This window comes from Zunongwangia atlantica 22II14-10F7 (assembly GCF_002094855.1).
GTDB classification, from domain to species: domain Bacteria; phylum Bacteroidota; class Bacteroidia; order Flavobacteriales; family Flavobacteriaceae; genus Zunongwangia; species Zunongwangia atlantica.
On sequence record NZ_ARYN01000016.1, the window covers coordinates 57,672 to 141,174 of the forward strand.

80 protein-coding genes, 2 other RNA genes and 1 pseudogene (1 of these 83 running past the window's edge) are annotated in these 83,503 nt (G+C 34.6%); 42 read left to right on the top strand and 41 right to left on the bottom strand.

Annotated elements, in window-relative coordinates; genetic code table 11:
• Positions 1–1,039, bottom strand: partial view of a DUF4249 domain-containing protein gene (locus IIF7_RS16330; protein ID WP_245801662.1) — the 5' portion only. Its footprint begins 50 nt before the window's first position; only the first 1,039 of its 1,089 coding nucleotides appear in the window; its start codon is at positions 1,037–1,039; its stop codon lies beyond the left edge, outside the window.
• Between the two features lie 107 nt (positions 1,040–1,146).
• A complete protein-coding gene (locus IIF7_RS16335) occupies positions 1,147–3,888 on the bottom strand; it encodes a TonB-dependent receptor (RefSeq protein ID WP_245801663.1) in 2,742 nt (913 codons plus the stop codon).
• A 282-nt stretch (positions 3,889–4,170) separates the two neighbouring features.
• Between IIF7_RS16335 and IIF7_RS16340 the strand changes: the two genes are divergently transcribed.
• Genes IIF7_RS16340 through IIF7_RS16350 form a run of 3 tightly spaced genes read left to right on the top strand, consistent with a single transcriptional unit; the run spans position 4,171 to position 6,691 of the window.
• Positions 4,171–4,677 (top strand): SRPBCC family protein, encoded by a 507-nt coding sequence (locus IIF7_RS16340; RefSeq protein WP_084842774.1) that lies wholly within the window; start codon positions 4,171–4,173, stop codon positions 4,675–4,677.
• A 2-nt stretch (positions 4,678–4,679) separates the two neighbouring features.
• Positions 4,680–5,378: an SDR family NAD(P)-dependent oxidoreductase gene (locus IIF7_RS16345; protein ID WP_084842775.1), complete on the top strand. Its 699-nt coding sequence runs from the start codon at positions 4,680–4,682 to the stop codon at positions 5,376–5,378.
• Positions 5,378–6,691: a cryptochrome/photolyase family protein gene (locus tag IIF7_RS16350; RefSeq protein ID WP_084842776.1), complete on the top strand. Its 1,314-nt coding sequence runs from the start codon at positions 5,378–5,380 to the stop codon at positions 6,689–6,691. The genes IIF7_RS16345 and IIF7_RS16350 overlap by 1 nt, the downstream gene beginning before the upstream one ends.
• A 102-nt stretch (positions 6,692–6,793) precedes the next feature.
• On the opposite strand, the gene kdsB is transcribed toward IIF7_RS16350, so the two are convergent.
• Both kdsB and IIF7_RS16360 read right to left on the bottom strand, forming a co-directional pair.
• A complete protein-coding gene (kdsB, locus tag IIF7_RS16355; RefSeq protein WP_084842777.1) occupies positions 6,794–7,546 on the bottom strand; it encodes a 3-deoxy-manno-octulosonate cytidylyltransferase in 753 nt (250 codons plus the stop codon).
• 65 nt (positions 7,547–7,611) lie between these two features.
• Positions 7,612–9,051, bottom strand: a complete 1,440-nt coding sequence (locus IIF7_RS16360; protein WP_084842778.1) for an ATP-dependent DNA helicase — start codon at positions 9,049–9,051, stop codon at positions 7,612–7,614.
• 120 nt (positions 9,052–9,171) lie between these two features.
• Between IIF7_RS16360 and IIF7_RS16365 the strand changes: the two genes are divergently transcribed.
• The 4 genes and pseudogenes from IIF7_RS16365 to IIF7_RS16380 all read left to right on the top strand — a co-directional run.
• Positions 9,172–9,822, top strand: a complete 651-nt coding sequence (locus IIF7_RS16365) for a hypothetical protein (protein ID WP_084842779.1) — start codon at positions 9,172–9,174, stop codon at positions 9,820–9,822.
• A gap of 16 nt (positions 9,823–9,838) precedes the next feature.
• Complete coding sequence (locus tag IIF7_RS16370) at positions 9,839–10,621, top strand: DUF3822 family protein (protein WP_245801664.1); 783 nt, start codon at positions 9,839–9,841, stop codon at positions 10,619–10,621.
• The gene (locus tag IIF7_RS16375; RefSeq protein WP_084842780.1) at positions 10,622–11,173 is read left to right on the top strand and encodes an RsmD family RNA methyltransferase; all 552 of its coding nucleotides are present in this window, start codon (positions 10,622–10,624) and stop codon (positions 11,171–11,173) included.
• Positions 11,174–11,228: 55 nt separating this feature from the next.
• A pseudogene (locus tag IIF7_RS16380) lies at positions 11,229–11,933 on the top strand (glycoside hydrolase family 16 protein); the annotation flags it as partial.
• Positions 11,934–11,992: 59 nt separating this feature from the next.
• Here IIF7_RS16380 and rnpB read toward each other — a convergent pair.
• Positions 11,993–12,314, bottom strand: an RNA gene (rnpB, locus tag IIF7_RS16385) — RNase P RNA component class A.
• Positions 12,315–12,934: 620 nt separating this feature from the next.
• On the opposite strand from rnpB, the gene IIF7_RS16390 reads away from it, so the two are divergent.
• Entirely contained in the window at positions 12,935–14,791 is a 1,857-nt protein-coding gene (locus IIF7_RS16390; RefSeq protein ID WP_084842781.1) for a DNA polymerase III subunit gamma/tau, read from the top strand.
• Positions 14,792–14,793: 2 nt separating this feature from the next.
• The gene (gene miaE / locus IIF7_RS16395) at positions 14,794–15,375 is read left to right on the top strand and encodes a tRNA-(ms[2]io[6]A)-hydroxylase (protein ID WP_084842782.1); all 582 of its coding nucleotides are present in this window, start codon (positions 14,794–14,796) and stop codon (positions 15,373–15,375) included.
• Positions 15,376–15,455: 80 nt separating this feature from the next.
• On the opposite strand, the gene IIF7_RS16400 is transcribed toward miaE, so the two are convergent.
• The 8 genes from IIF7_RS16400 to pyrR all read right to left on the bottom strand — a co-directional run bounded on the left by IIF7_RS16400 (position 15,456) and on the right by pyrR (position 22,715).
• Entirely contained in the window at positions 15,456–16,343 is an 888-nt protein-coding gene (locus tag IIF7_RS16400; RefSeq protein ID WP_084842783.1) for a Ppx/GppA phosphatase family protein, read from the bottom strand.
• The gene (ppk1, locus tag IIF7_RS16405; RefSeq protein ID WP_084842784.1) at positions 16,340–18,448 is read right to left on the bottom strand and encodes a polyphosphate kinase 1; all 2,109 of its coding nucleotides are present in this window, start codon (positions 18,446–18,448) and stop codon (positions 16,340–16,342) included. The genes IIF7_RS16400 and ppk1 overlap by 4 nt, the downstream gene beginning before the upstream one ends.
• 2 nt (positions 18,449–18,450) lie before the next feature.
• Positions 18,451–18,945 (bottom strand): SixA phosphatase family protein, encoded by a 495-nt coding sequence (locus tag IIF7_RS16410; protein ID WP_084842785.1) that lies wholly within the window; start codon positions 18,943–18,945, stop codon positions 18,451–18,453.
• Positions 18,946–18,947: 2 nt separating this feature from the next.
• Positions 18,948–19,592, bottom strand: coding sequence for a pyridoxamine 5'-phosphate oxidase (pdxH, locus tag IIF7_RS16415; RefSeq protein WP_084842786.1), 645 nt, complete (start codon positions 19,590–19,592; stop codon positions 18,948–18,950).
• A gap of 317 nt (positions 19,593–19,909) precedes the next feature.
• Entirely contained in the window at positions 19,910–20,815 is a 906-nt protein-coding gene (locus IIF7_RS16420) for a ribonuclease Z (protein WP_084842787.1), read from the bottom strand.
• A gap of 44 nt (positions 20,816–20,859) precedes the next feature.
• The gene (locus IIF7_RS16425) at positions 20,860–21,192 is read right to left on the bottom strand and encodes a ribonuclease Z (RefSeq protein ID WP_084842788.1); all 333 of its coding nucleotides are present in this window, start codon (positions 21,190–21,192) and stop codon (positions 20,860–20,862) included.
• A 45-nt stretch (positions 21,193–21,237) separates the two neighbouring features.
• Positions 21,238–22,167 (bottom strand): aspartate carbamoyltransferase catalytic subunit, encoded by a 930-nt coding sequence (locus IIF7_RS16430; protein WP_084842789.1) that lies wholly within the window; start codon positions 22,165–22,167, stop codon positions 21,238–21,240.
• Positions 22,168–22,175: 8 nt separating this feature from the next.
• Positions 22,176–22,715: a bifunctional pyr operon transcriptional regulator/uracil phosphoribosyltransferase PyrR gene (gene pyrR, locus IIF7_RS16435; RefSeq protein WP_084842790.1), complete on the bottom strand. Its 540-nt coding sequence runs from the start codon at positions 22,713–22,715 to the stop codon at positions 22,176–22,178.
• A 321-nt stretch (positions 22,716–23,036) separates the two neighbouring features.
• Here pyrR and IIF7_RS16440 point away from each other — a divergent pair, with 321 nt between their 5' ends.
• The 3 genes from IIF7_RS16440 (at position 23,037) to IIF7_RS16450 (ending at position 25,053) form a co-directional block, all read left to right on the top strand.
• Positions 23,037–23,447: a hypothetical protein gene (locus IIF7_RS16440; protein ID WP_084842791.1), complete on the top strand. Its 411-nt coding sequence runs from the start codon at positions 23,037–23,039 to the stop codon at positions 23,445–23,447.
• An 89-nt stretch (positions 23,448–23,536) separates the two neighbouring features.
• Positions 23,537–24,493, top strand: coding sequence for a bestrophin family protein (locus tag IIF7_RS16445; protein WP_084842792.1), 957 nt, complete (start codon positions 23,537–23,539; stop codon positions 24,491–24,493).
• Between the two features lie 83 nt (positions 24,494–24,576).
• Positions 24,577–25,053, top strand: coding sequence for a nucleoside deaminase (locus IIF7_RS16450; protein ID WP_084842793.1), 477 nt, complete (start codon positions 24,577–24,579; stop codon positions 25,051–25,053).
• Between the two features lie 24 nt (positions 25,054–25,077).
• Here IIF7_RS16450 and IIF7_RS16455 read toward each other — a convergent pair whose 3' ends face one another.
• Complete coding sequence (locus tag IIF7_RS16455; RefSeq protein ID WP_084842794.1) at positions 25,078–25,902, bottom strand: sugar phosphate isomerase/epimerase family protein; 825 nt, start codon at positions 25,900–25,902, stop codon at positions 25,078–25,080.
• A 419-nt stretch (positions 25,903–26,321) separates the two neighbouring features.
• Here IIF7_RS16455 and IIF7_RS16460 point away from each other — a divergent pair, with 419 nt between their 5' ends.
• The gene (locus IIF7_RS16460) at positions 26,322–27,140 is read left to right on the top strand and encodes an AraC family transcriptional regulator (RefSeq protein ID WP_084842795.1); all 819 of its coding nucleotides are present in this window, start codon (positions 26,322–26,324) and stop codon (positions 27,138–27,140) included.
• Between the two features lie 78 nt (positions 27,141–27,218).
• On the top strand, positions 27,219–28,889 hold the full coding sequence (locus tag IIF7_RS16465; protein ID WP_084842796.1) for a mechanosensitive ion channel family protein: 1,671 nt from the start codon (positions 27,219–27,221) through the stop codon (positions 28,887–28,889).
• Between the two features lie 175 nt (positions 28,890–29,064).
• On the opposite strand, the gene IIF7_RS16470 is transcribed toward IIF7_RS16465, so the two are convergent.
• The 6 genes from IIF7_RS16470 to IIF7_RS16495 form a co-directional block, all read right to left on the bottom strand.
• Positions 29,065–29,505, bottom strand: a complete 441-nt coding sequence (locus IIF7_RS16470) for a MarR family winged helix-turn-helix transcriptional regulator (protein WP_084842797.1) — start codon at positions 29,503–29,505, stop codon at positions 29,065–29,067.
• 110 nt (positions 29,506–29,615) lie between these two features.
• A complete protein-coding gene (locus tag IIF7_RS16475; RefSeq protein WP_084842798.1) occupies positions 29,616–30,032 on the bottom strand; it encodes an organic hydroperoxide resistance protein in 417 nt (138 codons plus the stop codon).
• Positions 30,033–30,130: 98 nt separating this feature from the next.
• Positions 30,131–31,234 (bottom strand): L-dopachrome tautomerase-related protein, encoded by a 1,104-nt coding sequence (locus IIF7_RS16480; RefSeq protein ID WP_084842799.1) that lies wholly within the window; start codon positions 31,232–31,234, stop codon positions 30,131–30,133.
• Positions 31,235–31,318: 84 nt separating this feature from the next.
• On the bottom strand, positions 31,319–32,266 hold the full coding sequence (locus IIF7_RS16485; protein ID WP_084842800.1) for an aldo/keto reductase: 948 nt from the start codon (positions 32,264–32,266) through the stop codon (positions 31,319–31,321).
• Positions 32,267–32,286: 20 nt separating this feature from the next.
• Positions 32,287–33,414: an aldo/keto reductase gene (locus IIF7_RS16490; protein WP_084842801.1), complete on the bottom strand. Its 1,128-nt coding sequence runs from the start codon at positions 33,412–33,414 to the stop codon at positions 32,287–32,289.
• Between the two features lie 107 nt (positions 33,415–33,521).
• Positions 33,522–35,033 carry an MltF family protein gene (locus IIF7_RS16495; protein WP_084842802.1) on the bottom strand — a complete coding sequence of 504 codons (1,512 nt, stop codon included), beginning with the start codon at positions 35,031–35,033 and terminating at the stop codon, positions 33,522–33,524.
• 209 nt (positions 35,034–35,242) lie between these two features.
• Here IIF7_RS16495 and IIF7_RS16500 point away from each other — a divergent pair, with 209 nt between their 5' ends.
• The 8 genes from IIF7_RS16500 (at position 35,243) to IIF7_RS16535 (ending at position 44,440) form a co-directional block, all read left to right on the top strand.
• Positions 35,243–36,613: an ethanolamine ammonia-lyase subunit EutB gene (locus tag IIF7_RS16500; protein ID WP_084842803.1), complete on the top strand. Its 1,371-nt coding sequence runs from the start codon at positions 35,243–35,245 to the stop codon at positions 36,611–36,613.
• Positions 36,606–37,361, top strand: a complete 756-nt coding sequence (gene eutC / locus IIF7_RS16505; protein WP_084842804.1) for an ethanolamine ammonia-lyase subunit EutC — start codon at positions 36,606–36,608, stop codon at positions 37,359–37,361. Before IIF7_RS16500 ends, eutC begins: the two co-directional genes overlap by 8 nt.
• A complete protein-coding gene (gene gloA2, locus IIF7_RS16510; RefSeq protein WP_084842805.1) occupies positions 37,354–37,737 on the top strand; it encodes an SMU1112c/YaeR family gloxylase I-like metalloprotein in 384 nt (127 codons plus the stop codon). The genes eutC and gloA2 overlap by 8 nt, the downstream gene beginning before the upstream one ends.
• A 143-nt stretch (positions 37,738–37,880) precedes the next feature.
• Positions 37,881–38,915 carry a leucine-rich repeat domain-containing protein gene (locus tag IIF7_RS16515; RefSeq protein ID WP_084842806.1) on the top strand — a complete coding sequence of 345 codons (1,035 nt, stop codon included), beginning with the start codon at positions 37,881–37,883 and terminating at the stop codon, positions 38,913–38,915.
• Between the two features lie 487 nt (positions 38,916–39,402).
• Positions 39,403–40,155 (top strand): NUDIX hydrolase, encoded by a 753-nt coding sequence (locus IIF7_RS16520; protein WP_084842807.1) that lies wholly within the window; start codon positions 39,403–39,405, stop codon positions 40,153–40,155.
• A 246-nt stretch (positions 40,156–40,401) separates the two neighbouring features.
• Positions 40,402–43,524, top strand: coding sequence for a PAS domain-containing protein (locus tag IIF7_RS16525; RefSeq protein ID WP_084842808.1), 3,123 nt, complete (start codon positions 40,402–40,404; stop codon positions 43,522–43,524).
• A complete protein-coding gene (locus IIF7_RS16530; protein ID WP_084842809.1) occupies positions 43,511–43,909 on the top strand; it encodes a response regulator in 399 nt (132 codons plus the stop codon). The genes IIF7_RS16525 and IIF7_RS16530 overlap by 14 nt, the downstream gene beginning before the upstream one ends.
• Before the next feature lie 90 nt (positions 43,910–43,999).
• On the top strand, positions 44,000–44,440 hold the full coding sequence (locus tag IIF7_RS16535; RefSeq protein ID WP_084842810.1) for a hypothetical protein: 441 nt from the start codon (positions 44,000–44,002) through the stop codon (positions 44,438–44,440).
• An 83-nt stretch (positions 44,441–44,523) separates the two neighbouring features.
• On the opposite strand, the gene rpsA is transcribed toward IIF7_RS16535, so the two are convergent.
• The 4 genes from rpsA to lon all read right to left on the bottom strand — a co-directional run bounded on the left by rpsA (position 44,524) and on the right by lon (position 50,957).
• The gene (gene rpsA / locus IIF7_RS16540) at positions 44,524–46,353 is read right to left on the bottom strand and encodes a 30S ribosomal protein S1 (protein WP_084842811.1); all 1,830 of its coding nucleotides are present in this window, start codon (positions 46,351–46,353) and stop codon (positions 44,524–44,526) included.
• A 172-nt stretch (positions 46,354–46,525) separates the two neighbouring features.
• Positions 46,526–47,719, bottom strand: coding sequence for an MFS transporter (locus IIF7_RS16545; RefSeq protein WP_084842812.1), 1,194 nt, complete (start codon positions 47,717–47,719; stop codon positions 46,526–46,528).
• A 1-nt stretch (position 47,720) separates the two neighbouring features.
• Complete coding sequence (gene cmk / locus IIF7_RS16550; protein WP_084842813.1) at positions 47,721–48,413, bottom strand: (d)CMP kinase; 693 nt, start codon at positions 48,411–48,413, stop codon at positions 47,721–47,723.
• Positions 48,414–48,506: 93 nt separating this feature from the next.
• The gene (gene lon, locus IIF7_RS16555) at positions 48,507–50,957 is read right to left on the bottom strand and encodes an endopeptidase La (protein ID WP_084842814.1); all 2,451 of its coding nucleotides are present in this window, start codon (positions 50,955–50,957) and stop codon (positions 48,507–48,509) included.
• Positions 50,958–51,171: 214 nt separating this feature from the next.
• Between lon and IIF7_RS16560 the strand changes: the two genes are divergently transcribed.
• From IIF7_RS16560 to IIF7_RS16575, 4 genes are read left to right on the top strand one after another with little or no spacing between them, the layout of a single operon-like run.
• Positions 51,172–51,729 carry an RNA polymerase sigma factor gene (locus tag IIF7_RS16560; protein WP_176218982.1) on the top strand — a complete coding sequence of 186 codons (558 nt, stop codon included), beginning with the start codon at positions 51,172–51,174 and terminating at the stop codon, positions 51,727–51,729.
• Positions 51,719–52,279, top strand: coding sequence for a coiled-coil domain-containing protein (locus IIF7_RS16565; protein WP_084842815.1), 561 nt, complete (start codon positions 51,719–51,721; stop codon positions 52,277–52,279). Before IIF7_RS16560 ends, IIF7_RS16565 begins: the two co-directional genes overlap by 11 nt.
• The gene (locus tag IIF7_RS16570; RefSeq protein ID WP_245801665.1) at positions 52,263–53,351 is read left to right on the top strand and encodes a DUF4097 family beta strand repeat-containing protein; all 1,089 of its coding nucleotides are present in this window, start codon (positions 52,263–52,265) and stop codon (positions 53,349–53,351) included. The genes IIF7_RS16565 and IIF7_RS16570 overlap by 17 nt, the downstream gene beginning before the upstream one ends.
• Before the next feature lie 60 nt (positions 53,352–53,411).
• A complete protein-coding gene (locus IIF7_RS16575) occupies positions 53,412–54,146 on the top strand; it encodes a head GIN domain-containing protein (RefSeq protein ID WP_084842816.1) in 735 nt (244 codons plus the stop codon).
• Positions 54,147–54,609: 463 nt separating this feature from the next.
• Here the strand turns inward: IIF7_RS16575 and IIF7_RS16580 are convergent, their stop codons facing one another.
• Positions 54,610–55,929, bottom strand: coding sequence for an MFS transporter (locus IIF7_RS16580; RefSeq protein ID WP_084842817.1), 1,320 nt, complete (start codon positions 55,927–55,929; stop codon positions 54,610–54,612).
• A 63-nt stretch (positions 55,930–55,992) separates the two neighbouring features.
• Positions 55,993–56,817: a M48 family metallopeptidase gene (locus IIF7_RS16585; RefSeq protein ID WP_084842818.1), complete on the bottom strand. Its 825-nt coding sequence runs from the start codon at positions 56,815–56,817 to the stop codon at positions 55,993–55,995.
• 146 nt (positions 56,818–56,963) lie between these two features.
• On the opposite strand from IIF7_RS16585, the gene IIF7_RS16590 reads away from it, so the two are divergent.
• The 5 genes from IIF7_RS16590 (at position 56,964) to lpdA (ending at position 61,004) form a co-directional block, all read left to right on the top strand.
• Positions 56,964–57,833: an alpha/beta hydrolase gene (locus tag IIF7_RS16590; protein WP_084842819.1), complete on the top strand. Its 870-nt coding sequence runs from the start codon at positions 56,964–56,966 to the stop codon at positions 57,831–57,833.
• Positions 57,834–57,860: 27 nt separating this feature from the next.
• A complete protein-coding gene (gene msrB / locus IIF7_RS16595) occupies positions 57,861–58,349 on the top strand; it encodes a peptide-methionine (R)-S-oxide reductase MsrB (RefSeq protein ID WP_084842820.1) in 489 nt (162 codons plus the stop codon).
• A 10-nt stretch (positions 58,350–58,359) separates the two neighbouring features.
• On the top strand, positions 58,360–58,755 hold the full coding sequence (gene msrB / locus IIF7_RS16600) for a peptide-methionine (R)-S-oxide reductase MsrB (RefSeq protein ID WP_084842821.1): 396 nt from the start codon (positions 58,360–58,362) through the stop codon (positions 58,753–58,755).
• Positions 58,756–58,777: 22 nt separating this feature from the next.
• Positions 58,778–59,329 carry a hypothetical protein gene (locus tag IIF7_RS16605; protein ID WP_084842822.1) on the top strand — a complete coding sequence of 184 codons (552 nt, stop codon included), beginning with the start codon at positions 58,778–58,780 and terminating at the stop codon, positions 59,327–59,329.
• A gap of 283 nt (positions 59,330–59,612) precedes the next feature.
• The gene (lpdA, locus tag IIF7_RS16610) at positions 59,613–61,004 is read left to right on the top strand and encodes a dihydrolipoyl dehydrogenase (RefSeq protein ID WP_084842823.1); all 1,392 of its coding nucleotides are present in this window, start codon (positions 59,613–59,615) and stop codon (positions 61,002–61,004) included.
• Between the two features lie 92 nt (positions 61,005–61,096).
• Here the strand turns inward: lpdA and IIF7_RS16615 are convergent, their stop codons facing one another.
• The 6 genes from IIF7_RS16615 to IIF7_RS16640 form a co-directional block, all read right to left on the bottom strand.
• Positions 61,097–62,035 (bottom strand): alpha/beta hydrolase family protein, encoded by a 939-nt coding sequence (locus IIF7_RS16615; protein WP_084842824.1) that lies wholly within the window; start codon positions 62,033–62,035, stop codon positions 61,097–61,099.
• Positions 62,036–62,270: 235 nt separating this feature from the next.
• Positions 62,271–63,029, bottom strand: a complete 759-nt coding sequence (locus IIF7_RS16620) for a hypothetical protein (RefSeq protein WP_084842825.1) — start codon at positions 63,027–63,029, stop codon at positions 62,271–62,273.
• Positions 63,030–63,127: 98 nt separating this feature from the next.
• The gene (locus tag IIF7_RS16625; protein WP_084842826.1) at positions 63,128–63,853 is read right to left on the bottom strand and encodes a Dph6-related ATP pyrophosphatase; all 726 of its coding nucleotides are present in this window, start codon (positions 63,851–63,853) and stop codon (positions 63,128–63,130) included.
• A gap of 85 nt (positions 63,854–63,938) precedes the next feature.
• A complete protein-coding gene (aroQ, locus tag IIF7_RS16630; protein ID WP_084842827.1) occupies positions 63,939–64,352 on the bottom strand; it encodes a type II 3-dehydroquinate dehydratase in 414 nt (137 codons plus the stop codon).
• A 136-nt stretch (positions 64,353–64,488) separates the two neighbouring features.
• A complete protein-coding gene (locus IIF7_RS16635; RefSeq protein ID WP_386274714.1) occupies positions 64,489–65,067 on the bottom strand; it encodes an outer membrane beta-barrel protein in 579 nt (192 codons plus the stop codon).
• 113 nt (positions 65,068–65,180) lie between these two features.
• Complete coding sequence (locus IIF7_RS16640) at positions 65,181–65,786, bottom strand: porin family protein (protein ID WP_084842829.1); 606 nt, start codon at positions 65,784–65,786, stop codon at positions 65,181–65,183.
• A gap of 116 nt (positions 65,787–65,902) precedes the next feature.
• Between IIF7_RS16640 and xerD the strand changes: the two genes are divergently transcribed.
• Positions 65,903–66,802, top strand: coding sequence for a site-specific tyrosine recombinase XerD (gene xerD / locus IIF7_RS16645; protein WP_084842830.1), 900 nt, complete (start codon positions 65,903–65,905; stop codon positions 66,800–66,802).
• Positions 66,803–66,947: 145 nt separating this feature from the next.
• Here the strand turns inward: xerD and rny are convergent, their stop codons facing one another.
• The 4 genes from rny to IIF7_RS16665 form a co-directional block, all read right to left on the bottom strand.
• On the bottom strand, positions 66,948–68,531 hold the full coding sequence (gene rny / locus IIF7_RS16650; protein ID WP_084842831.1) for a ribonuclease Y: 1,584 nt from the start codon (positions 68,529–68,531) through the stop codon (positions 66,948–66,950).
• 49 nt (positions 68,532–68,580) lie between these two features.
• A non-coding RNA gene (gene ssrS, locus IIF7_RS16655) (6S RNA) lies at positions 68,581–68,697 on the bottom strand.
• Positions 68,698–68,749: 52 nt separating this feature from the next.
• Positions 68,750–69,043, bottom strand: coding sequence for a cell division protein ZapA (locus IIF7_RS16660; protein WP_084842852.1), 294 nt, complete (start codon positions 69,041–69,043; stop codon positions 68,750–68,752).
• Between the two features lie 6 nt (positions 69,044–69,049).
• On the bottom strand, positions 69,050–69,340 hold the full coding sequence (locus IIF7_RS16665) for a hypothetical protein (protein WP_084842853.1): 291 nt from the start codon (positions 69,338–69,340) through the stop codon (positions 69,050–69,052).
• Between the two features lie 183 nt (positions 69,341–69,523).
• On the opposite strand from IIF7_RS16665, the gene IIF7_RS16670 reads away from it, so the two are divergent.
• The gene (locus IIF7_RS16670; RefSeq protein WP_084842832.1) at positions 69,524–71,218 is read left to right on the top strand and encodes a M23 family metallopeptidase; all 1,695 of its coding nucleotides are present in this window, start codon (positions 69,524–69,526) and stop codon (positions 71,216–71,218) included.
• Positions 71,219–71,283: 65 nt separating this feature from the next.
• On the opposite strand, the gene IIF7_RS16675 is transcribed toward IIF7_RS16670, so the two are convergent.
• Positions 71,284–72,432 carry a cysteine desulfurase family protein gene (locus tag IIF7_RS16675; protein WP_084842833.1) on the bottom strand — a complete coding sequence of 383 codons (1,149 nt, stop codon included), beginning with the start codon at positions 72,430–72,432 and terminating at the stop codon, positions 71,284–71,286.
• An 89-nt stretch (positions 72,433–72,521) separates the two neighbouring features.
• Here IIF7_RS16675 and IIF7_RS16680 point away from each other — a divergent pair, with 89 nt between their 5' ends.
• Complete coding sequence (locus IIF7_RS16680; RefSeq protein WP_084842834.1) at positions 72,522–73,538, top strand: hypothetical protein; 1,017 nt, start codon at positions 72,522–72,524, stop codon at positions 73,536–73,538.
• A gap of 19 nt (positions 73,539–73,557) precedes the next feature.
• Here the strand turns inward: IIF7_RS16680 and IIF7_RS16685 are convergent, their stop codons facing one another.
• On the bottom strand, positions 73,558–74,112 hold the full coding sequence (locus IIF7_RS16685; protein WP_084842835.1) for a Smr/MutS family protein: 555 nt from the start codon (positions 74,110–74,112) through the stop codon (positions 73,558–73,560).
• The gene (locus tag IIF7_RS16690) at positions 74,112–74,321 is read right to left on the bottom strand and encodes a hypothetical protein (RefSeq protein ID WP_084842836.1); all 210 of its coding nucleotides are present in this window, start codon (positions 74,319–74,321) and stop codon (positions 74,112–74,114) included. Before IIF7_RS16690 ends, IIF7_RS16685 begins: the two co-directional genes overlap by 1 nt.
• Positions 74,322–74,412: 91 nt before the next feature.
• Here IIF7_RS16690 and IIF7_RS16695 point away from each other — a divergent pair, with 91 nt between their 5' ends.
• From IIF7_RS16695 to IIF7_RS16705, 3 genes are read left to right on the top strand one after another with little or no spacing between them, the layout of a single operon-like run.
• The gene (locus IIF7_RS16695; protein ID WP_084842837.1) at positions 74,413–76,203 is read left to right on the top strand and encodes a T9SS type A sorting domain-containing protein; all 1,791 of its coding nucleotides are present in this window, start codon (positions 74,413–74,415) and stop codon (positions 76,201–76,203) included.
• A gap of 19 nt (positions 76,204–76,222) precedes the next feature.
• On the top strand, positions 76,223–76,504 hold the full coding sequence (locus tag IIF7_RS16700) for a DUF2752 domain-containing protein (protein WP_176218983.1): 282 nt from the start codon (positions 76,223–76,225) through the stop codon (positions 76,502–76,504).
• Positions 76,505–76,509: 5 nt separating this feature from the next.
• Positions 76,510–76,833 carry a CCC motif membrane protein gene (locus IIF7_RS16705; RefSeq protein WP_084842838.1) on the top strand — a complete coding sequence of 108 codons (324 nt, stop codon included), beginning with the start codon at positions 76,510–76,512 and terminating at the stop codon, positions 76,831–76,833.
• A 67-nt stretch (positions 76,834–76,900) separates the two neighbouring features.
• Here IIF7_RS16705 and rocD read toward each other — a convergent pair whose 3' ends face one another.
• Positions 76,901–78,145 carry an ornithine--oxo-acid transaminase gene (gene rocD, locus IIF7_RS16710; RefSeq protein WP_084842839.1) on the bottom strand — a complete coding sequence of 415 codons (1,245 nt, stop codon included), beginning with the start codon at positions 78,143–78,145 and terminating at the stop codon, positions 76,901–76,903.
• Positions 78,146–78,311: 166 nt separating this feature from the next.
• On the opposite strand from rocD, the gene rlmD reads away from it, so the two are divergent.
• Genes rlmD through IIF7_RS16725 form a run of 3 tightly spaced genes read left to right on the top strand, consistent with a single transcriptional unit; the run spans position 78,312 to position 81,054 of the window.
• On the top strand, positions 78,312–79,721 hold the full coding sequence (gene rlmD / locus IIF7_RS16715; RefSeq protein WP_084842840.1) for a 23S rRNA (uracil(1939)-C(5))-methyltransferase RlmD: 1,410 nt from the start codon (positions 78,312–78,314) through the stop codon (positions 79,719–79,721).
• Complete coding sequence (locus IIF7_RS16720; RefSeq protein WP_084842841.1) at positions 79,721–80,305, top strand: DUF6452 family protein; 585 nt, start codon at positions 79,721–79,723, stop codon at positions 80,303–80,305. The genes rlmD and IIF7_RS16720 overlap by 1 nt, the downstream gene beginning before the upstream one ends.
• On the top strand, positions 80,305–81,054 hold the full coding sequence (locus IIF7_RS16725; protein WP_084842842.1) for a DUF6048 family protein: 750 nt from the start codon (positions 80,305–80,307) through the stop codon (positions 81,052–81,054). The genes IIF7_RS16720 and IIF7_RS16725 overlap by 1 nt, the downstream gene beginning before the upstream one ends.
• On the opposite strand, the gene IIF7_RS16730 is transcribed toward IIF7_RS16725, so the two are convergent.
• Complete coding sequence (locus IIF7_RS16730) at positions 81,051–82,208, bottom strand: THUMP domain-containing class I SAM-dependent RNA methyltransferase (RefSeq protein ID WP_084842843.1); 1,158 nt, start codon at positions 82,206–82,208, stop codon at positions 81,051–81,053. The genes IIF7_RS16725 and IIF7_RS16730 overlap by 4 nt on opposite strands.
• Before the next feature lie 146 nt (positions 82,209–82,354).
• On the opposite strand from IIF7_RS16730, the gene IIF7_RS16735 reads away from it, so the two are divergent.
• Together IIF7_RS16735 and IIF7_RS16740 are read left to right on the top strand one after the other, a co-directional pair.
• On the top strand, positions 82,355–83,023 hold the full coding sequence (locus tag IIF7_RS16735) for a ZIP family metal transporter (RefSeq protein WP_084842844.1): 669 nt from the start codon (positions 82,355–82,357) through the stop codon (positions 83,021–83,023).
• Positions 83,024–83,026: 3 nt separating this feature from the next.
• Positions 83,027–83,458, top strand: a complete 432-nt coding sequence (locus tag IIF7_RS16740) for a DUF4268 domain-containing protein (RefSeq protein ID WP_084842845.1) — start codon at positions 83,027–83,029, stop codon at positions 83,456–83,458.
• Positions 83,459–83,503 lie beyond the last annotated feature (45 nt).

Consider the following 83,503-nt stretch of genomic DNA (forward strand, 5'->3'; position numbering starts at 1 on the left):
CTACACATTCTATAGGCACTACACGATAAGGACCGTCTCCTTCATCTGGATTACCGTCTTCTGTAGGCGTTGATAGAAACTGTATTTGCCCATTTTCGTAATCACTAACTACTTCTGTAAAAGGTGGTCTAGTGACTTCACAGCCTTCAAAAACCGAAGGTCGCTCTGAAGCATCAAAAAGATCTGTGTAATTAAAGAATATACGTTGTGACGAATGCGATGCTACTTCAAAAAATCCTACCACATTTTCATCTGGCTCATTAACAGAAGCTATATTTCCTTCTATAAATCCTAATTGTCTCTGAGAAAAAATATTCTCTGCTATCGATGATTCTCTTAAGATCCTAAAAAAGCGATAAGCATCTGGAGAAATTGATAATCGATCTACATAAATACTATAGCGTTCAAATAGACGGCGATCATTATTAGGTATAAACTGTATTAAAAATTGATTGGTACTATCATTTTCTAAATATTCGAAATTATTTAGAAGTATTTCCTGTGATCTATTTGAAGCATAACATATACGTTGCTCTTCTTCTACAGGAACGAGATCTAAAAGAGAATTACCAAATTTAAGGCTGGCAACATAAGTAGCCTCGATTTTGTAGGTTTCTTCGAATGTATATTTATAATACCTATTCTCACTACCTGAATTATTGATCGTATAAATTGCTGCTCCCACCTGTTCTTCATTTTCCTGCCGCTGTGCTACAATTTGAATCGGAGCGCTAGTCTCTACCATTTGTCTATCTGTAGATCTATAAGTTCTACCATCATTTGTTTGTACTTCCAGATAATATGATTGATTTGCTTCTGCTCTAAACTGATCTATAGAACTATAATACCCTACGCTATCTTCTTGGAATGTATATATTTCTCCGGTGCTAGAAAAAACATTAACAGAAGCATTAGTCTCGAACATTGGCTCTTCACTATTTAGAGGACCTGCTAACGAAAGTTTCACCTGTTGATGTTTTAACTCGTCTGTAATAACAGATTCTATTACCATTGTTGCCTCAGAAGTTTCTGAAGACAATTCGAATGATTCAACACAACTTGTGAGCAAAGCGCTAGAAAATATGAGTAGAACGCCGAATCTCAGAAAACAATTAATTGTTTTAATATGTAACATATAATTCAGCATTAAAATTTTACATTATAACTAATCGTAGGAACAGGAATGCCAAATATGGCGCTTTGTCTTCCTTCTACCTGCCCATCTTCGGTCACAAAATAAACCGAATAAGGATTATTTCTTCCCAACACATTATAAACCGAAAAGTTCCAAAAATAATGAGCCTTCTTTTTTAGACTGTGGTTCCCTTCCATATTAAAACTTAGATCTAATCTGTAAAAATCTGGAATACGAAATTCATTACGATCGCTATACAAAACATAATCAGCATCATCGTAAGTAAACTTGCCAGTAGGATACGTTATTGGTCTACCGGTTTGATAAATAAAGTTTGCAGAAAAGCTAAAACGTTCTGTAAGCTTATAATTAGCGACCAGGCTAAAATCATGGGGCTTATCATAGTTGGAAGGAAAAAATTCACCATCATTTACTTGTTCATCAGTAAATTCACTATCAAATTTCAAAAAAGATCTTGAATATGTATAACCAATAAATCCATTTAATTTGCCACTCTTCTTTTTTAGTAGAAATTCAACACCATAAGCTTTTCCTTCACCTTGTAATGTTTCAGTTTCTATATATTCATTAAGATTTAGATTTGCTCCGGTTTTAAAGTCTAATACATTATCTGAGGTTTTGTAATATCCTTCTATACTGGTTTCAATACTATTAGCATCAAAGTTTTTAAAGATTCCAAAACTATATTGCTGTGCCTGTTGTGGTTTTAGGTGATATCCCGATAATCTATAAGTATCTGTTGGAGACACCGTAGTATTATTTGATAGTGTGTGAATATATTGATACGTATTGTTATAACTAGCTTTAAAAGATAGACCTTCAGTTAATATATATCGTGCTGAAAATCTAAATTCTGGACCCGAATAATTTGCCACAGACTCCAAATCATCATAAACCTGTGTATCAATAACGGTATCATCATTTTTAGGCATCCCATCTTCATAAATTCGAACCTCACTATCCCCAAGGGCATTAAAGAAAGAATATCTAATTCCTGCACTTAGTAGAAACGCCTCTGACACACTAAAATCATCAGCTAACCAAATTGCAGATTCTAGAGCACGCTCTCTATTGACTTCAAAATTTATAATATTCGAATCTCCTATTGGTTTAATATAGCCGGGCTCTACATTATAGAATTTACTACTAATCCCGTAATTCAATTTATGCTTAGCCGAAATATTAGAATTTAGGTTAAATTTAATTTCAGTTTCATTGATATGATATCCCAGTTCGAATCGATCTTCAAGATCGCTATCATAGTTTATATCGAATCTATAATCACTATTGGCGAGGATCACTTCTCCTCTTGTCTTTTCACTTAAGGCCGTATTATATTTTATACTGAATAATCTATTCTGAAAACCATATAAAGAATCTGAAGTTATACTGAAGGCGTCATCACTAAAATAAGCTGTAGCAGATAATTTGCTATCCGGATTAAATTGATGATTATATTTTACAATCCCATCGTAAAATGAAGCTTCACTATCACTCAAAGACTCCTCATCTAAACTTCTAAGAATCCAGTTAGAATATGTGGCTCTTCCACCTAATATTAAACCAGATTTACCCTTTTCGATAGGTATTTCTACGGTAGCATTACTGGTTACCAATCCAAAGGATGCTTCTCCTCTAAACTCTGAGGTATCACTATCTTTTGTTGTAATATCAAATACCGAAGATAATCTTCCCCCATATTCTGCAGGAATGTTTCCTTTAAATATTGTAACATTACCGGTTGTAAATGGATTGATCGCAGCAAACAGTCCAAAAAAATGAGCCGGATTATACATAACAGCATCATCTAATAACATAAGGTTTTGATCTGCTTTCCCTCCCCGAACATTGAACCCAGCAGATCCTTCTCCTGGTGTCGAAATTCCTGGTAAAAGGGTAGCTACTTTAAGGACATCTCTTTCTCCCAATACTAGCGGAATATTTTTAATATTTTCAACATCGATGGTTTCTTCTCCAGTATTTGCATCATCTATATTGGAATCCATATTAGAAGAAAGCATAACTTCATCTAATTGTTCTAAATTTTCGCTTAGATAAAAACTATAATGCCCATCATTGTACATTACAAACCTTTTAGAAATATTCTCATTTGTTAAAGATCTAATGCTCAAAATGTTTATTCCTGGGCTTAAATTTATATTGTAGAATCCTTCCTTGTCGGTACTAATACCTTTACCATTTTCTGTAACAATCGCGATATCAGAAATCGGCTGATTTGTTTCTTTGTCGTAAACATAACCTGATAGTCTAAAATTTCTTTTGGATTGTCCTATTTCCTCTTTTCCAATAAATATAGTTTCAATCTCTTGATCAAGTTTATCGTTATTTCGAAGAAAGATTGGCGAATTGTTTACCTCTGTTTTTTCGACTGCATTCCCTGTAAAATGAGTTTCTTCAGAATCTAAAGATCTTGAAAATCCCTCTGGAAGCTTATCATAGATAATAGTATTTCTGGTTAGAATGATAGTTTTATCAAGTATATAGTAGTTGGTGGTAGTAGATTTAAAAAGATCCTCTAAAACCTCAACCAAAGATACATTTATGTAATTTTTGGTTACTTTTTCTTCTGGCAGCCAATCTTCTGCAAAGTAAAAGTGCTTATCTGTTAATTTTTCTAGCTTAAGTATAGCCTGAAAGTAATCGTCGTTCTCGAAAGAAACGCTAAAATTTTCAGTCTGAGAAAAACAAATAGTACTAACGCAAAAAGACATTAAAACTAAAAATCTTTTGAGCATAATTTTAAAAGTGAGTCCGATGAGATGATTCGTGCTATAAATATAAATTAAAAAGAGTATTTTAAGTGTTTTTAACTAATTATTTTTAGTAAAAATCCAAAATTATACTGAAAAATTAAATATTAAACGCTTGTCACAAAATAAGTCTAGATTCCTTAAAAAATTTTACACATTCAGAATTACAATTTGTTTAACTATTATTATTTTTCATTAAACATTTCTAGTTGTACTTTTATTTCAATTTAAAATACATAAGAAATGTACCAGATTCATACCTTTCAAAAGCTTCCTATATCCAAAAAACAGGCTTGGGATTTTCTGTCTGATCCAAAAAATCTAAAAACTATTACTCCAGATTATATGGGATTCGACATTACTTCTGGTGGAGATCGCCCTATGTTCGAAGGTCAAATTATTCAGTATATAGTTACTCCAATTGCTGGTATTAAAACTAAATGGGTTACAGAAATTACTCATGTAAAGGATGGAGAATATTTTGTAGACGAACAACGATTTGGCCCTTATGCTCTATGGCATCACAAACATTTTATCAAAGAAATCGAAGGCGGCGTAGAGATGGAAGACATTGTAGATTACAAACTACCTATGGGGAAATTGGGAAGTCTGGCACATCCTTTTATGGTAAAACCTAAACTTGAAGAAATTTTTGAGTATCGTAAAAAGAAACTTATCGAGCTCTTTGGAGAATATAAAGCACCACAGCAAAGTAAAGAAGCTACACTTAAACAAGATATATTAAACTAACTATGGGAAAAAATATTCTACTTATTGGAGGCTCTACCGGAATTGGATTTGAAATTGCTAAGAAACTTCACAAAGATCATCATATCTATATTGCTTCGCGAAAAAAAGCTGATCTTGAAAATCTAGAAGTTACACATTTTGAATTCGATGTTCTTAAAGATAATATTTCTTCTCTTGATCTTCCTGAAAAATTAGACGGACTAGTTTACTGCCCGGGAAGTATAAATCTAAAACCTTTTAAAATGCTAAAACCAAAAGATTTTGAAGAGGAAATGCAACTCAATTTCTTTGGTTTAATTAAAGTTGTAAACGCTTTAATGCCGAAACTAAAATCGGCAAACCAGGCTAGTCTTGTATTTTTTAGCAGTGTTGCGGTGAAAGTTGGTATGCCTTTTCACACCAGTGTTGCGGCCGCGAAAGGAGCTATTGAAGGCTTCGCTAAATCGCTGGCCGCCGAGTATGCGCCAAGTATAAGAGTAAACGTAGTTTCTCCTTCTTTAACCGATACTCCGCTTGCCGAAAAGCTTCTGAATAACGAAAAGAAAAAAGAAAAGATGGATCAACGACATCCACTAAAACGTGTAGGGACCACGGCTGATATTGCAAATATTTCCGCATTCATATTAAGTGAAGAAAGTAGCTGGATTACAGGCCAGGTTCTTGGTGTAGATGGCGGACTTTCAACACTAAACATTCAATAATGAGTAAAGACAAAATAAATATATTTTGGTTTCGTAGAGATTTAAGATTAGACGACAATGTAGGTTTTTTGGCTGCCTTAAAAGAAAAGCATCCGGTTTTACCAATTTTTATATTTGATCCTGAAATTTTAGATAGCTTACCTGAAGATGATGCAAGAGTGACCTTTATTTTTGAAACGCTACAGGATATGAGAAGTGAGCTTCAGGATAATCATAGTTCATCTCTTGCTATGTATCATGGTAAACCTGAAGAAGTCTTCAAAAAACTACTGAAAGATTATAATGTCGGTAAAGTCTTTACTAATCGCGATTACGAGCCTTACGCCAAAGATCGTGATGAAAAAATTCAGAAATTATTAGAAGAAAATGATGCTGATTTTGAGACTTTTAAAGATCAGGTTATTTTTGAAAAAGATGAAATTGTAAAAGGTGATGGTGATCCTTATGTAGTTTACACACCATACATGAAAACCTGGATGCAACATTATAAAGATTTAGATCTAAAAATACATTATACCAGTCAGTACTTAGATAATCTTATCAAGAATACTAGACTTCCAAACTTAAGTTTAAGCGATATAGGCTTTAAAAAATCTTCATTGAAAGTGCCCAATTTCGATACTACGCCAACGCTTATTCAGGAATATGAAGCTACCAGAAATATTCCTTCAAAATCAGGCACCAGCCGATTAGGTCCGCATCTTCGATTTGGTACTGTAAGCGTAAGAAAAATGGTAAAAAAAGCCGATAACGAAAAAAATAAAACCTTCTTGCAGGAACTGGTATGGCGAGAGTTTTTTATGCAGGTTTTATATCACAATCCTTCTACCGTTACCAAAGCCTTTAAAAGTAAATACGACACTATAAAATGGCGCAATAATAAAGATGAATTTGAAAAATGGAAAGCAGGTAAAACAGGCTTTCCATTGGTTGATGCCGGTATGCGTGAACTTAATCAATCTGGTTTTATGCACAATAGGGTAAGAATGTTAGTGGGTAGCTTTTTGTGTAAACATCTACTAATCGATTGGCGTTGGGGCGAAGCTTATTTTGCTGAAAAGCTTCTGGATTACGAAATGTCTTCAAACATTGGGAATTGGCAATGGGTTGCCGGTAGCGGTGTAGATGCCGTACCGTATTTCAGAATTTTTAATCCTACCACACAAATCGATAAATTCGACAAAGACAAAAAATATATAAAAAAGTGGGTTGAAGAATTTGGCACCGATGATTATCCTGAAAAAATGGTAGACCATAAAGAAGCTAGAGAGCGAGCACTTTCAACCTACAAAGATGCAGTTAGCAATAATTAATTGTTAGTTAGTAATTTTCTGTATTGCCAAAGAAAAACGGCCAGTATTAAAAAATACTGGCCGTTTTTATCGAATATTAGCTTCTATTTTTTCAGTTGTAATTTAAGATTCTAAAGAATCGAGGTATTTTTTTGCGCGTTCTAAATCTTCAGGAGTATCAATTCCAATAGTTTGCCTATCGGTTTCTACCATTTTAATGTTTTTACCGTATTCTAAATACCGAATACACTCAATTTTTTCAGCATTTTCTAATTGAAGCATCGGTAAATTATAGAAATCCAAAAGCGCTTGTTTTCTAAAGGCATAAATACCAATATGCTTATAATAAATCACTTTAATTTCTGTATTTCTGGGATAAGGCAATGGAAATCTGGAAAAATAAAGCGCATAATCATTATGATCTGTAATTACTTTTACATTATTAGGGTTTGTAATTTCGTCGCTATCTCCTAGAGCTACTTTTAGTGAAGCCAGATCTATACTTGCGGCATCATCGTCCTGAAAAACATTTAGTAATCGCTCTAAACTTGTTTTATCAATAAACGGCTCGTCGCCCTGCACATTCACAACAATATCTACATCCATATCGTGAACAGCTTCAGCAAGACGGTCGCTTCCGCAGTCGTGTTCTTTTTTACTTCTAATTACTTTTCCACCAAATTTAGTGGCCGCAAGGAAAATTTTATCACTATCGGTCACAATATACACCTGATCGAAAAGTCCCGTATTTTTAGCAGCTTCATAGGTTCTTTGAATTACCGGTTTTCCATTTAAATCCTGCATTAATTTCCCCGGAAATCGAGAAGCTTCATATCTTGCCGGAATCATCGCGACGATCTTAAGTTTTTCTTTCATCAAAAAATATTGATTAATTTTTTCTAAAATAAGCTTTTAAAAAGAGTCTGCCTGTTTAAATTAAGTTAATCCTGTGCAACAAAGAAATCGTCTTTAAATCCTATAAGATATAATTTATCTGTTGCCCTCGTTACTGCAGTATATAACCAGCGAAGATATTCTTTTCCCACACCATTTGGCAAATAAGGCTGCTCTATAAAAACGGTATTCCACTGCCCACCCTGACTTTTATGACAGGTAATCGCATAAGAGAATTTAACCTGTAGCGCATTAAAATATTTATTGTTTTTTACCTTTAAAAATTTCTTGTATTTGGCTGTTTCATCTTCATAATCTTTCATCACTTCCTGGTACAACATATTCGACTCTTCAAAAGTGAGTGAAGGAGTATTACTGGTTAGCGTATCTAACATTACCACCGTTTCAAAAGGGCGCATTTTTGGATAATCTACCATTTGCACAGAAACTTCAGCAAAACGAAACCCGTATAGCTCTCGAATCGCAAAAATTTCTAAAATCTTTACAATATCTCCGTTTGCAATAAATCCAGCTTCTGAAGTTGGTTTCACCCAGAAGTAATTATTCTTAACCACCATTAGATAATCTCCGGCAGAAATTTCTTCTTCCTGAAATAAAATTCGGGATCTAATTTGCTGGTTATATTGATTGGCTCTTTTATTAGACCGAACAATAATACTGGTTTCTTCATTTCCTAAAGTGTGATAAGCATCCTGAATGGCTTCCATAATTTCGTAACCATCTACCAGCCTTACAACATCTGCTTTTGGGCCAAGCTCGAATTTGAAACTTTCAAAAAACTCTTCTCGTATAGCTTCTCTAATTAAAGTTGCATTATGCAAAATATCACTCTCTTCACTTTGCCGCACCACTTCATCTAACTGAATATGCCCAACTTCCTTAAAAAAGCCAGTACGCAATTTATCCTGATCCAAGGCGGGACTCATATCCATTTTTACAGGTGGAAGCTGCGCTGTATCTCCAATAAAAATTAACTGACATTTATGGCCGCTATAAACATATTCCATTAGATCATCTAGCAAAGAACCATTATCGAAGTTCTTGGAGTCTCCAGGATGATCTGCGATCATAGAAGCTTCGTCTACAATAAAAATGGTATTCTTATGCTTGTTGGGCTGCAATACAAATTGAATTCCGCTTGCCCCAGATTTCTTCGGAAAATAGATTTTCTTATGGATCGTAAAAGCTTCCCTTTTAGAATAATTAGCGATTACCTTTGCGGCACGCCCGGTTGGCGCCATTAAAACCCCAGATTTCCTAATTTTCCATAGGTTTTTAACAAAAGAGCTAATAATTGTGGTTTTTCCAGTTCCTGCAAAGCCTTTTAACAAAAAAAGATCGTCGTTAGTACCCTCTACAGCAAATTTGGCTAATTGCTGCAAGGCAATATCCTGTTTTGCACGGGGTTGGAATCCCAAATCGTTAATCAAAATTTTATAGAATGCTGAAACATTCGGTTTTTCCATAGCTGAATCCTTAAAAAACCAAAGATAATCATGGATTTTTAGGCAAGAAACTTTTACGAATAAAAAAAAATTGTAGATTTGTCGTATAACTCTAATAACTTAAATTAATTTCTTAGAAGCATGAGACTTGTAATTCAATTACTATTGTGGGCGGTTATAGCTTTCCTGGCTTGGTTAACTTTTGATGCTGTATACCGACCAATTCAATTTAACAAGGTTAAAGAACAACGTTACCCAAAAGTAATTGAAAACCTTAAAGACATTAGAGCGGCAGAGCTTGCTCATAAGGAGATCATCGGTACTTTTCAAGGTGATTTTGACAAACTTGTACAATTTATCGATACTGCTGAATTTGCTATTACTCAACGTAGAGATACTACAGTATTAGATGAAGAATACAAAAAGAACTATGGTGTAGATGAGTATATCGAGAAAATACTTATCGATACATTAGATTTCGTTTCTGTAAAAGACTCTTTATACAAAGGAAATCGTGATCGTTACACTAGTATGATTAATATTCCTATTAAAGGTGTAGACGCTAAAATTGAACTTGAAGCTGGTTCAATCCAAAAGGGTGATAACAAAATACCTGTATTCGAAGCTAAGGTTGCTAAAAGTGTAATTCTTTACGATCAGGACAAACAAATGATCAGTCAAGAAAACGAAGTACAATCTGTAGAAGAAGTTAACGGTCGTTACATAAGTGTTGGTTCTATGGAAGAAGTAAGCACTTCAGGAAACTGGCCACAAACGTATGGTGACCAATAATCCAGAAAATATATTTTTGAAACTGTCCATTCAGGTTAGCCTGAATGGACTTTCTTTTTGTACCCTAAATACAAAAAGCAATACGATTGTTTACTACCACAAAAAATCTTTTGATAAAGAATTAGATCCAGTAAATCTTCTTCAAAAAATCGAAGAAGAATATAATACCCAGCCACAACTTAAAAACCCAGTTAACGAAGTTAAATTATGCTTCTGTAATAACCTGTTTACATTAGTTCCAAAAAAATGGTTTAAAGAAGAAGCTGCGGCCTCATACTTAAAATTCAACACAAAAATCCTTAAGACAGATTTTGTTGCTGTAGATGAAATTGAGAATAAGGAGATGATGAATATTTATATCCCGTATACCAACATCATCAACTATTTTTTCGAAAAATATGGTGAATTTGAATATTCCCATCATTTATCTGTTCTCTTACATAAATTTTTATCGTTTGAAGATCATAGAGGAATTAAAGTCTATGCTCATAACAGCAATAAACGCTTGGATTTATTTATCATCGAAGAAGGCCAGCTTTTATTATGCAACAGCTTTAATTTTTTTAGCAAAGAAGATTATTTATACTACCTTCTTTTCGCAGCAGAGCAGTTGGATTTAGATCCTAAAAAGTTTAATCTTTATTTGGGTGGCGAAATTCATAAAGAAGATGAAATTTATAAATTGCTTCAGGATTACATTCAGCATATTCATTTTTTATCTTCAGAAACAACTTACGAAATCGAAGAAGGCTGGAACATCAATAAGTCTGAAGAATACATACTTTTAAACACGCTTTAAATGCGAATAATTTCAGGAAGTAATAAAGGCAAAAGAATTATTGCCCCAAAAAAATTACCCGTAAGGCCAACTACAGATATGGCGAAAGAAGGATTGTTTAATATTTTAAATAATCATTACCATTTTAGCGCCCTAAGTATTTTGGATTTATTCTCTGGAACCGGTAATATTTCTTACGAATTTGCATCTCGCGGAACTGAAAAAATTACCGCCGTAGATGGTAATTTTGAATGTGTAAAATTTATAAAAAAGACTGCTGCAGAATTAGATTATCCCATTATAGCCATAAAAAGCGATGTTTTTAAATACCTAGAAAAAGCTCCCATTGTGGCAGATGTAATTTTTGCCGATCCTCCTTATGATTTTTCTACGGAAGACTTCTTAAAAATAGCCGAGCTTGTTTTTGAGAATAACCTGCTTAGTGAAGACGGAATGCTAATTATAGAATCTGGTAAACATACCGATCTTTCTAGTGGCCCAAATTTTGTAGAAAAGCGAGGTTATGGAGGTTCTGTATTTTCATTTTTTTACGAGACCGGTGAAGAAGATTAGATCTACTAAAGCTAATATTCTATATTATTTCCTTACAATTTTGGCTTTTACAACGATGAGTACAAATGCTCAGGAATACGAATTAATTTGGAATGACGAGTTTGATTATCGTGGCAAACCAGATAAAGATAAGTGGACGCACGAAACAGGATTTATTCGGAATCTTGAAGAACAATATTATACCAAGCGTAAAAAAAATGCAATCGTTAAAGACGATGTTCTAAAAATTATCGCCCGAAAAGAAGAATATCGAAATAAGAAATACGATCCAGATATTCAGAACTATCGTTATAATACAGAAAAGGCCTTTTACACTTCATCCAGTTTACATACGCATAGAAAATTCGATTTAAATTTTGGTAAAATTGAGGTGCGCGCTAAACTTCCGCAGGGAAAAGGTGTATGGCCAGCCATTTGGATGTTAGGATCTAACTTTCATGATATTGAATGGCCCTATAGCGGCGAAATCGACATTTTAGAATTTGTTGGAAAAGATCCATATACCATTCATGCTACGGTACATTATCCAAAAGGTAAAGGTTCTACTATAAAAAGCGAAGGCGGGCAATTAAGTTTAGACCCCTCGCCTACTGAAGATTTTCATGTTTACGGAATGAACTGGGATTCAGAAAAAATTGAGTTTTCGTTCGACGATCATGTATACTACAGCTTTAAAATCGATGAAGCAGATACTGAAAATAATCCGTTTAAAAAGCCATTTTTCTTAATTATCAATCTGGCGCTTGGTGGTAAATGGGCGGGAGACATCGATGATGATATTTTTCCGCAGGAATATTTAATCGATTATGTAAGAGTGTATAAAAAAGCAGGTCTGTAAGCCGGATTCTGTTCACCCTGAAATACATCAGGATGCCCTTGTCATTTATCTGAGAACTTTGTTACCAAAGCCCTTTAGCTGCCTACCCTCCAACGACAAACGAGCAATTTGATAATATTGGTTTACATGGCATTGCACCGCATAGAGTTTACCTGGTTTCACTACAGCATTACCTGTACATTCTTTCTGTTGCACTTGTCCTGGCCTCACGACCGGTGGGCGTTACCCACTATGCTGCTCTATGGTGTCCGGACTTTCCTCTAAACCACAAATATGAGCTTAGCGATAGGGCCGACCTGCTTGGCTGCAAATGTATCTAATTTTAATGGAAAGTTTAGAGTAAATATTCACAGTTTATGGATCCAAGTTTACAGTTCTCAGTTGACGGTTTACAGTTGACAGAAAAGATTTTAAGCTTGTAGCGATCAGCAGTCAGCTTAAAAAAACACCCTAAAAACCAACAATCTTAGCTTTAAGTTTAGAAGATAATCTTCAAATCAACGCAGCAACAAATTAATTATTCAGTAATCAGTTTACAGTTGACGGTTTACAGTTGACAGAAAAGATTTTAAGCTTGTAGCTACTAGCAGTCAGCTTAAAAAAACACCCTAAAAACCAACAATCTTAGCTTTAAGTTTAGAAGATAATCCTCAAATAAACGCAGCAACAAATTAATTATTCAGTAATCAGTTTACAGTTGACAGAAAAGATTTTAAGCTTGTAGCAATCAGCAGTCAGCTTTAAAAAAATATCCTGAAAACCAACAATCTTAGCTTTTAGTTTAGAAGATCATCTTCAAATCAACAAATTGACGCATTTTCAAATTATGATTCAGCATAAAGTTGATGATATGTTTATAAATTATATCTCATATTTTCGAAGTTAAGCAGGCTATTTTTATATTTGTCGTTCAAACTTGTTAGATGGAGCACTTTGTAGTTTCGGCACGTAAATATAGGCCACAAACCTTTAAAGATGTAGTTGGGCAGCAGGCCATTACCAATACTTTGGCTAATGCTATTGCTCACAATCATCTTGCGCAGGCGCTTTTATTTACTGGTCCCCGTGGAGTGGGAAAAACTACCTGTGCCCGTATTTTGGCAAAAATGATCAACCAGGACGGTACTCAAAGTCCAGATGAAGATTTTGCTTTCAATATTTTTGAACTCGATGCCGCCTCTAACAACTCGGTTGATGATATACGAAATCTTATCGATCAGGTAAGAATCCCTCCACAAGTTGGAACTTATAAAGTGTATATTATTGACGAGGTTCACATGTTATCAACTTCGGCTTTTAATGCGTTTTTAAAAACCTTAGAAGAGCCACCAAAACATGCGATTTTTATCCTTGCTACAACCGAGAAGCATAAGATTATCCCAACGATTCTCTCACGTTGCCAGATCTTTGATTTTAAAAGGATCACAGTAACAGACGCTAAAGAATATTTAAAATATATAGCCGAGCAAGAAGGCGTTGTTGCTGAAGAAGATGCTTTACAAATTATCGCGCAAAAAGCCGACGGCGCCATGCGTGATGCACTTTCTATTTATGATCGTGTGGTAAGTTTTAGCGGAAATAATCTTACAAGACAAGCTGTTACTGAAAACCTGAATGTTTTAGATTACGATACCTATATGCAGGTAACAGATCTATTATTGGATAATAATATCCCACAATTGCTGGTTTTATTTAATGATATTTTGTCTAATGGATTTGACGGGCATCATTTTATCGCCGGTTTAGCTTCACATTTTAGAGATCTACTGGTTTGTAAAGATCAGAGAACCATTCAGCTATTAGAAGTTGGAGAGCAAACAAAAGCAAAATATTTTGAGCAATCTCAGAAGACATCGCAACAATTTTTGCTTCAGGCAATCGATCTGGCAAACGAATGTGATTTAAAATATAAAAGCAGTCGAAATCAACGGCTTTTAGTTGAACTCTGCTTAATGCAAATTGCCTCTGTCACTTTCGACGGAGAAAAAAAAAACAGCAGTCCTAAAATAGTTCCTGCTTCTCATTTCGAACAACCTGCAAAGTCGATCTCTCAGGAAGAAAAATCGATCATTAGAAATAACGAATATGGGCAAAATGAAACTGCTCCAAAGGAAGCGCAGCAACCTTCAGTAGAAAATCGTACAGAAAATGACAGTTGCGCACCTGAAGCTACACCCGCAAATCAGCAATATTTCAGTAAAGAAGTTCCAAATACTTCCGAAGAAAAAACTGATGATGTAGCGCAATCAAATGAGGTTAAACCTCAGCAAAAAACAGCTCCCAATCCCAATCATACTCCCAGTACTGAAGTAAAACAGGAACGAGTATCTGGATTATCACTGGCCAGTATTAGAAAGAAAAAAGAGTTGGAAGCCCAGGTTAAAGATAAAGCCCCAGAGCGCGAAACGGTAATGACCGAAAAGTTTACCGAAACACAATTACAGGCCGCATGGGACGATTATGTACATAAATTAAAGAAAAGGGGAGAAAAAATCCTTGCCTCGATTTTAGAAACCGATCTTCCTACTTTAAAAAATGATAACGAAATTCATCTAGAATTACCTGCAGAATCCATGAAAATCGACCTAGAAAGAGGTCAACATAAATTAATGGGCTTCTTAAAAACAAGGTTAAAAAACACCACAATTAACCTGGTAATCGATGTAAACGAAAGTACAGCAAAGAAATTTGTATTTACCCCGATAGAAAAATACAATAAGCTGAAAGAGAAAAACCCGCTTTTAGATAAATTACGAACAACTTTTGATTTAGACGTTTAATTATGCTTGGTTTAAAACTTCCTACAGATCCCAGATGGGCAGATATTGCTAATAAGAATATTGAAGAAATATTGATCGATCACGCATGGTGCGAGCAAAAAGCAGCTTCTACGGCAATTTCTTTAATTGTTAATTATCCTGAATATCCAGAGCTTGTTACTGCAATGATAGCTTTATCCAGAGAAGAAATGGGGCATTTTAAGATGGTTCATGATAAAATTTTAGCACGTGATATAGAAATGGGATGGGATCGTAAAGATGAATATGTTGTTCAGCTTCTAAAATTTTTCCCAAAAGGCGGTAGCCGAAAAACTCAGCTTATCCATAGATTATTAATCGCTGGGCTAATAGAAGCGAGAAGTTGCGAGCGTTTTCGATTGCTTAGCGAAAAACTTGAAGATAAAGAACTGGCAGAATTTTATAAAAACTTAATGATAAGTGAAGCTAATCATTATACCATGTTTTTAAAATTTGCCAGAAAATATGGTGACCGTGAAGTAGTCGATAAAAAATGGAATGATCTGTTAGAGTTTGAAGGCAAAATGATTCAGGGATTAGGAACTAAAGAAACCATTCACGGTTAACCTAGGAAATCATAAAAAATAAAAGCTAGCAAAATTGCCAGCTTTTATTTTTTATACATCTACTGTACTATAGATTTACTTTAGTTTGAATGATACAGAGATTTTATAATCCCATCTGCCAAACCAATTTTTGGCACATAAATTTGATTTGCCTTTGCCCATCGCATTGAATTTAAATAAATTCTTGATGCAGGAATAATAACATCTGCACGGTCGTTCTTTAAATCCAATTCTGTTATCCTTTCTTCATAAGTATAGCTATTAAGCAATTCATCATACTTTTTAAGGTAAGCAAGGCTAAGCGGTTTTCCCTCTTTTTTACCACTGGTTTTAAAAATATTGTTGATGTTTCCACCAGATCCTATAAGGCTAATATCGTGATAACCTTTTGTGGTTTCCCGCACCCAGGCTTCCATTTCCCGCCAGGTTTTATTCTCTACCAGATCGTTTAATAATCTTACAGTCCCTACTTTAAAAGATCTTGAAGCTATAGATTTTCCATTGCTGTAAAGCGTATACTCTGTACTACCACCACCAACATCTACATACAAATAATTATGATGATCCTGGATTAGTGCATGCAAATCTGTAGCCGCAATAATTGCCGCTTCATGTGAGCCATCTATAATTTCTATCTCGATTCCCGTTTTATTCTTTATAACATCGGTAACAGCTTCTCCATTTTTAGCTTCTCTCATCGCAGAAGTCGCACAGGCTTTGTATTTCTCTACACCATGAGCTTTCATTAATAAGCTAAAAGCATGCATGGCATCTACCATACGATCCTGATTATTTTCAGAGATATTTTGCTTTAAAAAAACATCTGCTCCTAATCTTATAGGCACCCGTACTAAAGATGTTTTTCTAAAATTGGCTTCCATTCCTTCCTTTTCAGTAATTGTAGATACCAATAACCTTATGGCATTAGACCCGATATCTATTGCTGCATATTTCTTTTGTACTATCACTGCTTATAATTTTCGTTTTTATTTAAATAGTAATCATAAAGTGCTTCTTGAGAACGAACTCTTGGCTTTGCTTTTTTGCGATATGCATTATTTTGTTTTTCTGAAAAAACACGCGCTTTTACATTATCGCTCCAGCTAATTTCAAAACCATCGATTACTTCTTGCTTTATATCTTTATCGTAAATTGGGCAGGCAATTTCTACACGATTATCTAAATTTCTAGACATTAAATCTGCCGAAGAAATATAAACTTTAGGGCTTCCAGCATTCTCAAAAATAAATACCCTTGGATGCTCTAAAAATTTATCGACAACACTAATGGCTTCAATATTTTCACTCATTCCTGGTACTCCCGGGATTAAACAGTTAATTCCTCTTACGATCAATTTTATCTTTACTCCTGCCCTACTGGCCTGATACAACTTATCGATCATAGGATAATCTGAAAGACTATTCAATTTAAGTTTGATTCCGGCTGTTTTCCCTTCTAATTGATTATCGATCTCCTTTTGAATAAGTTTGGTTAAAGCTGTCCTTGTATAATGCGGAGAAACAATTAAATGCCTGTATTTACTTACCTTATAATTGGTTTCAAAGAAATCGAACACCTTATTCACTTCTTTTAAAATCTCCTGATTAGCTGTAAAAAGAGTATAATCTGTATAAATTTTTGAAGTCGACTCATTAAAATTCCCAGTACTTATAAAGCCGTATTTCTTTAATTTACCATTGCTTTCTTCACGCTCGATAACGCAGGTTTTACAATGCACTTTTAATCCCGGCACTCCAAAGATTAAATTTACACCTTCGCGCTGCATTTGTTCAGCATACTTAATATTTGCTGCTTCATCAAAACGTGCTCTTAATTCTATCTGTACCAGAACTTTCTTTCCATTTTTCACTGCATTTATCAAAGAACTGGCGATATGCGAAATTTTTGCCAGACGATAAATTGTAATTTTAATGGTTTTCACCTTTGGATCTAAAGCGGCTTCGCGCAAAAATTTAACTACATAAGAGAAACTTTGGTAAGGCGCATAAAGCATATGATCCTTTTTACCTGTTCCCTGAATTAAACTGGTTTGCAAAGCAAGACCGGGAATTGGTAAAGCTTCTTTAGTATCGTAAAGTAATTCTTTGCTTCCTAATCGTGGAAATCCCATATAATCACGACGGTTATGATAACGACCACCCGGGATAATACTATCGGCATGATCTATTCCCATCTTATTCATTAAATACGTAAGCGTTTCTTTATCGATATTCTTATCGTAAACAAAGCGTACGGGATCACCTTTAATTCGGTCTTTTACACTTTCAGAAATCTTCTCTATAAAACTTTTACTCAGGTCACTGTCAATATCCAATTCGGCATCCCTGGTAATTTTAATCATGTGTGCCGAAATAGTTTCATATTCAAATATATTGAAGATACTGTTTAGATTATACCTAATAAGATCATCCAGAATTATGATATACTGCTTCTCATTATCTGATGGTAGCACCACAAAACGCTCTATACTTCGCGGAATTTCGATTAATACATATTTGCGCTCTTTCTTAGCGCTTTTAACAAGTTTAGAAATCTTACCTACCGGTTTTGGTGGTTTCATCTCCATAGTTACTGCAAGATATGCAGCGCTATCTTTTAAACTTGGTAATTCTTCCAAATCGTTAAGAACGATAGTTACCAGAGCCGGACTTACCTGTGAAAGGAAATAATCTTTTACAAATTTTTGTTGAGATTCAGATACCTCTTTTTCGTTAATCACACAAATACCGTGTTCATCTCGAAGACGTTGCTGAATTTTATCTAAAATCTTTAAACTCTCAGATTGCTGTTTAATTACCACCTTGGTAATATCTTCTAAAAGTTTACTGGCTTTTACACCTCCCAAAGCACTTTTCCCAGCTTTACCAGCAAGATCGATACGCTTAACCGTTGCATACCTCACTTTAAAAAATTCATCTAAATTATTACTGAAAATCCCTAAAAATCGAAGTCTTTCTATTAAGGGTACGGTTTCATCTTCAGCCTCCTGCAACACACGGGTATTAAATTGAAGCCAGCTTAATTCTCTATTTATATATTTATTTTCCTGCATGCTTAACGTAAATTCTTTGGAAAAAGGCTTAATAATGTTTTACCTGAAGTTATCGAATCCCAATAATCTTCTTCAAACTCTATAACACATAAACCCGTTGTTGGAATATTATCAAATTTTTGATCTCCCAAATGATTTACCAAACTGGTAATACCGGGATTATGCGAAAAAATTACAAGTGTTTTTATCGAATCTGGGGCAGATCTAACAATACTTTTAAGCTCTGCACTACTAAAAGTATATAATGATTCTTTTACCTGAAAATCCTTGTCCTGAATCCCTAATTTTTTCTTGAATATTTTTGCTGTTTCATGCGCTCTTACGGCATGGCTACTCCAAAAAGTTGCAGTATCGATATTCTGAAGATAAAAGGCTTTAAAAACGCCCAAAACCGCCTTAGCATCCCTTTTAGCTCTTTTCTTTAAAGGCCTTTCGTGATCTGGAACATTATGTTTCCAGGAAGATTTACCATGTCTTACAAGGATTAATCGCTTCATAATTACGGGGCTAAACGTTTAGAAGTCCATTTAGCATCCTCTTTTTCATAAGCAATACGATCGTGTAATCTATTTTCTCTACCCTGCCAAAATTCCATACTTACAGGCTGTACAATATAACCGCCCCAATGCTCTGGTTTTGGGACTTCCTGGCCTTCATATTTTTGTTCTACTTCAGCTAAATTATTTTCTAAAACTTCTCTGGAAGAAATTTCATCACTTTGCGGGGATGCCCAAGCACCTAACTGACTTCCGCGAGGGCGAGAATGATAATATTTTGTTGCAGTTTTTGTATCTACTTTTTGTACCAAACCTTTTATGATTACCTGCCGCTCTGTAGATGGCCAGAAAAAAGACAAGCAAACAAGAGGGTTTGCATCGATAGCTTTTCCTTTTTCAGAATTAAAATTGGTGTAAAAAATAAAACCATCAGCATTATACGATTTTAAAAGTACCACTCTGGATTTTGGAAAACCATCTAATCCAATTGTAGCCATCGTCATAGCATTTACTTCTCCTGAACCGCCTTCGGCTTCAGTTTCATTGAACCATTGTTCAAATAATTCGAATGGATTATCAGAAATCGTACTTTCTAACAATTCACTTTTTTCATAAGATTGTCTATAATCCTGAAGATTTCTACTCATCGCTTTATAATTTCAAGATACTCTAAAAAAGGATTCATTTTTTATCCAAAATAGCCCCTTAAACAAGTTTATTTTTTACTTGATATGCTGTTGAAGCATTAAGCCTTGCTTGTTTACTGCAATTTACAAGTTTTAAAAATAAGGCCGAAAAAAATTGTCCCTGTTTATGCCGATTTTAGCAAAATTTAATGTGTCTTTTATTTTTCCTGAAATTAAATTTAGCAGATAAAATCGTATTCAATTTTATACAATTTAAGATAAGAAAAGATTTTCTAAGAAGCTGTTTTAATTATAGTTGCTACTGAAGTTTAAGCACACTAAAATTGAAAACTTTTACCATCTTCAGCCAATAAAACATTAGGAAATACCAGCTCTGCTTCCTCCTTAAAAAGTTGGATATTTGGATATCTTGTAGAATAATGACCTAAGATTAGCTGTTTTACGTTTGCTTTTTTAGCAATTGTGGCTGCCTGCATTGCAGTGCTGTGCTTTGTAGGGTCTGTTAATTTAAGTTGCTCTTGTAGAAAAGTAGCTTCGTGATACAGTACATCGATATTCGATAATTGTGGGATAATTTCTGCAGAAAAAGCGGTATCACTGCAAAAAGCATAAGATTTTGGGGTATCACCACTTGTGGTAACTAATTCGTTTTTTATAAGTTTTCCGTCTTCAGAAGTTACATCTTTTCCTTTTTTGAGACTCTTAAAAAGCGCCACATCTATTTTATATTCTCGGGCTTTATCGATTAGCAATTTACGATCACCTTCTTTTTCCCTAAATAAAAATCCATTTGTATACACTCTATGTTGCAAGGGAATTGTTTCTACGGAAAGCTTCTCGTTTTCGTAAATTTTCTCTGGTTTGGTTGAAGTTAACTCGTGAAAATATAGCGGATATGGCGTCCAGGCATTAGATAATCTTAACTGGAGTAAAATCACTTCTTTAATCCCCTTAGGCCCATAAACATGAAGCTCTTTTTCCCTGTTTAAAAGCATAAAAGTAGAAATAAGCCCAATTAATCCATAAAAATGATCGCCATGCAGATGCGATATAAAAATATGCTCTATTTTACCGAATTTGATCTTATTTTTTCGAAGCTGAACCTGTGTACCTTCACCGCAATCTATCAAAAACATTTGATTTTGCATGGTTAATACCTGCGAAGTTGGATTGGTTAAAGAACGTGGTGTAGCTGCATAACAGCCCAAGATATCAAGCTTCATTAAAATCGATTTTAGAAAGAAAAAGCTACTGTTTTAAAACAGGATTAAAATCCCAGCTCTCGTTCCAGTTCTTCCATTTGTATAATATCTTCTGCTTCTCTTAAGGTAGGTACTACAACTAATTCTTCAGGAATCTTATCGATATTAATGGCATCATTTGCGATTACAAATGATTTTTTATTTGCTCTATGAATCGTAGACAATTCTAAAAAACCCAGTAATTCTTCTAACTCTAAAGCTCCGTATTTTAAGATATCTACCACTACATTTTCATTTTCAAACTCTTGATGATTTGTAGTTAACCTAGAAGTAAAATCGGTTACAGATTCTTTATCATCAGTAATTAAAAGGTAGTTCTCTTTCTTTTCAATATTCATTAGCCTCTTTTTGAAATAGGAAGTACTAATTTAAAAAATAAATAGCTATTGCTTAATTTTTGAAGCCAATAAATAAATGGCTGCCATTCTAATTGCTACCCCATTTTGCACCTGGTCTAAAATTATGGCCTGGTCACTATCTGCCACATCACTAGTAATTTCTACACCACGATTAATTGGCCCAGGGTGCATCACAATAATCTCTTTATTTAGACTATTAAGAATCTTCTTATTTAAACCAAATTGTTGTGTGTACTCTCTAGTAGATGGGAAGTAACTAATATCCATTCTTTCATTCTGGACACGTAGCATATTTGCCACATCACACCATTCTAATGCTTTAATAAGATTGGTTTCAACTTCTACGCCCAAAGAATCTATGTATTTTGGAATAAGAGTTTTTGGCCCACAAACTTTCACATTTGCTCCCTGAAGCTTCAGTGCAAAGATGTTAGAAAGTGCTACACGGCTATGCAGAATATCTCCAACAATTACTACATTTTTACCAGCTACTTCGCCTAAACGCTCGCGTATAGAATAAGAGTCTAAAAGCGCTTGTGTTGGATGTTCATGAGCTCCATCACCAGCATTAACAATACTCGCCTTTACGTGTTTAGAAAGAAATATCCCGGCACCAGGATTTGGATGCCGCATTACCACCATGTCTACCTTCATCGATAAGATATTATTTACCGTATCGATTAGAGTTTCCCCTTTTTTTACTGAAGATGATGCTGCTGAAAAGTTTATCGTATCTGCGCTTAGACGCTTTTCGGCAAGTTCAAAGGAAAGACGGGTTCTGGTGCTATTTTCAAAAAATAAATTAGCAATGGTAATGTCACGTAACGAAGGTACTTTTTTAATAGGTCTATTAATAACTTCTTTAAAATGATCGGCGGTATTAAAAATTAAGTCAATATCCGATTTTTGCAGGTACTTAATACCAAGTAAGTGGTTAACACTTAATTCGCTCATTACGCTAATTATTTTGAAATAAGGTAAACAATATCTTCGCCTTCGTTCTCCATCCAGTTCACTTTCACTTTTTCTTCGTTTATGGCATCTACCTGCCTTCCGTTATAATCTGGCTGAATAGGTAAATGTCTACTAAAACGACGATCGATAAAACTTAGTAATTCAATTTCTTTAGGTCTTCCAAAAGATTGAATGGCAGTAAGAGCTGCACGGATGCTTCTACCCGTATATAAAACATCATCTACAAATACCACACGCTTATCCTCTACCACAAAATCGATCTTGGTTTTATTAGCCTCTAAAGGTTTATCACTTCTACGGAAATCGTCTCTATAAAAAGTAATGTCTAACTGGCCAGTTTTAAGATCTTTTATTTGATATTCTTTTTCCAGGATTTCCTGAAGTCTATTTAATAAAAATATACCTCTTGGTTGTATCCCAATAAGAACAGTATTAGAAAAGTCAGAATGATTTTCTACAAGCTGGCAAGCCAGTCGTTGCAAAATTATTTGTACTTCTTTAGCGGTAAGTAGCACTTTTTGACTCATATACTGGGTTGAAATGAAGGTTCGGAAAGCAAAAATAAGGTATTTTTTGATTCTTATAATCAAATAGGATCATAGATTTTATCAAAAAGTGAAATATTAAGTTCGGTTTAAATTTCTTTATTCAAATTTTGGAGGCCAAAAAATGTATAAACAACAATTTTTATGTAAAAATGAATATTTTATTGATTTTCAATTAAATAAAGATTAATTTTAAAAAAAATGCCCTCTACAAATTACTTAACATACAACGCATTTTATTTCATTTATTAAAACAAGAATTCGACCAAAAACCAAACATAGTCCTAACAAAAAAAATCAAAAATGAAATTAATTTACAATGGTGGAAACCGAAAGCTTTCCCGAGTTGTTAAACGTGCCAATGAAATATTATTAAGTAGTTTTTATTTTATTGAAATAGAGAAATACCTTCAACAAAATTACGATGAAGATAAATCTTCTATTTTTCTTAAAGAACTTCGCTCTTTAGATAAAACAGTTGATATTAAAGGGTTTTGGAATCCTGTTGGTAGTAAATCTTTAAAAGCAAAAAACGATTACATTTTAATTAACACGGCACATCTTAGCAAATCGCATAGAACGCTTTTAGCGCAATTGATAGGAGAATATCTTCAAATTCTCGATCAAAAGGAACAGTTATCGCGTATAATTCCTTTAAATGATGGTGTAGACCTTCCAGCAAATTTTGGGTCTATCGCCAAGAATTTTATGTGATGTGATCTTAAGTTTTCTTAAAGAAAAATTAAATTTTATTAAAGTATTAAGGGGAGGGTTCATTTTAATTACTTTCAACAAAAAAATATATGATTGTAGCCCGTAACCTTAAATGGAAGCATGTTTTCTTCTATACCTGGAAACCTATGCTCTATTTTTTATTCCTTTCGCTTGCCGTTTATATTCTACATGTAGAATTTGAGATGCGCAGCTTAAGCATTCCTTTTAATGCCGTGGCAACCTTAAGTACTGCCCTGGCAATTTATTTGGGATTTAAAAACAATAGTGCTTATGATAGATGGTGGGAAGCTCGAAAAATCTGGGGATTACTGGTAAATTACAGTCGAGCCTGGGCTCGCGAAATTCTAAGTCTAAGTTTCCCTGCTGAAAATAGCGAAGCTCCAGAAGTAAAAGCTTGGCAAAAACGGGTGATCTATAGGCACATTGCTTTTGTACATGCATTGCGTGTATTTCTTCGGAAAAAACATGCCTACAATAAAAATAAGTACGAAATTTTTGAAGACTCTAATCAATACGATGATATTCAGGATTTTGTTAGCAAAGAAGAATTCAACTCTTTTTTAGATAAAAATAACCCTCCTAATTATCTTTTAAAATTGCAGAGTGATGAGTTGCAATATGCTTATAAAAGAGGATGGATTTCAGACTATAGATTTGTGAGATTAGATGAAACTTTAACCCAGTTTAATAATCATCAGGGAATGAGCGAGCGTATTAAAAATACGCCAATGCCAAGACCTTATAGTTTTTTCTCGAGGGTATTTGTGTACCTTCATGGTACTTTAGTCCCTTTTGCTTTTATTGAAGATTTGGGATGGATCAATATTCCTCTTTCAATTATTATTAATTTCATTTTCCTTGCTTTAGATACCATTGGTGAAAGAACTGAAGATCCTTTTGAAAACCGGATGGATGATACGCCTCTTACTGCAATTAGTTTAACTATAGAAACTAATCTTAAAGAAATGATGGGCGATAAAAATTTCCCTAAAAAGGCAACAGAAGTTGAAGGAGTTGTATTTTAAGTTATAAAAATCATAAGATCGAAATTGGACAGTTTTTACTGTCCTTTTTTATTTAGTTTTGATCTGAAAGAAAATTTATGATTATGACAGAGAATGATAAAAAATTTATGCGCCGGGCTATAGCGCTTGCTGAAGAAGGAATGAATACCGGTGCTGGCGGTCCCTTTGGTGCGGTTGTGGTAAAAGATGGTGAAATAATTGCCGAAGGATGGAATATCGTAACCTCTAGTAATGATCCTACAGGACATGCCGAGATAACAGCGATTAGAAGAGCCTGTGAAAATTTAAATACTTTTCAATTAGAAGATTGTGTTCTTTATACCAGTTGTGAACCTTGCCCAATGTGCCTGGGAGCAATTTACTGGGCAAGACCTAAAAAGGTTTACTATGCTTTAAATCATAGTGATGCCGCAAAAATTGGTTTCGACGATCAATTTATTTACGAAGAATTAGATAAAGATATTGAAAATAGAAAAGTTCCCTTCGAAAATATTTTAAGAAATGAAGGCCTTCCGGTGTTTGAAAAATGGGATCAAAAAGAAAACCGAATCGATTACTAAGATTCGGTTTTCTTAATGCTATTTTCATATATGTTTCTTTTCCTTCAAATTTCGCCAAACTCTTACGCTACGTCTAATTTCTTCATCTAAACGCTCTCTTTGCAAAGCGGTTTTAGGAATATTGGTAGGTACCAATTCAGGTAAAACTACTTCAACCATTACGGGACCATCAAATCCTATTTCCTCCAAAACGGCGTGATGCTTAACAAAATCTACCTGCCCCCTTCCAATCCCAGATCGATTAGAATCTGATATATGATAGCTAAACAGTAATCCCTGCGACTTTTTTAATGCTTCTACAGGATCTGGTTCTTCAATATGCATATGAAAACTATCCAGTATTAATCCGAAGTTTTTATGCCCAACCGCTTTAATTAATTCTCTAGCTTTTTCAGCAGTATGAATCATAGAAGATTCATATCTATTTACACATTCGTAAGCTATTTTCACCTTTTTTAGCTGGGCATAGGCATCTAAGGTTTTGCAACAATGCACCAGCATTTCCCAACAATCATTGCTATTACCGCAATTAACAGTCCATTTAGGCAGTCCCTGTAAAGTTACCCAGGGCGCTTTTACTTCAACCGCAAAATCTATTATATTTTTATAAAATTCGATAGCAGCTTCAGTATTTGCCTGCTCTGGTTCTGGAGGTTCACAATTAAAAGGATCAATAGCAAAAATCTCTAGATTAAATAGCGCAGCAGCATCTCTTATCTCTTGTGCTTTATAATTTCGCCAGTCGCCGCTAAATTGAACCCCATCCAGCCCAAGAGATTTTACTTTCTCCATTAAGGCATTGATATCTGTTATTCCCAACGTCCAGGAACAAACTCCTAGCTTACTCATTTTAAATAATTTTATTTCTACTAAAGGTAATCGCAAATGCTTAAAATTGCTGTTAGATTCTAGTTAATTCTAACATTTTCTTTAACAGACTTTTAACCCACACTAACTTACTTTTACCAATTTATATCCGCTTTTTACAATCTAAAATCCTCTAAAAAGTTAGACTTTTGATTAAAATTGCTATGAAGGGGATTTATTAGGATTTAAAAATTTAAGTCTTTCCTTCGAATTTGAATTATGTTGTTTATTTATAATCATAACCAACCTATCCAAAACTGGTTAATTAGATTATTTAGTTTTAAAAACCACTTCTTTACAGAGGTGGTTTTTATTTCTACCTCTTAAATACTTGTTAAGAGCGCATCATTACTTCATTTAGAATCATTATTATCCTATTTTTCTGAATAGATTCAACTTTCATGAAACGTTTTAAACAATTTACTTCCTTTATTATTAGTGATTTTACAACTAATGTTTGGACGCATCCCAGGCATAACCATAATCATTACGAACTTATTTTTATCGAAAAAGGAGCTGGAAAGCACAAAATCAATAAAAATGAGATTGCATACGAAAAAGGCGCACTTTTTCTTTTAGGACCAGATGATTCTCACGAATTTGAAATAGAAAAAGAAACTAGATTTATTTATTGCAAATTCACACTAGATTCGTTTAAAGAAGAAAATCAACTTCTGGCAAAAACAAAACTTCCGATCTATAAAACGATTTTGGATAACAGGGAAATTAGGAACTCCAAAATTAACTTAGCCAAAAACGATCGCAATTTACTTTCCAGACAGTTTGCGGTGATTTCAGATTTAAAAAATGCCGGACATAAATATGAGCGTATTCTCTTCTTTCAACTAATTAGTATTCTGGAAGTCTTAGAAAATTACACTTCGATTTCAGCAAAAGAAACAGATTTTCAAAGCTTAAAAAAAGGAATGGAGCCTGTTTTAAATTATATTCACAATAATATTTATTACCCAAAAAATCTTCGATTATCACATTTGGCGAAAGAATTTAACACCACCAAAAACTATTTTGGAAAATTTTTTAAGCGTAACATGAAGGTGCCTTTGCGCGAATATTTGCTACAATATAAACTGCAGCTTATAGAAAATCGTTTGTCTAACGGAAACTATACCAAACGGGAAATTGCAAACGAGTTTGGCTTTACAGACGAAAGTCATCTTTTAAAAACCCTCAAAAAACATCCAAAATCGGCAAAATGCTAAATAATTGGTCTTAAAGATATTTTACTATTTTTACCACAGTATGATCGGCAATTCATAAAAATCGATCTTTCAAAATTTATGCGTTTTTTATTTTTAAGATTAGTTATTTTAAGCCTTCTTTTTTTTTGCTTTCAGCATGAAATTTTAAATGCTCAAGCTTTAGAAAGAGATTCTATAAATAATTCTACTCCCCTTTCTCCGCAAGGTTTCCCGGTGATCGGGAAAGCGAATGAGGAATTATTTTCGATCTATCAAAAGTCGGGCGATCTATCTGCGGCAGAACGTGCGAATATTATTTCTGAAAGAATTCAGCGTATCGATGCCAATACATTTTCTAAAGATTCACTTCAAATTTTAAAAGATCAGGAGCGATTAGAATTGATCTACGGAAGTCAAATTCTGCTCAACATCACTAATCTTGATACAATTGGCACTAAAAAATCAAAGCAGGAATTAGCAAATTTTTATGCTGAAGTGATTTCTGCAAATCTTGATATTGCTGAAAGTAAATACATCCCGAAAAACATATTTTTAAAAATTGGTTTTGTTGCGCTTATCCTTTTGGGACTTTGGCTGGCCTTAAAATTGATCGCATTTCTAAACAAAAGAAGCATCCGTTTTATTGAAAGCAAAAAAGACAAATGGCTAAAAAGCCTTACATATAATAACTACACGTTTATCACTCCAGAGCAGGAACTCAATGTGATTTTATTCATTTTAAAGATCCTAAAGTGGTTTTTGATTCTGCTGGTGGTTTACATTTTCTTCCCGCTCATTTTTAGCGTTTTCGAATTTACTCAAGGATGGTCTAATTACCTTTTCGACCTGATTTTCTCTTCTTTCGGGCAAATTTTCACTGGTATTTGGCACTATTTCCCCAATATTATCAAAATCGCCGCCATCATTATCGTGATGCGCTATTTCGTAAAAGCTGTACGTTATATTTTTGCTGAAATTGAAGCCGAAAAACTTCAAATCTCAGGTTTTCACCCAGATTGGGCTATGCCGACATTTACCATTGTTCGGTTTTTGCTTTATGCCTTTATGTTCGTGTTGATTTTCCCGCTTTTACCAGGTTCAGATTCTACGATTTTTAAAGGTGTTTCTGTATTTCTTGGCGTCCTACTTTCGCTGGGATCGTCTTCTGCCATCGCCAATATGGTGGCCGGATTGGTGATCACCTATATGCGACCTTTTAAAATTGGAGACCGAATTAATATCGGGAACACCACCGGAAATGTGATTGAAAAAACGCTTTTGGTTACCCGACTAAAAACCATCAAAAACGAAGAAATTACCATCCCAAATTCGGCAGTTTTAAGCGGAAATACCGTGAATTATTCCACCTTCACTAAAGAAAAAGGCGAAGGTTTAATTATCAATACCACGGTGACTTTAGGTTATGATATCCCGTATAAAACCGTTTATGCTGCTTTGATCGAAGCGGCCTTGCGCACCAATCTTATAGAAAAACAACCAAAACCTTTCGTGTTGCAAACCAGCTTAGACGATTTTTATGTGTCTTATCAACTAAACGCGTACACGAAACACGCCAATAAACAGGCCTTGATCTATTCAGATTTGCATCAAAACATTCAGGATTGTTGCAATGAAATGGATATCGAAATTTTATCGCCGCATTATCGTGCTCAACGTGATGGCAATATGACAACCATACCAAAAGATTATCTACCAAAAGATTACGAAGCGCCGAGTTTCAATATTAAAACTCGAAAATCTGAAGACTAGATAAGTTTCTGCGGAAGAAAAAATTGAATTTTATTGGCACCGCCCAAGGGAATAATACCCCGAGATAGTTTACTCTCAGGGTGAGATCCGTTTCAGGAAAGGAATGACTTCACCTAAACATTGAATTTGATCGTTAAATTTCATTTTGAAGCGGAATGAATAATTTCTACTGAAATTACTTTTCGCTCATTTTTCCGATCATTTTATATAATAATCGGTACAATTCTTTGGCTTCCTCTTCTTCTAACGGAAGTTGTTCTGCCAACATTGCCGGTACATCGCAAGCTTGGTCTTTCAATGATTTTCCTTTTTCAGTAAGTGTAATTACGATATTTCGCTCGTCGGTTTCAGAACGTTTACGCTCTAAAAGCTCGCGTTGTTGTAGTCGTTTTAGAAGCGGCGTGAGCGTGTTAGATTGTAGCTGAAGTTTTTCAGCAATCGTACTTAAATTTACCTCATCCTTTTCCCAAAGTACCATTAAAACCAAATATTGCGGATAAGTAATATCCAACTCTTTCAGCATTGGCTGGTAACGCTGAATAACCAATCGTGAAGCCGTATACAACGGAAAACAAAGTTGATGATCCAGTTTTAAAGCTTCATATTTTTCATTCATTTTTCAGCGATTTTCGAGGTTTTCAGTAGTAATTTTCAATCTTTAAAGTAATAAAAAAAATCCCTTTTCGCCGTAAGCCAAAAGGGATTTTTAAAATTTACATAGCCAAATTAGATCACTTCTAATTCTACATCGATATTTCCGCGAGTTGCATTAGAATAAGGGCAAACCTGGTGCGCCTGTTCTACCAATTCCTGCGCTTTATCCTTCTCTACTCCGGGAATTTCTACAGAAAGTTTGACGGCTAACTGAAAACCGCCAGCATCATTAGGCCCAATTCCTACAGTTGCTTTTACGGTGGTTTCGCCTTCTGGTTTCACTTTGGCTTTCCCTATTACCAAATTCAAAGCGCTATCAAAACAAGCGGCATAACCTGCTGCTAATAATTGCTCTGGATTGGTCGCGCCGCCTTTTCCGCCTAATTCTTTCGGCATTAAAACGTCAAAATCTACAAATCCGTCTTCACTTTTTACGTGTCCGTTTCTACCTCCTGTGGCAGAAACAGTTGTTTGATATTGTGTTTTCATAATTAAATTACTTTAAAATCTTTAACGATTAAATCGTTTACGATACAAATATATAAAAAAGAAGCTTAACGATCGTGTTAAGCTTCTCTGAAAGTTTTCTACGGAAGTTTTACCCGAAAAACCTGATAAGGAAAATCTACTTTCGATTTACCATCATTCCAAACCGGTTGGCGCTGTAATTGTGAGCAGGAAAAATACAAATAGCCATCGCTGCCAATACCCAAAGAATCTGGCCAAAGCAAACGAGAATCCTGAACCAACGTATGTACTTTCCCATCTTCAGGATCAAAATATTTCACCGAATAATCGGTAGAATTGGTTAAATAAACACGTCCTTTTTTATCGGCTATAAGTCCGTGCGTAATCCCAACTTCGCCTAGATCTTCAACTTTTGCTGCGAGACTTTCTTCAGAAAGGGAAGCATCAGCCAAATATTTGGTTTCAATTCTGTATAAATTCAGCTTATTAATCGGTTTAAAATAGAAGTATTTGTTATCTGAAGTTAATGCAATTCCGTTCACATTCGAGCTAAAGGCTTTTCCTTCTTTATTACGCATCTCTTTACCGTGATAGCTTAACACGACATTTGTATTCGCTTTCGTGGCTTCAATATTTTTAAGAACGCTGCGAGTTTTTCCGGTTTTTAGGTCGAGAATACCAACAGCCGCCTGACCGGGATCTGAAAGATAACCTAAACTTTTATCGGTATCGATTCTAATATCGTTTAAACCTGAAATTGTTTTATCTAAATCTTCGAAATGATAGACTTTTTCAACTTTATCAGTTTTTAAATTGATTTTCAGTAATTTGAATTTTCCTTCTTCCGCTTTTCCGCTATCACCAAAAATTGATCCACCAGGTGAAGGCTTCGAGTCCAATACCCAAAGCATATCATTCGCATCAACATACAAATCCTGAACTTTTACAAACCGCTTTTTCTCGCTTCCCGAATGTTTGTTCCATTTCTTGTTAGAATAGGCTTTGGTTTCACCATCGATCACTTCAGTTAAACCGTATTTATAGGGACGATCTTCAGCATAAGGAAAAGAAACAAACAAACGATTTTCAGAAGAAACACTCAAACCAATCGCCATATATTCGCCTAAATTGGCAACAGTTTCTAGTTGATCGCTATGATATTCCTGAGCTATTATAGGCTGAAGAAAAAGCATCATTAAAAATGGAAATATAATCTTATTCATTATTCGATTTTATTAAATACTATAAAAAAATGAAAAAACCTTCCGCCGTTACGACAGGAAGGTTTTTTCATTTCTACTTTTCAATTACTTGCTGGCTTTGTCTAAAAGCTGCAAATCTTCTTGATCTAATTTAAGCTTTGGAGCTTCAAATAAGGTTCCTAAATGGCGCTCGCTGGTCGCACTTGCAATTGGCGCACCAATATGTGTTTGTGCCATTAACCAGGCCAAAGAAACGGTAGCCTGAGTGGTATTGTGCTTTTCTGAAACCTGATCTAAAGCTTTTAAAACACCAAGACCTTTTTCATTCAAATATTTTTTTACACTATCGCCTCGAACGCTTTTACCAAGATCATCTTCAGAGCGATATTTACCGGTTAAAAAACCTGAGGCTAATGACCAATATGGGAAAACCGTTAGATTATATTTATCAGCCAATGGTGCATATTTAGCTTCGTAATCTGCACGCTCCAGTAAATTATAATGCGGTTGTAATGCCTGGTATTTTGGTAAGCCATTTTTTTCTGAAGCGGCGAAAGAAGCTTCCAGACGATCTGGCGAAATATTAGAAGCTGCGATGTATCTTACTTTTCCGGCTTTGATAATTTCATCATAAGCTTCTAAAGTTTCTTCAACTGGAGTTTTTTCATCATCAAAATGCGTGTAATATAAATCGATATGATCGGTCTGTAATCGTTGAAGTGATTTATCTACCGCTTCTAAAATATGCTTTTTACTGGTATCTACGGGATGAACTCCGGTTTCGCCACCTACTTTGGTAGCCAAAACAATATCATTTCGCTTACCAGATTTCTTTAGCCAATTACCAATAATTGTTTCAGATTGGCCGCCTTCACCGCCATCTACCCAGTAAGAATACATATCTGCTGTATCAATAAAATTGAAACCTTTATCGGTAAAAGCATCTAGTATTTCAAAAGATTTCTTTTCATCTAAAGTCCATCCAAAAACATTACCACCAAGATTTATGGGTGCAACGTTTAAATCTGTCTCTCCTATTTTTATCTTTTTCATTGTAATTAAATTTCCTTGTTTTATTTAGGTTCTGGAGCGTTTTCAGCAATTAATCCTTTCGATTTTAGCTCTTTCCAAAATACCTTCGGAATTTTCACATCCATAGATTTTGCATTTGCTGCAGATTGTTCGCCATTACTCGCTCCCGGAATCACACTTGCCACCACATCTGGCGCTGCAGAAAACTGAAGTGCCGCCGTTCTTAGATCGACATTATGTTTATCGGCTACTTTTTGCAATTTTGCACGCTTGTCTTTCATCCCTTCAGGATTAGTTCCGCCGTAATTATAACGCTCTTTTCCGGCTAAAAAACCAGCATTTAAAGCAGCACCGATCACTAAACTTATCCCTTCTTTTTCACAAACCGGGAAGACATTGTTTAGATCGTCTTCGTGAACCAACAACGAATATTGTTTTGCTGAAAGGAAAATATCTGGATCGGCAACTTCGATGGTTTCTAAAATTGGTCTAGTGGTATTTACGCCTAATCCCCAGCCTTTAATTAAACCTTCTTCGCGCATTTTGGTAAGCTCTGGCATCGCTCCATTTTTAGCCTGCTCAAAGTATTTTTCATAATCTCCTTCCTTAAAATCTGGATTATCTGGCGATAGATCGTGAATAAAAACGATGTCGATATAGGCTAAACCTAAACGATGCAGACTTTGTTCTACCGATTTTCTGGTACCTTCAGCCGAATAATCGTATTCGTAATTCATATTCAGTTTCCCTTTCCATAAACCATCAGGCATACTGAAATCTGGATCTGGTGTTAAGACTCTTCCCACTTTGGTAGACAACACAAAATCTTCACGCTCTTTATTGAAAAGGTAACTTCCCATTCTACGTTCGCTAATTCCTAAACCATACCAAGGCGAAGTATCAAAATAACGAACGCCGTTATTCCACGCGGCATCCATTGCTCCACGAATTTCTTCGTCACTATTTACGTGAAAACCATTACCTGCGGCAACACCACCCATCCCAAATTTCCATTCAGGTTTAAATTTATCGCGTAAAAAATTGTCTTTAATTTTTGCTGAAGGAATCGAAACACTGCTCGAATTTGCTGCGTTTATAATTGAAGGAGCCGCAACCATCCCCGCGGTTCCTAAAATAGATTTGTATAAAAAGTCTCTTCTGTTAGCCATTTTTTTAGTTTTTGTTCAGGTTCAAATTTCACAAAAAACAGACTGAACCTTCCTGTAAAAAAAGGCTATTAAGTAGTAAAAAACGGACTTGTCGCGTTAAACTCTAGTTAATTTGAAGCGACCTGCGATTCCGTTTCGGGAGTTTCAAACGGAATTAATTTTTTGTAATGTTCGTAGCGCAAAAAGATTTCTTTTACATATAAATAAGGCTCACGACCACGAACAAAACCATATTTCACTTCCGGGCGATTAAAGAATTCGCGCGAGCTTAATTTCAGTAAATAATCTTCTACATTATCGTCCCAAACATTGGGATCTTCACCAAAGGCTTTGGTAAGTCGTTGCGCATCACGAACGTGACCTAAACCACAATTGTACGCTGCCAGGGTGAATTTTATACGCTGAATACTATCTTCAACATTGCTAAAATTCTCGCGTAATTGCGCTAGATATTGGGTGCCGCCACGAATATTTTCTGATGGATTGGTAATATCGTTTACACCTAAATCTTTTGCGGTTGCCGGCATTATTTGCATTAATCCGCCAGCGCCAGCCCAGGAATTCTCGTTCGGTTGAAAGCGGGATTCTTGGAAGATCTGTGAACTCAGCAATCGCCAATCCCAACCTAGCCGTTCTACATTCTTTTTTATGATTGCATCGTACTGACTAATTTTTCCTTGATTTTTACTGTAAAATTCACTTTTAATTCGGCGACGATAAGATTTTTTATTTTTGAAATACTTGTTGTACACCACATAATAAAAATCTTTTTTCTTGATGTTTTTTAGCCACGAATTGATTTCAGCTAAAAGTTCAGGAGAATTTTTACGCACTGCCCAGGCGATACGTTGCGAGAAACTGATCTCGGTATCAATATCCAGAATCGGATTGTAGGTTTGGTTGATCGCAGCAATGTTATAATCTGAAATGGTATAATCGATCTCACCATCGACCACCATTTTAATGATATCTTCAGTGGTTTTATCCCCAGAAACCAGTTGAATATCGATCTGCCCACCAATCTCGTCTTCCAAATTTTCTAAACGTTCAAAATACGATGAGTTCTTACGCACGTGAACGGTCTTCCCTATCATTTCAATGGGATCGTTTAGCGTTTGCTTTTTGATCTTGTACATTGGCAACTTTCTCCAGTTTTCCGGGCGACGTTGCACTAACACCTGATGTGTTAAATAGTGATATTCGGTAAAATTGACGAGCTTTTTTCGGTCTTCGGTAACCGAAAGTCCAAAGGCAATAAGATCGCCCACACCGGCATTCAGCATATCGAATAAATGATCAATGTCTTTTGCGACTTTAATATCGAGTTCGAGTTCTAAATGATCGGCAAGCTTTTTCACCAATTCATATTCAAAACCCATCGGTTTCCCGCGATATAAAAAGTAACTGGTAGAATTATAAATGGTAATAACGGTAAGTTTCCCGTCTTTTTTAATTTCTGAAAGGTCTTTAGTATATGTAGTCGCTGTAATATCTTCAGAAACCTTAGAGCTGATGTTCTTTTTTTCAGAGCAGGCAATAGAAAAACTCAGTATAAAAAATACAAAGAACAATCGCTTTAAAATTGAATGTGAGAGAAAAGTGAGTAAAAGTCTAATCATTAAATAATTGATTTTCTGTAATATAACCAATTATTTTAACATTATAAAATTACCGCTTTATGAAAAACACCTTCGTCGGATTTCTGATTTATTAATTGTAGATCTTTAAACTTCAGAAATATCAATATTCAACCTCTCCGGTTTAAATTAATATTCTTTAAACATTTCGTGGATGTAGTTTTTGGTAACTTACTTCAAAAGTTGCAGTTATGGAATATAAATTCAGCATCAATAACATCACCTACTCTTTTAAAGATTTAAAGGAATTACTGGCAAAAGCTAGTCCGCATCGATCTGGTGATGTTCTCGCAGGCCTTGCTGCAAAAGACAACAAAGAAAGAGTTGCCGCACAATATGTTTTGAGCGAAGTACCACTAAAAGAATTTTTTGAAAATCCGATTATTCCTTATGCTGAAGATGAAGTTACCCGCTTAATTATGGACGATCATAATACTGAAGCTTTTTATCCAATTTCGGCTTTTAGCGTGGGAGAATTTAGAGATTGGTTGCTGAGCTACAATGCGACTCCGGAAATTTTAAAAGAGATAGCTCCAAGCTTAACTCCTGAAATGGTTGCGGCTGTCTCCAAATTAATGCGAAACCAGGATCTTATTAAAGTTGCGCAGAAATGTGAAGTCATCACAAAATTTAGAAACACACTTGGCTTAAAAGATCGATTTTCGGTTCGATTACAACCCAACAATCCAGTAGACGATCCAAAAGCGATCGCGGCGAGTACGATCGACGGATTGCTTTACGGCTGTGGTGACGCGGTAATAGGCATTAACCCGGCTACCGATAGCCCAAACGCAGTTTCAGAATTACTAAAATTACTGGACAATTTTAGGCAGCAATACGAAATTCCCACGCAAACCTGCATTTTAAGTCATATTACCACAACGATGGAAATTATCGAAAAAGCACCCGTGGATTTAATATTTCAGTCAATTGGTGGTACTCAAAAAGCCAACGAATCTTTCGGGATCAATTTAAATATACTTCAGGAAGCCTACGATGCCGGGCTTCAATTAAACAGAGGCGATATTGGAAATAATATGATGTATTTTGAAACCGGGCAAGGATCTGAACTTTCAGCAAATGCGCATCACGGCATCGACCAGCAAACCTGTGAAGTTCGATGTTATGCTGTGGCCAGAAAATACAATCCGCTTTTAGTAAATACAGTGGTTGGCTTTATTGGACCAGAATATCTTTACGATGGAAAACAGATCACTCGTGCCGCTTTAGAAGATCATTTCTGCGGAAAAATTATGGGACTCCCCATGGGTTGCGATGTTTGTTATACCAATCACGCTGAAGCCGACCAGGATGATATGGATTCTTTGTTAACGCTTTTGGGCGTTGCTGGCTGCAATTATATTATGGGCGTTCCCGGTGCCGATGATGTGATGCTGAATTATCAAAGTACATCTTTTCACGATGCCATGTATCTACGGAAAGTCTTGAATAAAAAACCAGCCCCGGAATTTGAAAAATGGCTTTTAAAAATGGGGATTTTTGATGAAAATGGAAATCGCCAAAATTTACCCGAATCTCATAAATTAATAAGCAATGGATAAACCTGAAATCTATAAAAACGAGATCCAAAAAGATCCCTATACGCAATTACGTGAGCTTTCTAAAGCCCGAATTGCACTTGGAAATACCGGTGGAAGCCAATCTATAAAGGATGTTTTGCAATTTCAGTTAGATCACGCTAAAGCAAGAGATGCGATTTATACCGAATTCAATATTGAAAAAATCAAGTCAGATTTATCGAATTTCGGCTTAGACATTTTTAAATTTAAAAGTAAGGCAAAAGACCGTGAGCATTATTTAAAACGTCCGGATCTGGGGAAACTTTTAGCCGAAAGTGAATTTAAAAATGTTTCAGGATTTGATATCATTTTTAATATTGTAGATGGTTTATCGCCAGAAGCTACTTTACAAAGCGCTAAAATCATTGAAATATTGCTTCCGAAGTTAAAAGAGAAATATTCCGCAGCAATTAGTATTGTTGAAAATGGACGAGTTGCTATTGGAGACGAAATTGCAGAAAAATTGAATGGAAAATTTACAGCTACTTTTATTGGGGAACGCCCCGGCTTGTCCAGCCCAAAAAGTTTAGGTATTTATACCACCTACGATCCAAAAAGTGGAACTACAGACGAAAAAAGAAATTGTATTTCGAATATTCATAGCGATGGAATGAGTACCGCAGCGGCAGCAGAGCTTTTGGAGTTTTTAATTAATGAATCTTTTGCGAAAAAAATTAGTGGTGTATCTTTAAAATCTGATCTAAAAAACCACAAAATCGACAATGCTTAAAGCCGTTCATCATATCGCGATTATTTGTTCAGACTATCCAGCTTCAAAAAGATTTTATACTGAAATTTTAGAATTAGAGATTTTACAGGAAGTTTATCGAGAAGAAAGAGACTCCTACAAATTAGATCTCGCACTAAACGGAAAATACATTATCGAACTTTTTTCTTTCCCAAATCGACCAAAAAGGTCAAGCTTCCCAGAAGCTCAAGGTTTAAGGCATCTGGCATTTCAGGTTGATGACATCGAAAAAGCTATCTCAAAACTTAACAAGAGAGGAGTTGAGACAGAAGATATTCGCATTGATCCTCACACCGGTAAAAAATTTACCTTCTTTAGTGATCCAGACGATCTTCCTTTAGAACTTTATGAGAATTAAATAATTTAAACCACTTATTTACAGATGTTTAAATTATTTTGTTATCTTTAAGATAATTCAACTTATTATATTTTTTCAATCCAAACAATGACACCCAAATCTGCTTGAATTAATCCAATTTATTAATTTAAAAGATCGTCATTATGAAAAAATACTACTTTTTTGCGCTGCTTTGCGTGTGGAGTCTTTCAGCTACACTTGCTAAAGAAATCCCAACTTGTTCGGTAGATTTGATTTTAGATCATGCGAACGAAGTAAAAACGCTAGATCTATCTAATCGCCAATTATCTGAAGTTCCTGAGGAAATTAAGAATTTCAAAAATCTGAAAGAGCTTGATCTCTCTTTTAATAATATTAAAACTTTACCAGATTTTATTGCTGATTTTAAAAATCTGGAGAAGCTTAATCTTAGTGATAACCTTTTAGAAAGTTTACCAGAATCTATGGCTAAACTTCCTAAATTAAAGGAGCTTTCTATTAGTTTTAATCCTTTAAAATCACTTCCTAAAGAATTAAATGCACTGGAAGTTTTAAGAACCGATGCAGCTCTAAAACAAAGTACTGCCCAGTTATTGTTGCAAATTTCAAATTATAAAAATTTGCAAGTTGTTTCTCTAGAGAAAAACAACTTAGAAAATTTTCCTGTAGCTTTTGTAAAACTTGAAAGGCTTATACAGCTTAATCTAAAGCAAAACATTATTAGAGTTTTACCCTCGGAGATGTCAGGCTTTAAAAGTTTAAAAAAATTGAATCTGGAATTCAACAATATTAGCTTGCTGCCAGACGAATTTTATGAGTTGGGACATTTAGAATTACTGAATATTAGCAGAAATCATTTTGAAGAATTCCCGGTAGTGATCACTAAACTATTTAAATTGAAAACCTTAAATGTTAGCCAGAATCCTATTGCAAAGCTTCCCACTTCCATAGAAAAATTGCAGAACTTGGAAGATTTAAATCTTTTTGATCTTGAAATTGTTGCTTTACCTGCTGAATTTAAAAATTTAAAGAAGCTAAAAATTATTGAACTAGGTAGTAATCCCCTAGCGAACACAAAATTACTTTCTGAAATGAAGAATCTTAAGAAAATTGGTTTAGGTGGAATTTATGGTATTGAAAAAAAGAACCAAAAAAATCTATTTGCATCTTTACCTGATTGCCAGATTGTAATGAATTAAAGAAAACTACCTCGGGGCAAGCCCTTGAGGCATTTGTTGGAAACAAATTTTAAATTTCGAGGCAAGCCTCGGGGGGATTATAGCCTTTGGCGTTGCCACTAAAAAAGGGATGCAATGCATCCCTTTTCGCAACTAACCAGTTTTCTAATATCATACCAACCTAACCAAAAATGAATGATATTATAAGATAAATCATGTAATCAATGCTTCATCTCGAGACAATATTAAAATATAAGTTTCAATAAATAAAACTTTTCTTATAAAAAAAATCAAATTATCGACAAATAACACAAAAAAAAGGATAAAATGATTTTTTATGAACGTTTGAAAATGAATAATTTAGAATTATTTAATGTTTATTAAACACTTAAAAAATGAAATTTTATAGGTTTTGCAAACATTATTTTTACTAATTATCATATTTTATCAAAATTAAAGTTTGATTAATTAAAATCTAAATGTAATTTTGATAATCAAATCAGTTTCAATGAAATCGGAATTAGCTGCGATCTTAGACAAAGATTCAAAATCAAACAAAGAAAAAAGTTTACCAAGCATCTCTATCGATTGCGTAGTATTTGGTTTTGACACTTCTTCTTTAAAAGTCTTATTGGTAAAATTAAAAGATAAAGACGAATGGTCACTGCCCGGTGGCTATTTAGGAAAGAATGAAAGCCTGGATGAAAGTGCTAACCGAATTTTAAATGAAAGAACCGGGGCTAAAGAAATTTATTTAAATCAATTTAAGACTTTTGGTAAGCCAAACCGGAATGAAGATTTTTTTGCTGAATTCCCTGATGATCTTTGGCATAAACAACGATTTATTTCTGTTGGATATTATGCACTAATAAACTTTGCTAAGGTAGAGCCAAGGGTAGACGATTTATCTGATGGATGTGAATGGAAAAACGTACATGAGTTGCCTAGCCTAATGATGGATCACGAAGAGATTTTTAATACAGCCTTACTAGAGCTTAGAAAAGGACTTAACTATCGTCCTGTTGGTTTAAACCTATTACCAGAAAAGTTTACAATGCCAGAGTTACAAAGGCTTTATGAAATTATACTTGACAAACCTCTAAACCGTGGAAATTTTTATCGAAAAATGACCAAATACGGTATTCTTAATAAACTAAAAGAAACGCGAAAAGGCGGTGCTCATAAGGCGCCAAATCTTTATACTTTTAGTCTTGAAACGTATAAAGAAGCCTTGGAAAATGGCTTTAAAGAAGCATGGTAATCAACTTTACGGTAAATTCAATTGGTTTTTAAGTGACAGTTTTAAGGTAGAAATCTCGTTATACCTATATATATAAAAAGAGCTTATCAAATTTGATCTCTCATGATCTTATAATATTAAAGAATCCTAGAAGGAATTGAATTAAGTTTTTGAATTATTAAACCACAGGTTAATTGATTAAATTATTCTAAAAAAAAGCACCCCCTAATTATATTTTATGTATTTTTAAGCCCCTATTAATACGTAATGTGCCCTAAATACACAGAAAAATCCCCAAGGAAAGGTAATTCTAGTTACCTGAATGATGAATTATATGAAGCTATTGTTGAGGATAAAGCTTATTTTAAGTTTTTACAGGAATATGCGCTAGATGGATTCTTCATTTTAGATTGCCAAAGTGGTCAATCCTTTTATTGTTCAACTAAACTTCTTGAACTACTTGGCTATACTTCTAAAAATGACAGTGAGCTTCGTTTTGAAGATTGGACTGAATTGATCTTTACAGAAGATCTCTCTCAATTTAAAGAACTTATAATTTCAAAAGATATTTGTGAACAACAGCCTAAAAATTTCACTTTTAGGTTTGTTCACAGCCACAAATATGTTTTATGGCTAGAATGTGAGTTTATAAATTTCAGCACAAAAAATTCAAAACAAAGAATTCTTGCCGGTGTAAAAGATGTTACAAAATTCAAAAAACCAGATCTTAATTTACATGAACAGGTTAAGCGTTACGAACATGTTTTAGAAGGAACGGCGATAGGCGCATGGGAATGGAATGTACAAACCGGGGAAACTATTTTTAACGAGCAATGGGCTAAGATTTTAGGTTATGATCTGGAAGAGTTAAGACCTACTTCTGTTAGTACCTGGTATAAACTTGCAAATCCCGAAGATTCTGATAGATGCCAGCAAATACTTAACGAACATTTTGAAGGAAAGACCAAAGTATATAAAACCGAAGCCAGAATGCGCCACAAAAAAGGACATTGGGTTTGGGTTGCAGATCGTGGAAAAGTAGTTAGCTGGACAGAAGATGGTAAACCTGAATGGATGACGGGATATCATGAAGAAATTACTCAGCAAAAAAAAGAAACAGAACGAAGCCAAAAATTTATTGAGGAAGCACCAACTGCTATCGCCATGTTCGATACAAAGATGCGGTATATAGTAACTTCTAAAAAGTGGAAAGAAGACTATCAGGTTGAAGATTTAAATATTATCAACAAATATCATTACGATCTTTTTCCTGATGTTAAGGAAGAATGGAGAGCTATTCATGCTCGAGGATTGAAAGGAGAATCTGCGCAAAGAGAAGAAGAACAATTTGTAGATCGTTTTGGTAAAAATCGATATATAAAATGGTCTATGCGGCCTTGGTATACCAATGATCAAAAAATTGGTGGAATTATAATCCATACCACAGATATTACCCATATTAAAGAACTTGAAAAGATTAGCGAAAATCGCAAGCAATTTTTAGAAACGGTTTTAGAATCTTTAGAAGTAGGGATTGTTTCCTGTAATGCTGATGGAGAACTTACGCTTTTTAATAGAACAACTAGAGAATGGCATGGTTTACCTGTAACCAACATCGATCCTAATAAATTTCCAGATTATTATGGGCTTTACCACCTAGATGGTAAAACTCAACTTAATACAGATGAGATTCCTTTAATACAGGTACTTAAAACAGGTAAAATTACTAATCCAAATATAAAAATTAGGCCTAAAAATGCCGAAGATCGATTTGTATCGGTTAGCGGATCGCAAATTAAAGACAATAAAGGCGAAGTGATTGGTGCTGTTGTAGCTATGTATGATGTAACGCCTTTTAACCTGGCGCAGGAAAAACTGCAATTAAGCGAAGAAACTTTTAGAGGAAATTTTGAAAATGCAGCCATAGGAATGGCTATTTGTGATCTTAAAACAAAACCCTTAAAAGTTAATAAAAGTCTATGTTCAATTTTAGATTATACACAAGAAGATCTTTTAGATAAATCACTGTTCGATCTGGTAGATCAAAAAGATGAAAAGCGTTTAAAAAAGCTTATTAATGAACTTGTAGAGAAAAAAGAAGATCACTTTCATGTAGAACTTCAATTTAGATCTAAAAAGAATAAAAAGATCTATGTACTAATATTTGCGTCTTTAATTAAAGATTCTAATGGTGAACCATTGTTAATCACTACACAAATTAAAAATATTAGTATCCGGAAGTTAGCGCAGCAACAGCTAAATAAAACCCTGGCACACCAAAAAGCTTTATTGGCAGCCAGTACTAAGGTTAGTTTTATTGCTACAGACAAAAAAGGATATATAACAGATTTTAATCGTGGTGCACAAAATCTTTTAGGATACAGCCCAGAAAATGTAAAAAAGAAATCTGTTTTAATATTCCATGAGACTACCGAGCTAGAACAAAAAATTGTTAGTTTAAATAACGAATTTCAGGTAGAACTTAAAGAATATGATGCTTTAATTTTTGAAGCTAAGAACAGAAAAAGTACTACAAGGGAATGGAGTTATATAGATGCAAATGGAAATAAAATTCCTGTTTTACTAACCATAACTCCTATTATTGAAAACAACCAGTTAATAGGTTACTTACATGCTGCTTTAGAAATAACAGATCTAAAAGAAGCTAGAAATGAAATTATGAGTTTACTGGAAGTTACCAAAGATCAAAACCAGAGGTTAAGAAATTTTGCTCATATCGTTTCTCATAATTTAAGAAGCCATTCAAGTAATTTCTCATCTCTTCTGGATATATTTAATATGGAACATCCAGAATTAAATGAAAATCAAATTATACAACTCTTAGGAACAGCAAGCGAAAATCTTAGGGAAACTATAGAACATCTTAATGAGGTTGTGGTTATAAATACTTCAGTAAAAGAAAACTTAAATGAATGTAATTTAAGAGATTTTGTAGAAAATGCTGTAGAAAACACCAGTGCCCTAGCAATGGATGGTCAAGTTAATGTTGAATATAATATTGATAAAGACATTACTATACAGGGAATCCCAGCTTATTTGGATAGTATTTTACTCAATTTTATAACCAACGGAATTAAATACCGCTCTCTAGAAAGAAATAGTTTTATTAAATTGTATTCTGAAAATGACGATATTACCGGAGAAATTATCCTTAATATTGAAGATAACGGACTAGGAATCGATTTACAGCGACACGGCCATAAGCTTTTTGGAATGTACAATACCTTTCACAGGCATAAAGATTCCAGAGGGATTGGATTGTTTATCACCAAAAATCAAATTGAAGCTATTGGTGCCAGAATAGAGGTAGAAAGTGAGGTAAATCAGGGTACCCTATTTAAAATACTCTTTAAGAATGAAGAAAATTGATCTTGCCTGCATTATAGACGATGATCCTATATTCGTTTTTAGTGCAAAAAAAATAATGGAATTGGCCGATTTCTGTAATGGTTTTATGGTTTTTCATAACGGAAAAGAAGCCTTAAATCACCTAAATGCCATTATTTCTAATGAAGCCGAGCTTCCAGATGTCATTTTACTTGATCTTAATATGCCAGTGATGGATGGTTGGGAGTTTTTGGAAGAATTTATAAAAATTGAAAGTGATAAGCCAATTACCATTTACATTGTGAGCTCTTCTATAGATCCTGGCGACATTAATAAAGCAAAATCATACGACAACGTGAGTAATTATATTGTAAAACCAATTACCATTAAAGCTTTAAAAACTGTGCTTCAAAATCACCAAAATTAGCATTTCATCTAAATTTTTAGATTTATTTAACTTTTTACGCAACCATTTGGTGCTTTTGCTATCTATTATATAGACCGCAAATCATCAATCATGAAATACATCATAGGGCTTGTCTTATTTTTAAGCATATTTTCCTGCAATATCAATAATCCTTCGTATCCAGAGCTACACACACCTAACAATTTTCCGCAGAAATGGGAATTGGTGCAAATGAGTTTCCCTTCAGAAAACAAACAACAGAAAGGCCTAAAAATGGCCTGGCAGGAAAGTTATCTTCTTTTACCCGATAGTACATTTTTAAAAAAGAGAATGACAGCCACAGAAACGATTACTGCTGAAGGAAAATTTTATACTGAAAAACAAAACGATGATCTTTATATTCACTTTGAATTTAATGAGAAATCCAAAACTTTAGATTCGTCGTCTTTTACTGAAAAGGAAAGATTATTATTTTCTACTGAAGAAGACAAAATGACTTTGATTTCTATGCAAAATGGGAAAAAGCAAATTCTGGATTACCAGTTGAAGTAATTTTATAACAAAGAGCTACGAAAAATGACATTATAAAAAAACCTCCTTAAAAAGGAGGTTTTTAGCTTTATAAACTGAAAAGATTATTTCCCTTCCATTTTATCTTTAAGAGCCTGAAGATCTGCATTTACATCACCAATAGTGGTTTTCTCGCTGTTTTGTGCAGCAGCTTTTTTAGCAGCTTGCTTAACGATTTTTTGCTCTTCTTCTCTGTGGATAGCAGCATGAGATGCTACAACACGTTTAAACTCTTTATTGAATTCAATGATTTGGAATTCTGCAGTTTCACCTTTCTTAAGTTTACTTCCGTCTTCTTTTTCAAGGTGTCTTTGTGGTACAAATGCAGTAATATCTTCATTAAAATCGATAGTAGCTCCTTTGTCTACGATTTCAGAAATTGCAGCAGTATGAGTTGTACCTACAGCAAATTCAGTTTCGTATTTATCCCAAGGGTTATCTTCGATTTGTTTGTGACCTAAACTTAGTTTACGTCCTTCAACATCTAATTCTAATACAACTACTTCTAGTTTATCACCAACATTACAGAATTCTGATGGGTGTTTGATTTTCTTAGTCCAAGAAAGATCAGAGATATAGATAAGTCCGTCAATACCTTCTTCTAACTCTACGAATACACCAAAGTTAGTAAAGTTACGAACTACACCTGTATGCTTAGATCCAACAGGATATTTAGAAGTGATATCTGTCCATGGATCTGGAGTTAATTGCTTAATTCCAAGAGACATTTTACGATCGTCACGATCTAAAGTAAGGATTTGAGCTTCAACCTCGTCACCAACATTTACGAAATCCTGAGCAGATCTTAAGTGCGTACTCCAAGACATTTCAGAAACGTGGATTAATCCTTCTACACCTTCAGCAACTTCGATAAATGCACCGTAATCTGCGATTACAACTACTTTACCTTTTACTTTATCACCTACTTTTAACTCTTCATCTAGAGCTTCCCATGGGTGTTTATGTAATTGCTTAAGACCTAACTGGATTCTAGTCTTAGCCTCATCAAAGTCTAAGATTACAACGTTAAGTTTTTGATCTAGTTCTACAATCTCGTTTGGATGGTTGATTCTAGACCAAGAAAGATCAGTAATGTGGATAAGTCCGTCAACTCCTCCAAGATCAACGAATACACCGTAAGAAGTGATGTTCTTAACAGTACCTTCTAATACCTGACCTTTTTCTAACTGACCAATAATTTCTTTCTTCTGCTCTTCGATATCAGCTTCGATAAGTGCTTTATGAGATACAACAACGTTTTTGAATTCGTGGTTGATTTTCACAACTTTGAATTCCATTGTTTTACCTACATAAGCATCGTAATCTCTAATTGGCTTCACATCGATTTGAGAACCTGGTAAGAAAGCTTCAATACCAAATACATCTACGATCATACCACCTTTAGTACGACACTTAACAAAACCGTTAACGATAAGACCTTCATCATGTGCTTTGTTCACACGATCCCATGCCATGATAACACGAGCCTTACGGTGAGAAAGAACTAACTGACCTGTAGCATCTTCTCTAACGTCGATTAAAACTTCTACCTCATCACCAACTTTAAGATCTGGGTTGTAACGAAACTCGTTAAGAGAGATTACACCTTCACTTTTCGCGTTGATGTCGATAATTGCATCACGATCAGTAATATTAATTACTTTTCCTTTTACAACCTCATCATCTAGAGTGTCTACGAAATTTTCTTCTACTAATTTCTCGAATTCTTCTAGCTTATCATCTGCGATTGGGTCGATTCCTTCTTCGTAGTTGTGCCAGTTAAATTCTTTTAGGAATTTTTCAGGGTTAGCTTGTTGCTCAGTTACCTCTGGTTGAGATGCTGTAGCCATCCCAGCTACTTCCTGAACTTCCTGTTCTTTTTGTTCTTCAGCCATAATAATTGCTGATTAAAATTTGTATTCAAAGTTTATCGGAAACATTTAAGCAAAATAAAACTAAGAAGATGTTTTACGTTTTGATTTTCAAGCCCTTCTGCATTTCCGTTCTTTTGCCAAAAAGGAGTGCAAAAATACAACTAATTTTAATATTTTCAAACCTACTAAAAACTTAATTTTCTTCAGCTAAAGATTTCTTGAAAAGAAGGTGAAAAATTAAGATCAAAACGCTGTAAATTAAGCCTAAAGATGCTACTCCTTGCCACTGAAAAAACTCCCAGGCATACGCTCCGGTAGTTGTTCCCAATGCGCCACCAATAAAGTAACCTACCATATAAATGGTATTGATTCTGTTTCTTGCATCTGGATTTCTGGAAAAGATAATATTTTGGTTCGTAATATGTAAAGATTGTAAACCCATATCAACCAAAATCACTCCGATAACAAGTCCTATAATTGAGTAGCCGGAAAACTCAAAAACTACCCAGGCGACGATCATTAATATTGTTGAAATAATGATCAATCTATTTTTATTCATTTTATCGCTCAATTTCCCAATTAAGCTTGCCGCCAATGCACCTGCGATTCCTAAAACACCAAAAGTACCTGCTACCCCACTTCCGTAGTTAAAATTTTCTTCCATTAAAAAAACCAAAGTGGTCCAAAAAGCGCTAAACCCGGCAAATCCTAATGCTCCTCGAAGTGCGGCTAGTCTTACCGAAGATTCAGTTTTAAAGTATCCCCATAAAGATTGCATGAGTTCTTTATAAGTCCCAAAAAAATTAGGTTGTAATTCAGGTAATTTCAGCTTTAATAATCCCCAGAAAATAAGCATAATTCCGGCAGCGATAAAATACATCACCCGCCAACCAAAATATTCTCCCACAAAACCACTTATAAAACGGCTTCCCAATATTCCAATTAGCAAACCACTCATCACGATCCCTATTGCGCTTCCTCTCTTTTCCGGTTTTGCTAATTGCGCGGCCATGGGAACAAAAACCTGTGGTACTACGCAACTGAATCCCACAAAAAAACCCGAGATCACTAAAACTGGTAAGCTAGGCGCTAAAGCCATCACTAAAAGACTGGCGATAATGAAAATAAAATCGATCATTACCATTTTTTTCCGCGGAAATTTATCGCCTAACGGAATAATAAATAATAATCCAAAAGCATAGCCTAATTGGGTAAAAAGCGGAATATTACTTACGGCCGACTCTGATACTCCAAAATCTTTCGCCATTAAATTTAATAAAGGCTGATTGTAATAATTGTTGGCAACCACCAATCCTGCACCAGCCGACATTAAATAAAGTACCGATTTACTTATTCCCTCTTCAGAGGTTTTATCGATTTTGGCCATTCTAGGCGTCGGTTTTTTCTTTTACTAGAGAAAGAATCTTTTCGAATTGCTCTTCTTTACTCAAATCTGAATTATCGATCTCGATAGCATCATCAGCTTTTATTAAAGGAGAAGTTTCTCTGGTAGAATCTAAATGGTCACGCTCCTGTACATTTTTAAGGACTTCTTCGTAACTAACATTATTGCCTTTTTCTTTCAGCTCATTATAACGACGTTCTGCTCTTTTCTCAGCAGAAGCCGTCATGAATAATTTTAATTCGGCATCAGGAAATACCACTGTCCCAATATCTCGACCATCCATTACAACGCCACCTTCTTTACCAATTTCCTGCTGCTGGGCCACCAGCATTTCTCGAACTTCAGGAATTGCAGCAACCTTACTCACATTATTAGAAACTTCCATTAATCGAATTTCTTCTTCTACATTTTCTTTATTTAAATGAACAACTCCATAACCAAGATCTTCATTAAATTTGAACTTGATATTTATAAAAGCTAAATGTCTAAGTAGGGCTTCTATGTCTACTTTATCTTCAGTAACCATTACTTTTCGCATAGCATATAGCGTAACTGCACGATACATGGCACCAGTATCTACATAAATATAGCCTAACTTTTTAGCTAGCTGTTTGGCTACCGTACTTTTTCCTGTTGAAGAATGCCCATCGATGGCAATAGTAATTTTTTTGGTCATTTAGTTGAAGTTTCTACAAAAATAGAGATTTGAAAATGCTTAAAACAAAAAAGCCCCGAATTTCTTCAGGGCTTTTCTGGTATAATTTTGCAATTATAATTCTTTCGCATTTTTCACCTTTTCATCAGTAATTGCGATATCAATTACTTCGCTCATATCATTTACGTAATGAAAAGTAAGACCTTTTAAATATTCTTCTTTGATCTCATTTATATCACGTTCGTTCTCTTTACAAAGAATAAGTTCTTTAATTCTGGCTCTTTTAGCGGCAAGAATTTTTTCTTTGATTCCACCTACCGGAAGCACTTTCCCTCTTAAGGTGATCTCTCCCGTCATGGCTATACTTTTCTTCACTTTCTTCTGAGTAAATAAAGAAACTAAAGAAGTAAGCATTGTTATACCCGCACTTGGACCATCTTTTGGCGTAGCACCTTCTGGCACGTGAATATGTACATTATGTTTTTCGAAAATACCTGAATCAATACCTAAAGTATCAGCGTTGGCTTTAATATATTCCATCGCGATGGTAGCCGATTCTTTCATCACTTTACCAAGGTTTCCGGTAATATTTAAATTTCCTTTTCCTTTCGATAAAATTGATTCAATAAAAAGAATATCACCTCCAACCTGCGTCCAGGCTAATCCGGTAACTACTCCGGCAACTTCATTATTCTCATATTTATCACGCTCTAAACGAGGACTACCTAAAATTTCGATAATATCTTCGTTAGTCACTTTTACATTATACTCCTCTTCCATTGCGATACTTTTCGCACCGTATCGAACTACTTTTGCAATTTGCTTTTCTAGCGCTCTAACACCAGATTCACGTGTATAACCTTCAACGATCTTTTCTAGCTGGGCTTTACCAATTTTAAGATCATCTTTTGTTAATCCGTGTTCTTTTAATTGCTTCGGAAGTAAATGTCTTTTAGCGATTTCGATCTTCTCTTCGATCGTATAACCAGTAACATTAATTATTTCCATACGATCACGTAATGCCGGCTGAATCGTATTTAAACTATTACAAGTTGCAATGAACATCACTTTAGATAGATCGAAACCTAATTCTAAAAAGTTATCATGAAACTCACTATTCTGTTCCGGATCTAAAACTTCTAATAATGCAGAAGAAGGATCCCCGGCATTACCAATACTTAGCTTATCGATTTCATCTAAAACAAAAACAGGATTACTGGTTCCTGCCTTTTTAAGACTTTGGATAATTCTACCCGGCATCGCACCTATATAGGTTTTACGATGTCCTCTAATTTCAGCTTCGTCTCTTAAACCACCTAAAGAAATTCGAACGTATTCTCTTCCTAAAGCTTCGGCTACAGACTTTCCTAAACTGGTTTTACCAACTCCTGGAGGTCCGTAAAGACAAAGAATAGGAGACTTCATATCATTACGCAGTTTTAAAACTGCCAGATATTCTATAATTCTACGTTTTACATCATCTAAACCGTAATGGTCACGATCTAAAATTTTCTTCGCTCGCTTAAGATCAAATTTATCTTTACTGAATTCATCCCAAGGAAGATCTAGAAATAAGTCCAGGTAATTACGCTGAATAGAATATTCGGCTACCTGAGGATTCATTCTTTGCATTTTTGAAAGCTCTTTTTCAAAATGCTTTTGTACATCTTCACTCCAATGCTTGTCTTTAGCTCGTACGCGCATTTCTTCGATCTCATCTTCATGAGAAACACCACCCAATTCTTCTTGAATGGTTTTCATTTGCTGGTGCAAAAAGTATTCGCGTTGCTGCTGACTCATATCACTCTGCACTTTAGACTGAATATCATTTTTAAGTGCCAGTTTCTGATTTTCAACATTCATAAACTTCAAGGTCGCTAAAGCACGTTCCTTAAGGTCGTTAGTCGCTAGTAAGTTTTGTTTCTCTTCTACTGAAAGATTCATGTTAGAAGACACAAAATTGATTAAGAAAGAATTACTTTCTATATTCTTAATGGCGAAAGAAGCTTCAGAAGGTATATTAGGACTGCTTTTAATAATCTGCAGCGCTAAATCTTTAATCGCATCGATTATTGCCCCAAACTCTTCATTTTCAGCATCTGGTTTTGTTTCAGGAATTTCTTCAACATTCGCCCTCATAAAAGGCTCTTCCTGGGTAACTTCAGTAATATTAAAACGCTTTTTACCCTGTATAATCACTGTTGTATTTCCATCGGGCATTTTTAAAACCCTAAGAATTCTAGCTACAACACCTATATTATTAATGTCTTTGATTCCCGGATTTTCTACCTCTTCATCTTTCTGAGAAACAACACCAATGATCTTTTCATTATTATTTGCTTCGTTAATTAACTTGATCGAAGCATCTCTTCCAGCAGTAATAGGAATCACTACTCCCGGGAAAAGAACCGTATTTCTTAAAGGTAATATTGGTAAATTTTCAGGTAATTTTTCTTTATTTATTTCCTCTTCATCTTCAGGCGTCATTAACGGTATCAACTCTGCATCTTCATTTATACCTTGTAATGACAAACTGTCAATATCCGTGAATTTTGTTTTAGCCATAAGTTATCTTTAAAAGTCAAACTGTCATTTCAGTTTGTTTATTTCAATATGTTTTGAGACCTCTATACCTGCAAATACTAGATTACAGGTAGTTAAAATTGTTGCTTATTAGATGTTTCAATTCCTATGCCAGCATATTTTTTCTGAAATAATTTTAAAAAACTGTAACAAACAGAAACTCCCCCTATCTTTATACTAGAAACAAGATATTTTTTTGCAATCAACCATCACACATATTAACGATCTTGTAAATGACTGCCGGCAGGGAAACCAGCGTGCGCAAATGGAGATTTACAACAGGTATTACAAAGCTATGTACAATACTGCTTTGCGAATCGTACACCATAGTGCCGAGGCCGAAGACATTATGCAAGAGTCTTTTTTAAGTGCTTTCGAAAAGATCGATCAATTTAAAGCTGAAGCTTCTTTTGGCGCCTGGCTAAAGCGAATTGTGGTAAACAACAGTATTAATGCCCACAATAAAAAATCGAAATACGAAGAAGTAAGCTATAAGGATTATCTAAAAAACGAAACAGACGAGAATGAGGGAATAACTACTACCGATACTCAAAATAAAAAAGTGAAAATGGTTTTAAAAGCCATGCAGGAGCTTAAAGAAAATTACAGGATCTGCCTAACACTTCACTTAATCGAAGGTTATGATTATGAAGAAATAGGCGATATTTTAAATATTTCTTATGCCAATTGCAGGACAACCATTTCCCGAGCTAAAGAAAGTTTAAGAAAAAAAATGTTGAAAGATGAAAAATGACGAATTCTTTGAGGATCTAAAGGGATTGAACTTTGATATTTCTGAACCAGATTCTGGACATAAAGATCGATTTCTTGAAAAACTTAACCGGCAACAAAAAGATAAGCTTCCAAAAAAAGGAAAACTAAGAAAACTTTGGATTCCTTTAAGCAGTATAGCAGCCGCACTTATCATTGCATTTATTGCTTTTGGTAATGTTTTTAATACGCCTGCATTTGCAAAAGAAGCAGATCTTGCTGCAGTTTCTCCACAAATGAAAGAAACTCAGGATTTCTATAGCACACTTATAGAAAGAGAGCTTAAATCTATAGAAGGAGAGCGCAGCCCAAAAACCAATAAGATCATTAATGATGCATTGGTACAATTAGAAACTTTAGAAAAAGAATACAACAAACTAAAAAAAGATCTTTTAGAAAGTGGCCAGGATAAACGCGTAATCTATGCCATGATTAACAACTTTCAAAAAAGGATTGACCTGCTAAACCAGGTACTAGACCAAATTGAGACTATTAAACAACTAAACACACAAGAAAATGAAACTATTATATAAATTATTATTCCTTGCGCTTTTGGTGCCGGCAATAAGCTTTGCCAATGGGGATGCTGAAGGTAGACATACCAAAGAGAAAACATTAAAAAGAGAATTTAAAGTATCGCAAAAAGGGATTCTGGATATTAATAATAACTACGGAAATGTAGATATTTCTACCTGGGATGAAAACCGAATTGTAATTCAGGTATTTATTAAAACTAGTGGCGACGACCTGGAAAGGGTTCAGAAAAAATTAGATGACATTTCTGTAGATTTTCAGCAAAATGGAAACCGCGTAAGTGCAAAAACCAGATATCAAAAAGAAGAAAGATCCTGGTGGAGCAGTTTATTTAGTAGCGGCAATGGCATTAATATGGAAATTAACTATGTAATTAAAGCACCGGTAAACCACGATATGGTGATCGATAATGATTACGGCGCAATCTATATTGATAAAGTGAACGGAAATACAGATATCTCCTGTGACTACGGAAAAGTTGATATTGGCGAGTTAAGAGGATCACGTAATATGCTGAATTTTGATTACACCCGTAATTCTCACTTCGGATTTATTTCTACTGCGGAAATTGATGCCGATTATTCTGAATTTACCATCGAAGAAGCTGAAAACTTAGTTATAAGTGCAGATTATACCGACTCTAAAGTTGAAAAAGTAGAACGCCTAAAATACAATTGTGACTACGGAAGTTTTAGAGTAGATAAAGTAAAAGTTCTGGAAGCTGATGGAGATTATCTGAGCACCAAAATTGGTCGAGTTTTCACCTCGCTGAGCCTAAACCAGGATTATGGTTCGATTTCTATCGAAAAATTAATCGACGGTGTAAAAAGAGTAAATATCGATACAGATTATGCCGGAATTAAACTGGGATTTGATGCCGAGATGGATTTCACCTTTAATGTACAAACCTCTTACGGAAGTGTAAAAGGCACCGACGATCTTGAAATTCAAAAAAGCCATGATCGCAATACCAGCAAAGAAATTTCAGGATATTACGGCAAACAAAACAGTCAAAATTCAATAAATATTACCACAAGCTATGGTAGTGTTAGCTTTAGAAAAGAATATTAAAATTATACAATTTCAAAAATAAAAAAGCCAAACGGCATATAACCATTAATCAATCAAATCATGAAAAAGTCAATTTTAGCAGCAGTCATTTTATGCATCAGCATCACCTCAGCAAACGCCCAATGGTGGAGCAGCGATAAAAGTATTAAAGGGAACGGCAATGTAGTTACCGAAAATCGAAAAACATCAGATTACGATGTGGTAAGCCTTGTAGGTTTTATGGATGTTGCACTAGTAAAAGGAAGCGAAGGAAATTTAACTATCGAAGCCGAAAGCAATTTACAGGAATACATCACTACAGAAGTTAAAAACGGTACCTTAAAAATTTCAGTAGAGAAAGGCGTGAATATAAGTCCGTCACGAAACAAAACCATTAAAGTAACGGTTCCTTTTGAAGATTTAGAAGGCGCCTATTTAACCGGAAGCGGTGATATCTGGACAGAAGATAAAATTACGGCGAGAGATTTTTCACTATCGGTTACCGGAAGCGGTGATATGAATATTGAAATTGAAGCTGATGAAATTGACGGAAAAGTTACGGGAAGTGGCGATATTCAATTAATAGGAACTGCAAGTGAATTAGAGTGTAACGTCACAGGATCTGGAGATTTTGACGCTTATAAATTAAAAGCAAACATCGTAAGCGCTCAGGTATCTGGCTCTGGAGACATTATGGTTTATGCCGAAAAAGAATTGAATGCAAGAATCGCAGGATCTGGAGATATTTCTTACAAGGGTAATCCTAGTAAAGAAAATTTTAAAACTTCAGGATCTGGAGATATTTCAAAGTACTAATTCCAAATACTGGTAATTATTGTTTAATTTTTGAATAAAAATCCCTTCTACCCTACAGGAGGGATTTTTTTTAGATTTAGTTTATGGTAAAGAGTTGACAGCATTCAGCAATTAGCAATTAGCAATTAGCAATTAGCAATTAGCAATTAGCAATTAGCAATTAGCAATTAATGTAATTCCAGATAGTGCTGAAAAGAAAAATAAATCGATCATTTAACATTCAAGCTAACTAAATCTTGTTCTTCGATACACCGTCTAAAATCGACAATCTAACAGTCAAGTGATCTAAATTCTACTTCAAATTCAAAAAAGATCTCTCCATTTCGCCTGCCGGCGAGGCAAGGTCGAGATGACATCTTGATTCATCCGAATATTCAGTATACAAAATTGAGCATTTTAAACCTTGATTCTTATTCTTTCCTTATTTGATCTACACTCTATTTTCTATATTCTAGAAGCGAATCTAACTTCTAATCTTCGGTACTCTAATCAGTAAAATAATTCCACCGATAAAAAAAATGATCAGGAATAATATCGAATTTCGGCTACTTCCGGTATAGTTAGCAACTGCACCATGTATCATCATTCCAATTACGATCCCAATTTTCTCTGAAACATCATAAAAACTGAAATAACTGGCGGTATCGATAGCATTTTCAGGAAGCATTTTGGAGTAAGTAGACCTAGAAAGTGACTGAATCCCTCCCATTACCAATCCAACACTGGCGGCGGCTACGTAAAATTGATTTGGCGTAGTAATAAAATAGGCGTAAACGCAAATAAGCGCCCAAATGATATTTATAAAAATTAAGGTCTTAATATTACCAATCTTAGCTGCAATTCTAGAGGTTAGCGTTGCACCCAAAACAGCCACCAACTGAATCAATAAAATACTTACGATTAACCCGGTAGTTGAGTCCTGTTCTCCCCAATCCAATTCTTTAATTCCAAAATAGGTTGCAATAAGCATAATGGTTTGCACCGCCATACTGTACACGAAGAAAGCCCCTAAATATCTTTTAAGCTGAAGATTATGATTTAAAGAATTCCAAATCTTCCGAAGTTCTTTAAATCCATTGAACATCACATTTTTAGTCAGTTTTGCTTTTTTAGTCCCTTTTGGTAAATAGTAATAGGTGTACTGACTAAAACCAATCCACCATACTCCGGTTAGCACAAAAGAAAGTCGGGTTGGTAATCCTTCATCTTCAAAACCAAATAGTTCATATTTAAGGATCATTAATAAACAAAGAACCAATAAAATAACACTACCAATATAACCTAGCGAAAAACCCTTTGCGCTTATTTTATCCTGTTGCTCTGGGAAAGCGATATCTGGTAAATAACTATTGTAAAATACCAAACTCGACCAAAAACCAATTAAAGCCAGAAAATAACAAAGTAAGCCAAACCACAAAAATTCAAGGTTAAACCAAAAAAGACCGATACAGGATAAAGCACCTAGATAACAGAAAAACTTAAGGAAATTCTTTTTGTTCCCTACATAATCGGCAATCCCGGATAAAAACGGACTAAGTATAGAGACTACCAGAAAAGCTGCCGCGGTTACATAAGAAATTACAGTATCATTATTCAAATCGAATCCTAAAAATGGGACTTTATCATTAATAATATTTCCTTCAGAATCTTTTATAATTGTAAGTGCCCCATAAAAAATAGGAAATATTGCTGAAGATATCACCAGGCTATAAACCGAGTTCGCCCAGTCGTAAAATGCCCATGCGTTAAGTAGTTTTTTACTACCCTTTGGAAGATTTTTCATGGACTAAAAATAAAAAAGCTACACTAATAGTGCAGCTTTTTCAATTTATTTATTTGTAAAATCTTATTGGAAGCTAGTTACTCCGTATTTTCTGGCCTCAGCTTCTGCTTCAGGAGCCCAGGCTTCAAGATTATTTATTCTCGTTTGATTTGAAGGGTGTGTACTTAAAAATTCTGGAGTAGAAGCTCCTCCACTATTTTGTTGCATCCTTCTCCAAAGGTCTGCGGCTTCATCTGGATTATAACCAGCAATGGCCATTAAGGTTAGGCCAATTCTATCTGCTTCAGACTCATGCCCTCTACTAAAAGGTAACATCACTCCTACCTGAGATCCAATACCATAGGCCTGAGCAAAGATTTGTTGTGTTTGCTGGCTTTTACCGCTAAGTGCAACAGTTCCGGCGACTGCTCCCAATTGTTGTACCTGTGCAGCACTCATTCGTTGTGCTCCATGATCTGCCAATGCGTGAGCTACCTCGTGCCCCATTACTACAGCCAAACCGGTTTCGTCCTGAGTGATTGGTAAAATACCAGTATAAACCACGGTTTTTCCACCTGGCATTGCAAATGCGTTTACCTGATTATCCTGAACAAGATTATATTCAAATCTAAAATCATCCAAAAATCCCTGGTATCCATTTGCATTTAAATATCGCTCTGCCGCTGTTTTAATTTTTTCACCAACTCTTTGTACCATTCTGGATTCGGCAGTACCGTTAACCACATTGCTACTATCCAAAAATGCTTCATATTGCTGAAATGATGCCGGAAATAATTGATCGTTACTTACAAAATTTAAATTCTTTTGTCCTGTGAAAGGATTTACTTTACAGGCGACTACTGTTAAAGCAGCAACAAAAAGAACTATTATCCACTTCTTTACTTTCATAGTTAATTAGATTAGTTTTGTTAAAATTACAAAAGCCAAGTCGCTTAAAAGTTTTGTTTAAGTAGGATTTAACAAATTATGGCTTTCAAAAAAGCTTCTAAATTTATAGAATCTTAAGATCTATATTGCAAGTATTTATAAATAGAATGGCAAAAAAACACAAAGATAAAACCCCGATTCAGCAATTATTATTACCCTGGTACATCTTGTATACTGGTAAAATCTTAAACTGGCTATCACCTTACCTGGCAAGTAAATTTGCCGGAAAATTATTTCTTACTCCTTTAAAATACAAGTTGCCAAAGCGTGAGAAAGACATGGATCAAAATACGAAGCAATCCAAGCTAATATTAACTAAAAGCGGGAAAGAAATCGTGGTTTACGAATATGGCGAAAGTGATAAAAAAATTTTGTTGGTACACGGCTGGAGCGGTCGTGGCACACAACTTTCTAAAATTGCCGATGCTCTACTTAAGGAAGGTTTTAGTACCATTAGTTTTGATGCTCCTGCCCACGGGAAAGCTTCAGGTAAAATGAGTATGATGCCTTACTTTATCGAAGCGATCCATTTTCTTAGTAAAAAACATGGTCCATTTTATACAATTATAGGTCATTCTTTAGGCGGAATGTCTACTTTAAAAGCGCTAAAGGAAGGAGTCTCTTCAGAAAAAGCAGTAATTATTGGAACAGCTAATAGCGTTACCGCAATTACACAGGAATTTGTACAAAACCTTCATATGGACAAAGAGGTTGCGTATCTTATGAAAGCACACTTTGATGAGAAATTCGGGCAAAATATGGATAATTATTCCGGAGCGATTTCAGCACAAAGTGTACATATTCCTACTTTGGTAATTCATGATAAAAATGATGTTGATGTACATTATAAATGTGCCGAGGAAATTAATAAACAATTAAAAAACAGTGAACTCTATTTAACCGAAGGCCTTGGACATCGACGAATCCTGGGAGACCAAAAGGTTATTAACAAAATCACAACGTTCATCACGGCATAATCTTTGTAACTTTCAAAATAAAAAAGAATGAGAAAGTTACTATTTATACTAATTGCGGCCTTTACACTGGTAAGCTGCAAAGGAAATGCCCAGGAAGAAAAACCTAAATCCAAACAAAAATTTGAGGTTTCTAAATCTGAAAGTGAATGGAAAAAAGAACTTACCGATGCGCAATTTAAAGTACTTCGAAAAGCTGCTACAGAGACTCCGTTTTCTAGCAAGTTATTAACCGTAAAAGGGAACGGAACATTTGTTTGCGCTGCCTGCGGAAACGAACTTTATGAAAATAAATACAAATTTGAAAGCGGTACCGGCTGGCCAAGCTTTGATCGTGCAATCGAAGGTGGTGTTGCTTTTGGATCTGACTCTAAATTAGGATACCAACGCGACGAAGTTCACTGCGCCAGATGCGGCGGACATTTAGGTCATGTTTTTGATGATGGCCCTAGAGAAACTACCGGAAAAAGACATTGCATAAACGGTGTCGCTATGGATTTTATCCCAACCGAAAAATAATTAAACCCGAATGAAAAAATACAATATTGAAAAATCGGAAGCTGAATGGAAAGAGCAGCTTTCTGATGAGCAGTACCGCATTTTGAGAAAAAAAGGAACCGAAGCCCCACATACTGGAAAATATAATCTTCATTTCGAAGATGGCGAATATAGATGCGCCGCCTGTAATGAACAATTATTCGAAAGCGATAGTAAGTTTGAAAGTGGTTGTGGATGGCCAAGTTTCGATGAAGCTATAGAAGGTAAGATCGAATATGTACAGGATCGCACTTTTGGAATGATAAGAACCGAAATCTTATGTGCCAACTGCGGAAGCCATTTAGGTCACGTTTTTGATGATGGCCCTACAGAAACTGGCCAGCGTTATTGCGTAAACTCGGCTAGCATAGATTTTAAAAATAATTAAAAACCCTTAAATATTAACCACTATGAAAAAGATATTCACTTTACTATTTGCAAGCACATTTTTATTTGCCTCCTGCTCAGATGACGGAGAAGTAGGACCACAAGGACCTCCGGGTGAAGATGGTCTTGGCGCTATCCCTGCTATTTTTGAAGTTGAAAGCGATTTTGTTTACGATTCTGGTGCAGACTATTGGACTACAGATCTAATTACTTTCGAAAATTTCACAAATTTTGAGACATATGAAACAGATGTTGTCTTAGTATATCGCTTAGATGCAGTAGGAGAATATAATGATGGCCCCGTAGACGAATGGAGTTTACTTCCTCAAAACTTCTTTACTACAGAAGGTACAATTCAGTACGTATTTAACCATACTTTTGTTGATGCAGAGATCTTTATCGATGGTAATTATACTCTAAATAATCTTGACCCTGGGTTTACTGACGGTCAAATTTTTAGAATTGTAATTATTCCTGGAGACGTATATTCTTCTTCAAACTTTGATGAAAACAATTTAGGTTCAGTTATGAAAGAATTTAATTTGAATGTTTCAGATATCAAAATGGCTAATTAAGCTTCAGAATATTTAAAATTATAAAGGCTTTATCTTTTTGGGTAAAGCCTTTTTTTATTCCGTAGAATTACTTCAAGAGAAAGTATTTTCAATCTAAAAATTTCAGCATAAAAAATAAGCTTCAAAATTCACATTTTCGAACTTTAAGTAAATGATCTTAAATTAAATTTCAGCATAAAGATAAAGGCGATTTTAAGGCAATCCTGTAAGTGCAAAACTTTTCGGTTAAGCTAATATTCCTTAAATTCGCAGGAACTATTTTTTGTTTAAAAAAAATCTAAATATGAGTAAATACGATATCATTGTTTTAGGTAGTGGCCCGGGTGGTTATGTAACTGCGATCCGTGCTTCACAATTGGGCTTTAAAACAGCTATTGTGGAAAAAGAAAACCTTGGTGGTGTTTGTCTAAACTGGGGATGTATTCCTACAAAAGCGCTGCTTAAAAGTGCAGAGGTTTTTGACTATCTTAAACATGCTGAAGACTACGGCTTAAAATTAGAAAATCCAGATAAGGATTTTGGTGCTGTAATTAAAAGAAGTCGTGACGTTGCCAATGGTATGAGTAAGGGTGTACAATTCCTTATGAAAAAGAACAAGATCGATGTTATCGAAGGATACGGTAAACTAAAATCTGGTAAAAAGGTTGAAGTTACCGATGCTAAAGATAAAAAGACAGAATACTCTGCAGATAATATTATCGTTGCAACTGGTGCTCGTTCTCGTGAATTGCCAAACCTAAAACAAGACGGTAAAAAAGTTATTGGATATCGTGAAGCAATGTCTTTGGAAAAACAACCAAAGAAAATGATCGTTGTTGGTAGTGGTGCGATTGGCGTTGAGTTTGCTCATTTTTATAACTCCATGGGAACCGAGGTAACTATCGTAGAGTTCTTACCTAATCTTGTGCCTTTAGAGGACGAAGATATTTCTAAACAATTTGAGCGTAGCGTTAAAAAAGCTGGTATTAAAGTAATGACAAACTCTTCTGTAGAGAGCGTTGATACTTCTGGCGATGGCGTTAAAGCTAAAGTAAAAACCAAAAAAGGGGAAGAAACTTTAGAAGCTGACATTGTACTTTCTGCAGTTGGAATTAAAACGAATATCGAAAATATTGGTCTTGAAGATTTAGGTATCAAAACCGATAAAGATAAGATCGTAGTAGATGATTTCTATAAAACAAATAAAGACGGAATTTACGCTATTGGTGATGTGGTACATGGCCCAGCGCTTGCTCACGTTGCTTCTGCGGAAGGAATTATTTGTGTTGAAAAAATTAAAGGAATGCATGTAGAGCCTTTAGACTATGGAAATATTCCTGGTTGTACTTATGCTACTCCTGAAATTGCTTCAGTTGGTTTCACTGAAAAGCAAGCTAAAGAAGCTGGTTACGAATTAAAAGTGGGTAAATTCCCATTCTCTGCTTCTGGTAAAGCAAAAGCTGCCGGAAAATCTGATGGTTTCGTAAAAGTGATCTTTGATGCTAAATACGGTGAATGGTTAGGTTGCCATATGATTGGTGCCGGCGTCACCGATATGATTGCTGAAGCGGTTCTTGGTAGAAAACTAGAAACTACAGGACACGAAGTATTAAAAGCAGTTCACCCTCACCCAACAATGAGTGAAGCGGTTATGGAAGCTGTAGCTGATGCTTACGATGAAGTAATTCACTTATAATATTTTAATTAATAAGCCAATTTAATCTCTATAAAAAAGCCCTGAAAATATCGATTTTCAGGGCTTTTTTCATGTCTTTTTTTTAGAAGATGTTAGTTTACCAAATACTTTATTGCCTGTTTAGACATTTCACTGTAATTATGCCCAACGTTTTTAACCGTATCAACTTTCCAATTAAAATCCCATGATTTCTTTTCTGCTAAATTGAAAGTGGTTTTGTAGAAATATGAACCTCGTGCTAAACGATGTTCACCCTGTTGCATGGCTAGCTCTGTTTCTCTAAAAGTTCCCAGACTTGGATCATTATCATTTTCTCCTAAAAGAACGATTAATTCTTTCTCAAAAGACTTTTGAAGACTATTCGAAGAGATATCAGTTTTTTCTAATCCGTAAGGATATTCTAAATCTTTGATTGGTAAAGTATAAAATCCTGCATTTGCTGCGATTGCTTTATTGATTCTAGCTTCTGGCATTAGCAAAATCATGCGATGTACAAATTGCCCTCCGGCAGAATGCCCAAAAAGATCATAATTTTTATTCGTAATCTCGTTAGTTTCTTTTACGTGATCAAAAATATTTTCTATTACCGTATAAGCCCACTCTTCTTTAGGATTACTGGTTCCGAAAAAGGTAAATAAATTACCTTCCTGATAATCGTTAGTGGTATACTTTGAAAACTTGTTGGCAAATTCAGGTGCTAGAACCAGTATATTATGTTCTTCAGCAATATTTTTCCAGGCATCCAGGTAATCGTCTGCATTTCTACCTCCGCCATGCATTACAAAAATAATTCTATCATTATTCTTCCAATTCTCAGGTTTATACGTCCAGACTTTTATCGATCTTCTTTCATTTGTTTTATAAGCATACATCACAAAAGAATCGGTACCTGTTTTTAGTTTTTCTACTTCAGTAACTTCTGGACCTTTGGGAAGCACGTATAAGTAAACATATCCAAAAACTCCTAAAATAAGGATGGTAAAGAGTAAAACAAAAAAGACTCTTTTTAAAATTTTAAAAAATTTATTCATTTTTAAGTTGAAGGTTGTTCTTCTATTTTAGATAATTTCAGGTTAGAAAATTATAATTAGTATTTCAGAAAAGAATTACACTCAATAAATTCAGGCTAAAAATCACTTATATCGATCTCGTATAACGATTAAAATTAATGATTTTCTGATTAGAACTAACGTCAGCAATTCCTAGTTGTATTCCAACTTATTCGAATCCGCAGTAATTAAGATTATACATTGTTACGGGCTGTTTTTAATAATATTGGTATTGTGTATATTGAAAATTTTGTGCTCTTCTTAAATAAAAAATGTCCGTGATTAATTCGTCAATTTCGTCAACTATTTTATTAAGTTTTGTAGTTCGCTCAATTTTTGCTTCTCCGAGAGTATTAAAGTCAATTTCGCTTTCGTCTGCTACGAGCTGTTTTAGTGATTTAATATAAAGATCTTTTTGTTTTGATATGTCGTAAGTCTTTTGAAAATCTTCCTTGCTTTTCGGAAGTAAATAAATTGAATATTCGGCGTAACCTAAAATCCTTGATTGTTGATGTCCAAAGTAAGTTCCTCCATACTGAAAATGTTGAAATAGTGAATTTATATTGAGATAAATGTATATGAGCTTTTTACGCTCTTTCTCATATTTCTTTTCACCATTTTTTTGCTTTAAAAAATAAGCGTACAACGTATAATAAATATCTTGCTCAAATTCACTTCTAAATTCTCCTTTGTCATTATCATTGAAATATAATTGATCAGGATCATTAGGGTAATCTTCAAAAAATTCCGGATGCTTATTTATTATGTTATTAAATTCATCTTTTGCGAATTTTAAAGTGTCATTAAGTTCTGTTGTGATTAGTATAGTATCTTTTTGTGTGTAGAATTTTGAATTATCTATGTCTTGATTTTGAGTATACAGTTCAGCCCCAGTTGTATTGTCAATTTTTTTAAGATTTTTATCGCAACTTAGAAGTCCAATTGCAAATATCAATATGTATAATTTTTGTTTCATTTTGGTTGTTTCAAATTCCCTACAACAATTTATAGCAAAGGCTAATAAGACAAGTAGTTCAGTTTCTGAATTCCCACTTCAAATTTTCAAAAGTTATTTTAATTATTGATCAAATCACAATACCAAAATCCCGTATCCCAATTGGTTTGTTCATCTGTAAAGCAATTATCTTCGCCTTCTTCTGCTTTTTGATAAGTTCGGTAGACTTTCTCTCCGATTTCAAAATTAATAGCTTCAGAAAAAATTGGTCCGTCGAAAACAAAGCTGTGAAATTCGCCATTTTCACCACAGGGATCTACACTTTTAGGCAAATCTTCCAGAAATTCATGATCGATCACTCTTCCGCAGAAAGATTCGTCTAAATATTTCGCATTAGTACAAACAACGATCGCTTTAAAGCCTAATTCGATAAAATCCTCGACTAATTTTTTGGTGTCCTTTTTCCAAAGTGGATAAACTCCGCTTAAACCGACTTTTGCCAGCTGCGCATCTCGATATTCCTTTAAATCTTCTAAAAATATATCGCCAAAACATGCAAAATCGACACCCGCTGCCTTTAATTTTTTAGTTTCGGCTTTCATAACTTCATTATAGGTTTCCATAGAAACATTTCCAGAAAATTTAGCCAATTGCAAAGGCAAGCCAAGGCTTTTTGCCTGAGCTTCGAGTAATGCTACACGCACACCATGCATCGAAATTCGGTTTACATCGGTATTAATGGCAGTAAATAGCTTAACGATTTCAAAATCGTCTTCCTGCTTAAGTTTATATAAAGAAAAAGCAGCATCTTTACCACTACTCCAGTTTAAATAGGCTTTTTTCATACCGAATTGAAAATGAAAAATTCCTTCTTTATCTGAAGGAATCTTGAATTAAATTAATGCTGAAATTATCGAATTTCAACCTAAATCATAAAAAGCTTTGTATCGCAAGATCGTAGCTTTTGAGTCCGAATCCCAAAATAACGCCTTTTACCACCGGCGATAAAAAGGATTTATGCCTGAAACTTTCACGAGCATGCGTGTTAGAAATATGCACTTCGATAACCGGAGTTTCGATCGCTTTTATCGCATCTGCAATAGCCACTGAGGTGTGCGTATAGGCCGCAGCGTTTAAAATTACGCCATCAAATTCTTTACGGGCATCATGAAGCATATCGATAAGTTCACCTTCGATATTACTTTGATAATAAGAAAGTTCGACGCTATCGAACTTTTTCTGTAGATCATTAAAATATTCTTTGAAGGTCTGATTCCCGTAAATTTCAGGTTCACGAGTTCCTAGAAGGTTAAGATTTGGCCCGTTGATGATCAGTAATTTCATGCTATGTATTATTAGAAAAACCCCTCAGGTCAATCCTTGGAGGTATTCGTTTGAAAATCCTCTTTACAGAGAGAAAAGTAAAGGTATAAAAAAAGCGGAAGAAAAATCTTCCGCTTTAAATCATAATTATATGCTGCTAAAACTTATAACCTACTCCTATACTTAGTGCATTAAAACCTGCATCTATATCTGTTGAACCAGCAGCATCTCTAATCTCTTTAGTGTATCTATTTGTTAGTTCAAAACTATATCGGGCTTCAATGAAAAAATTATCTGTAATTGCATAACCTGCACCAAAAGCTAAATCGATTCCCAAATCATTAAAAAATTCAATATTTTCAATAGAATAATTATCCAAAAAAATAGTTGCTTGTGGACCTCCTAAAAGATAAAAGCCCGAATTTTCTATATAATACTGAGCCAATAATGGTACTACAATGAAGTTTGTTTCATCTGCATTTGCATAATTTACGGAAGGCTGAAGATGAAATTTTTCGGATAGTGTAAGATCAAACACAGCTCCTAAAAAGAAACCAGAAGAATTTCCAGAATAGCTTACGTCATCTGAAGAACTAGAAGATTCTCCTTCAATATTTGTATATCCAGCCTGAATTCCGAATTCTACAGTTTGCGCTGAAACTGCGAAGCTGGCCATTAACAAAAGAGCGAAAAATAAATGTTTTGATATGAATGATGAATTAAAGTTTAATCTAATTTAATTCATTTTTTTTGTGTTATCATTTCTAAACGTTTAATAAAAAAGCGGAAGAAAAATCTTCCGCTTTAAATCATAATTTGGTTAGTTAGATTGGTTAGTTTTTAAGCTGTTTAGAACATAAATCCTACACCAGCTTGCCATACTGAGTTATGTACGTCTGCATCTTCAAAAGTTTCAGAAAATCCATAAGTATATCTACCCTGGATAAAGAATCCGTTATTGAACTTGTACTCGATACCTGCTGCACCACCAAATTCAAAATCTTGAGCTTCTGGATATGGATTATCAATGTCTCCACCGTCGCTTAATGGTTGGTAATCGATTTCTTCATTTACTTTAAAGTTAAAAGAAGGACCTGCCTGTACGCTTAATCCATCTACTAAATAGATCTTAGCTAAAACTGGTACACTTACATAATCTAGTTGATACTCTACATTATCGTCTGTATCTGCAAAATTTTCCTGATCGATCTCAAAGATCTCATATCCTTGTCCTGAATATAAAACCTCTGGCTGGATTGAAAATCCACTAACTACTGGAATTTCTGCAAGTAAACCTACGTTGAAGCTTGTTCTGGAATTATCTGAACTAAAATCATCCCCGGTAAAATCTGCGAAGTTCACACCACCCTTAATACCAAAATTCCACGCTTCCTGAGCACTCATAGTAGTTGCTCCAAATAATACTAAAGCAATAATTAAAATTGACTTCTTCATAATAACATTTTGTTTTTGATTACAGGGGCAAATGTAGGCGTGCACTTCTTAAAGAAAACTTAGCAAAGGCTAAAGTATTACTAAGTTTAAACCTCCTTAAATTGTATCTTTAACACATGAAATGGGAGCAAATTTTAAAGGATTACCTAAGCTATTTAAAGTTAGAGCGCGGACTTTCAGCTAATTCGATTAGCAGTTATGAACTGGATCTTATTAAACTTATTAATTTTTTAAAAGTTAAAAGTATTTCTACAACTCCGCTTACAATAGATCAGGAAACACTGCAATTATTTTTATATGAGATAGCAAAAGAGCTAAATGCAAGATCTCGCGCAAGGTTAATTTCGGGTTTAAAAAGCTTCTTCAATTACCTGATTTTTGAAGATTATCGAGAAGACAATCCTACAGATCTCATTGAAGCTCCAAAAATTGGTAGAAAATTACCCGAAACAATTTCAGTAGAAGAAATAGATGAATTAATTGCGGCCATAGATTTAAGTAAAGCTGAAGGAGAACGTAATCGTGCGATTCTAGAAACACTTTATGGTTGCGGTTTGCGAGTATCAGAATTAACTAATCTTAGAATATCAGATCTTTATTTTGACGAAGGCTTTATAAAAGTAACCGGTAAAGGCGATAAACAGCGTTTTGTACCTATTTCAGATTACAATATAAAATACATCAATATCTATAAAGATGAAGTAAGAACGCACCAGGATGCAAAACCTGAAGCTAGTGATACGCTTTTTTTAAACCGAAGAGGTGGCCAGTTAACGCGAGCGATGATTTTTACAATTATTAGACAGTTGGCTGAAAAAGCTAATATTAGGAAAAAAATTAGTCCGCACACCTTTAGACATTCTTTTGCGACACATCTTTTGGAAAATGGAGCCGATCTAAGAGCTATACAACAAATGCTGGGTCACGAAAGTATTACCACTACAGAAATCTACATGCACGTAGATAGAACCTATTTAAGAGAGATTTTGGAAACCTATCATCCCAAAAAAAATTAACTGGTATTTTATAGAATTTTGAACTTATATAAGTTTTAAATTTTTTATTTCCAAAACAAAAAAATCCCCGGAAATTCCGGGGATTTTTTGTTGCACTTAATCGTAGACTAAAACTGAAGTCCAGATTATATAATTTTAGCATTAATTATTTTGCAATATTTACTGCTCTTGTTTCTCGAATCACAGTCACTTTAACCTGACCAGGATACGTCATATCTGTTTGAATCTTTTGAGAGATCTCAAAGGATAAGTTACTTGCCTTTTCATCGTTTACTTTTTCACTCTCTACGATCACACGAAGTTCTCTACCTGCCTGGATCGCATAAGCTTTCTTAACGCCTCCAAATCCAAAAGCAATTTCTTCAAGATCTTTTAAACGTTGAATGTAAGAATCCAACACCTGTCTTCTGGCACCTGGTCTAGCACCGCTAATCGCATCACAAACCTGAACAATTGGAGAAAGTAATGAGTTCATTTCGATCTCGTCATGGTGAGCACCAATGGCATTACAAACTTCTGGTTTTTCACCATGCTTCTCTGCCCATTGCATTCCTAAAATTGCGTGAGGAACTTCAGTTTCCGTTTCTGGCACTTTACCAATATCGTGCAGAAGTCCGGCACGTTTCGCTAATTTTGGATTTATACCTAATTCAGCAGCCATTACACCACAAAGTTTGGCAACTTCACGAGAGTGTTGCAATAAGTTTTGGCCATAAGAAGAACGATACTTCATTCTACCAACCATCTTAATTAATTCTGGTTGTAAACCGTGGATTCCAAGATCGATCACGGTACGTTTTCCTATATCGATAATTTCTTCTTCGATCTGCTTTCTGGTTTTTTTCACCACCTCTTCAATACGAGCCGGATGAATACGACCATCAGTTACCAATTTATGCAAGGATAATCTCGCAACCTCTCTTCTTACAGAATCGAAACAAGAAAGAATAATTGCTTCAGGAGTATCATCTACAATAATCTCTACACCAGTTGCAGCTTCTAAAGCTCTAATATTACGGCCTTCACGACCAATAATTCTACCTTTTACATCGTCACTTTCAAGGTTAAATACAGAAACACAGTTTTCTACCGCTTCTTCTGTTCCTATACGCTGGATGGTATTGATAATGATCTTTTTGGCCTCCTGTTGTGCAGTAAGTTTAGCTTCTTCAATTGTATCCTGAATTAAAGCCATAGCATCAGATTTAGCAGCATCTTTAAGACTTTCTACTAATTGTGCCTTAGCTTCATCTGCTGAAATACCCGAGATTACTTCTAATTGCTGTACTTTACTATTGTGCAATTTATCGATCTCTTCCTGCTTTTTCTCCAGGTAATCGTTTCGATGCTCGTAATCTGCAATCTGCTCTTCCAGCTGCTTGCCTTTATTCTCTAATTCTTTGTTTAATTTTTTGTTTTTAGAAAGCTCACTAGAAACCTGAGATTCTTTATCGCGAGTACGCTTTTCTGCATCACCAATTTTCTTATCTCTTGCAAGTATTACCTTTTCGTGCTCAGATTTTAATTCGATGAATTTCTCTTTAGCCTGAAGGATTTTATCTTTCTTTATACTCTCGGCTTCGTTTTTTGCTTCTTTAATAATTCCGGCAGCTTTACTCTGAGCTTCCAGAATAGTGCCCGAGGCTTTTTTCTTTTCTAAAGATTTGGCAATGGCAAAACCAATACCAAGCCCAACTACTACTCCAACTATCGCTAATATTATATCCATACTTCTTGTTTATATATAAAAAAAGCCTGTATTAGTAGATGTTTTGTCTAAACTCCTTAAAATCAGGTTTAGGGCTAACAAGCTGATCAAGAATCCGTAATCCCAAAAGGGAACGGCGCGCTTTTACAACTTAGACTCACCCTCTTTAAAGAATTATCTGTTGAGTTTATCAAAAAATAACTAATACAGGCAGTAACCTTAGTTTTATTTAAAGAACGTTATGAGGCCATGTGCTTTTGCAATAACTCGTTAAGTGACCTTAACTTATCTTCTGCTTTTTGCATTTCCTCACTTTTATCTATATCTTTTTGTTCCGTTTGGGCTGCAAACTGTAAAGCACACATTGCCAGTACATCCTGCTTATCCCTTACGGCATAACTTTGCTCAAATTGCTTAATCATAGCTTCGATTTTTTTTGCAGCTTTTCGTAATCCCTCTTCTTGTCTGGGATTAATTGTTAGGGGGTAAACCCTATCTGCAATCGAAATTTTTATTTTAAGCTTGTCTTCCATCCACATTTATTCAGATAACTGAACGATACATTGATCGATCTCCCTAATAAGACTATTTATTTTAAGCTTAGTTTCCTTTTTATAATCATTACTGCCAAGCATCGCATTTGCTGCTTTTAGATCTTTTATCTGGCCGTTAGAATTTTCTAATTCTCCCTTTAACCAGGTATTTTCAGATTCTACCGCAGTCATTTCCTGTTGTAGTGATTGCATTTCCTGCTTAAGCAACTCGTGCCTGTGCAGTAATTTACTAATCCTATTTTCAAGATTATCAACTATTTCGGTGATCTCGCTCATAAAAGTCAAACTCGATACTAATCCTTACAAAGTTAACATACCGTTTTAAATTTGCAATGATTTTTTATTTCAATTTTCGTTTTTAAGCCTTGTAAAGTCTAACTTTCTAAATCATAGTGATTTAATTTTGCACGAAGTTTGATTACCTTTACGCAAGTAGAATTTAATGATTTTTGACGATATATGAAGCGATTTTTCAGCCTTTTTTTGGTTTTATTTCCTCTGGTAGCCAGTGCACAGATAAGTAATGTTCCCCAAGACTATTTTAAAGATCCTCTGGATATTCCCTTAATTTTATCTGGAACTTTTGGCGAATTAAGATCTAATCATTTTCATGCAGGATTAGATATTAAAACACAGGGACGGCAGGGATTAGAAGTAAAAGCTTCAGCAAAAGGTTTTATAAGCCGAATCAAAATTCAGCATTATGGCTACGGAAAAGCTTTATACGTACAACATCCAAATGGTTACACTACCGTTTACGGTCACTTAAAAAAGTTAGCTCCAAAAATCGAAGAATACCTGAAAGAGCGCCAATACAATAAAGAATCTTACGAGATTGAATTGTTTCCCGGCGCTACCGAATTACAGGTTGAACAGGGAGAAGTAATTGCTTACAGCGGAAATACCGGCGGTAGCGGCGGCCCACACCTGCATTTTGAAATTCGGGACGGCAGCCAAAGACCAATGAATCCAGAAATGTTTGGTATTGATATTCAGGATACTCGAGATCCTATTGTAGATGGATTATTTGCGTACCCTATTGGCGAAGGCGCTCATGTAAACAATTCAGCTAATCGACAAAAATTGCGATTAATTCCGCAGAATGATGGCTCTTACACTACCAATGCTTTGGAAGCCTGCGGAGAAATTGGATTCGGAATTTCAACTGTAGATCAAAAAAGTCTTGCTCCAAATAAAAACGGAGTTTATAAAATTGAAGCCAGTTTAAATGGTAGCCCTGTGATGAACTTAGATTTTCAACGTTTTTCTTTTGCTGAAAGCAGGTATCTGAATTTCCTTATTGATTACGAATATTACTCGAATCACAGAAAAAGAGTTCAGAAATTATTTAAAGAAAGTAATAATCCGCTTAGTATTTATAATGGTGTTGTAAATGAAGGAAAATTAGATATTGAAGATGGACTGGATTATAATTATGTGGTTGAAGTAACCGATTTTAAAGGAAATTCTAAAACCATTAGAATCCCAATTAAAGGAAATTTCTCTGGAGAGATCACTCCAAAAGATGAAATAAAAACCGATTATTTCACCAATTACAACGAAACTTTCTCTATCGAAGAAAACGGAATAGACATTTACATTCCTAAAAATGCATTGTATTACGATACATTTTTAGATATCGAATTTATGGGTGATACCGTAAAAGTGCATCATGATGATGTAGCCTTGCATAAAAATATTACCATTGGTTTTGATGTAAGCGATATCCCTGCTGAAGAAAAAGAAAAAATGTTTATTGCACAAATAAGCAAGTATGGGCGCCCAAGTTATTCTACAACTTATAAGAAACCAACACGCTTTACCACCGGAACACGCAGTTTTGGAGAATATACACTGGTTTCAGATGTGAATCCCCCTTCAGTGCGACCCGTAAATTTTTATGATGGGCAGTGGATTTCAGGAAATAGTGATCTAAAAGTAAAAATAAGTGACGATTTAAGCGGAATCCAAAGTTTTAGAGCAACCGTAAACGGTAAATGGATCCTGATGGAATATGAATATAAAAACAATACGCTAACACACGATTTTTCTGATGGTGTAGTTACTGAAACCGAAAATGATTTCAAACTAATTGTCACCGATAATGTAGGAAATACGAATACCTACGAAGCCAAATTCTTTAGAAAAAATTAAGCCTAAAAATAACCAAAAACGCCTCGCAATTGCGAGGCGTTTTATATTAAAACTCGATTAAAGAGTTAAGATTCGATAAATTCTTTAAGTGTTTTTACCACATAATCGATCTCTTCTTTTGTGTTATATTTTGAAAATGAAAATCGGATAGAAGGGGTTTGTAAATCTTCTTCTGAAAGGAAAGCATTTAAAACATGCGAACCTTTATCGCTTCCACTTTGGCAGGCACTACCTTTAGAACAGGCAATTCCTTTTAAATCCAGCTGAAACAAAAGCATTAAAGCTTTTTCTTCACTAACCGGAAGATTTACGTTGATCAAAGTATAGGTACTTTTCTCTAGATCGCCAGATTTCCCGTTAAATTTAACTCCTGGAATTTCCTTTTTAAGCGCTTCGATAAAATGAGATTTTAAAGCGGTGGTATAGGCTTTTTCTTCTTCAAGATTTGTGTAGGCCAATTTAAAAGCTTCCTCTAAACCTACAATATTGTGTAGACCTTCTGTACCTGCGCGATATCCACGCTCCTGCTCTCCACCAAAGATTAGCGGTTTTAAACCACTATTTTTTCTGATAAAAGCAAAACCAACACCCTTAGGTCCGTGAAATTTATGTGCGCTCACTGCTGTAAAATCTACCGGAATTTCCTGCAAATCTAACTCGTAATGCCCAATAGACTGTACCGTATCTGAATGAAATAAAGCTTTATATTCTTTACAAAGTAAGGCTACCTTTTTAAGATCGAGCTTATTGCCTACTTCATTATTCACATGCATTAAACTTACCAGCGTTTTAACATCAGAGCTCTTAAGACGATCTTCCAAATCAATTAGATCAACTTCACCTTCCGCAGTAAGATTTACATATTCAACTTCAATATCAAAACAATCTTTCAGCTGATTTACTGAATATAAAACAGCATGATGTTCAATTTCCGAAGTTATAATTCGTTTTACTCCAAGATCCCTAACAGCACTATTAAGGGCAAGATTATCAGCTTCAGTACCGCCAGAAGTAAAAATAATTTCAGCAGCAGTTACATTTAATTGTTTTGCAATTGTTTTTCTGGCTCTCTCGATTAACGATTTAGCAGAACGCCCAAAACTATGAGTAGATGAAGGGTTTCCATAATTTTCCTGCATCACTTCAGTAATTTTAGTAATCACTTCAGGACGCATTTGGGTTGTGGCGGCAGAGTCTAAATATACTTTTTCCATGGTGGGCAAAGGTAATGGTATTTAAAATAATTTTAAAGAAGCTCCGTTGAAAATCTATAAAACTTCTATTTTTGTTCAAAAGCTTTTTTATGAAAAAGATATTAGGCGTTTTAAGCCTTGCTTTCTTAATGTTCTCTTGTGATGATGGAGATATTGTTGTAACAGATTTTGCTATTGAAGATGCCGATCTTGATGTTTGTGGATTGGATGAAAAAGTAATTTTTGCCGTAAATAACGATGGTGTTTACGAAAGTATTTCATTAATCCTTGATGCTACAGGACCAATAAACGATACCGTAAACGGTGCTTTAATTTCTGAAATTGGAGACCATCAATTTAACCTTAGTAGCAATAATCGCTTAATTTACAGGATTTATGATGGTCCTATAGATAGTGATTATTTTTGTTCTTCTGTACCGCCAAGTACACCACGAGTTATACAGGAATTTATTAGTGGTGATGCAGGTACCGTAACCATTAGCGTAGCTTACACTGATAATCTTGAAGAAACAGCCGATACAGATGGCGACGGAGTTCCTAATTATTTAGAAGGTTATGATCCTAATTTATCTGATGCAGAAATGTTGGATACAGATGGCGACGGTATCCCAGATTATTTAGACATCGACGATGATGGCGACAATGTGCTTACCGAAGATGAAATAAATCCTGAAGAAGGATCCTGGGAAGAATTTGACTTTTTAGATACCGATGGTGATGGTACTCCAGATTATCTTGATCCAGATGATGATGGTGATGGCGCACTAACACGTAATGAAGTAAACGGTAACGATCTTGCAAATTTAGATGAAGGCCAATATTTAAATCCATTAAACTATGACCAACAAGATGGAATTCCAGATTATTTAAATAGCGAGTTTCAGCGTAACTTCGATAATCCAACCTACATACAGAATGAAATTCAGCGTAGTGTTGTTACCGAAGTAACAATTTCAGGATTTAGTTTAAGAGACAGTGACGGGAATTCTCCAGATATCAACACTAATATTGCATTCGAAATGGGAAGCTTTACTTCTTCATTTACCATTATCTACGAAAGAAATGTAAATAATGAAGAAGAGGAAGAAGAAACCGAAGTAGAGTAATAAACTAAAAATTACCGGATTAGGAGTTCTGGAAAATATAAACTTCAGTAGCTCCTAATCCATATCTTTGATAATTTGCATCATAAAATTTCACGTTTTCGTATCTACTAAAAAGGTACTCTAATTCAGCTTTTAAAACTCCTTCGCCAACTCCATGAATAAAAACGATTTTCTGAATTCTTTTTCGAATGGCAAACTCTAATTGTCCCCTGGCAGTATCTAATTGCTTGGTAAGAATATCGTGATTGGATAAACCTTTTTTAGACGGAAGCAATTTTTCAATATGTAAATCGACCTCCATTGCCGGAATTTGTTTTTCCTTTTTTTTACTGAAAGCCCTTTTTTTATTTTTTCTGAAATGTTCTTTTTCCTGAAGTGCCTCTACTACATCATCTCTTTCCAGCTCCAATAAAGGCTCAACGTCCTTTTTGATCTTTACCAGATCTTTAGACTGAAACTGCATAGGAAAACCATCTGAAGTTTCGACGATTAAAATATCTCCCTTAATTTCAACAATCTCACCTTCAATATCATCGTCTAAAACCTGAACTATATCTCCTTTAGTAAATTCCATTATTCAGTCTCGTTTTCCTGATCTTTTTTATAATCATCTTTAGTAGCCGACCAGAATTGAGTTGCTCTATATAATCCAAACATTAAAATTACCAAACCAATGATCTTTGCATAAGGAGAATCATCGGCCAGTGACATTCCGTAGATCAAAATAACAGCCCCAACTATAATTACAAGAGTATTAAGTATTTGCGATTTATTCTTTTTCATCTTTTTTTTAAAACCGTTCGTCTAATTTTTAAAAAATTTCGTAAATTCAATGGAAATTTGAAGTATTTTTGTATGCAAATTTAATTTAATTATGAAGCAATATTACATAATATTAGCACTAATCTTTCCTATACTTGTTAATGCACAGGTAGATTTGTACGTGGCGCCATCTACTAATGGTGACAGTTATGTTTATGTGAATGATGAAATATTGTTTGTTACAAAAGGAATTAACCTTAAGAAAAATAGTACAGGTTCTACAGAAGCCAGTATCTATTTAAGAAATGAAGCGCAATTACTTCAGGGTGATAATATTGAGAATTCAGGTGACGGCTACCTTTCAGTTTTTCAGGAAGGAACTTCTAATGCTTTTGATTATAATTATTGGGGAATGCCTGTAAAAACTGAAGGTAAAACTCTAAACCAAATACTATACGAACCGGTAGACAAAACTCTGAGCACTCAGGCCAGAATGACATCAAATCTTAATGGTTCTGCAAATCCACTAACAATTTCAACAAGGTGGATTTATAAATTTTCTGGTGTTGGCTATAGCTCCTGGCAGCATATTGGTAATAATATTAGCCAGCTTCCAACCGGATTAGGATTTACAATGAAAGGAACTAACGGTACAAACAGCGTTACCGTAAATGGCGTTCAAAACAATCCAGGCAGCGAACAGCGATATGATTTTAGAGGTATCCCTAATAACGGAAATATTACTGTAAATATTAATGGCAGCAATACTTTATTGGTAGGGAATCCATATCCGTCAGCGATTGATCTTAATGCTTTTTTAATGGATAATAGCGATTCCACTACTGGCATCGCTTATTTCTGGGATAGTGTTGAAAATGGTAATTCGCACTATTTACAAGATTATGAAGGTGGATATGGCGCATATTCACCGGGAGCAAACGATTATGTTCCGGCTACCTTTAGAAGATACGCTAATCAAACTGGTGAAATTATCGAAAGAGACAATGATCGCAACGGTAGAGATTATGAATTAAGATATGCCCCAATTGGGCAGGGATTTAATGTAGTAGGCACACCTGAAGGTGGTACAGTTACATTTAAAAATAGCCACAGAGTTTACGATCCTAGCACGGATATAAAATCGCAGGCAAAATCGCAAGAGGAAACTACTAGTGCTAATTCTTCGGTTATTATCGATAACGAACAACCAATAAGAATTAGATTAAATGTTAGCTTAAATGACACTTATACCAGACAACTTCTAGTAGCTTTTAATAATTCTTCTACCACCGGTCCAGATAGAGCTATGGATGCTCCTATGTTTGGAAAGCTTGCTAGTGATGCTGCATTCAATATTGATGGTGGCGAGTATATGATTAATGTATTACCTTTTGATCGTTCTAAAATGATCCCATTAAATGTCTTAACTGCAAACGAAATGGAAGTTGATTTCTTCGTGGCAGGTACAGATTTTCTAGATAACGAAAACATCTTTTTATACGACTCTGAAAATAATCGATACACCGATATTAAAAAAGAACATTATAAAGTACAATTAAATGGTGATTTTAAAGATCGCTTTTTCATTGCATTTGAAAATGATCAACCAACAGAGGAAGAAAAAGTTCAGGCAAGCGCAGAGGAAGAAGAATTTGTAGCTGCTATTGATGTTTTTCAAAATAATAACGAAGGTCGTTTACAGGTAGCCGTACCGCAAAATGTGCAGGTAAAACATATTTCAGTTTACAATCTAAACGCAGGTGCTGTTATTAGTAAAGACGTTTCTAGCTCTGAAAAACAATTTAGTTTCTCTACTGCAAACTTAAGAGATGCTATTTATATTGTTCAGATCAATACAGTAGATAATAGAACAGTAACTAAGAAAATTACAGTTAAAAATTAATACGGGTTACGAAGAATACATGCTTCCCTGCCTTAACAAAACACTGCTTGGTGTAGATTGTTATGGTTGTGGTGGTCAAAGAGCTGCTATCCTTTTATTTCAGGGACATTTTAAACAGGCTTTTTTAATGTATCCCGCTATTTACACTCTTTTAATTTTTGCTATTTTCTTAATTATAAATTTGAAATATAGATTTAAAGGCGATTTTAAAATTAAAATCGCCTTTATTATTTTAAATGCATCAATAATGATAATTTCGTATATCTTTAAAATGATGCAATTTTATAACCTAACCAATTAATATCAATCATGAAGGAAAAATTACCTAATTCCACACTAATTTTAGTTTTTGGAATACTATCAATCATCGGCTGTTGTTGCTATGGATTATTCGGAATCGTATTTGGAATCTTGGCAATCGTACTTGCGAACAAAGCCAAAGATCTTTACGCTGCCAATCCAGAACTTTATACAGGTTACGAGAATGTAAAAACCGGCCGAATTTTAGGAATCATAGGTTTAGTTCTTAGTGTACTTTCATTTATTTCTGGAATAATAGCAATTATTACAGCAGGAGGCATAGAAGGACTAATGGAAATGCAAAGAGAAATCTACGGATCAGGATTTTAAAAAATTATGCTATATAAATAAAAATCCCCGAAATTTCGGGGATTTTTATTTTGATTTGCAATCTTATTTATTTCTCGAACTCTTTTAATGTTCTTGTAATAATATCTACACAATCTCTTAGCTGTTCTTCATTCATAACCAAAGGTGGCGCAAAACGAATAATATTACCATGCGTTGGTTTAGCTAATAAGCCATTTTCTTTTAAAGCCACACATATATTCCAAGCAGTAGAACTATCTGGCGAATCATTTATAACGATAGCATTTAAAAGACCTTTACCTCTTACTAACTCAACAATGTTAGACGTTCTTATATAATCATCTAAAAGTCTACGGAATAAACCTCCCAGCTTTTCTGCATTCTCGGCCAATTTTTCATCCTTTATAACCTCTAATGCTGCGTGGGCAACTGCGCAAGCAAGTGGATTTCCTCCAAAAGTTGAACCATGTTGGCCAGGTTTTATTACATCCATTACATTATTATTGGCTAAAACAGCTGAGACAGGATATACCCCACCTGAAATTGCTTTACCTAAAATAAGAACATCAGGTTTTACTTCTTCGTGATCTACAGCCAGTAATTGTCCAGTTCTGGCGATTCCTGTTTGAACTTCGTCTGCTATAAAAAGTACATTATGTTTTTCACAAAGCTCCTTAGCTCTTTTCAAAAATCCTTTAGAAGGCACATAAACTCCGGCTTCACCCTGAATTGGTTCTACCAAGAATCCAGCAATATTCTCATTTTCATTCAGTGACTTTTCTAATGCATCGATATCATCATAAGGTATTTTTTGGAAACCCGGTGTATATGGTCCAAAATTCTTTCGTGCTTCCTCGTCGTTAGAAAAAGAAATAATTGTTGTTGTTCTTCCGTGGAAATTATTTTCACATACAATTATTTCAGCTTCAGTTTCTTTTACTCCTTTAGTCTCGTAAGCCCACTTTCTGGCAACTTTAATAGCAGTTTCTACCGCTTCAGCTCCAGTATTCATGGGTAATAATTTATCAAACCCAAAATATTCTGTAGCATACTTTTCAAATGGTCCAAGCACATCATTATGAAAGGCTCTGGATGTTAAGGTTAATGTAGCTGCCTGATTATTTAAAGCTTCCACAATTTTTGGATGACAGTGCCCCTGATTAACTGCTGAATATGCCGAAAGAAAATCATAGTATTTTTTTCCTTCTACATCCCAAACATGCACGCCTTCTCCTCTACTTAAAACAGCTGGTAACGGATGATAATTATGCGCACCATGCTTGTCTTCTAATTCGATAGCTTGTTGTGATGAATTAATTTTTGTTAATGGCATTCCTTTTTCAAATTTTTAATCATTAATAAATACAATTCCTTCTTGTTCTGTTATACAGATTAGGAGAGAAATCATCCAATTTTAATGTTTTCGCAATTTACTAAATGTTTACTGATTTTTTTAAGGACACCCACCTTTAATCCTGCAATTATTCTATTTTTGCGGTATGGGAAGAAGGAATAAAAATAAGCTTTTTGAAGCTGTTGAAGTTGTAGATGCTGGTGCTAAAGGTAAAAGTATTGCCAAATCACCAGATGGTCGCGTGATTTTTGTAAACAATGCCGTTCCTGGTGATGTTGTAGATATTCAGACTACAAAAAAAAGAAAATCATATTTTGAAGGTACAGCGATTAATTTTCATTCATATTCTGATAAAAGAGTTGAACCGGTTTGCCAGCATTTTGGAACCTGTGGAGGCTGTAAATGGCAGTTTATGGATTATAAATATCAGCTTGAATATAAACAACAGGAAGTAACCAACAATCTACAACGGTTAGGCAAGATCGAACTACCCGAAATAACACCAATCTTAGGAAGTAAAGAAATCTATTTTTACAGAAATAAAATGGAATTTTCTTTTAGTGATAGTCGCTGGCTAACTTTAGATGAAATTAAGAGTGGTAAGGATTTTGACGATAAAAATGCTTTAGGTTTTCATATCCCAGGAATGTGGGATAAAATCTTAGATATTAAAAAATGTCATCTTCAGGAAGATCCCAGTAATGCCATTAGAAATTTCGTAAAGATCTTTGCTACTCAAAACGATATTCCTTTTTTTAATACCAGAGCACAAAGTGGGCTTTTACGTACTTTAATGATAAGAACGGCCAGTACAGGTGAAATTATGGTTCTTATCCAGTTTTACGAAGAAAATAAAGCTGTTAGAGAACTTTTATTAAATGCTGTTGCTGAAGAATTTCCTGAAATCACCTCACTTCAATACGTTATCAATAACAAGGGAAATGATACTATTTACGACCAGGAGGTAATTTGCTATAAAGGCCAGGATCATATTTTCGAGGAAATGGAAGGTCTTAAATTTAAAATTAATGCTAAATCCTTCTATCAAACAAACTCTGCGCAGGCTTACGAGTTATATAAAGTTACTCGAGATTTCGCAGACCTTAAAGGTGATGAATTAGTTTACGATCTTTATACCGGTACAGGAACTATTGCTCAATTTGTTGCAAAACAGGCTAAAAAAGTAATTGGTGTTGAAGCTGTTCCTGAAGCCATAAGTGATGCCATAGAAAATGCTGAAAGAAATGGTATAGATAATACCCAATTCTTTGCTGGAGACATGAAAAAAGTTTTTACTGAAAAATTTATCAATAAACATGGCCATCCAGACGTTATCATTACAGATCCACCAAGAGACGGAATGCATAAAGATGTAGTTGCTCAAATTATAGGTATTTTACCTAAAAAAATTGTTTACGTAAGTTGTAATTCTGCAACACAAGCCAGAGACTTAGCTTTATTAGACGAGCATTACAAAGTGACCAAAGTGCAGCCGGTAGATATGTTTCCACAAACATTTCATGTAGAGAATGTGGTTTGTTTAGAAAGAAAATAATGAGGTTTATTAATTATAAAAGAGATTTTATTTTATCTATTTTCATCCTGATAATTTTTGCAGGATGCCAAAGAGATGACATTTGTCCAGAAACGGTAGATACCACACCAATGTTGGTAATCAATTTCTTTGATGCTACTACTAGAGAACCAAGAACTTCAGTTAACTTAACGGTTCGCGAAGTTGGTAGAGATCCATTAGACATGCTACTGTATAGAGAAAATAGCCAAAGCATAAGTATCCCGCTGAAAACTGGTGAAAATTCTACACAATATGAGTTTATATATAACGGACCTATTTACGATGAAAATGGGGAAATTGTGGAGGATGAAGACAATAGCCTAGAAACCAACATCGATATTATAGAGTTCAATTATGAACCTGAGGAAGAATATATCAACCGGGCCTGTTCATTTAAAGTAAACTATTTGAACATAGATTACATCACAGATGGAGGCGAAGATGATCGATGGATCACCAGAATGGAGTTTTTGGTAGATGACATCGTTTCATATAATTTTGGAGATGTAGACGAAGATGATGAAGATGCTTTAACCGCCCATTTAAATATCTATTTTGAGTAATGCCTAAAAAAACATACCGAAATTATACAAAATCGACTTTAATTTTTAGTGCACTATTCTTATTTATAGGTTGCAATTTTTTATTTGCCCAAAATCCAACAGAAGAAGAGATTATTTTAGAGTCGGCAGATACTATTTATAAAGAAAAGTATGGATTACGCGTTGGAATTGATATTAGTAAACTAGCCAGAACAGTTCTAGATGAAGATTACACCGGTTTTATGGTTGAAGCTGACCTAAGACTCTACGATAATTACTATTTAGCCGCAGAAATTGGAAACGAAACACTTCCTTTTGGCGAAGATTACATAAAAGTTTCTTCTTCCGGAAGTTTTGTAAAGATTGGAGCCAATTATAATGCATACGAAAACTGGGAAGGGATGCAAAATATCGTTTTTGCAGGTTTACGCTATGGATTTTCTACATTTAGCCAGGATATTGAAGAATATCAAATATACACCACTAACGATTATTTTGGTGATGATATAAGATTTGAAGGTATCGAAACTTCAGGATTAACCGCAAGTTGGATAGAGCTAATGGCCGGATTTAAGGTTGAAGTTCTTAAAAACCTCTACCTATCGGCAAATGTTCAACTTAAAAGAAGATTAAGCCAAACCACACCAGCTGGTTTCGATAATCTTACCATACCCGGTTTTGGGCGTACTTTTGATGACAGCAATTTTGGTATTGGATATGGCTATTCCATCTCTTATTTAATTCCTATCTTCAAAAAAGCGAAAAATTAGAATTGTTTCTTTCGCTTTTTTGATCCCTCATAAATTTCATATTTAAGGAAACGAGACTCTAGCCCACCATTAAACATTTTAACTTTTCTAGATGGTCTTAAACCTACATTTTTAAGTGCTTCATCTTCTGAAGTAATAAACCATGCTTCAGTTCCAGGATAATTCTGTTTCAATGTGTCTCCTAGTTTTTGATAAAATTCAGCAATATTTATCTGAAGTCTTTCCCCGTAAGGCGGATTAAAAACCATATGTAAGTGACGATCATTTAATTTTTCAGTCTCAAAAAAATCGGCTCTTTCAATTTTAATAAACTCAGACAAATTAGCATTTTTTACATTGTCCTTAGCCTTTTCTACTGCTGAAGGCGCTTTATCATAACCAACAATTTCAAAATGAAAATCTTTAACCTTCTTCATGCTTGAAGCTTCAATCTTCTCGAATAAATCTTCATCCCAATCCTTCCAACGTTCAAATCCAAATTCTTTTCGATTTATATTTGCCGGTATATTACAGGCAATCATTGCCGCCTCTATAGGAATTGTTCCACTACCACACATTGGATCTAATAGATCACATTGCCCGTGCCAGCCAGATTTTAAAATCATTCCGGCAGCTAAAATTTCATTAATAGGTGCAATATTAGTTGCAGTACGATACCCCCTTTTATGTAGAGAATCTCCACTGGTATCTAAGGAAACATTACACCAGGTCTTTTCAATATGTATATTTACACGTAAATCTGGAAATTTTAAATCGACATTTGGTCTTTTATCATATCGCTCACGATATCGATCTACTATAGCATCCTTTGTTTTTAAAGAAATATATTTTGAATGTGTAAATACTTCTGAATGTAAAGTAGCATCTACTGCCAGACTGCCGTTAACATCTAACACAGCCTCCCAATCAAGCTTTTTTATATTTTGATATAAATCATCTTCAGAAAATACTTTAAAACCAGCAAAAGGCTTTAAAATTTTAATCGCAGTGCGTAAACAAAGATTTGCCTTATACATAAAACCTTTATCACCCACAAAACTAACCATTCTATTACCTTCCTTAACATCCATAGCGCCAAGATCCCTTAGCTCTTTTGCTAAAATTGGTTCAAAGCCAAAGAAAGTTTTAGCGATCATTTTAAAATTACCTTGCATAGTCATTCTTTTAAAGAGTGGCAAAATTACATTATTTTCGCAGCAAATAATAACCTAAGCCAAATTGCTTAAAAAAATAATTCCCCCTGAAATCATTTAACAAAATAACCGACTAAGCATCGCCATAATTAATAGCAATATATTTAATGATTTTTATTTTACCACTTTTAGCAGTTCTTATAGGTTATTTAATTTCTCGATTTTTAAAACCATCGTCATCGGCTTCTTTTAAGCTATTATTATCTTTTAGTGGGGCTTATCTATTATCGGTTACCGTATTCGAACTACTACCTGAAGTTTATGAAACACAAGGAAAAGAAGTTGGAGTTTTTATCCTATTAGGTCTTCTTTTCCAAATTATATTAGAATTTATATCTAAAGGATTAGAGCATGGCCACATGCATCACGACCCAAATTCTAAGCAATTCCCTTTAATGCTTCTTATCAGCCTAGGCATACATTCTCTATTAGAAGGATTTCCGCTTAGTGAAAGTTCGCATTTATTATATGGCGTCGCAATCCATAAAATTCCAGTAGCAGCCATCTTAAGTATATTCTTATTCAATTCTAAAATTGGTCATTTAAAAGCCTCTTTGTTTTTAATATTATTCGCTTTAATGACACCATTAGGTAGCTTTATTAAACTACAATTCGATTTCATTCAAAATTACGGTTCGTATATTAATGCAGTAGTAATTGGTGTTTTTCTGCACATATCAACCACCATTTTATTTGAAGCTTCAAAAGATCACAAATTTAACGCATCTAAATTGTGCGTTATAATATTAGGAATATTACTAGCTTATTTCATGTAATCTATGTTTAGCAGAGAAGAAAGTAAAAAAATAAGACAGGAATTTTGGACAAGTTTTGGTCAGGAATATTCAAGAAAGTGGATACTCTACAATACTAAAGTTAAAGAAATTCAACTGAAATTTACATTCGCGCAAAAAAGAGCTATAGTATCCTTAGATATTGAAAGTGACGATATAATAATACAAGCTTATTATTTCGAAAAATTAGAATCTTTAAAAACTATTTTAAAGTCCGAATATTTGGCTAATATCGTATTTGATGCAGCGTATGAATTACCTGAAGGAAAAACGATTTCACGCATTTATATTGAATTACAAGATAAAGTTAGCATAAACAATAAAAGTGATTGGCCTAAAGTAAAACATTTCTTTGCTGAAAATATGCATCAAATGGAAATGTTCTGGTTAGAATTTAAAGACTTTATAACTTCATAAAACTTCCCGCATCTCCATGGGCCGTGAAGCTGCTTACCACGTGGA

Bases quoted from the DNA above. Each gene is read 5' to 3' on its own strand.
- IIF7_RS16375 (WP_084842780.1), top strand. From the start codon at position 10,622: ATGCGAATAATTTCAGGAAGTAATAAAGGCAAAAGAATTATTGCCCCA.
- pdxH (WP_084842786.1), bottom strand. From the start codon at position 19,592: ATGAGTAGAAATCTTCAGGATTATAGACAATCTTATGAAAAAAGTGAA.
- xerD (WP_084842830.1), top strand. From the start codon at position 65,903: ATGAAATGGGAGCAAATTTTAAAGGATTACCTAAGCTATTTAAAGTTA.
- gloA2 (WP_084842805.1), top strand. From the start codon at position 37,354: ATGCTTAAAGCCGTTCATCATATCGCGATTATTTGTTCAGACTATCCA.
- rocD (WP_084842839.1), bottom strand. From the start codon at position 78,145: ATGCCATTAACAAAAATTAATTCATCACAACAAGCTATCGAATTAGAA.
- rlmD (WP_084842840.1), top strand. From the start codon at position 78,312: ATGGGAAGAAGGAATAAAAATAAGCTTTTTGAAGCTGTTGAAGTTGTA.
- IIF7_RS16725 (WP_084842842.1), top strand. From the start codon at position 80,305: ATGCCTAAAAAAACATACCGAAATTATACAAAATCGACTTTAATTTTT.
- IIF7_RS16565 (WP_084842815.1), top strand. From the start codon at position 51,719: ATGAAAAATGACGAATTCTTTGAGGATCTAAAGGGATTGAACTTTGAT.
- IIF7_RS16740 (WP_084842845.1), top strand. From the start codon at position 83,027: ATGTTTAGCAGAGAAGAAAGTAAAAAAATAAGACAGGAATTTTGGACA.
- miaE (WP_084842782.1), top strand. From the start codon at position 14,794: ATGCTTGGTTTAAAACTTCCTACAGATCCCAGATGGGCAGATATTGCT.
- IIF7_RS16525 (WP_084842808.1), top strand. From the start codon at position 40,402: ATGTGCCCTAAATACACAGAAAAATCCCCAAGGAAAGGTAATTCTAGT.
- IIF7_RS16465 (WP_084842796.1), top strand. From the start codon at position 27,219: ATGCGTTTTTTATTTTTAAGATTAGTTATTTTAAGCCTTCTTTTTTTT.
- IIF7_RS16450 (WP_084842793.1), top strand. From the start codon at position 24,577: ATGACAGAGAATGATAAAAAATTTATGCGCCGGGCTATAGCGCTTGCT.
- IIF7_RS16665 (WP_084842853.1), bottom strand. From the start codon at position 69,340: ATGAGCGAGATCACCGAAATAGTTGATAATCTTGAAAATAGGATTAGT.
- eutC (WP_084842804.1), top strand. From the start codon at position 36,606: ATGGATAAACCTGAAATCTATAAAAACGAGATCCAAAAAGATCCCTAT.
- cmk (WP_084842813.1), bottom strand. From the start codon at position 48,413: ATGACCAAAAAAATTACTATTGCCATCGATGGGCATTCTTCAACAGGA.
- IIF7_RS16545 (WP_084842812.1), bottom strand. From the start codon at position 47,719: ATGGCCAAAATCGATAAAACCTCTGAAGAGGGAATAAGTAAATCGGTA.
- IIF7_RS16495 (WP_084842802.1), bottom strand. From the start codon at position 35,033: ATGATTAGACTTTTACTCACTTTTCTCTCACATTCAATTTTAAAGCGA.
- lpdA (WP_084842823.1), top strand. From the start codon at position 59,613: ATGAGTAAATACGATATCATTGTTTTAGGTAGTGGCCCGGGTGGTTAT.
- rpsA (WP_084842811.1), bottom strand. From the start codon at position 46,353: ATGGCTGAAGAACAAAAAGAACAGGAAGTTCAGGAAGTAGCTGGGATG.
- IIF7_RS16615 (WP_084842824.1), bottom strand. From the start codon at position 62,035: ATGAATAAATTTTTTAAAATTTTAAAAAGAGTCTTTTTTGTTTTACTC.
- IIF7_RS16720 (WP_084842841.1), top strand. From the start codon at position 79,721: ATGAGGTTTATTAATTATAAAAGAGATTTTATTTTATCTATTTTCATC.
- IIF7_RS16585 (WP_084842818.1), bottom strand. From the start codon at position 56,817: ATGAAAGTAAAGAAGTGGATAATAGTTCTTTTTGTTGCTGCTTTAACA.
- IIF7_RS16445 (WP_084842792.1), top strand. From the start codon at position 23,537: ATGATTGTAGCCCGTAACCTTAAATGGAAGCATGTTTTCTTCTATACC.
- msrB (WP_084842821.1), top strand. From the start codon at position 58,360: ATGAAAAAATACAATATTGAAAAATCGGAAGCTGAATGGAAAGAGCAG.
- IIF7_RS16535 (WP_084842810.1), top strand. From the start codon at position 44,000: ATGAAATACATCATAGGGCTTGTCTTATTTTTAAGCATATTTTCCTGC.
- IIF7_RS16575 (WP_084842816.1), top strand. From the start codon at position 53,412: ATGAAAAAGTCAATTTTAGCAGCAGTCATTTTATGCATCAGCATCACC.
- IIF7_RS16420 (WP_084842787.1), bottom strand. From the start codon at position 20,815: ATGAAGCTTGATATCTTGGGCTGTTATGCAGCTACACCACGTTCTTTA.
- IIF7_RS16440 (WP_084842791.1), top strand. From the start codon at position 23,037: ATGAAATTAATTTACAATGGTGGAAACCGAAAGCTTTCCCGAGTTGTT.
- msrB (WP_084842820.1), top strand. From the start codon at position 57,861: ATGAGAAAGTTACTATTTATACTAATTGCGGCCTTTACACTGGTAAGC.
- IIF7_RS16605 (WP_084842822.1), top strand. From the start codon at position 58,778: ATGAAAAAGATATTCACTTTACTATTTGCAAGCACATTTTTATTTGCC.
- lon (WP_084842814.1), bottom strand. From the start codon at position 50,957: ATGGCTAAAACAAAATTCACGGATATTGACAGTTTGTCATTACAAGGT.
- IIF7_RS16460 (WP_084842795.1), top strand. From the start codon at position 26,322: ATGAAACGTTTTAAACAATTTACTTCCTTTATTATTAGTGATTTTACA.
- IIF7_RS16685 (WP_084842835.1), bottom strand. From the start codon at position 74,112: ATGGAATTTACTAAAGGAGATATAGTTCAGGTTTTAGACGATGATATT.
- pyrR (WP_084842790.1), bottom strand. From the start codon at position 22,715: ATGAGTCAAAAAGTGCTACTTACCGCTAAAGAAGTACAAATAATTTTG.
- IIF7_RS16340 (WP_084842774.1), top strand. From the start codon at position 4,171: ATGTACCAGATTCATACCTTTCAAAAGCTTCCTATATCCAAAAAACAG.
- rny (WP_084842831.1), bottom strand. From the start codon at position 68,531: ATGGATATAATATTAGCGATAGTTGGAGTAGTAGTTGGGCTTGGTATT.
- IIF7_RS16675 (WP_084842833.1), bottom strand. From the start codon at position 72,432: ATGGAAAAAGTATATTTAGACTCTGCCGCCACAACCCAAATGCGTCCT.
- IIF7_RS16430 (WP_084842789.1), bottom strand. From the start codon at position 22,167: ATGAGCGAATTAAGTGTTAACCACTTACTTGGTATTAAGTACCTGCAA.
- IIF7_RS16410 (WP_084842785.1), bottom strand. From the start codon at position 18,945: ATGAAGCGATTAATCCTTGTAAGACATGGTAAATCTTCCTGGAAACAT.
- IIF7_RS16455 (WP_084842794.1), bottom strand. From the start codon at position 25,902: ATGAGTAAGCTAGGAGTTTGTTCCTGGACGTTGGGAATAACAGATATC.
- IIF7_RS16390 (WP_084842781.1), top strand. From the start codon at position 12,935: ATGGAGCACTTTGTAGTTTCGGCACGTAAATATAGGCCACAAACCTTT.
- IIF7_RS16515 (WP_084842806.1), top strand. From the start codon at position 37,881: ATGAAAAAATACTACTTTTTTGCGCTGCTTTGCGTGTGGAGTCTTTCA.
- IIF7_RS16425 (WP_084842788.1), bottom strand. From the start codon at position 21,192: ATGAATATTGAAAAGAAAGAGAACTACCTTTTAATTACTGATGATAAA.
- IIF7_RS16625 (WP_084842826.1), bottom strand. From the start codon at position 63,853: ATGAAAAAAGCCTATTTAAACTGGAGTAGTGGTAAAGATGCTGCTTTT.
- IIF7_RS16360 (WP_084842778.1), bottom strand. From the start codon at position 9,051: ATGGAAAAACCGAATGTTTCAGCATTCTATAAAATTTTGATTAACGAT.
- aroQ (WP_084842827.1), bottom strand. From the start codon at position 64,352: ATGAAATTACTGATCATCAACGGGCCAAATCTTAACCTTCTAGGAACT.
- IIF7_RS16730 (WP_084842843.1), bottom strand. From the start codon at position 82,208: ATGCAAGGTAATTTTAAAATGATCGCTAAAACTTTCTTTGGCTTTGAA.
- IIF7_RS16570 (WP_245801665.1), top strand. From the start codon at position 52,263: ATGAAACTATTATATAAATTATTATTCCTTGCGCTTTTGGTGCCGGCA.
- IIF7_RS16470 (WP_084842797.1), bottom strand. From the start codon at position 29,505: ATGAATGAAAAATATGAAGCTTTAAAACTGGATCATCAACTTTGTTTT.
- kdsB (WP_084842777.1), bottom strand. From the start codon at position 7,546: ATGAAAGAAAAACTTAAGATCGTCGCGATGATTCCGGCAAGATATGAA.
- IIF7_RS16680 (WP_084842834.1), top strand. From the start codon at position 72,522: ATGAAAAAGATATTAGGCGTTTTAAGCCTTGCTTTCTTAATGTTCTCT.
- IIF7_RS16480 (WP_084842799.1), bottom strand. From the start codon at position 31,234: ATGAATAAGATTATATTTCCATTTTTAATGATGCTTTTTCTTCAGCCT.
- IIF7_RS16670 (WP_084842832.1), top strand. From the start codon at position 69,524: ATGAAGCGATTTTTCAGCCTTTTTTTGGTTTTATTTCCTCTGGTAGCC.
- IIF7_RS16365 (WP_084842779.1), top strand. From the start codon at position 9,172: ATGAGACTTGTAATTCAATTACTATTGTGGGCGGTTATAGCTTTCCTG.
- IIF7_RS16520 (WP_084842807.1), top strand. From the start codon at position 39,403: ATGAAATCGGAATTAGCTGCGATCTTAGACAAAGATTCAAAATCAAAC.
- IIF7_RS16580 (WP_084842817.1), bottom strand. From the start codon at position 55,929: ATGAAAAATCTTCCAAAGGGTAGTAAAAAACTACTTAACGCATGGGCA.
- IIF7_RS16660 (WP_084842852.1), bottom strand. From the start codon at position 69,043: ATGGAAGACAAGCTTAAAATAAAAATTTCGATTGCAGATAGGGTTTAC.
- IIF7_RS16350 (WP_084842776.1), top strand. From the start codon at position 5,378: ATGAGTAAAGACAAAATAAATATATTTTGGTTTCGTAGAGATTTAAGA.
- IIF7_RS16695 (WP_084842837.1), top strand. From the start codon at position 74,413: ATGAAGCAATATTACATAATATTAGCACTAATCTTTCCTATACTTGTT.
- IIF7_RS16690 (WP_084842836.1), bottom strand. From the start codon at position 74,321: ATGAAAAAGAATAAATCGCAAATACTTAATACTCTTGTAATTATAGTT.
- IIF7_RS16590 (WP_084842819.1), top strand. From the start codon at position 56,964: ATGGCAAAAAAACACAAAGATAAAACCCCGATTCAGCAATTATTATTA.
- IIF7_RS16490 (WP_084842801.1), bottom strand. From the start codon at position 33,414: ATGGCTAACAGAAGAGACTTTTTATACAAATCTATTTTAGGAACCGCG.
- IIF7_RS16475 (WP_084842798.1), bottom strand. From the start codon at position 30,032: ATGAAAACACAATATCAAACAACTGTTTCTGCCACAGGAGGTAGAAAC.
- ppk1 (WP_084842784.1), bottom strand. From the start codon at position 18,448: ATGCAGGAAAATAAATATATAAATAGAGAATTAAGCTGGCTTCAATTT.
- IIF7_RS16620 (WP_084842825.1), bottom strand. From the start codon at position 63,029: ATGAAACAAAAATTATACATATTGATATTTGCAATTGGACTTCTAAGT.
- IIF7_RS16500 (WP_084842803.1), top strand. From the start codon at position 35,243: ATGGAATATAAATTCAGCATCAATAACATCACCTACTCTTTTAAAGAT.
- IIF7_RS16640 (WP_084842829.1), bottom strand. From the start codon at position 65,786: ATGAAGAAGTCAATTTTAATTATTGCTTTAGTATTATTTGGAGCAACT.
- IIF7_RS16335 (WP_245801663.1), bottom strand. From the start codon at position 3,888: ATGTCTTTTTGCGTTAGTACTATTTGTTTTTCTCAGACTGAAAATTTT.
- IIF7_RS16485 (WP_084842800.1), bottom strand. From the start codon at position 32,266: ATGAAAAAGATAAAAATAGGAGAGACAGATTTAAACGTTGCACCCATA.
- IIF7_RS16700 (WP_176218983.1), top strand. From the start codon at position 76,223: ATGCTTCCCTGCCTTAACAAAACACTGCTTGGTGTAGATTGTTATGGT.
- IIF7_RS16530 (WP_084842809.1), top strand. From the start codon at position 43,511: ATGAAGAAAATTGATCTTGCCTGCATTATAGACGATGATCCTATATTC.
- IIF7_RS16345 (WP_084842775.1), top strand. From the start codon at position 4,680: ATGGGAAAAAATATTCTACTTATTGGAGGCTCTACCGGAATTGGATTT.
- IIF7_RS16735 (WP_084842844.1), top strand. From the start codon at position 82,355: ATGATTTTTATTTTACCACTTTTAGCAGTTCTTATAGGTTATTTAATT.